The organism is Neisseria sicca (genome assembly GCF_003044565.1).
Classification (GTDB): Bacteria; Pseudomonadota; Gammaproteobacteria; order Burkholderiales; family Neisseriaceae; genus Neisseria; species Neisseria sicca_A.
Genome location: NZ_POXG01000003.1, coordinates 114,014 through 229,356, shown reverse-complemented (window position 1 = coordinate 229,356; position 115,343 = coordinate 114,014). Strand labels below are relative to the sequence as shown.

The 115,343-nt window shown below is 50.3% G+C and carries 109 protein-coding genes, 3 tRNA genes and 2 pseudogenes (2 of these 114 running past the window's edge); 34 read left to right on the top strand and 80 right to left on the bottom strand.

Going from position 1 to position 115,343, the window contains the following annotated elements; genetic code table 11:
* From DBZ16_RS08250 to sodC, 10 genes are all read right to left on the bottom strand, one after another.
* Positions 1 to 8: the 5' end (the start) of a hypothetical protein gene (locus tag DBZ16_RS08250; protein WP_009312043.1), read on the bottom strand. 262 nt of this gene lie to the left of the window's left edge; only the first 8 of its 270 coding nucleotides appear in the window; the start codon lies at positions 6 to 8; its stop codon lies off the left edge, out of view.
* A 193-nt stretch (positions 9 to 201) separates the two neighbouring features.
* Positions 202 to 1,383, bottom strand: a complete 1,182-nt coding sequence (gene odhB / locus DBZ16_RS08245; RefSeq protein WP_003755551.1) for a 2-oxoglutarate dehydrogenase complex dihydrolipoyllysine-residue succinyltransferase — start codon at positions 1,381 to 1,383, stop codon at positions 202 to 204.
* Positions 1,384 to 1,495: 112 nt separating this feature from the next.
* Positions 1,496 to 4,324: a 2-oxoglutarate dehydrogenase E1 component gene (locus DBZ16_RS08240; protein ID WP_107813625.1), complete on the bottom strand. Its 2,829-nt coding sequence runs from the start codon at positions 4,322 to 4,324 to the stop codon at positions 1,496 to 1,498.
* A gap of 207 nt (positions 4,325 to 4,531) precedes the next feature.
* Positions 4,532 to 5,815, bottom strand: coding sequence for a citrate synthase (gene gltA / locus DBZ16_RS08235; protein ID WP_107813624.1), 1,284 nt, complete (start codon positions 5,813 to 5,815; stop codon positions 4,532 to 4,534).
* A gap of 117 nt (positions 5,816 to 5,932) precedes the next feature.
* On the bottom strand, positions 5,933 to 6,181 hold the full coding sequence (locus tag DBZ16_RS08230) for a succinate dehydrogenase assembly factor 2 (protein ID WP_107813623.1): 249 nt from the start codon (positions 6,179 to 6,181) through the stop codon (positions 5,933 to 5,935).
* Positions 6,182 to 6,184: 3 nt separating this feature from the next.
* The gene (locus tag DBZ16_RS08225; RefSeq protein WP_002241462.1) at positions 6,185 to 6,892 is read right to left on the bottom strand and encodes a succinate dehydrogenase iron-sulfur subunit; all 708 of its coding nucleotides are present in this window, start codon (positions 6,890 to 6,892) and stop codon (positions 6,185 to 6,187) included.
* 124 nt (positions 6,893 to 7,016) lie between these two features.
* Positions 7,017 to 8,780 (bottom strand): succinate dehydrogenase flavoprotein subunit, encoded by a 1,764-nt coding sequence (gene sdhA, locus DBZ16_RS08220; protein ID WP_107813622.1) that lies wholly within the window; start codon positions 8,778 to 8,780, stop codon positions 7,017 to 7,019.
* A 2-nt stretch (positions 8,781 to 8,782) separates the two neighbouring features.
* A complete protein-coding gene (gene sdhD, locus DBZ16_RS08215; protein WP_003741798.1) occupies positions 8,783 to 9,124 on the bottom strand; it encodes a succinate dehydrogenase, hydrophobic membrane anchor protein in 342 nt (113 codons plus the stop codon).
* Positions 9,118 to 9,495: a succinate dehydrogenase, cytochrome b556 subunit gene (gene sdhC, locus DBZ16_RS08210; protein ID WP_049228214.1), complete on the bottom strand. Its 378-nt coding sequence runs from the start codon at positions 9,493 to 9,495 to the stop codon at positions 9,118 to 9,120. The genes sdhD and sdhC overlap by 7 nt, the downstream gene beginning before the upstream one ends.
* A 654-nt stretch (positions 9,496 to 10,149) precedes the next feature.
* Complete coding sequence (sodC, locus tag DBZ16_RS08205; protein ID WP_107813621.1) at positions 10,150 to 10,719, bottom strand: superoxide dismutase family protein; 570 nt, start codon at positions 10,717 to 10,719, stop codon at positions 10,150 to 10,152.
* Positions 10,720 to 11,014: 295 nt separating this feature from the next.
* On the opposite strand from sodC, the gene DBZ16_RS08200 reads away from it, so the two are divergent.
* On the top strand, positions 11,015 to 11,413 hold the full coding sequence (locus tag DBZ16_RS08200) for a YkvA family protein (RefSeq protein ID WP_070539045.1): 399 nt from the start codon (positions 11,015 to 11,017) through the stop codon (positions 11,411 to 11,413).
* Between the two features lie 67 nt (positions 11,414 to 11,480).
* On the opposite strand, the gene DBZ16_RS08195 is transcribed toward DBZ16_RS08200, so the two are convergent.
* The 4 genes from DBZ16_RS08195 to dapF form a co-directional block, all read right to left on the bottom strand.
* A complete protein-coding gene (locus DBZ16_RS08195; protein ID WP_070491548.1) occupies positions 11,481 to 11,993 on the bottom strand; it encodes a lipoprotein in 513 nt (170 codons plus the stop codon).
* Positions 11,994 to 12,195: 202 nt separating this feature from the next.
* Complete coding sequence (gene cysK, locus DBZ16_RS08190) at positions 12,196 to 13,128, bottom strand: cysteine synthase A (RefSeq protein ID WP_107813620.1); 933 nt, start codon at positions 13,126 to 13,128, stop codon at positions 12,196 to 12,198.
* Positions 13,129 to 13,254: 126 nt separating this feature from the next.
* Positions 13,255 to 13,863, bottom strand: a complete 609-nt coding sequence (locus tag DBZ16_RS08185; RefSeq protein WP_107813619.1) for a hypothetical protein — start codon at positions 13,861 to 13,863, stop codon at positions 13,255 to 13,257.
* Positions 13,860 to 14,711: a diaminopimelate epimerase gene (gene dapF, locus DBZ16_RS08180; protein WP_107813618.1), complete on the bottom strand. Its 852-nt coding sequence runs from the start codon at positions 14,709 to 14,711 to the stop codon at positions 13,860 to 13,862. Before dapF ends, DBZ16_RS08185 begins: the two co-directional genes overlap by 4 nt.
* Positions 14,712 to 15,108: 397 nt before the next feature.
* On the opposite strand from dapF, the gene DBZ16_RS08175 reads away from it, so the two are divergent.
* Both DBZ16_RS08175 and DBZ16_RS08170 read left to right on the top strand, forming a co-directional pair.
* The gene (locus DBZ16_RS08175) at positions 15,109 to 15,597 is read left to right on the top strand and encodes a NemA protein (RefSeq protein ID WP_107813617.1); all 489 of its coding nucleotides are present in this window, start codon (positions 15,109 to 15,111) and stop codon (positions 15,595 to 15,597) included.
* Positions 15,598 to 15,772: 175 nt separating this feature from the next.
* Positions 15,773 to 15,848, top strand: a tRNA-Asn gene (locus DBZ16_RS08170).
* Between the two features lie 208 nt (positions 15,849 to 16,056).
* Here the strand turns inward: DBZ16_RS08170 and DBZ16_RS08165 are convergent.
* Both DBZ16_RS08165 and DBZ16_RS08160 read right to left on the bottom strand, forming a co-directional pair.
* The gene (locus tag DBZ16_RS08165; protein ID WP_107813616.1) at positions 16,057 to 16,737 is read right to left on the bottom strand and encodes a hypothetical protein; all 681 of its coding nucleotides are present in this window, start codon (positions 16,735 to 16,737) and stop codon (positions 16,057 to 16,059) included.
* Positions 16,738 to 16,996: 259 nt separating this feature from the next.
* Entirely contained in the window at positions 16,997 to 18,451 is a 1,455-nt protein-coding gene (locus DBZ16_RS08160) for an efflux transporter outer membrane subunit (protein ID WP_107813615.1), read from the bottom strand.
* A gap of 707 nt (positions 18,452 to 19,158) precedes the next feature.
* On the opposite strand from DBZ16_RS08160, the gene DBZ16_RS08155 reads away from it, so the two are divergent.
* Positions 19,159 to 22,485 (top strand): DUF2339 domain-containing protein, encoded by a 3,327-nt coding sequence (locus DBZ16_RS08155; protein ID WP_107813614.1) that lies wholly within the window; start codon positions 19,159 to 19,161, stop codon positions 22,483 to 22,485.
* 144 nt (positions 22,486 to 22,629) lie between these two features.
* Here DBZ16_RS08155 and DBZ16_RS08150 read toward each other — a convergent pair whose 3' ends face one another.
* Positions 22,630 to 23,082 (bottom strand): DUF1775 domain-containing protein, encoded by a 453-nt coding sequence (locus tag DBZ16_RS08150; protein WP_070497089.1) that lies wholly within the window; start codon positions 23,080 to 23,082, stop codon positions 22,630 to 22,632.
* A 194-nt stretch (positions 23,083 to 23,276) separates the two neighbouring features.
* On the opposite strand from DBZ16_RS08150, the gene DBZ16_RS08145 reads away from it, so the two are divergent.
* Positions 23,277 to 24,128 carry a DUF1853 family protein gene (locus DBZ16_RS08145; RefSeq protein WP_107813613.1) on the top strand — a complete coding sequence of 284 codons (852 nt, stop codon included), beginning with the start codon at positions 23,277 to 23,279 and terminating at the stop codon, positions 24,126 to 24,128.
* Positions 24,129 to 24,198: 70 nt separating this feature from the next.
* The gene (locus tag DBZ16_RS08140; protein WP_107813612.1) at positions 24,199 to 25,458 is read left to right on the top strand and encodes an RsmB/NOP family class I SAM-dependent RNA methyltransferase; all 1,260 of its coding nucleotides are present in this window, start codon (positions 24,199 to 24,201) and stop codon (positions 25,456 to 25,458) included.
* Positions 25,459 to 25,685: 227 nt separating this feature from the next.
* On the opposite strand, the gene trxA is transcribed toward DBZ16_RS08140, so the two are convergent.
* The 10 genes from trxA to DBZ16_RS08095 form a co-directional block, all read right to left on the bottom strand.
* Entirely contained in the window at positions 25,686 to 26,018 is a 333-nt protein-coding gene (gene trxA / locus DBZ16_RS08135) for a thioredoxin TrxA (protein WP_049223229.1), read from the bottom strand.
* A 150-nt stretch (positions 26,019 to 26,168) separates the two neighbouring features.
* Positions 26,169 to 27,716, bottom strand: coding sequence for an ABC transporter ATP-binding protein (locus DBZ16_RS08130; RefSeq protein ID WP_107813611.1), 1,548 nt, complete (start codon positions 27,714 to 27,716; stop codon positions 26,169 to 26,171).
* Between the two features lie 192 nt (positions 27,717 to 27,908).
* On the bottom strand, positions 27,909 to 29,450 hold the full coding sequence (locus DBZ16_RS08125) for a fatty acid--CoA ligase (protein WP_107813610.1): 1,542 nt from the start codon (positions 29,448 to 29,450) through the stop codon (positions 27,909 to 27,911).
* Between the two features lie 107 nt (positions 29,451 to 29,557).
* Complete coding sequence (locus tag DBZ16_RS08120) at positions 29,558 to 30,580, bottom strand: ABC transporter permease (RefSeq protein WP_107813609.1); 1,023 nt, start codon at positions 30,578 to 30,580, stop codon at positions 29,558 to 29,560.
* Between the two features lie 43 nt (positions 30,581 to 30,623).
* Positions 30,624 to 30,800 (bottom strand): hypothetical protein, encoded by a 177-nt coding sequence (locus tag DBZ16_RS15410; RefSeq protein ID WP_167390275.1) that lies wholly within the window; start codon positions 30,798 to 30,800, stop codon positions 30,624 to 30,626.
* Positions 30,801 to 30,835: 35 nt separating this feature from the next.
* A complete protein-coding gene (locus DBZ16_RS08115; RefSeq protein WP_045072531.1) occupies positions 30,836 to 31,888 on the bottom strand; it encodes an ABC transporter permease subunit in 1,053 nt (350 codons plus the stop codon).
* A gap of 91 nt (positions 31,889 to 31,979) precedes the next feature.
* Positions 31,980 to 32,750, bottom strand: a complete 771-nt coding sequence (locus DBZ16_RS08110; RefSeq protein WP_107813608.1) for a phospholipase D family protein — start codon at positions 32,748 to 32,750, stop codon at positions 31,980 to 31,982.
* Positions 32,751 to 32,902: 152 nt separating this feature from the next.
* Positions 32,903 to 33,832: a CobW family GTP-binding protein gene (locus tag DBZ16_RS08105; RefSeq protein WP_003757856.1), complete on the bottom strand. Its 930-nt coding sequence runs from the start codon at positions 33,830 to 33,832 to the stop codon at positions 32,903 to 32,905.
* Entirely contained in the window at positions 33,820 to 34,296 is a 477-nt protein-coding gene (locus DBZ16_RS08100; RefSeq protein ID WP_049227861.1) for a Fur family transcriptional regulator, read from the bottom strand. The genes DBZ16_RS08105 and DBZ16_RS08100 overlap by 13 nt, the downstream gene beginning before the upstream one ends.
* Positions 34,297 to 34,430: 134 nt before the next feature.
* Positions 34,431 to 35,258, bottom strand: a complete 828-nt coding sequence (locus tag DBZ16_RS08095) for an SDR family oxidoreductase (protein ID WP_107813607.1) — start codon at positions 35,256 to 35,258, stop codon at positions 34,431 to 34,433.
* 126 nt (positions 35,259 to 35,384) lie between these two features.
* On the opposite strand from DBZ16_RS08095, the gene DBZ16_RS08090 reads away from it, so the two are divergent.
* The gene (locus tag DBZ16_RS08090) at positions 35,385 to 35,843 is read left to right on the top strand and encodes a c-type cytochrome (protein ID WP_107813606.1); all 459 of its coding nucleotides are present in this window, start codon (positions 35,385 to 35,387) and stop codon (positions 35,841 to 35,843) included.
* Positions 35,844 to 36,074: 231 nt separating this feature from the next.
* Here DBZ16_RS08090 and DBZ16_RS08085 read toward each other — a convergent pair.
* Positions 36,075 to 36,167 (bottom strand) — tRNA-Ser (locus DBZ16_RS08085).
* A 165-nt stretch (positions 36,168 to 36,332) separates the two neighbouring features.
* Between DBZ16_RS08085 and DBZ16_RS08080 the strand changes: the two genes are divergently transcribed.
* Complete coding sequence (locus tag DBZ16_RS08080; protein ID WP_107813757.1) at positions 36,333 to 36,893, top strand: pseudouridine synthase; 561 nt, start codon at positions 36,333 to 36,335, stop codon at positions 36,891 to 36,893.
* Positions 36,894 to 37,000: 107 nt separating this feature from the next.
* On the opposite strand, the gene DBZ16_RS08075 is transcribed toward DBZ16_RS08080, so the two are convergent.
* From DBZ16_RS08075 to DBZ16_RS08050, 4 genes are all read right to left on the bottom strand, one after another.
* Positions 37,001 to 37,807, bottom strand: coding sequence for a DUF4198 domain-containing protein (locus DBZ16_RS08075; RefSeq protein ID WP_107813605.1), 807 nt, complete (start codon positions 37,805 to 37,807; stop codon positions 37,001 to 37,003).
* A gap of 137 nt (positions 37,808 to 37,944) precedes the next feature.
* Positions 37,945 to 38,262, bottom strand: coding sequence for a DUF2322 family protein (locus DBZ16_RS08065; protein WP_107813604.1), 318 nt, complete (start codon positions 38,260 to 38,262; stop codon positions 37,945 to 37,947).
* Between the two features lie 253 nt (positions 38,263 to 38,515).
* Complete coding sequence (gene upp / locus DBZ16_RS08055; RefSeq protein ID WP_107813603.1) at positions 38,516 to 39,142, bottom strand: uracil phosphoribosyltransferase; 627 nt, start codon at positions 39,140 to 39,142, stop codon at positions 38,516 to 38,518.
* 162 nt (positions 39,143 to 39,304) lie between these two features.
* Positions 39,305 to 40,081 (bottom strand): Gfo/Idh/MocA family protein, encoded by a 777-nt coding sequence (locus DBZ16_RS08050; protein ID WP_107813602.1) that lies wholly within the window; start codon positions 40,079 to 40,081, stop codon positions 39,305 to 39,307.
* A 118-nt stretch (positions 40,082 to 40,199) separates the two neighbouring features.
* Here DBZ16_RS08050 and rbfA point away from each other — a divergent pair, with 118 nt between their 5' ends.
* Both rbfA and truB read left to right on the top strand, forming a co-directional pair.
* The gene (gene rbfA, locus DBZ16_RS08045) at positions 40,200 to 40,571 is read left to right on the top strand and encodes a 30S ribosome-binding factor RbfA (RefSeq protein WP_003685554.1); all 372 of its coding nucleotides are present in this window, start codon (positions 40,200 to 40,202) and stop codon (positions 40,569 to 40,571) included.
* 106 nt (positions 40,572 to 40,677) lie between these two features.
* Positions 40,678 to 41,592: a tRNA pseudouridine(55) synthase TruB gene (truB, locus tag DBZ16_RS08040; RefSeq protein ID WP_107813601.1), complete on the top strand. Its 915-nt coding sequence runs from the start codon at positions 40,678 to 40,680 to the stop codon at positions 41,590 to 41,592.
* A 454-nt stretch (positions 41,593 to 42,046) separates the two neighbouring features.
* Here the strand turns inward: truB and rpoD are convergent, their stop codons facing one another.
* The 5 genes from rpoD to DBZ16_RS08010 form a co-directional block, all read right to left on the bottom strand.
* A complete protein-coding gene (rpoD, locus tag DBZ16_RS08035; protein ID WP_107813600.1) occupies positions 42,047 to 43,996 on the bottom strand; it encodes an RNA polymerase sigma factor RpoD in 1,950 nt (649 codons plus the stop codon).
* A gap of 220 nt (positions 43,997 to 44,216) precedes the next feature.
* Positions 44,217 to 45,989: a DNA primase gene (gene dnaG, locus DBZ16_RS08025; protein WP_107813598.1), complete on the bottom strand. Its 1,773-nt coding sequence runs from the start codon at positions 45,987 to 45,989 to the stop codon at positions 44,217 to 44,219.
* Between the two features lie 224 nt (positions 45,990 to 46,213).
* Positions 46,214 to 47,680: a surface lipoprotein assembly modifier gene (locus tag DBZ16_RS08020; protein ID WP_107813597.1), complete on the bottom strand. Its 1,467-nt coding sequence runs from the start codon at positions 47,678 to 47,680 to the stop codon at positions 46,214 to 46,216.
* 329 nt (positions 47,681 to 48,009) lie between these two features.
* Entirely contained in the window at positions 48,010 to 48,876 is an 867-nt protein-coding gene (locus DBZ16_RS08015; RefSeq protein WP_107813596.1) for a Slam-dependent surface lipoprotein, read from the bottom strand.
* Positions 48,877 to 49,008: 132 nt separating this feature from the next.
* A complete protein-coding gene (locus tag DBZ16_RS08010; protein WP_107813595.1) occupies positions 49,009 to 52,206 on the bottom strand; it encodes a TonB-dependent receptor domain-containing protein in 3,198 nt (1,065 codons plus the stop codon).
* A 499-nt stretch (positions 52,207 to 52,705) separates the two neighbouring features.
* Between DBZ16_RS08010 and DBZ16_RS08005 the strand changes: the two genes are divergently transcribed.
* A complete protein-coding gene (locus DBZ16_RS08005) occupies positions 52,706 to 54,142 on the top strand; it encodes an NAD-dependent succinate-semialdehyde dehydrogenase (RefSeq protein ID WP_107813594.1) in 1,437 nt (478 codons plus the stop codon).
* A 366-nt stretch (positions 54,143 to 54,508) separates the two neighbouring features.
* Here the strand turns inward: DBZ16_RS08005 and DBZ16_RS08000 are convergent, their stop codons facing one another.
* The 10 genes from DBZ16_RS08000 to DBZ16_RS07955 form a co-directional block, all read right to left on the bottom strand.
* Positions 54,509 to 54,823 carry a hypothetical protein gene (locus DBZ16_RS08000; protein ID WP_107813593.1) on the bottom strand — a complete coding sequence of 105 codons (315 nt, stop codon included), beginning with the start codon at positions 54,821 to 54,823 and terminating at the stop codon, positions 54,509 to 54,511.
* The gene (locus DBZ16_RS07995) at positions 54,807 to 55,109 is read right to left on the bottom strand and encodes an integration host factor subunit alpha (protein ID WP_003675494.1); all 303 of its coding nucleotides are present in this window, start codon (positions 55,107 to 55,109) and stop codon (positions 54,807 to 54,809) included. Before DBZ16_RS07995 ends, DBZ16_RS08000 begins: the two co-directional genes overlap by 17 nt.
* Before the next feature lie 73 nt (positions 55,110 to 55,182).
* Entirely contained in the window at positions 55,183 to 57,546 is a 2,364-nt protein-coding gene (gene pheT / locus DBZ16_RS07990; RefSeq protein WP_107813592.1) for a phenylalanine--tRNA ligase subunit beta, read from the bottom strand.
* A gap of 134 nt (positions 57,547 to 57,680) precedes the next feature.
* On the bottom strand, positions 57,681 to 57,986 hold the full coding sequence (locus DBZ16_RS07985; RefSeq protein ID WP_064104249.1) for a hypothetical protein: 306 nt from the start codon (positions 57,984 to 57,986) through the stop codon (positions 57,681 to 57,683).
* A gap of 52 nt (positions 57,987 to 58,038) precedes the next feature.
* Positions 58,039 to 59,031, bottom strand: coding sequence for a phenylalanine--tRNA ligase subunit alpha (gene pheS / locus DBZ16_RS07980; RefSeq protein WP_107813591.1), 993 nt, complete (start codon positions 59,029 to 59,031; stop codon positions 58,039 to 58,041).
* A gap of 246 nt (positions 59,032 to 59,277) precedes the next feature.
* Positions 59,278 to 59,637, bottom strand: coding sequence for a 50S ribosomal protein L20 (gene rplT / locus DBZ16_RS07975; protein ID WP_002214103.1), 360 nt, complete (start codon positions 59,635 to 59,637; stop codon positions 59,278 to 59,280).
* 12 nt (positions 59,638 to 59,649) lie between these two features.
* A complete protein-coding gene (gene rpmI / locus DBZ16_RS07970; protein WP_002232040.1) occupies positions 59,650 to 59,847 on the bottom strand; it encodes a 50S ribosomal protein L35 in 198 nt (65 codons plus the stop codon).
* Between the two features lie 146 nt (positions 59,848 to 59,993).
* Positions 59,994 to 60,515: a translation initiation factor IF-3 gene (gene infC, locus DBZ16_RS07965; protein ID WP_107813590.1), complete on the bottom strand. Its 522-nt coding sequence runs from the start codon at positions 60,513 to 60,515 to the stop codon at positions 59,994 to 59,996.
* 17 nt (positions 60,516 to 60,532) lie between these two features.
* Positions 60,533 to 62,446 (bottom strand): threonine--tRNA ligase, encoded by a 1,914-nt coding sequence (thrS, locus tag DBZ16_RS07960; RefSeq protein ID WP_107813756.1) that lies wholly within the window; start codon positions 62,444 to 62,446, stop codon positions 60,533 to 60,535.
* Between the two features lie 53 nt (positions 62,447 to 62,499).
* Positions 62,500 to 62,576: transfer RNA gene (locus DBZ16_RS07955), tRNA-Val, on the bottom strand.
* A gap of 256 nt (positions 62,577 to 62,832) precedes the next feature.
* On the opposite strand from DBZ16_RS07955, the gene tgt reads away from it, so the two are divergent.
* The 8 genes and pseudogenes from tgt to DBZ16_RS07910 all read left to right on the top strand — a co-directional run.
* Entirely contained in the window at positions 62,833 to 63,948 is a 1,116-nt protein-coding gene (tgt, locus tag DBZ16_RS07950; protein WP_107813589.1) for a tRNA guanosine(34) transglycosylase Tgt, read from the top strand.
* Positions 63,949 to 64,063: 115 nt separating this feature from the next.
* On the top strand, positions 64,064 to 64,963 hold the full coding sequence (prmB, locus tag DBZ16_RS07945) for a 50S ribosomal protein L3 N(5)-glutamine methyltransferase (protein WP_107813588.1): 900 nt from the start codon (positions 64,064 to 64,066) through the stop codon (positions 64,961 to 64,963).
* A gap of 349 nt (positions 64,964 to 65,312) precedes the next feature.
* Positions 65,313 to 66,050, top strand: coding sequence for a toxin-antitoxin system YwqK family antitoxin (locus DBZ16_RS07940; protein ID WP_107813587.1), 738 nt, complete (start codon positions 65,313 to 65,315; stop codon positions 66,048 to 66,050).
* 174 nt (positions 66,051 to 66,224) lie between these two features.
* Positions 66,225 to 66,755 (top strand): cold-shock protein, encoded by a 531-nt coding sequence (locus tag DBZ16_RS07935; RefSeq protein ID WP_107813586.1) that lies wholly within the window; start codon positions 66,225 to 66,227, stop codon positions 66,753 to 66,755.
* A gap of 164 nt (positions 66,756 to 66,919) precedes the next feature.
* Positions 66,920 to 68,638, top strand: a complete 1,719-nt coding sequence (gene argS / locus DBZ16_RS07930) for an arginine--tRNA ligase (RefSeq protein WP_107813585.1) — start codon at positions 66,920 to 66,922, stop codon at positions 68,636 to 68,638.
* Between the two features lie 112 nt (positions 68,639 to 68,750).
* Complete coding sequence (locus tag DBZ16_RS07925) at positions 68,751 to 70,280, top strand: ABC transporter permease/substrate-binding protein (RefSeq protein ID WP_107813584.1); 1,530 nt, start codon at positions 68,751 to 68,753, stop codon at positions 70,278 to 70,280.
* Positions 70,281 to 70,408: 128 nt separating this feature from the next.
* Complete coding sequence (locus tag DBZ16_RS07920; protein WP_107813583.1) at positions 70,409 to 70,657, top strand: CsbD family protein; 249 nt, start codon at positions 70,409 to 70,411, stop codon at positions 70,655 to 70,657.
* Between the two features lie 504 nt (positions 70,658 to 71,161).
* Positions 71,162 to 71,851 (top strand): annotated as a pseudogene (locus DBZ16_RS07910) (dicarboxylate transporter/tellurite-resistance protein TehA); the annotation flags it as partial.
* Positions 71,852 to 71,984: 133 nt separating this feature from the next.
* Here the strand turns inward: DBZ16_RS07910 and DBZ16_RS07905 are convergent.
* Positions 71,985 to 72,710 (bottom strand): MBL fold metallo-hydrolase, encoded by a 726-nt coding sequence (locus DBZ16_RS07905; protein ID WP_240600303.1) that lies wholly within the window; start codon positions 72,708 to 72,710, stop codon positions 71,985 to 71,987.
* A gap of 223 nt (positions 72,711 to 72,933) precedes the next feature.
* Between DBZ16_RS07905 and DBZ16_RS07900 the strand changes: the two genes are divergently transcribed.
* The 10 genes and pseudogenes from DBZ16_RS07900 to DBZ16_RS07850 all read left to right on the top strand — a co-directional run bounded on the left by DBZ16_RS07900 (position 72,934) and on the right by DBZ16_RS07850 (position 82,608).
* Positions 72,934 to 73,920, top strand: coding sequence for a GlxA family transcriptional regulator (locus DBZ16_RS07900; protein ID WP_107813582.1), 987 nt, complete (start codon positions 72,934 to 72,936; stop codon positions 73,918 to 73,920).
* A gap of 134 nt (positions 73,921 to 74,054) precedes the next feature.
* Positions 74,055 to 74,501, top strand: coding sequence for a tetratricopeptide repeat protein (locus DBZ16_RS07895; protein ID WP_107813581.1), 447 nt, complete (start codon positions 74,055 to 74,057; stop codon positions 74,499 to 74,501).
* A gap of 30 nt (positions 74,502 to 74,531) precedes the next feature.
* Entirely contained in the window at positions 74,532 to 75,512 is a 981-nt protein-coding gene (locus DBZ16_RS07890; RefSeq protein ID WP_107813580.1) for an alpha/beta hydrolase-fold protein, read from the top strand.
* 164 nt (positions 75,513 to 75,676) lie between these two features.
* A complete protein-coding gene (locus tag DBZ16_RS07885) occupies positions 75,677 to 77,605 on the top strand; it encodes an ATP-dependent nuclease (protein WP_107813579.1) in 1,929 nt (642 codons plus the stop codon).
* A complete protein-coding gene (locus tag DBZ16_RS07880; protein ID WP_107813578.1) occupies positions 77,602 to 79,266 on the top strand; it encodes a UvrD-helicase domain-containing protein in 1,665 nt (554 codons plus the stop codon). Before DBZ16_RS07885 ends, DBZ16_RS07880 begins: the two co-directional genes overlap by 4 nt.
* A gap of 300 nt (positions 79,267 to 79,566) precedes the next feature.
* Entirely contained in the window at positions 79,567 to 79,782 is a 216-nt protein-coding gene (locus DBZ16_RS07875; RefSeq protein ID WP_240600300.1) for a hypothetical protein, read from the top strand.
* A 9-nt stretch (positions 79,783 to 79,791) separates the two neighbouring features.
* Positions 79,792 to 79,908: pseudogene (locus tag DBZ16_RS15830) on the top strand (IS5/IS1182 family transposase); the annotation flags it as partial.
* A 113-nt stretch (positions 79,909 to 80,021) separates the two neighbouring features.
* Positions 80,022 to 80,879 (top strand): ABC transporter ATP-binding protein, encoded by an 858-nt coding sequence (locus DBZ16_RS07860; protein WP_107813577.1) that lies wholly within the window; start codon positions 80,022 to 80,024, stop codon positions 80,877 to 80,879.
* Positions 80,880 to 81,035: 156 nt separating this feature from the next.
* Positions 81,036 to 82,136 carry a conjugal transfer protein gene (locus tag DBZ16_RS07855; RefSeq protein ID WP_107813576.1) on the top strand — a complete coding sequence of 367 codons (1,101 nt, stop codon included), beginning with the start codon at positions 81,036 to 81,038 and terminating at the stop codon, positions 82,134 to 82,136.
* A 7-nt stretch (positions 82,137 to 82,143) separates the two neighbouring features.
* Entirely contained in the window at positions 82,144 to 82,608 is a 465-nt protein-coding gene (locus DBZ16_RS07850; RefSeq protein ID WP_107813575.1) for a low molecular weight protein-tyrosine-phosphatase, read from the top strand.
* 251 nt (positions 82,609 to 82,859) lie between these two features.
* On the opposite strand, the gene DBZ16_RS07845 is transcribed toward DBZ16_RS07850, so the two are convergent.
* Positions 82,860 to 83,288: a hypothetical protein gene (locus DBZ16_RS07845; protein ID WP_107813574.1), complete on the bottom strand. Its 429-nt coding sequence runs from the start codon at positions 83,286 to 83,288 to the stop codon at positions 82,860 to 82,862.
* Positions 83,289 to 83,666: 378 nt separating this feature from the next.
* On the opposite strand from DBZ16_RS07845, the gene waaF reads away from it, so the two are divergent.
* The gene (gene waaF / locus DBZ16_RS07835; protein ID WP_107813573.1) at positions 83,667 to 84,692 is read left to right on the top strand and encodes a lipopolysaccharide heptosyltransferase II; all 1,026 of its coding nucleotides are present in this window, start codon (positions 83,667 to 83,669) and stop codon (positions 84,690 to 84,692) included.
* A gap of 253 nt (positions 84,693 to 84,945) precedes the next feature.
* On the opposite strand, the gene hscB is transcribed toward waaF, so the two are convergent.
* Positions 84,946 to 85,452 carry a Fe-S protein assembly co-chaperone HscB gene (gene hscB, locus DBZ16_RS07830; protein ID WP_107813572.1) on the bottom strand — a complete coding sequence of 169 codons (507 nt, stop codon included), beginning with the start codon at positions 85,450 to 85,452 and terminating at the stop codon, positions 84,946 to 84,948.
* An 82-nt stretch (positions 85,453 to 85,534) separates the two neighbouring features.
* Here hscB and DBZ16_RS07825 point away from each other — a divergent pair, with 82 nt between their 5' ends.
* Positions 85,535 to 85,756 (top strand): alternative ribosome-rescue factor A, encoded by a 222-nt coding sequence (locus tag DBZ16_RS07825; RefSeq protein ID WP_080614271.1) that lies wholly within the window; start codon positions 85,535 to 85,537, stop codon positions 85,754 to 85,756.
* Here the strand turns inward: DBZ16_RS07825 and iscA are convergent.
* From iscA to iscR, 9 genes are all read right to left on the bottom strand, one after another.
* Positions 85,716 to 86,036 (bottom strand): iron-sulfur cluster assembly protein IscA, encoded by a 321-nt coding sequence (gene iscA, locus DBZ16_RS07820; RefSeq protein WP_003680782.1) that lies wholly within the window; start codon positions 86,034 to 86,036, stop codon positions 85,716 to 85,718. The genes DBZ16_RS07825 and iscA overlap by 41 nt on opposite strands.
* Before the next feature lie 60 nt (positions 86,037 to 86,096).
* On the bottom strand, positions 86,097 to 86,648 hold the full coding sequence (locus DBZ16_RS07815; RefSeq protein WP_240600297.1) for a hypothetical protein: 552 nt from the start codon (positions 86,646 to 86,648) through the stop codon (positions 86,097 to 86,099).
* 61 nt (positions 86,649 to 86,709) lie between these two features.
* Positions 86,710 to 86,958 carry a recombinase RecA gene (locus DBZ16_RS07810; protein ID WP_107813570.1) on the bottom strand — a complete coding sequence of 83 codons (249 nt, stop codon included), beginning with the start codon at positions 86,956 to 86,958 and terminating at the stop codon, positions 86,710 to 86,712.
* Positions 86,959 to 87,401: 443 nt separating this feature from the next.
* Positions 87,402 to 87,788, bottom strand: coding sequence for a Fe-S cluster assembly scaffold IscU (gene iscU, locus DBZ16_RS07805; protein WP_003674559.1), 387 nt, complete (start codon positions 87,786 to 87,788; stop codon positions 87,402 to 87,404).
* 67 nt (positions 87,789 to 87,855) lie between these two features.
* The gene (locus DBZ16_RS16515) at positions 87,856 to 87,984 is read right to left on the bottom strand and encodes a hypothetical protein (protein WP_276308303.1); all 129 of its coding nucleotides are present in this window, start codon (positions 87,982 to 87,984) and stop codon (positions 87,856 to 87,858) included.
* 179 nt (positions 87,985 to 88,163) lie between these two features.
* A complete protein-coding gene (locus DBZ16_RS07800) occupies positions 88,164 to 88,907 on the bottom strand; it encodes a hypothetical protein (protein WP_240600294.1) in 744 nt (247 codons plus the stop codon).
* 50 nt (positions 88,908 to 88,957) lie between these two features.
* Positions 88,958 to 89,383 (bottom strand): hypothetical protein, encoded by a 426-nt coding sequence (locus DBZ16_RS07795; RefSeq protein ID WP_107813569.1) that lies wholly within the window; start codon positions 89,381 to 89,383, stop codon positions 88,958 to 88,960.
* Between the two features lie 188 nt (positions 89,384 to 89,571).
* Positions 89,572 to 90,786: an IscS subfamily cysteine desulfurase gene (locus DBZ16_RS07790; RefSeq protein WP_107813568.1), complete on the bottom strand. Its 1,215-nt coding sequence runs from the start codon at positions 90,784 to 90,786 to the stop codon at positions 89,572 to 89,574.
* 29 nt (positions 90,787 to 90,815) lie between these two features.
* Positions 90,816 to 91,262 (bottom strand): Fe-S cluster assembly transcriptional regulator IscR, encoded by a 447-nt coding sequence (gene iscR / locus DBZ16_RS07785; protein ID WP_107813567.1) that lies wholly within the window; start codon positions 91,260 to 91,262, stop codon positions 90,816 to 90,818.
* Between the two features lie 357 nt (positions 91,263 to 91,619).
* Between iscR and DBZ16_RS07780 the strand changes: the two genes are divergently transcribed.
* Positions 91,620 to 92,792, top strand: a complete 1,173-nt coding sequence (locus DBZ16_RS07780) for an alpha-hydroxy acid oxidase (protein ID WP_107813566.1) — start codon at positions 91,620 to 91,622, stop codon at positions 92,790 to 92,792.
* 100 nt (positions 92,793 to 92,892) lie between these two features.
* Here DBZ16_RS07780 and DBZ16_RS07775 read toward each other — a convergent pair whose 3' ends face one another.
* Complete coding sequence (locus tag DBZ16_RS07775; protein ID WP_107813565.1) at positions 92,893 to 93,879, bottom strand: tRNA dihydrouridine synthase; 987 nt, start codon at positions 93,877 to 93,879, stop codon at positions 92,893 to 92,895.
* Positions 93,880 to 94,016: 137 nt separating this feature from the next.
* Here DBZ16_RS07775 and DBZ16_RS07770 point away from each other — a divergent pair, with 137 nt between their 5' ends.
* Entirely contained in the window at positions 94,017 to 95,171 is a 1,155-nt protein-coding gene (locus DBZ16_RS07770; protein WP_070656627.1) for a site-specific integrase, read from the top strand.
* A gap of 259 nt (positions 95,172 to 95,430) precedes the next feature.
* Positions 95,431 to 96,402, top strand: coding sequence for a BRO-N domain-containing protein (locus DBZ16_RS16365; RefSeq protein ID WP_240600291.1), 972 nt, complete (start codon positions 95,431 to 95,433; stop codon positions 96,400 to 96,402).
* 58 nt (positions 96,403 to 96,460) lie between these two features.
* Here DBZ16_RS16365 and DBZ16_RS07755 read toward each other — a convergent pair whose 3' ends face one another.
* From DBZ16_RS07755 to DBZ16_RS07655, 20 genes are all read right to left on the bottom strand, one after another.
* Positions 96,461 to 96,970 (bottom strand): hypothetical protein, encoded by a 510-nt coding sequence (locus DBZ16_RS07755; RefSeq protein ID WP_070857396.1) that lies wholly within the window; start codon positions 96,968 to 96,970, stop codon positions 96,461 to 96,463.
* A 403-nt stretch (positions 96,971 to 97,373) separates the two neighbouring features.
* Positions 97,374 to 97,847 (bottom strand): D-Ala-D-Ala carboxypeptidase family metallohydrolase, encoded by a 474-nt coding sequence (locus DBZ16_RS07750; protein WP_002261809.1) that lies wholly within the window; start codon positions 97,845 to 97,847, stop codon positions 97,374 to 97,376.
* A 138-nt stretch (positions 97,848 to 97,985) separates the two neighbouring features.
* Positions 97,986 to 98,261: a hypothetical protein gene (locus tag DBZ16_RS07745; RefSeq protein WP_003757700.1), complete on the bottom strand. Its 276-nt coding sequence runs from the start codon at positions 98,259 to 98,261 to the stop codon at positions 97,986 to 97,988.
* The gene (locus DBZ16_RS07740; protein WP_003757696.1) at positions 98,258 to 98,683 is read right to left on the bottom strand and encodes a hypothetical protein; all 426 of its coding nucleotides are present in this window, start codon (positions 98,681 to 98,683) and stop codon (positions 98,258 to 98,260) included. Before DBZ16_RS07740 ends, DBZ16_RS07745 begins: the two co-directional genes overlap by 4 nt.
* Before the next feature lie 63 nt (positions 98,684 to 98,746).
* A complete protein-coding gene (locus DBZ16_RS07735) occupies positions 98,747 to 99,118 on the bottom strand; it encodes a hypothetical protein (protein ID WP_240600288.1) in 372 nt (123 codons plus the stop codon).
* Between the two features lie 67 nt (positions 99,119 to 99,185).
* Entirely contained in the window at positions 99,186 to 99,392 is a 207-nt protein-coding gene (locus tag DBZ16_RS16630) for a hypothetical protein (protein WP_107813564.1), read from the bottom strand.
* Between the two features lie 16 nt (positions 99,393 to 99,408).
* Positions 99,409 to 99,855, bottom strand: a complete 447-nt coding sequence (locus DBZ16_RS07725) for a hypothetical protein (protein ID WP_003757691.1) — start codon at positions 99,853 to 99,855, stop codon at positions 99,409 to 99,411.
* 70 nt (positions 99,856 to 99,925) lie between these two features.
* Positions 99,926 to 106,342 (bottom strand): TipJ family phage tail tip protein, encoded by a 6,417-nt coding sequence (gene gpJ, locus DBZ16_RS16360; protein WP_240600285.1) that lies wholly within the window; start codon positions 106,340 to 106,342, stop codon positions 99,926 to 99,928.
* A 135-nt stretch (positions 106,343 to 106,477) separates the two neighbouring features.
* On the bottom strand, positions 106,478 to 107,200 hold the full coding sequence (locus DBZ16_RS07710) for a tail assembly protein (protein ID WP_107813563.1): 723 nt from the start codon (positions 107,198 to 107,200) through the stop codon (positions 106,478 to 106,480).
* Complete coding sequence (locus tag DBZ16_RS07705; RefSeq protein ID WP_107813562.1) at positions 107,197 to 107,952, bottom strand: C40 family peptidase; 756 nt, start codon at positions 107,950 to 107,952, stop codon at positions 107,197 to 107,199. The genes DBZ16_RS07710 and DBZ16_RS07705 overlap by 4 nt, the downstream gene beginning before the upstream one ends.
* Positions 107,949 to 108,671, bottom strand: a complete 723-nt coding sequence (locus DBZ16_RS07700; RefSeq protein ID WP_107813561.1) for a phage minor tail protein L — start codon at positions 108,669 to 108,671, stop codon at positions 107,949 to 107,951. The genes DBZ16_RS07705 and DBZ16_RS07700 overlap by 4 nt, the downstream gene beginning before the upstream one ends.
* A complete protein-coding gene (locus tag DBZ16_RS07695; RefSeq protein WP_107813560.1) occupies positions 108,668 to 109,000 on the bottom strand; it encodes a phage tail protein in 333 nt (110 codons plus the stop codon). The genes DBZ16_RS07700 and DBZ16_RS07695 overlap by 4 nt, the downstream gene beginning before the upstream one ends.
* 21 nt (positions 109,001 to 109,021) lie before the next feature.
* Positions 109,022 to 112,240 carry a phage tail length tape measure family protein gene (locus tag DBZ16_RS07690; RefSeq protein ID WP_107813559.1) on the bottom strand — a complete coding sequence of 1,073 codons (3,219 nt, stop codon included), beginning with the start codon at positions 112,238 to 112,240 and terminating at the stop codon, positions 109,022 to 109,024.
* Entirely contained in the window at positions 112,233 to 112,505 is a 273-nt protein-coding gene (locus DBZ16_RS07685; protein WP_107813558.1) for a DUF1799 domain-containing protein, read from the bottom strand. Before DBZ16_RS07685 ends, DBZ16_RS07690 begins: the two co-directional genes overlap by 8 nt.
* A gap of 47 nt (positions 112,506 to 112,552) precedes the next feature.
* A complete protein-coding gene (locus DBZ16_RS07680) occupies positions 112,553 to 112,864 on the bottom strand; it encodes a phage tail assembly chaperone (RefSeq protein ID WP_003757678.1) in 312 nt (103 codons plus the stop codon).
* Between the two features lie 63 nt (positions 112,865 to 112,927).
* Positions 112,928 to 113,569: a phage tail protein gene (locus tag DBZ16_RS07675; RefSeq protein ID WP_003757676.1), complete on the bottom strand. Its 642-nt coding sequence runs from the start codon at positions 113,567 to 113,569 to the stop codon at positions 112,928 to 112,930.
* 31 nt (positions 113,570 to 113,600) lie between these two features.
* Positions 113,601 to 114,020, bottom strand: coding sequence for a hypothetical protein (locus DBZ16_RS07670; protein ID WP_107813557.1), 420 nt, complete (start codon positions 114,018 to 114,020; stop codon positions 113,601 to 113,603).
* On the bottom strand, positions 114,001 to 114,303 hold the full coding sequence (locus DBZ16_RS07665; RefSeq protein WP_002244523.1) for a head-tail joining protein: 303 nt from the start codon (positions 114,301 to 114,303) through the stop codon (positions 114,001 to 114,003). The genes DBZ16_RS07670 and DBZ16_RS07665 overlap by 20 nt, the downstream gene beginning before the upstream one ends.
* Positions 114,296 to 114,514: a hypothetical protein gene (locus DBZ16_RS07660; protein ID WP_107813556.1), complete on the bottom strand. Its 219-nt coding sequence runs from the start codon at positions 114,512 to 114,514 to the stop codon at positions 114,296 to 114,298. Before DBZ16_RS07660 ends, DBZ16_RS07665 begins: the two co-directional genes overlap by 8 nt.
* A gap of 57 nt (positions 114,515 to 114,571) precedes the next feature.
* Positions 114,572 to 115,343 carry the final stretch of a phage major capsid protein gene (locus DBZ16_RS07655; RefSeq protein WP_107813555.1) on the bottom strand. 1,121 nt of this gene lie beyond the right edge of the window, so only the last 772 of its 1,893 coding nucleotides appear in the window; the start codon falls outside the window, past its right edge; it ends in the stop codon at positions 114,572 to 114,574.

Sequence of the window (115,343 nt, the reverse complement as noted above, 5' to 3'; positions counted from 1 at the left end):
GGTTTCATGGATACGCTCCTATGGATTTTCAAGCGTTTGCTTCTGCACGAAAAATGGCAGCAACAAACTTTCTCCCTTAGATTTCAAACATCCCGCTGTTTTCAGACGACCTTTTTTCATTTCAAGGTCGTCTGAAAACCAGTGAGCAGCCCGATTTCAAACTGCTCTGTTTTTATCCGCTTTATATCCCTTTGACAGCGTTTACAGATCCAACAACAGGCGTGCCGGATCTTCCAGCGCGTCTTTGATGGCAACCAAAGTCAACACGGCTTCGCGGCCGTCGATGATGCGGTGGTCGTAAGAGAGTGCCAGATACATCATCGGGCGGACAACGACTTGACCGTTTTCCACGACTGCGCGTTCTTTGGTCGCGTGCATACCCAAAATGGCGGATTGCGGCGGATTGATAATCGGGGTGGACATCATAGAACCGAACGTACCGCCGTTGGTGATGCTGAACGTACCGCCGGTCAAATCTTCCAGCGCGATTTTGCCGTCTTTAGCTTTTTTGGCGTAATCGACGATGGCTTGTTCGATGTCGGCAATGCTCATTTGGTCGGCATCACGCAGAATCGGAACGACCAGACCGCGCGGACTGCCGATGGCAATACCGATGTCGAAGTAACCGTGATAAACGATGTCGTTGCCGTCAACGGAGGCATTGACCACCGGATATTTTTTCAGCGCTGCAACAGCTGCTTTGACGAAGAAAGACATGAAGCCAAGTTTGGTACCGTGTTCTTTCTCGAATTTTTCTTTGTATTTCGCACGCAAGTCCATGATAGGTTTCATGTTGACTTCGTTGAACGTAGTCAGAATCGCGTTTTCCTGTTGCGAAGCCAAGAGACGCTCGGCAACACGGGCGCGCAGGCGGCTCATCGGAACGCGTTGTTCCGGACGCGCACCCGCTGGAACAGGTGCTGGCGCGGCAGCGGGTGCAGCGGCAGGTTTGGCGGCGGCGTTTTGCACGTCTTCTTTCAAGACGCGACCGTCACGGCCGGAACCTTGCAGCGCGTTCACATCCACGCCGGTTTCGGCTGCCAGCTTCGCAGCGGCAGGCATGGCAGCATTGGTTTGCGCAGCAGCGGGAGCGGCTTCAGGTGCAGGAGCGGCGGCTGGGGCTTCAGCAGAAGTGGAAGCAGTTGCAGCAGTATCGATACGCGCCAACACTTGTTCGGCGGCAACGGTTTCGCCGTTTTGGGCAATGATTTCAACCAATACGCCGGCTTGTGGGGAAGGTACTTCCAAAACCACTTTGTCGGTTTCGATGTCGATCAGGATTTCGTCGCGCGCTACGGCTTCGCCGACTTTTTTCTTCCATTCCAAGAGCGTGCCTTCGGATACGCTTTCGGACAGCATGGGTACTTTTACGTCAATAATCATTTTGTGTCTCCGGATGGTCGTCGGTTTTCAGACGACCTGTTGTGTGTTATCTCTTTTGTTTGGCGGGCGTTCCGTCTGAAGTGTTTCATTCGGAACGCCACACCGTATTGCGTTATAGCGTCATTGCGTCTTCAACCAGTTGTTTCAGCTGGGCAACGTGTTTGCTCATATAGCCGACGGCTGGCGATGCGCTGCTCGGACGACCGGCATAAGACAATTTTTGGCTTTCGCTGATAACGTCTTCCAAGCGGTGGCGGATTTGGTAGAACGCGCCTTGGTTTTTTGGCTCTTCCTGCGCCCAAACCACGGATTTCGCGTTCGGATATTTCGCCAGTTCTGCACGCAACTCGTCGTATGGGAACGGATAAAGCTGCTCGACGCGGACGATGGCGACATCGTTTTCCAGTTTGCGCTCGGCGCGGCCTGCTTCCAAATCGTAGTAAACCTGTCCGGCACACAGAATCACGCGTTTCACACTTTCATTATTGCCACGCTCGGCGGTATCGCCGATGACAGGACGGAAGCGCGAACCTTCGGTGAAGTTTTCCAGCGAACTCATCGCGCCTTTGAAACGCAACAGGCGTTTGGACATAAAAATCACCAATGGTTTGCGGTACGAACTCAAGACTTGGCGTTGCAGCAGGTGGAACATTTGCGACGCTTCGGACGGCATGATGATTTGCATATTGTTTTCGGAGCAAAGCTGCAACCAGCGTTCTACACGGCCGGATGAGTGTTCCGGACCTTGTCCGTCATAGCCGTGCGGCAGGATGGTGGTCAGACCGCAGAGACGGCCCCACTTGGTTTCGCCGGACGACAGGAATTGGTCGATGGTTACTTGCGCGCCGTTGGCAAAATCGCCGAACTGCGCTTCCCAAATGGTCAGTTTGTCAGGTGCGGAGCAGGCAAAGCCATATTCATAAGCCATGACCGCTTCTTCATTCAAGATGGAGTCGATAACGAGGAATTCGCCTGCACCTTCGCCCATATGGCGCAGCGGTACATAAGTGCCGTCATCCCATTTTTCGCGGTTTTGATCATGCAATACGGCATGACGGTGTGAGAATGTACCGCGTCCGGAGTCTTCGCCGGAAATACGCACGCCGTGACCTTTGGTCACCAAGTTGGCGTATGCGAGTGTTTCCGCCATACCCCAGTCAATCGGCTGACTGCCCGCAGCCATGCCTTTGCGCGCTTCGAGCACGCGTTTGGCAGTCGGATGTAGTGCAAAGCCTTCGGGGACTGCGGTAAATTTCTCGGCAAGACGCTCGATGTCGGCAGCGGGCAGGCCGGTTTCCACATCTTCACGCCAGTCTTTGCCTTGGTATTTGCTCCAGTCGATTTGCGTGCGTTGGAAATTGCTCAACGTCGTTTGTTCGACATGTTCGCCTTTATCCAAAGCATCGCGGTAGGCTTGGATATAGCCGTCGGCTTCTGCCTGCGTCACCACGCCTTCTGCAATCAGTTGCTCGGTGTACAAAGCACGCGCACCGGGGTGTTGCGATACTTTTTTGTACATCATCGGCTGGGTCAGGGTCGGATCGTCGCCCTCGTTATGACCCCATTTGCGGTAGCAGACGACATCGATCACGATGTCTTTGTTGAATTTTTTACGGTAGTCCAAAGCGGCTTGGATGGCGAAGCAAACGCGTTCCGGATCGTCGCCGTTGACGTGGATGACCGGGGCGGAAACCATTTTCGCTACGTCGGTACAATGCACGGTCGAACGGGTGTCGCGGGTATCGGAAGTGGTGAAGCCGATTTGGTTGTTGATGACAATGTGGACCGTACCGCCGGTGGTATAGCCGCGCGTTTTGGACAGATTGAACGTCGCTTGGTTGACGCCCAAGCCGACAAATGCAGAGTCGCCGTGAATCAATACGGGCAATACTTTGTCGCGGCCGTTTTCGCCCAGACGTTTTTGTTTGGCGCGTGCAGAACCTTCAACGACAGGATTGACGATTTCCAAGTGCGACGGGTTAAACGCCAAAGAAACGTGCATTGGACCATTCGGCGTAGCGATGTCGGAGCTGAAACCCATGTGGTATTTCACGTCGCCGCTAGGCAGCTTGATTTCGGCGCGACCTTCAAATTCGGCAAACAAATCGCCCGGTTTCTTTCCCAAGATGTTGACCAAGACATTCAGACGACCTCGGTGTGCCATACCGATGATGACTTCTTCGACACCGTCTTTACCTGCGTTTTGAATCAGGTAATTCAGACCGGCAATCACGCTCTCGCCGCCTTCTACGCCGAAGCGTTTCTGACCGACATATTTGGTATGCAGATAACGCTCCAAAGTCTCGGCAGCGGTCATTTCTTTCAGGATGCGGCGTTTCTGTTCGGCACTGTAACTCGGGGTGGACAGCACATCCTCAAAATAATTGCGCAACCAGCGGCGTTCTTCTGTATTGGGAATGTAGATGTATTCCAATGCGAGGTGACCACAGTAGGTTTGTTTGAGGTTGCTGATGATTTGGGACAGAGGCAGCTTGCTTTGGCCGGAAAAATCGCCCTCGCCCATATTGAACTGAACCGCCATATCGGCATCATTCAGTCCGTGGAATTTGGGATCGAGGGCTTCAATGTTGCGTGGCGGGATACGTTTGAGCGGGTCAAGCTGGGCAGCACCCACACCTTGAATACGGTAAGCAGAAATCAACCGCAGTACGCCGACCTGTTTCTTCATCATGGCTTCATCCATACCGCCGGCAATAGCCGCTGTCGATTTGGTTTTTGCCAAATTAGCGAAGGATTCACGAATCGGAGCATGGGCAACATCAACATCTGCCGCACCGGGCTGCTTGCTTAAGTCGGTGAAATATTGCTTCCATTTCTCATCGACAGAACTTGGGTTTTCCAAGAAATTCTCATACAACTCTTCGATGTAGGGAGCATTTGAACCGAACAGATAAGAAAAATTGAGTTTTTCATCCATCATGACACGAGCTCTTTTCTTTAAAATATAAACAAAGGGTAGAATTCCATGTGTTTCAACGGAATCCATGCCGTTTGAAATGACACTTCATTCTACCCTATTTCCAGCCAAATTACTTGTATCTGTTTCGTTTATTGCGGACAAACTCATTTAAAAAAGCTATTCGGCTTTCTCAAATAAAACTCCGACAACATATTAATATACCGATTATCAGCGTTTATCCGCCGGTACATAATCGCGACGTACTGCACCGGTATAAAGTTGGCGCGGACGACCGATTTTCAGCGAAGGATCGCTAATCATTTCATGCCAGTGCGAAATCCAGCCTACGCTGCGCGACAGAGCGAAGATGACGGTAAACATTTCGGTCGGGATACCCAACGCGGACAGAACGATGCCTGAGTAGAAGTCGACGTTAGGGTACAGTTTGCGCTCAACGAAGAACGGATCTTTCAGGGCGATTTGTTCCAATTCCATCGCCAGTTTGAATTTCGGACTGTCTTCCAAGCCCAATTCTTTGAGAACTTCATGGCAGGTTTCACGCATGATGCTGGCGCGTGGATCCATGTTGCGGTACACGCGGTGGCCAAAGCCCATCAGACGGTATTTACGCTGTTTCACGCCTTCCATGTATTCGGCAACACGGGATACGTCGCCGATTTCGTCCAACATTTTCAAGACGGCTTCGTTCGCACCGCCGTGAGACGCACCCCACAGACAGGCGATACCGGCAGCGATACAGGCAAACGGGTTCGCGCCTGAAGAGCCTGCCAGACGGACGGTCGAAGTTGAAGCGTTTTGCTCGTGGTCCGCATGAAGGATAAAGATACGGTCAAGCGCACGCGCCAAAACAGGATTGGGTTTGTAGTCTTCACATGGTGTCGCAAACATCATATGAAGGAAGTTTTCGGAATAAGAGAGATTGTTTTTTGGATAATTGAACGGCAGACCGTTGGAATAACGGTAACACATTGCCGCAATCGTCGGAATTTTGGAAATCAGACGGTAAATCGCGATTTTGCGGTGTTCGGGATTGGTAATATCCAAACTGTCTTGATAGAACGCAGACAATGCACCGACCACACCGACCATCATCGCCATCGGATGTGCGTCGCGACGGAAACCGCGGAAGAACCAAGTCAGTTGTTCATGCAACATCGTATGACTGCGGACGGTATTGTCAAATTCTGCCTTTTGTTCAGGTGTCGGCAATTCGCCGTAAATCAACAGGTAGCAGACTTCCAAATAATCTGATTTTTCGGCAAGCTGTTCAATAGGATAACCACGGTAATACAGCAAACCTTCGTCACCGTCGATATAAGTGATTTTAGACTCGCAGCTTGCTGTTGAAACGAAGCCGGGGTCGAATGAGAATAAGCCTGTGCTTTTAGTCAGGGCGCGGATATCGACCACGTCATGACCGATGCTCGCTTCCAATACGGGCAGTTCTAAATCCTCTTGATTAGGTACGTTGAGTTTAATTGATTTGGACATATTTATCGCTCCTTTGTAAGTTGGGGCTTTCGTTACTGCCTATGCAGCACGGTCTTTGTTTTCAGACGACCTCCGTATCCTAGAAATCCGCCGATAAATAGGCGGATTTCCAATACGTCAAGCTCGTCTGATTTTTTCAAGCATGGGGATAAGGTATTCCTTGTCTGTCGCCGAATGTCCGTTGATCAGAGCAAGAAGTTCTTGATCTTGAAACTCAAGGATTTCGGAAAACTCGGAAAGCTCTTTATCGCTTAATTGCTCGAATTCTTTTTCCATAAACCTGCCGAAAATCAAATCTAACTCCAATAATCCCCGGCGGGTTTGAAAACGGATTTTCCGTTTGGCAATATCGTCAAAAACCATCATTTCTTAAACGGCTCGTTTCAACATAATTTCTTTAATCTTACCGATGGCACGGGTCGGATTCAAGTGTTTCGGGCAAACGTCCACGCAGTTCATGATGGTATGGCAGCGGAACAGACGATACGGATCGTTCAAATTGTCCAAACGCTCGTTGGTGATGGTATCGCGGCTGTCAGCAATGAAGCGGTAGGCGTTCAGCAAACCGGACGGACCGACGAATTTGTCGGGATTCCACCAGAACGAAGGACAGGCAGTCGAACAGCAGGCGCACAAAATACATTCGTACAAACCGTCCAACTCTTTGCGCTCTTCCTGAGTTTGCAGGCGCTCTTTGTCTGCATCGATAGGATTATCATTGACGACGTAAGGTTTGATAGAGTGATATTGCTTGAAGAACTGGGTCATGTCCACAATCAGGTCGCGGATGACAGGCAGACCGGGCAGCGGACGGATTTTTACGGGCTGTTTCAAGCCGCGTAAATCAGTCAAACACGCCAAGCCGTTTTTGCCGTTGATGTTCATACCGTCAGAACCGCAAATACCTTCGCGGCAAGAGCGACGGAAAGACAAGGTGTCGTCTTGTGCTTTCAGGCGTACCAACGCATCCAGAAGTTTCACGTCGGTCGGCTCCAGTTCCAACTCGTAACGCTGCATATAAGGCTTGGCATCAACGTCCGGATTGTAACGGTAAATTTCAAAACTCATTTTTTCCATGAGAAGTGTTCCTTTTCTCATAAACCGCCTGATGGTTATATGTTATGGGTTCAGGCTGTTCAGTGTGGTGGTGTATTTGATTTTCAGACGACCCCTTGTGATACAGAGGTCGTCTGAAAACGCATCAGTAAACGCGCTTGGCCGGTTCGATGTATGCCACGCTCAAAGGCTTGGTGTGTACCGGTTTGTAGGACAAGGTATTGGTATCTGAATGATACAGCGTATGTTTCATCCAGTTTTCGTCATCGCGCTCAGGATGGTCGTCTGAAGCGTGTGCGCCGCGTGATTCTTTACGCGCTTCGGCAGACACCAAAGTCGCTTTTGCTACTTCAATCAGATTATCCAATTCCAAAGCTTCGATACGCGCAGTATTCCACACTTTGCTCTTGTCTTTGATTTCGGTGCGTTTCACGCGCTCGGCAATCGCCATGATTTCTTGAACGCCTTTGCTCAGAATCTCATCGGTACGGAACACACCGGCGTGCAGTTGTACGGAGCGTTGCAGTTCGCGACGCAGCGCATCAACGTTTTCGCCGCCGGTTTGGTTATCCAAGCGTTCAATACGTTGGCGGGTCAGCTCGCCCGCATCGGCAGGCAAAGGTTTCCAATCGCTTTGTTCTTTGATGAATTTAATCATACTGTCGCCAGCAGCTTTACCAAACACCACCAAGTCCAGCAGGGAGTTGGTACCCAAGCGGTTCGCACCGTGTACGGAAGCACAAGCGCACTCGCCAGCAGCATACAAACCTTTCACTGGCACTTCATATTCGTCGCCTTGTGGCACAACGACTTCGCCGTGATAGTTGGTCGGAATACCGCCCATCATGTAGTGGGTAGTCGGCACAACGGGAATCGGGTCTTTAATCGGGTCGATACCGGCAAACTGAATGGAAATCTCGCGGATGCCCGGCAGTTTTTCCATAATTTTTTCGGCACCGATATGGTCGATTTTCAGCAAAACATGGTCTTTGTTTTTACCGCAGCCGCGACCTTCGTAGATTTCCATCGCCATTGCGCGGGAAACCACGTCGCGCGAAGCCAAGTCTTTTACGGTCGGTGCATAGCGTTCCATAAAGCGCTCACCATCGGCATTCAACAGAATACCACCCTCACCGCGTACGCCTTCGGTAATCAACACGCCTGCACCTGCCACACCGGTCGGGTGGAATTGCCAGAACTCCATATCTTCCAACGGGATACCCGCACGCGCGCAAATACCCAAACCGTCGCCAGTATTCATATAGGCATTGGTGGAAGACGCATAAATACGACCGCCACCGCCGGTAGCAAACATTACAGCTTTAGCGTGGAAAATATAAACTTCGCCAGTTTCCATTTCCATGGCGGTAACACCGACGACATCGCCGTTTTCATCACGAATCAAATCTTGCGCCGTCCATTCCACAAAGAATTGCGTATTGGCACGGACGTTTTGTTGATACAGGGTATGCAGCATCGCATGACCGGTACGGTCAGCAACCGCGCAGGCACGTTCTACTGCGCGTTTACCGTGTTCGGCAGTATGACCGCCGAAAGGACGCTGATAAATTTTCCCGCTTTCCACGCGGTCAAAAGGCATACCCATATGTTCCAACTCAATCACCGCCTCAGGCGCGGCGCGACACATAAACTCAATCGCGTCTTGGTCGCCCAACCAGTCAGAACCTTTCACGGTATCGTACATGTGCCAGTCCCAACGATCCTCCTGCACATTACCCAACGAAGCGGAAATACCGCCCTGCGCCGCTACGGTATGCGAACGGGTCGGGAACACTTTAGACAAAACGGCACAATTCAGACCGGATTTGGATAATTGGAGGGCTGCGCGTAAACCTGCACCACCACCGCCGACAATCACGGCATCAAACTTGCGAACAGGAAAACCCATACTTACCCCCAAATTACTTTAACTGAATACACCAAGCAGCCGACCAACCAAACGATGGTGGCAACCTGCAAAAACAAACGCACGCCGAAGGGTTTGATATAGTCCATCCACAAATCGCGGATACCCACCCAAGCGTGCAAAAATACAGCGATAAAGCTGACCTGAGTGAACACTTTCACCCAAACTTGATCGAAAAATGCCTGCCATGCCGAATATTCTTTAGGCAGGGTAAACAGAATCACTAAAAGTGCAACGGTATAGATCAACATGATAACCGCAGTTGCACGTTGCATCGCCCAATCGCGCAAACCGTAATGGGCACCGGTCAATTTACGTTCTACCATAACAACGCTCCCAAAACGACGGTCAACACCAGAGCAGCAGCAAACACCAATTTGGCGGTATTGCGCGCAGTATTCAGCTCAAGGCCTTTGTGTGCATCCAAAAGTAAAAAACGGACACCGGCGAGCAGATGGTGCAGATAAGCCCATAACACGCCGATTAAAATCAACTTGACCAAAGGATTGGAAACGATGGCACGGTAAGTTTCAAACGCCGACTCGCGGCTCAACGTACCGGACAGGAGATACAGCAAAATGGGAAGCATCACAAATAATGCTACCCCACTAATGCGGTGCAAGATGGAGACAATTCCCGGTATCGGCAAGCGAATATTGGGAATCTCCAAAAAGACAGGACGCGGTTTGACGGACATAGCCAGTTCCTCTGTATTTTTTTATCAGCTCAAAACCAATAACTCAAATTACATCGAGTTACATAAACTATAATTTACCTGTTTTATCCGATTTTGAACAGTCTAATTTATAAACAATCTAATAAATTTTACCAAAAAACATCATAAACTGTACCAATAACAATAAACATCTCTATTAATACTTAAACCAACATTTTTTCCACTACCGCTTAATCAGTTTCGCACAATCTCACACCATCAAAATAGTATTAATATCTTGTTTCTTGTGATAAAAATATGAATTAATATCATTTACCAACGCATCCACAAGCAAAACAACCATAACCTTATGGGATAAAACGTTGCATTCAAAACAAAATTTCAACAGGCAACTTTTCAGACGACGCTCTTATTTTTCTATTACAAAACTGCAATATTTTAGTGAATAAAGATTTGCGTCATACGTCATATCGATGGTGTGATTTCTACTAATGCCTTCAAAAAGACAGCGCTGCAACCATAGCGGAATGATACGGGCTTCAGACAAACAGCTGATTGACGCTATTCATAAATTAAATGACACAGCTGAAGTGCTGAAGTAGATCTCATTGCAAATAAAAGTGCGGTTAAAATTCTCAACATTTTTAACCGCACTTTTTGCTTACAACAATCAACTTATTTAATCACACCACACGCCATACGTGCACCGCCACCACCAAGTGGGGCTGGGTGATCGGAGTGATTGTCGCCACCAACATGGATCATGATGGAATGACCACGAACTTCATCAAGGCGTTTGATGCGTGGCGCAAGAACCGGATTGGTGGCTGTGCCGTCGTGCAATACGGTCAATGCAGGCAAATCGCCTAAATGCGCATCATCTTGCCATGGGAAGCCATGTTTTTTGGTTTCTTTCGGATCCCAGTGACCGCCGGCGCCCAAGCCTGCAGTCAGTTTACCGTCTTTTTCCTTCGGCTCACAGCTTGGGTTTTGATGAATGTGAAAGCCATGCAGTCCAGCTTCTAATCCGCTCAAGTTTGGTGTAAAGACCAAGCCGTACTTGGATTCGGTAATCGTTACAGTGCCTACATCTTTATTACCATTAACCGGATCAAGTTGTTGTACTTTCACTGCAATGGAAGCACCGGCAGGTGTCATGTGGTCATGTTTGTGTTCATGCGCATTGACCACTCCCGCAGCACAGATTGCACTGATACCAACAGCTACGAGTGTTTTAAATTTCATTTATATCTCCTTTTTATGTCAAATTTATATCAAAGCCCCTTTGTATTCTAAACAAAATGGGGAGTAAATCGAGTATTTTTAAGATGTTATTAGCTATCAAAGCCATTTGATTTTTCTATCTTTTCCATTAATCGAAATAATATTTATTTATAATATGAAACAGCTACGATAAAGAAGTAGTCAACCATAATTTTTGCCTCGTTTAGGCAAAACTGACATTTCTTTGCCTTACTCCGCTTTATACTGTGCCCGCATTACGGCAAACCCTTTCCACTCAATTACTGCGAGGCTTGTTATGAAACACTCAGAGGAAAAACAATACACCCAGTCTTCCGATCCGGAAAACTTTATCCCAAAATTCAGAAGGCGCAATTTGGACAAAACGGGCTTTCTCAACAAACTCGCCCGTTTTGCAGGTCGATTAGGCGAACCCATCGTCCGTCAGTTGTATGCGCTGTATTATCTTTGGGACTCCCCGCACACGCCCAGACGCGCCAAGATGATTATTGTCGGTGCATTGGTTTACTTCCTCAGCCCTATCGACAGCATCCCCGATTTGCTGGGTCCTTTGGGATTCAGTGACGACATTGCCGTCATTACTTTGGTGTACAGCCAGATGAAAACCTACCTGACCGAAGACATTAAAGAACGTGCAAGAGTCGCAACCGAAAAGCTGCTGCGTAAGACATCATAAAGATCCACATCCAAAACAAAAGGTCGTCTGAAAATTTTCAGACGACCTTTTGTTTGAAATGCGAAACTTATTTCAACGGAGTCATGTTCATGACTTCCATCAGGAAGTTGGTAAACGCCGGATTAGAAGGTTTGTTGCCCATATTTTTCCAACGTTGCTGCCATCCGCGCAAAGCATTTTGGATATACAGCTTGGATTGTTCGGTATTGATTTCGCCTCGTTGACTGTCAACGGCAGAACGCAGATAAACCTCATATACGCTGTCATCCACGACATTGCGACCGACAAGCTGAATGCGGAACTTGTTCAGATATTGCGCAGCTTGAACTTTGGTCATTTTTCCTTGGCTGACCTGATAGCTCAGACGCGTTGCCTCATCGCGGATTTTTGAAACATCACTCCAATGCGAAGAAGCCAAACTGAACGCTGCAGGTTTTTCAGCCTTAGTCGCTTTAACGTTAGGCTTAACATTAGTCGGACGGACAGGCACTTCTTGCAAGCTTGGGACATAAATGGTCTCACAACCGGCAAGTGCCGCCAACGCAAATAAGATGGGGATATATTTTTTCATGTCTACCATTATAATCAGGATTATCCAGATAACCAAATTCTATATCAATCTGACTTTTTCTGTTGACTGAATTACAACAACTTTCGTCTTACATTCCAATCTTTACACGATATGACGACTTAAATTCATTTTTGTACCACACCAAAGCACGAAACCACGAAAAAAGACCGCAAAAGCGGTCTTTTTTATCACTTATTTTCTCTCAACTCTATTATGCCAAATCGGCAAACAGAGGCGTAGAAAGATAGCGTTCGCCATAAGAAGGCAGCAGCACGACAATCAGTTTGCCTTCGTTTTCAGGCTGTTTGGCGAGCTGCAACGCACTCCATACTGCTGCGCCGGAAGAAATACCGACCAAAATACCTTCTTTCTCCGCCATCGCGCGGGCAGTTTCAAATGCCGCTTCGTTCGGGACTTGGGAAATGCTGTCATACACTTTGGTATTCAATACGGTAGGAATGAAGCCAGCACCAATGCCTTGAATCGGGTGCGGACCTTTTTCACCACCGCTCAACACAGGAGAAGCTTCAGGCTCGACGGCGACAACTTTGACTTCGGGTTTGTGTTTTTTCAACACTTCGCCCACGCCGGTAACCGTACCGCCTGTGCCGACACCTGCTACAAAAATATCGACTTTACCATCCGTATCGCGCCAAATTTCTTCGGCGGTTGTTTTACGGTGTACTTCAGGATTCGCCTCGTTATCAAATTGACGCGGCATGAAATAAGTTTCAGGATGCTCGTCCACCAAGGCTTGGGCTTTTGCAATTGCACCAGCCATACCTTCGGATGCTGGAGTCAAAATCAATTCCGCACCGAACGCACGCAGCAGCATTTTGCGTTCTTTACTCATGCTTTCAGGCATGGTAATCGCCAGCTTATAGCCGCGTGCCGCGCACACCATTGCCAAACCGATGCCCGTATTGCCGCTGGTCGCTTCTACAATCACGGTATCTTTACCGATTTTGCCTGCCTTCTCAGCAGCATCAATCATCGCTTCGGCAATGCGGTCTTTCACGCTGCTGCCGGGATTGAAAAATTCCAGTTTGACAGCGATTTCGGCTTTCAAACCTTCAGTCAGGCGGTTTAATTTGACCAACGGGGTGTTGCCGATCAGCTCGGTGATGCTGTTTGCAATCTTCATTTTCTACTCCAGATTTTTGATGTGATATAACCTGTATATTAAAGACAGGTCGTCTGAAAAACCAATATCGAATATTTCTTTCTTTATAACTTTTGGTTGTTTTGCTTGATTCGCAAAAATTTTTTCTTAATGAAGCCCGATTTCTCCGACCAAAGCTCCTGTTACCAAAACCTGCATGACCAAAGCCATCAGCCAGCCCAGCCTGAGTTGCGCTTTACTGAACACCGCCGGCGACTGCTTGGCAATGCTTCTGCGGTGCAGATAAAAAACGGTCATGATAACAAACTGCAAAATAAACCAATAAACAGGCTTGAGCGCGTACAATTTCAACAAAGCAGGTAACGTAAAAGCCAAAGAACGGCCCGGCAGCATAAAATACAATATAGCGATAATCGACACAAAAGCCAAAGTCATCAACACATTGCTGACAGCAAACACACTCAAAAACGGATGCCGTAAATCCGCCTGCCAAAAATCAGTCTCCGCCTGCTTTTTCCAATGAAAAGCAAAGAAAAACACGCTGGCAAAAGTCAAATAAAAATGCGGGACAAACAACGGACCAACATGGGTAATCCCCCACATTCCCGGCAAAAGCTGCGATCCCAAAATCGACACACCCAGCCACAAAACAACCGAAGCCCAAAACCACTGGAACATTTCAGCGCGGAAAATCAATCCAAAAAACACCAGCCCATAAGCAACAACGGCGAGAAAATCCAAATTCGTCCAAATCATGAATACTGCAACTCGCCTTCAAATACCGTTTGAACAGGACCAGTCATCAAAACGTCCTCACCATGCAACCAAGTAATAAACAAATCCCCACCCGGCAGCGAAACCTTCACAGGCACGCCTTCTACCAACAGCCCCAAACGAACGCCCGCAACCACAGCCGCACAAGCCCCCGTACCGCAAGCCTGAGTTTCACCCACGCCGCGTTCAAATACGCGCAAGCGGATAGATTCCCTATCGACAATCTGCATAAAGCCGACGTTGACACGTTCCGGAAACTGTTCGTGCGACTCAATGGCTTCGCCCCAGTGAGCCACGGGTGCAGTCTGTACATCCTCGACCACAATCACAGCATGAGGATTTCCCATATTCACACAACTGACCTGTACCGTCTCCAAACCGACCATCACCATATGCGTCAAAGCATCTTCCGCTTCGTCAGGAACCGGTACAAACGGGATTTCAGACGACGTAAAGCGCGGTTTGCCCATATTCACGGTAACCAAACCATTGTCCAACAGCTTGGGAATAATCACGCCCTTAGCCGTTTCAACCAAAATTTCCTTTTTATCGGTCAAACCTTTATCCGCCACAAATCGGGCAAAACAGCGCGCACCGTTGCCACACTGCTCCACCTCGCTGCCATCCGCATTAAATATACGATAACGGAAATCGACCGCATCGGAAGAAGGCTTTTCCACCAACAGCAACTGATCGAAGCCCACCCCTCTAAAACGGTCGGACCATTCGGCAAGCGGCGCAGTCAGCGGATCAAAATCCTGCCCGATACCGTTTACCACCATAAAATCATTGCCCAAACCGTGCATTTTGGTAAATTTCAAGGTTTTCATTGTTTTTCCAGAACTTCGTTATCGATCAAATAGCAACCAAATACCCAAATCTTCTCAAACTTTGATAGCGTTACCCCATCATCGTAAGGTCAGTTTTACCGAAAACGCCCCTTTAAATTACAAAAAATCCGTCTAAAGGGTCGTCTGAACGGCATTCTACACTATATATATGCTATATCGCAGATTTTCCCGATTTCATACCGCTGCCCTCATTATCCATACAACCTTAATTCCTCTTTCTTCCACCTTTATCAAAACTAACGTCCTTTACTATATAAAAACGATATAATTCAATAAGAAAAGTCCCCAGCCGCAACCTGTCCGACGAAAACCACACCCTCCCGTTACCACCTGTAATCAGGTTCATTTTCACTCCTACCCATAGCGAGGAAATGCCATGAAACACTCAATCCCCCTCATTCTTCTCTCTTCCACACTCTGCGCCTGCACCGCCGGCACACCCGGCATGTCCATCGGTTTAGGCATAGGAACAGGCATCGGGCGCCATGTCGGACTAGGTACTTCCGTCAACATACCGATTGCCTTAGACAAAAATAAAACCGCCCCAAACAACACAGGCGGCATCAATATTATTGACGAACAAATCGTGACTTATTTCGATACACACGGCAATCCCAGCAATAGCGCCGTCAAGGGCGGTTACTACCGTCAACTGAAAAATAAACGCGGCAATCAATATACCGTACAAGATTTTTACAGCGACAACAGCCGGAAGCGGACAGACCCCTTTATTTTAGGCCGCAACCAACTGATGCAATTCCACGCCACACCAAGCAACGGCTCACTTACCACATACGCCTATAACGGCACCGTAATGCAACACCAAGAATTCCGCAACGGCAAGCTTGTCAGTGCAAAATATTAGACAAAATAGCACCCTGACAGACCAACCGCACCTGCTGCCATTTGCACCTATTGATTTCCGACACAACTATTCACAAAATAAATACTTTTAACATTCAAATATTTGTAACATTACTACCCTTCATCTAAAAAATATTATTGACACTTTTTTTTCAGACGATATAATGCACCTCTATTCCCCGATAGCTCAGTCGGTAGAGCGACGGACTGTTAATCCGCAGGTCCCTGGTTCGAGCCCAGGTCGGGGAGCCAAATTTTAAAAGCCTGAACATAATGTTCAGGCTTTTTTGTTTGCCGACTCTACTTTAGCTTCTTCAGAGCCAATTCATTTTCCCATCGGTCAAGCTGTTTTCTACAATCGCTATTAATTGCACAAAAGGTCGTCTGAAACCTAGAAATTTGGTTTCAGACGACCTTTTTACAGCCTTTTGTGTGTATCAAATAATACATACAAAATTTATTAGACAGGAGTATATCTAGGCAAAGAATTTATCTCCGTAGCCATCCATTCTTTGGTTGTAATTAACTTAGTCAACCCAACAGGCAGAAATTCCAAATACTCCAATTTCAAATCATTCGCCTTTTGTCGAAATTTTTCTGAAACAATCAAAGAACATTTAGTCTCATGTTTAATATCAAATAAATCGTAATCACAATTCTCCAAAATGCTCATTTTGAGTAATTCATCAACTCCATAAACCTGCTCATATTCGCATTCTTTTAGGTTTACAACATCTTCCAGTTCTAACTTATCTGTTGTCATCGCATAATAAGCTCGATTTGATATGATATTTCTTGTTTTTCCGTTCATATATTTTACAGGTTTTATTTGTAAAATATTTGTCTTCATTCCATCCAAACACCGCATAAATTCTTCAGTAATGATATAAGTGTATTCAGATAAGCTACGTACCGGATAGTCATATTCCCTTAAATTAGAGACCAAAATAAGATTATCAGGAAGTATAATTTTTTTACGCTTCCGTGTTATCCCAGCATACCAAGGAAGAGAACCATATTCGACTTTAAAATCGTTCAGTTGAAAGGATGGGAGAAACTCCTCCGGCAGTAGATAATTGTTGTAAAAACCAACCCCGCAAAGGATGTTGTGACTGATAGTCAGATAATAAAATTTCATCATTGAAAATCCTAAGTAAATTTTCCCAGATATTGATTTGGCAAAACAGACATTCTGCTTTTTTCATTCATTTTTAAAAATCCCTTATATCGCTAACTCAATACAATTCACATCGATTCATCTGCACTTCCTTGCACGCAAATTTGACCTGATACCCACTAACCTTTTTAATCGGCAACCTTATCCATACCAATATCAGGAATTTTAATTCTTTTCATAAACCCAGGTCGTCTGAAATTTTTCAGACGACCTTTTTGCTTCTTTATTTCGACCAGCCCCCGCCCAATGCCTTATACAGCGACACCAGCATCTGCGCCCTTGCCAGCCGCGCCGCAATCAGGTTTTCCTGCATTTGATCTTCAGCGATGTGGGCTTTGAGGGCGACATCCAGCGTTTTGTAGCCGTTGCGGAACATTTTTTCCGTATCGGCCGCGTGGTGCGCTGCCTGATTATGGGCGGTTTGCAGCAGTTCGGTTTGGCGGCTTAACGATTCCACGCCTTGATATGCGCTGTCCACTTCGCCCAGCGCGGTCAGGAGCCGTTTGTCGTATTCCAGCAATGCCGTCTGAAGGCGCGCGTCGGCGGCTTTGATATTGGCTTTGATGCGACCGTTGGTGAACAGCGGCGTCTGTATACCCACCGACAGCAAACTTGCCCAGCCGGTCAGCGAACGGTCGCCGTCCACACCGATGCGTCCGCCCTGACCCATAAAGCTGATGGTGAAGCGCGGCAGCAAATCGGCTTTGGCACTGGCGAATTTGGCGGCATAGGCGTTGACTTGAGCCGCCTGCGCGCGCAGGTCGGGGCGGCGTTCCAGCAAGCCTTGCGGCGTTTGCCCGCTTGGTGCGGAAGGTTGGTTCGCCAACGCATTGACAGACGATTCGGGCAGCGTAAACGTTTGCGGCACGTTGCCGGTCAACACGGCGATACTGCGCACATAAGCGGCGTATTCCGCCCCTATCGTGACGCGTTTGGCTTCCGCTGCGGTCAGTTGCACTTTCACCTCGTTCACTTCATAGCCGCTGACATGTCCCGCCTTAAAACGCCCTTCGATATAGCGAACCATACGCCGCAGGGCGGCAACGGTTTGATCGGCGGTTTTCAGACGACCTTGAGCCGCACGCGCTTTGAAATAATTGTCGGCAATATCGCCCGCCACCAGCATTTGCGCGCCATATGCCAACTCTTGTTGTCCGAGCGCGGCATAACGGGCGGCATCGGCATCGCTGCGTTTCTTGCCGAAAATATCCGGCTCCCACGAAGCGGTCAGTCCGCCATACAGGCTGGTGCCTTGAGAATCGATGGTGTCGTCGTTTAAAGATGCAGTCTGCGGATAACGCGAGAGCAACGCCCTGGCATTGCTGTTGAGCGGGTTATCCATTTGGCTGTAATTCGCCATCGCCTTGCCGCTCAGTCCGACGGTCGGCCCCAAATCGGCACGCGCCATTCCTGCCACCGCACGGGCTTCGTTCAGACGGCTGACGGCGATTTTCACATCATGCCCCTGCGCCCAACCCTGCGCGATTAATCCGCTTAACACCGGATCGTTCCACTGCTGCCACCACGCCCCGATGTCCGCATCGCCCTTCGCCGCCGTATCCTGCGTGAATGTTTCGGGCAATTCAACCTGACTGTTTAACGGAACTTCTGTGTTTTTACAGGCGGCGATAGCTAAAACTGCGGCAACACACAGTAAATGGATTTGATTGAATTTCATCGTATTTTCCTTTTTGAAAAGGTTTTAGCGTTCCGTTTTGGCAAAATTTGCTCCGCTCGTTTCAGAGTGTGCAGCCTCTTGACCGGACAACCTTTCAGACGACCTCTCAGAAGATTTTTTGCGAAACCTAGAAACCTAAATGTAAGCCTGCGGCTTACTGCCCTCTCCCTAACCCTCTCCCACGGGGAGAGGGGGCAAAATTGGCGGGAAATCCAAAAATGATTGGGTTAATAAGGCATTAGATTTTCTTTTGAAAAATATGGGAATAAAAAAGCCTTGAGACTTAATAGATAAACAAACCGTACCGCGCCCTATTTTAAGTTCAATTCCTATAATAAATAGTCCGTATAAAGCATGGCAAGTTCACAGGATTTGCGCCCCAGTTTCATGATCTAAAACCTACATTCAATAATATAGTGGATTAAATTTAAATCAGGACAAGGCGACGAAGCCGCAGACAGTACAAATAGTACGGCAAGGCGAGGCAACGCCGTACTGGTTTAAATTTAATCCACTATAAACAGCAGGACGAACCCCATCGACTACCAATTTCGCTTTTCAGACGACCTTGTGCCGTGAATTAATTCTGCAAATACAATGTCGCTTACCGCACAACACCTTTTCCTACCGTTACGCCTTCTATACATATGCCCAATGACAAGGATGCTACAATTGGCATATTTTTACCGTTATCGGACAGGTGTTTTATGCAGTATTTCTGCCTACTCATCCCCATACTCATTGGCTATTTTCTTGACGAAATGACCGTCGGCGTCATTTTCGGCTCTATTTTATGGTTGTTTGCGCGTGAACTCGGCAAACCGCGTCAGGAAGAACATGATGCGAAACTGCAAAATCTGGAAAAAGAAATCGAGTTGCTGAAGCTGCGTTTGACGGCTTTGGAACATGAAACCGTTCATGATAAAGAAGGATTCCGGCAGGCTAGGAAACTGCGTGCTGTTTTGTCCGAACATGCCGATGATATTCAGACGATCCCTGCGCCGCTTCATGAGAAGGCTGAGCCTGTGGCAACTGCGGACGATGCGCCCGTCGAGCCGCACATCGAACCGGTTGCCGCTCCCTCTTTTTCTACACCTGTCCCCCCTGTTTCCGCTGAACCTTCCGTGCAGCCCGAACCTGCTCTGTACGCAGACAGCGTCGAAACGCCTATCGAAGTTTCCGCTATTCAAGAGGACGAACGCAAACAAGACGCGCCTGTCCTGCTGACGTCGTCTGAAAATGAAGTTCCAATGTCGTCTGAACCTATATCTGAAACCGCAGACGCAGAATCTCGTGAAACCGTTATCCATAAGGAAGAAGGTTTCGATTTCAAATTCTCCGAAAATCCGATTGTTGCTTGGTTCCTGCGCGGCAATCCGCTGCTGAAAACCGGTATCGTGGTGCTGTTCCTCGGCTTGGCGTTCCTCTTGCGCTATGCCTCAGAGCGGATTTATGTGCCGGTGGAAATGCGTTACCTGACCGTTGCAGGCGCGGGTTTGGCGGCGGTCATCGGCGGCTGGAAGCTGCAAAGCCGCAAGCGCGAATACGGCTTGGTATTGCAAGGCTTCGGCGTGGCGGTGATGTATCTGACCTCTTTGGCGGCGTTGAAACTGCATCCGCTGTTGCCTGCGCCGATCGTGTTTGTGCTGATGGTGGCAATGGTTGTATTGATGGCGTTGCTGGCAATCAGGCAGAACGCGCAGATTATGGCGCAGGTCGCCTTGGTCGGCGGTCTGGCGGCGCCCATCCTGGTATCGGACGGCAGCGGCAATTATTTGGTGCTGTTTTCCTACCTTTCCCTGCTCAACGCAGGCGTAGCGGCGATTGCTTGGTTTAAGGCATGGCGGTCGCTGAACCTGACGAGTTTCGCCGGCACCTTCTCCATTGCCGCATTGTGGGGCATGCAAAGCTATACGCCACAGCATTTCGCCACGACCGAACCTTTCCTGATTTACCACTGGCTGCTCTACACCTTCATCGCCTATCTGTTCGCCCGCCGCAAGCTGACGGAAAACCGCGAAGACACGCTCGCGCCCGTTGCCGACAACGCGACGCTGGAAGAAATTTGGAACAGCCTCTGCTCCCACGGCCTGCGCGTCCACGTCCTCGACCATACTTTATTGTTCGGCACGATGGCGGCGGCGTTCGGACTGCAATACCGCATGGTGGAACACTGGCCGTCTGCGGACGCATTCTCTGCGCTGGGCTTCGCCGCCGTTTACGGGCTTGCCGCGCTGATGCTGAAACGGCAACAGGGTTTGTATATCCTGCGTCAGGCGTTTGTTGCCCTGTCGCTGCTTTTCCTCACGCTCGCCGTTCCGCTTTACTTTGAACGCGGCAACACCGTCATTCTGTGGACGGTAGAATCCGCACTCGTGTATTTCTTCGGACTGCGCCAACAGCGTCCGCATATGCGTTTGGGTGCGCTCGTTGTTTATTTGCTGGCGGCGCTGACCCAACTGAGCGGTTATCAGGAGGGAGGATCCACCATCCTGCACGGTCAATGGTTCACCACCCTGCTGACCCTGTTCGGCGGCGCGGCAATTTACCTGCAATGGCATCTCTACCGCCGTAAAGGCTCGGCACACTGGGAACACACGCTTCAAAACGCAACCCTCTGCGCCGCCCTGCTCTACACATCCATCCTGCCTTTACTGTTTCTCGCGGAACGCGGCAGCATCATCATTTTCTCTGGTTTGGTGGCGGCTTGGGCGTTCTGCCGAGGCAAAGGCAAGTCGGACGTATTCAGCACATTCGCCTTGGGCAATGCAATCTTTATCCTGCTCTTCCAAGCCTCGATTAATAATGAATCCAACGGCTTCCTGACACACTGGCACCTCTTTGCCGCCGCGCCGCTGCTGTTTGCCGCAGCCTACGCGTTGCAATATTCGCGTGTCCAAACCGAAGTCTCGGAAAGCCAAGACAAACAAGACCAACCCCTCCCATTCTCGCGGATTGCAGGCTGGGCTATCCTCGTTATCGCTCTGATGTTGGGCGGCTTCGCCACCTACACCCAATGGACGGGCGAGGAAATCCTGTTTATCGAGCTTTGGGCATTACCGATATTCACCGCCTTGCTGTTGCTTGCCAACCGTTTGAACTGGAAAGAGCTTTTTCAGACGACCTTGGCATTCATGCCTCTGTTTGCGCTGCACTTCATCGGCTATCACCTCGAGCACCTATGGACTGCCGCCGCAGCCCTGCCGCTTGCCGCCGCTACCGTGTTGAACTTCGTCATTCTGAACAACCGCCAAACCCATGCGCCTATCGACTTGCACAAACTCAACATCATCATGCTCGGCATCCTTTGGTCGCTTTGGGCAGGAATGTATGTCGGCAATCGTCTCGACGGCGTTTGGTCGCAGCTCTCGTGGCTTGCCGTACCGCTGATCATGTGGATCGTCCTCCATACGCAGCGACAGCGCGGCTTTTTCAGACGACATCAAGCCGCCTATCAGCATTTCGCCCTGCCGATAGCCGCCCTTGCATCGGCAAGTTGGATGATATGGACGAACTTCTCCACTCCGTTCCAACCCGCGCCGTTGCCGTATATCCCGCTGCTTAACCCGCTGGAGCTCGCCTGCGCCGGAATGCTGTGGTTTGCCCTGAAGTCCCTGCCCGAAGCCCTGCCTTTGGAATACCGCCGCGTAAACGCCCCCGGCGTCGCCGCCCTCGCATTCATGGTCATCAGCGCGGGCGTGATGCGCCTGTGGCACTTCTACGACGGCATCACTTGGCAACTCAACATTATGCTCCAATCCTTCGGTCTGCAAGCCAGCCTCTCCGTCGTCTGGGCAGTTACCGCCATCATCCTGATGGTGTACGGCAACCGCCGCAAACTGCGCCCCTTCTGGATAACCGGCGCGGCGCTGATGGCGATTGTCGTCGTCAAGCTCTTCCTCATCGAGCTTTCCAACAGCGGCGGCATCGCCCGCATCGCCTCCTTCATCATCGTCGGCGTGCTGCTGCTCTTGGTCGGCTGGTTCGCGCCCGTTCCGCCTAAAGCAGTGGAAAACGAAGAGGACAAAGCATAGTCTAGCCTCCCAAAGAAAAGGTCGTCTGAAAACCGATTCAGGTTTTCAGACGACCTTTTTAATATGGAAAACGTTACAGCCCGATTGCCAAGCAGTTCAATATACCGATTAAGCCGCCGGCATCAGGGCAAACGTCCCGAGCGATTATTTCAGATGAATCGTCGGTTGATAGCCTTTTGCCTCTTCCGAACCGTCAAACGGCACAACAACGCCATCCGCGTAAGTCACATACGCTTTGTATTTCACTGAGACATCGCCTTTAGGATTCAGCGCGATAAACGGGAACGAAGTGAATTCGCCCGCTTCCATACGACCTTTGTAAGTGATGCTGACGATATTGCCTTCCGCATCTTTTTCCGTTTTATAAGTCCAACCCGGAACAGGATGGATGAACAACAGTTTCACACCTTCGGCAACCACCATTTTTACCCCGGTTACCGCCTTACCGCGATTGGTTGGCACATTCAGGCGGAAATGGTCTGATTTTCCAGAAATACTATCAACACCATTAGAATTATTGCGAATCGTAACATGCGCCTGAGCATCCATCATCAATGCAGACAGTGCCAAAGCTGAAAACAATAGCTTTATTTTCATTGTGTTATCTCCGTATAAAGAGTGGATAAAAAGATCAGGGTTGAAGGCTTGCCCGAATCCTGACAAAGAAGCGCCGTCAGATAAGGAACAAGGAAAAAAATAACATCCGCTTAGACAACGCTGCGGCTTACAGGTTTCAACTGCATGCACGATATTATAAAATTCATTACCTTCCCAACACCCATACCGCCCTCATGAACTACGCCCTAGATGCCCTATGGTGGAAACTCGCCACCCCGTCCGTCCGCGACCTCGCCACCCTGCTGACCGCTCCGCCGCTTTGGCAAAGCGGCTGTGAATTGAGCGTCCGCGAGCTATTGGGCGAACGCGGCTTCCGCTATCTTTTGGATTTGGACGGCAATCCTGCCCCCTTAGATGACTATCTCGCCGAACACGCCCCCTTCGGCAACCGCCTCGGCATCTACGCCGAACGCCTGCTCGCATTTTGGTTTACCCACGCGCCGCATACCGAGCTGCACGCCTGCAACCTGCCCGTGTTTTCAGACGACCTCACGCAAGGCGCCGCCGATTTCATCGCCTCCATCGACGACAAACCCTACCACATTGAACTGACCTGCAAATATTACGGCAGCGACAGTGGCAAATCCGCAGACATGCGTGGACTCAATGCCAAAGACACCCTCACCGCCAAAGCCGCCAAACTGCCCCGCCAACTCGCCCTGTTTCAATCCCCCGAAGGCATCGAAACCCTGCGGCAAAACCGTCTCCCCGACGCGCCGCAACCCGCTTCAGTCATACGCGGCATCGGCTTTTTTCCCGTCGGCGCAGATTCCGCCGAAGCCCCGCTGAACCCATACTGCTGGCGCGGCGTCTTTATCCGAGACTGGTCGGCATATCCGACCCACGACGGCGCACGCTACCACTTCATCGACCGCATGGCATACCTCGCCCCCGCCCGCGTCGCCGAGGCGCAAACCCTGTCCGAGCGAGACGTCCGCCAAATCGAAAGCGGCTTAATCGCCAAACTCGAATTGCGCCCCGACGGCTTTTGGCATGAAATAGAACGCATCATGAAGGTCGTCTGAAACCCGATTCAAGGTTTTCAGACGACCTTTCCAGTATAATCCAAGCCTTTCCCCCGATTGCGAATCCACCATGACCCCGATCCAACTTGACCATACCGCCAAAGTTCTGGCTGAAATGCTGACTTTCAAACAGCCTGCCGATGCCGTTTTGTCCGGCTACTTCCGCGAACACAAAAAACTCGGCAGACAAGACCGCCACGAAATTGCCGAAACCGCCTTCGCCGCCCTGCGCCATTATCAAAAAATCAGTGCCGTCCTGCGCCGTCCGCACGCCCAGCCACGCAAAGCCGCGCTTGCCGCACTCGTCCTCGGCAGAAGCACCAACATCAGCCAAATCAAAGACCTGCTCGACGAAGAAGAAACCGAGTTTCTCAGCGGCCTCAAAGCGCGCAAAACCGAATTTTCAGACGACCTCCATACCGCCGCCGAATTGCCGCAATGGCTGGTGGAGCAACTGCAAAAACATTTTAACAAGGAAGAAATCCTCGCCTTCGGCCGCAGCATCAACCAAGCCGCGCCGCTCGACATCCGCGTCAACACGCTCAAAGGCAGACGCGACAAAGTGCTGCCCCTGCTTCAAGCCGAAAGCCCCGATGCAGAAGCCACGCACTATTCCCCTTGGGGCATCCGCCTGAAAAACAAAATCGCCCTCAACAAACACGAATTGTTTTTAGACGGCACGCTTGAAGTCCAAGACGAAGGCAGCCAGCTCCTTGCCCTGCTCGTCGGTGCCAAACGCGGCGAAATCATCGTCGATTTCTGCGCAGGCGCAGGCGGCAAAACCCTCGCCGTCGGCGCGCAAATGGCAAACAAAGGCAGAATCTACGCCTTCGACATCGCCGAAAAACGCCTTGCCAACCTCAAGCCCCGCATGACCCGTGCCGGACTGACCAACATCCACCCCGAACGCATCAGCAGCGAACACGACAGCCGCATCGCCCGACTCACCGGCAAAGCCGACCGCGTCCTGGTCGATGCCCCCTGCTCCGGCTTAGGCACGCTGCGCCGTAATCCCGACCTCAAATACCGCCAGTCGCCCGAAACCGTCGCCAAACTTTTGGAGCAGCAACACAGCATCCTCGATGCCGCCGCCAAACTGGTCAAGCCGCAAGGCAGGCTGGTTTACGCCACTTGCAGCGTGTTGCCCGAAGAAAACGAAATTCAGGTCGAACGCTTTTTGGAAGAACACCCGGAATACGAACTCCTCGACTGCGCCGAGCTACTCGCCGCTTTGAAAATCGATTTGAACACCGGCAAATACCTGCGCCTCGATTCGGCAAAACACCAAACCGACGGATTCTTCGCCGCCGTTTTGCAGCGTAAGGAATAAGCGTTCAAACAAGGCGTAAACACACGGAAGGTCGTCTGAAAAACCTGATTCTAGGTTTTTCAGACGACCTTTTTAGCGTGGATGAAATCGATTGTATGGATTCATGCCTGACCGCCGAAATCCTTGAATAGATATAGATGGGCACAGACAAAACGCTCGGTTTGATTGAATCCAAACATACAAAAAGGTCGTCTGAAATTTCAGACGACCTTTTGCGTTGTTAAAACTTAAGCCAAAGAAGCGTTTACAAATGCGGTCAATTGACCTTTTGCCAATGCGCCGACTTTGGTGGCGACGTTTTCGCCGTTTTTGAACACCATCAGCGTCGGAATACCGCGCACGCCAAATTTGGCTGGAGTGGCTTCGTTGTCGTCGATGTTGAGTTTGACGACTTTCAGACGACCTTCAAATTCAGCGGCGATGTCGTCCAAAATCGGAGCGATCATTTTGCAAGGACCGCACCAAGGTGCCCAGAAGTCGAGCAATACGGGGACGTCAGATTTCAAAACGTCTTGTTCGAAATTTGCATCGGTGGTGTGGATAATCAGTTCGCTGCTCATGAGTTTTTCCTTTTTGTGTCAAATTGAATCAGATGTTGTGCAGGATAGGGCTTGGGGCTGAAAATTTCAAGTGTCGCCAAAGTGTAATAGTTTTTTTGTAAGGCCGCCATCGCGATTGGCTAATGTTTTTCAGACGACCTATCCGACGGTTCAGCCTGCCCTGAAGCTCATCAGATGGCGCGTGTAATCGCTGGAAGGGTTGGCAAATACGGTTTCGCAGCCGCCCTCTTCAACGATTTTGCCGTCTTTCAGCACCATCACGCGGTGCGACAGGGCGCGGATGACGGCGAGGTCGTGACTGATGATGATGAGGCTGAGACCGTGTTTTTTCTGCAAATCGGCGAGCAGCTCTAGAATCTGTTGCTGCCATTGTACGTCGAGCGCGCTGGTGGGTTCGTCCAAAACGAGGATTTTCGGGCGGACGATAATGGCGCGGGCGATGGCGAGCCGCTGGCGTTGTCCGCCGGAAAAGGCGTGCGGATAGCGTTCGAGCGCGTCTTCGGGCAGTCCGACCTGCCGCAATACGTCTTGCACGCGCTGCCGCATTTCTGCGCGGGACAAATCGGGTTCGTGGACGCGCAGGGCTTCGGAAACGATGTTAAAGACGTTCATGCGCGGGTTGAATGCGCCGAACGGGTCTTGGAACACCATTTGGATGTCGCGCCTTGATTCGCGCGTCCAGGCTTCGCCGTTGATTTTCAGACGACCTTCCGCGTCGATAAGGTGCATGACGGCTTTTGCCAGCGTGGTTTTACCGCAGCCGCTTTCGCCGATGATGCCCAGCGTTTCGCCCGCTTTCAAATCGAAGGAAACCGGCTCCAGCAGGGTTTTGCTGCGTTTTTTGAACCAGCCCGCCGTTTCTTTGACGGCAACGGAAAGCTGCTCCGCCTGCAAGACGGTGGCGGGGTTGTCCGCCAAAGGCACAACCTTGCGCGCGGCACCGGCGTTCAACAGCATTTGCGTGTATTCGTGTTGCGGACGGGCAAACACTTCCGCCGCCGCGCCCGTTTCGACAATACGTCCGCCGCGCATCACGGCGACGTCGTCTGCAAAGCGGCGGACAAGGTTCAGGTCGTGGGTGATGTAGAGCATGGTCATGTCGTGCGCCTGCTGCAAGCGCGCCAACAAATCGAGAATCTGCGCCTGCACGGCGACATCGAGGGCGGTGGTCGGTTCGTCGGCAATCAAGAGCTTGGGTTCGGCGGCAACCGCCATCGCAATCATCGCCCGCTGCCGCTGCCCGCCGGAAAGCTGGAAGGGATAGGCAAAGGCTTTCTGCTCCGGCTCGCGGATGCCGGTTTCCGCCAAGAGTTCGACCGCCCTCGCCCATGCCTGTTTTTTGTCCAAACCCAGATGCAGGGTCAGCACTTCGGCAATCTGCGCACCGACGCGCATCAGGGGGTTAAGCGCAGTCATCGGTTCTTGAAACACCATACCGATTTCCCGTCCGCGCAGCTTTTGCAGGGCGCGTTCGGATTGGGTCAGCAAATCGTTGCCGTCGAATTTCAGACGACCTTCAAACGACACCAGCGGATTCAGCCGCATAATGCTCTGCGCCAACACGGTTTTACCGCTGCCGCTCTCGCCGACCAATGCCAGTTTCCTGCCGGTCTGTACGGTCAGGCTGACATCGTGCAGGACTTGCTTGCCGGGGAAAAAGGCGTTTAGGTTTTCAATTTCAAGGATGGGTTTCGTCATGGTATCGAGGTCGTCTGAAAACGGAAAACGGTTGGAATCAAATCGGCAATACCCGCCGCACGGGCAGAAATCTTTACGAAGCAATAAGCCATATCCGATGGTTTACAAGAAACGCGCCCAACAAACATCGGCTTTCTGCTTTTCAGACGACCTCTGATTCAAACCCGCAAACCGAGGTCGTCTGAACGCTTATTATTTCTGAAACTGCTCTTTCAACACCCGTTTCAACACTTTGCCCGTGGCGTTTTTCGGTAGTTCGTCTTTAAAGTAAATCTGTTTGGGGATTTTGAAATTCGCCAAATGTCCGCGCAAATGGGCGCGCACGTCGGCTTCGTCCAACGTTTCGCCGTCTTTGAGTTGGATAAAGGCGATGATTTCTTCGTCGGCATATTGGTCTTTTACGCCGATGACGGCTGCGGCTTCGACAGCGTCGAGTTTGTAAATCGCTTCTTCAATTTCGCGCGGATAAACGTTTTGCCCTTTGGAAATAATCAGGTCTTTTTTGCGGTCGACGATAAAGATGAAGCCGTCTTCGTCTATCGTGACAAAATCGCCTGTTTTCAGCCAGCCGTTGACGATGGCTTCGTCCGTGGCATCGCGCATATTCAGGTAGCCCTGCATGACCGAACCGCCTTTGACGATGAGTTCGCCCACTTCGCCCGTCGGTACTTCGACCAATTCGTCGTTGACGGCTTTGACCTCTAATCCGGGCAAGGCGATGCCGACGCTGCGAGCTTTTTGCCTTTCGGGCGTGTTGACGGCGACGACAGGCGAGCATTCGCTCAAGCCGTAGCCTTCCAAAAGTTTGGCACGCGGAAACTTCGCTTTAAAGTCGAGGATGGTTTGTTCCGCCAAAGGCGCACCGCCGCTGATAAACAGACGGACGCGGTTGAACCATCTGAAATACCAAGGGATTTTCGCTTTGCTCATGGCGGTGTAAATCGCGGGCACGCCCAAAAACACGGTCGCGCGTTTGAATAAAACCTGTTTCAAAACGTTGGAGAACGGGAAAACGGATTTCACCAAAATAATCGAACACGCCATATAAATTGGCAGCAACACCATAGCCGTCAGCGTAAAGCTGTGGAACATCGGCAGGAACACGACGAAGCGGTCGCGTTTGGTAATCTTAAAGATGCGCTCGATGCCTTCAAGGTTGGCAAACAGGTTGCCATAGCTGATTAATGCCCCTTTGGGATGGCCTGTCGTACCGGAAGTGTAAATAATATGCGCCAAATCATCGATTTTCGGCTGGCGGCTCAAATCGGGCGTGCCCGAGAAACGGCGCGCTTCTTCAAAACGCGCATCGGCTTCGTCCGCCGCTTTCGCCTCGCCTATCCAAATGATTTTCTCGACACAGGTCTGTTTTTTCAGCCCCTTCAATTCTTTCTGCAAACCTGCCGAAGCAAACATAAACCGCGCTTTGCAGTCGTTCAAAATATACGCGTATTCGTTGTTTTTCAAAAACGTATTCATCGGTACTGCAACCGCGCCGATGGCGGAGACGGCAAAATAGGCGCTGATAAATTCCGGCGAATTGGATACCGCCAGAGCCACTTTGTCCCCGAATTTGACGCCCATATTTTGCAGATATGCGGCTACGGCATCGACTTCTTGCTTGAGCGCGTGGTAGGTGGTTTTTTCTTTGTCGTTGAACACCGCAGTCCCTTTGCCGTTTTTACGGCAGGCAGCGGTCAGCATTTCGTAAAAGTTTGTGTTGTGTGTTTGATTCATTGGAATTCTTTAAAAATGAAGTGAGTAAAATATTATAGAGGTCGTCTGAAACTTCTAAAGGCGAGGGTCGCGCATTGATATACGCCCGCAAAGACTCCGTGCTTATACTATCCCCTAGCGCGCACGTCAAACGCCTGACGCAAGCCCTCGCCTATCATCACCAGCAAAAGCAGCATAATCGTCAGCGTACCGACGGTGGACAAGCCTATCCACCAGGCGTCTAAGTTGTCCTTGCCCTGCGCCAAAAGTTCGCCCAAGCTCGCCTGCGACGCGGGAACGCCCAAACCGAGGAAATCCAAGCTGGTCAGCGCAAGCACCGCGCCGGAGATGCGGAAAGGCAGAAACGCCAATACGGGCGTCAGGCTGTTGGGCAGGATGTGCCGCCACATAATCGCGCGGTTGCCCACCCCCATCGAACGCGCCGCCAAAACGTAATCCGCCTGACGGTTTTTCAAAAACTCGGCGCGGACGTAGTCCGACAGCCCCATCCAGCCGAACAACGACAGCAACACCAGCAATATCAGCAGACTGGGATTGAAAAACGAAGACAGGATAATCAAGAGGTAAAGCTCCGGCATCCCGCCCCAGATTTCGATAAAACGCTGCATCAAGAGGTCGGTTTTGCCACCGAAATAACCCTGCACCGCGCCGGTGATCACGCCGATTACGGTCGTTACCAAAGTCAGTGCAAGGGCGAATAATAGGGAATCTCGGAATCCGTAAACCAAACGCGCCAAGACATCGCGACCGCGGTCGTCCGTGCCGAGCAAGTGCCTTTCGGACGGACTTGCAGGGTCGGGCTGCGTGTCGAAATCATTGAGCGTATCGGCATCGTAGGGATTGGGCAGATAAACGGCGTAATTGCCGTTTGATGTGATGTTGCCGCGTATCAGCGGATCGAGGTAATCGGCAGGTGTGTCGAAATCGCCGCCGAACACGGTTTCGTTGTATTCGTTTACCAGTGGAAAATAATATTCGCCCTGATAACGTATCAACAACGGCTTGTCGTTGCTCCACAAAGGCGCAAGCAGCGCGACGGCAAACAAAACGGCTAAAACCCGCAGCGCGAACCAGCCGCGTTTGTGTTGCTTGAATGCCTGCCAAGTGGGGTTTGAGGTGTGTGTTTTCATAATTGGATTGCACAAAGGTCGTTTGAATATTCAACCATGGAGATTACTTATAAGCCAACTTTTCCAATTCTGACTTATGCGCGGCAATTACGCGCTTTGCGCTATGCATGACCAACCGTTTGGTTGCTTCATCATCCTGCAATTCCATACGGACTACTTTTGCACCATCGTTTTTATGTTCGCGGCTTTCTTCAGAAATATCTTTTAAACGTTTAATCATATTTAACTCCATAATTCTTTAAGTTTTCAGACGACCTATTTCTGTCCGCCGAAATGAATACGCGGATCGACCCACGAATAAGAAATATCCGACACCAATTTCGCCAGCAAACCCATCAGCGTGAACACATACAGCGTCCCCATCACCACCGGATAATCGCGCTTCATCACCGCCTCGTAGGAAAGCAGCCCCAGCCCGTCGAGCGAGAACAAGGTTTCAATCAGCAGGCTGCCGGTGAAAAACGCGCCGATAAAGGCAGCGGGAAAGCCGGTAATCAGCGGAATCATCGCGTTGCGGAAAACGTGTTTCCACAAAATCTGTTTTTCCGGCAAACCCTTGGCGCGGGCGGTATAGACATATTGGCGGCGGATTTCTTCAAGAAACACGTTTTTCGTCAACACCGTCGTTACCGCCAGACTGCCCGCCACCGAAGCCGTAATCGGCAGCGCCATGTGCCACAGATAATCCTTGATTTTGCCCGCCCACGACAGCGTGTCGAAATCATCGCCGACCAAACCGCCCTGCGGGAACCACGCAAAAAAGCTGCCGCCGCCAAACAACACCAGCAGCACCAAACCCAACACAAACGGCGGTATGGTATAACCGACCAGCACCACCATCCCCGTTACCGCATCAAAACGGCTGCCGTCGCGCACCGCCTTGGCAATGCCCAACGGGATACAAATCAGATAAGTCAGGAAAAACGTCCACAAGCCCAAACTCATCGACACCGGCATTTTCTGTTTGACCAGCTCGAACACGGTTTCATGATGAAAAAAACTCTTGCCCAAATCAAAACGGGCAAACCGCCACACCATATCCGCAAACCGCGTCAGCGGCGGCTTGTCGAAACCGTACAGCGCATTCAACGCCGCCAAATCTTCCGGGCTGATGCGGTTGCCATGTTTCATCGTATCGCCCGCCACCACAGTCGCCGTCTCGCCACCGACTGCACCATGCGTCAACTGCTGCACCATCTGCTCCACCGGCCCGCCCGGCACGAATTGGATAACGGCAAAAGTAATCGCCAAAATCCCCAACAGCGTGGGGATTAAGAGTAATAGGCGGTGGAGGATGTAACGGTACATGCTTGGGGTATTCCTCTATTTGGGTTTTAAGGTCGTCTGAAAAGTACGGATTGCTTTCAGACGACCTATACTTTTAATACTTGTAAAAAATTTAACTGATAAGCCAGCTAATAAACCTATCCAGCAAATCTTTCTGATTATTGCCAGCCGCTTCGACCATTTCCAATGTCAAACTATCCGGCCACACAATAAAATATCCGTAACGTCCTTTTTTGATAAGCCCACCGGCTTTCTTACCTGTATCTGTCAAACGGTAGAACTTACCGTCTATTTCCTGCAAGCCTGCATGACACAGTTTCGCATTGCATTCTTCCGTCGTTACTCCCCATTTTTCTGCCAGCTTAGCGACAGTCAATGTATCGTATTTTTTAGCAATTTCTATATTCTGATTTTTCTGCGAAACTTGCTCTTTTTCTACTACGTCAACTGAAATTTTAACTTCATCGCTAATACGGATAATACGCTGCGCTTCGCTATAAGCATCTTGATAGACTTCCCCATCTTCGCTACGCTTCAGTAAGATACCCATTTCATTATTATTTATTTGGCTGAATTCATATAAATTCAGGCTTGTAATAATGCAAGCATCTTCGCTGACGTAACATTTTGCATGAAGATTCGGACAATAGCTTGTACGAACATAATTTAAATTTTTCAACCAGGCTGCCTCTGAAGGCTGCAATTCACTTTTACCATATACAATCCGCACATCGATTTTCATGCGGTCTTTGTCTTCTAAAAGCTCTTTTACCCTATCGTTTAATTTTAGATAAGGGCTAATCAAATAAAGCCGTTCCTGTGCATTTTTAATTAACTCCTCCAAGTAATACGTTGTACCGCTGGTATTTAAAAATTTTGCCATTTTCTTCTTTCCTGCAATGTTTATTTGATTTATTCGCGGGCAGAGCCCACGCTACGCAGTTGCTTTATATTATTCTGACAGTTGAAACAATAGACTTCACTATCGTTTAGGTCGTCTGAAAATTGCTGCGACAAACTTTCAGACGACCTTCCTTATTTCTCCAAAGCCTCTTGCAGTTTCTTCTCAATCAAATCCGCATCAAACGATTTGGCAATCAGCTCGAAGCGCGAGTCGCGCCGCCATGAGACTTGGTTAGCGCCCCACTGCCCGTCCACCCAGTTGAGCCACACCCATGTGCCGAGCACTTGGAACACGCCTTTGGCGCGGACGAGGCCGTCTGTGAATTTGGGCAGGTCGTTGAAGAAGTTGGTCAGCTTTTCGCCGTCGAAATCGCGTCCGGCGGGGAAAGTGAAACCTTGCGACTGGAAGCCCATGGTGTTGTCCGGCAGGGCTTTGAGGCGGTAGCGTGATTTTTCGATGACGGGAATATCAAGCCATTGGATGTCGAGTTGTGCGTTTTGGACTTCGACCACTTTGGCTTTGGGCGGGAACAGTTTTGCCGCTTTGTCGTGAAATTCGGCAAGCTGTTCGGGGGTGCATAAATCGGTTTTGCTGGCGACCAATACGTCGCAGATGCCGATTTGGTCTTTATACAATGCCTGTTGCGCGTAATCGGGGTTGATGAACTGGCGCGGATCGACGACGGTAAAGACGGCGCCGATTTCCAGAAGGCTGTCCAGCGGTTTGGCTTTCAACTCGTCGATGACGCTGGCGGCGTGTGCCAGTCCGCTGGCTTCAATCATCAGGCGGTCGGGTTTGGCATCGCGCAGCATTTTCTGTACGGTTACGCCCATTTGCGGGCCGGCTGTGCAACACAAACAACCGCCGGCGATTTCTGCCACGGGGATGCCGTTATCGCTCAATACCGCGCCGTCAATGCCGATTTCGCCAAACTCGTTGACGATGATGACCCATTTTTCGTTCGGGTCTTTCTGCTCCATCAGGCTTTTGAGCGCGGTGGTTTTGCCTGTTCCCAGAAAACCTGAAATCAGGTGGACTTTGGTTTTTTTCACTTCTGACATTTTTTACAGATTCCAGTTAAAACAACGTGTTCTTCTTTCAGTGCAAAGCCGCTCTCGGCAACGCCTGCGCGCAGTGCCGCCCATTCGTGGCTCAGGGTTTGCTCGTCCGCCGTGCCGCATTCGGTGCAGACCAAAATAAACGCGCTGTGGTGCGCTTCGGCTTCTTCGTGGTCGTGGCAATGGTCGTTGCACTCGTGCTGCGCGTGGCTGCACAAAATATAGCCGTTGACCGCCGCCACTTTGTGCAAAACGCCCTGCTCCGCCCAAAAATCAAGGGCGCGGTAGGCCGTTGGCGGCGCAACCACGCCCTCGCTTTGCTGCTGCATCTGCGACAAGACATTGTAGGCTTTAATCACGCCGCTTTGCTGCAAAACGATATCGAGCACCTGCTCGCGCAAAGCGGTTACCTGTACGCCGTCACGGCGTGCCTGTTCGAGGATTTTTTGTTTGATTGCGTGTTTCATAAAGGCTTTCAGACGACCTTAATATTCTGAACGGAAAGGATTACATTATAACGTGTTTATGTAAGATGCAGATATTCGGAGGTCGTCTGAAACCGAGTATTCCTGTTCAGACGACCCTATCCTATCCAATCTGCCTATTTAAACCACGACTTAATCTTTGCAAACAAAGACATACTTTGTTTCTCGAAATTCTCGGTTAACACGGGTACGGGCGGCGCATTGCGGATCACTTTCATACCGGCAAACGTTTGGGCGACGGGCATGATTTCGATGGAGTTGACGTTCATGTGCGCCGGACGCTGATAGAGCCACAAAGCCGTATCCGCAATGTCTTGCGGCCGGATGGATTCGACGTTCTCATAAACCTTTTCCGCCCGCTCGTCATCGCCCTTAAAGCGGACGTTGGAAAACTCGGTACCGCTACACAAACCCGGCTCGATGTTGGTGACGCGGATGTTTTTATCCGCCAATTCCGCGCGCAGGTTCATGCTGAACTGGCGCACAAACGCCTTGGTCGCGCCGTACACATTACTACCTTCGTAGGCATAGCTGCCGGCAATCGAACCCAGATTCATGATATAGCCTTGTTTGCGCTCCGCCATTTGCGGCAGGATTTGGCGCGTCAGAAAGGTCAAACCGATAATGTTGGTTTGAATCATGGTTTCCCAATCGCTGAAATCTGCCTTGTCCGCTGTTTCCAAACCCAATGCCAATCCGGCGTTGTTGATCAGGCAATCGATTTCGGCAAAATTTTCAGGCAGGCTGTCGAGCGCGTTGCGTATCGACTCGGTACGCGAAACGTCCATTTCCAAAGGATAAAACCGCTCGCCCAATTCAGCCGCCAATGCCTGCAGTTTCTCGCCGCGCCGTGCCGCGCCGATAACGAAATAACCTGCCTGCGCAAACGTGCGGCACATCGCCTCGCCGAAACCAGCAGACGCGCCGGTAACCAAAATCGCCATAACTATTTCCTTTCTTTTCTCGTTTTGTAAACCCATTTCAGGTATGATTGCAACTTTTCAGACGACCTCTTCGGACGTCGTCTGAAAAATATGAATAACAAAATACTATCACAGGACACAAAAGCCATGAATACCAAACTCTTCTCAGCAGCCCTGCTCGCTGCCCTGACCCTTGCCGCCTGCGGTGGCGGCGCACCCGCGCAACCCAAAGGTCCGATCTCCGAAGACCGTACCACTGCGTTCAAAGCCATGATGCCCGAGTTCTCCAGCATGGGCAAAATGGTAAAAGGCGAAGAGCCTTACGACGTAGAGAAATTCAAGCAGGCGGCGGCGACTTTTGCCGAAACCAGCAAAAAACCTTTCACTTTCTTCCAATCTGACGACAAAGGCAACGGCCGCGCCCTGCCTGCGGTTTGGTCTGATGCGGCTAAATTCAAAGCCGAAGAAGACAAATTCGCCGTTGCCGTTGAGAAACTGAACGCCGCCGCACAAACCGGCAAGCTGGAAGAAATCAAAGCCGCTTACAGCGAAACCGGCGCAAGCTGCAAATCCTGCCACGACACCTTCCGCGCTCCGGAAGAATAAACCGCTGCGCAGAAACACAAAAAGGTCGTCTGAAATATGGTTTCAGACGACCTTTTTGGTTTTTGATGATTGCGACACTTAAATAACCGGATTCAACGGCAATCCAGCCTTCAGGCAAACGCTTTCATGTTCCGTAAATGTCAAGTTTGACGGTTGCCTGTCAGTTATCTTTAAATTCGGCAAAAACGATAAAAAGAAAACCCGCCGAATAATCGACGGGTTTTCGTATAGTGGCGGAGTAAGAGGGATTCGAACCCTCGATGCAGGTTGACCCCACATGCTTCCTTAGCAGGGAAGTGCCTTCAGCCTCTCAGCCATTACTCCTAAGGAAGTGCGTAATATACTGGTTTGGTTCGGGCGTGTCAAGCCGGGCTTCAGGGTATTTTTTAACCGTATGAAATCATTTGTATAAAATATAAAGAAACGTAAAATTGTAGCCCGTATGCGGCGGCTGGTACAATTCATACTTGGTTTCAGAATGTGATGAAAATGAATGATTTAATCGTATTGAACAAGCCTTATGGCGTGATTTGCCAATTCTCGGCACATGAGAAGTATGGATGTTTGAAAGATTATGTGTCGCTGCCGGACTTTTATCCGGCGGGACGTTTGGATACGGACAGCGAGGGTTTGCTGCTGTTGACGAACGACGGACGTTTGCAGGCACGGATTGCGGATCCTAAGTTTAAACTGGAGAAAACTTATTGGGCGCAGGTGGAAGGCGCGCCCGACGAAGCGAGGATGGATATGCTGCGGCGCGGGGTGGATTTGGGGGATTTTGTCACGCGTCCGGCAAAGGTTCGCGTATTAGAGGCGGGCGAAGCGGATGTTTTGTGGTCGCGCGTGCCGCCTATCCGTGTGCGCAAATCCGTGCCTGATTTTTGGGTGGAGATTCGGATTTCGGAAGGGAAAAACCGACAAGTCAGGCGGATGACGGCTAAGGCTGGTTTTCCGTGCCTGCGTTTGGTCAGGGTGGCGATAGGTCGTCTGAACCTGTTTGATTTGGGCTTAGAGCTTGGTCAATGGACGTTTGCGCCGCATAAGCCTTGATGAATGGCTGTTATTAAATTAATTGGCTAAAATCGATTGGCTGATAACAAGAAAGGTCGTCTGAAAACCTTGTGATACGGTTTTCAGACGACCTTTGTTATTGGATATTAATGATGCGTATGACCGATTTGGAAGGTCATGGTGGTGTAGTTCGCCTGTTTTTGGCACACGCTTTGATCAGGGAAATCGGCTTTGTGTTCTACGCTTGCTTTCCAAAAGCCTTGGCGCAGGGGGATGATGCTGACTTCGCCTTTGTCGTCCGTAGTGTCGGAGAAGGCTTGGGCTTCGGTTTTGTGGGTTTTGCTGCGGTCGCTGGTGTCAAAACCGTCAAATGTGGCGGTAACGGTGGCGTTGGACAGCGGCTCGCCGTTGAAAAGGACGCGGACTTTGAAGCGTTCACCGACGTGGACGTTGGCGGGATTATCCAGCGGAACGATTTCTAAATGTTGTCCGACTTGCTTGGTGATGACGGCGGTGTCTGCGCTTTCGTGTCCGACGTTGACGATGTTTTTACCGAACATTCGGGTTTGTTCGCAATAGCTGGCGTCAGGCATTTCTTTGATGCTCGCCTGTTTCCAGCCTGCGCTGTTTTTGGACCAGAAGGTCGGTTGGTATTCGGCGATAACGAGGTAGCTGCCGTCTTTAACGGGCTGTTTGCTGCGGTATTGGTAGTTGAACATCCCTTTTTGAATCAGATTTTCTTTGCCTTTTTCGGTAACGAGCTGCATGGGTTTGCTGAAAATGTGCAGGCGGTCTTTGGCGATGGGTTCGAGTTCGGGGAACTCGCCGTAGCCCAATTCGGCTTGAAGGTATTCGCCGCCGTGCGTATGGGCGGTTTCGACCCAAACGCGGTGTGCGTGGGCGGCTGTACTGAACAGAAGCGCGGATGCGATAAACAATGCGGTTTTTTTCATGGTTTCTCCAAATGTATCGGGTAGAAAATTTGATTGGTTATAATATAACAATTTTATTTATAACGAAACGGTTTCATGAAAAAAGGTCGTCTGAAACAGGATTTCTGTTTTCAGACGACCTTTCGCTTATCTGGTGTTTACGCGTTAACCGGCTTTAGAAGCAATCTGAGGTTTTCGTTTTTCACTTGCAACAGCAAATCGATATTGGGATGCTTGCCCGGATTGTCTTGCGCATCGACGACGTGTTCAGCAAACCAATCCAAACCCTGCGCAGCAGCAGCTGCATCGAGTTTGCCGCCGAAATTCAATGCCAAAGCGTTGTAGAGTTTCAGCGAGCCTTGCTTGCCGGGCGCATTGGGGATGTGATGGACGGCTTTGCCTTGTGCGTCGAGGATGTCGAGTCCGCTCAAATGACCGATGTCAGGCATGGCGGCGAGGTTGTCTTGGAAGCTCATGGGTGTCCTTTCTAACATGGGATTTTCAACGAAAAATACCTTGTATAGTGGATTAACTTTAAACCAGTACGGCGTTGCCTCGCCTTAGCTCAAAGAGAACGATTCTCTAAGGTGCTGAAGCACCAAGTGAATCGGTTCCGTACTATCTGCACTGTCTGCGGCTTCGTCGCCTTGTCCTGATTTAAAGTTAATCCACTATAAAAAGGTCGTCTGAAACCCATACATTCAGTTTCAGACGACCTCAAATCACGAATCAGCGCGTACCGAAAATCTTATCGCCCGCATCGCCCAAGCCGGGGATGATGTAGCCGTTTTCGTTCAGATGGCTGTCGAGGGCGGCGGTGTATATGGTAACGTCAGGATGCGCTTCATTGACGGCTTTGACGCCTTCGGGCGCGGCAACGAGTACCAACGCTTTGATATTTTTGCAGCCTTTCGCCTTCAACAGGTCAATAGTGGCAACCATAGAGCCGCCGGTCGCGAGCATGGGGTCGATAATCAGCGCGGGACGTTCGTCCATGCTGTCCACGAATTTTTCAAAATAGGAAACGGGTTTGAGCGTTTCTTCGTCGCGCTGCAATCCGACCACGCTGATTTTGGCAGTCGGGATCAGGTCGAGCACGCCGTCGAGCATACCCAAACCGGCACGCAAAATCGGCACGACGGTCAAGGTTTTGCCCTTGATGCGGTCGCCTTCGATTTGACCGCACCAGCCGTCGATAATGTATTTTTCAATTTCAAAATCACGGCTGGCTTCGTAAGCCATCAGGCGCGCCAGCTCGGTAGTGAGGGTGCGGAATTTGTAAGTGCTGCAATCGGTCTCGCGCATGAGCGTGAGTTTGTGGCGGACAAGTGGGTGATTGATAACGGTTACGTTCATTTGGCAGGCCTCGGATTGTTTTTGAATGGGTGTAATTATACTTTTTTTTATAACGAAACAAAATAAAGGATACGCAACGGCGGCTTATTTTCTGCGATCTTCAGGCTTACGTTTCCCCAATGGTTTTGCCCCACTCTTCTATCTGGCGGTTTAAACCGCTCCCTACACCTTTACCCGACACCCCGATTTCGCGCTTTCATATACTTTCTCCAGCAGCCCCAGCACTTGAGCCACTTGGCGCGGTTGTACCGCTGTGGGAGATTTGCCTTGCAGCGCGTCATAAAGGTTTTCATAAAGCGCGATATAGAAATTGTCGTCGCTGAGCGCTCTTTCATGCTGATAACGCACGTCGGCATAAAGTTCGTCAGGCATCCCGAAAATATCGACTGCCATATCCATGAGGTGCGAACCCAAATCGTACACCAGCCCCACGCCCGCCTCGCCTGTTTCCTTCCAGCGTTTTTTGTTCAAGGCAGCCGCATAACGCTCGAAACGGAACTCTGCATCCACAATTTCGCCCAAGAGGTCGTCTGAAAGCAGCTTTTTGGCGGTCAACGGCGCGCTGTCCCAACGTCGGTTTTGGTAAACGGTCAGCAATACGCCCTGCCGTTCGGCAAGTTCCGCCAGTTGCAAGGCTTGCGCCGCCGTGGCGCACAACGGTTTTTCCACCACCACATTTTTACCCGCACGCAAAGCCTGAGCGGCAAAATCGAAATGCGTCTGGTTTGGCGTGGTAACGACCACCAAATCGACATCGTCGGTAAGCAATTCCTCAAACGAACGCACGGTCTGCGCCTGCGGCAGGACTTCCTGTGCCCTATTGCTGCTGCGTTCAAACACGCGCACGACTTCAAACCGCGCATCCGCACGCCAAAACGGCAAATGAAACACCTGCGCCGACATGCCGAACCCCGCCAATCCGATTTTGATTTTCTGCATAGCCAAACTCCTTTTCAGACGGCCTCAAATTGCCGTATATCCGTTATAATACCGCACTTATTTCACACAGGCCGTCTGAAAACAAAGTTGAAACGGCCGCCGCCGTTTAAGGAAAACCATGAGAAAACCGCAACGCGGCTATGCCCGCCAAGACCGTGTCAAAGAACAAATCATGCGCGAACTGGCCGAGCTGGTCCGCACCGGCCTGAAAGACCCGCGCGCAGGCTTCATCACCATCAACGAAGTCGAAGTCACCCGCGATTACAGCCACGCCACCGTGTTCTACACCGTCCTCGACGACAGCACCCGCGACATTACCGAAGAAGCCTTGGAACACGCCAAAGGCCACTTGCGCAGCGAGTTGGCCAAACGCATCAAACTCTTCAAAACGCCCGAACTGCACTTCAAATACGACGAATCGCTCGAACGCGGCATGAGCATCTCCAGCCTCATCGACCAAGTAGCGGCGGAAAAACCGGTGGAAGATTAAAGGTAAAGGTCGTCTGAAAACGCCGCAGTAAAACCGCGAACCTGTTTTCAGACGACCTTTTGCAATCATTTCCCATCCACACACCTGCCATTTACCCTCCCCCATTATGACCGCCAAACCCGCCAAACGCCCCGTCAACGGCGTCCTTCTGCTCGACAAGCCCGAAGGACTTTCCAGCAACACCGCCCTGCAAAAAACCCGCCGTCTCTACAACGCCGAGAAAGCGGGGCATACCGGCGTACTCGATCCTTTGGCAACCGGACTTTTACCCGTCTGCTTCGGCGAAGCGACCAAGTTCGCCCAATACCTGCTGGATGCCGACAAAGCCTACACCGCCACGCTGAAACTCGGCGAAGCCAGCAGCACGGGCGATGCCGAAGGCGAAATCATCGCCACCGCCCGTGCCGATATTTCCTTAACCGAATTTCAGACGGCATGCCAAGCCCTGACGGGCGACATCCGCCAAGTGCCGCCGATGTTTTCCGCCCTCAAACACGAAGGCAAACCGCTGTACGAATACGCCCGCAAAGGCATCGTCATCGAACGCAAACCGCGCGACATCACCATTTACGCTATTGATATTACCGAGTTTGACGCGCCCAAAGCCGTCATCGACGTACGTTGCAGCAAAGGCACCTACATCCGCACCCTCAGCGAAGACATCGCCAAACACATCGGCACGTTCGCCCACCTGACCGCCCTGCGCCGCACCGAAACCGCCGGCTTCACCATCCGCGAAAGCCACACGCTAGACACATTGGCAGAATTAAACGAAACCGAACGCGACGCCCTGCTCCTGCCCTGCGACGTTTTAGTGCGGCACCTCCCCAAAATCGAACTGAACGACCGCGCCGTAGCCATGCTCAAATGCGGCCAACGCCCGCAGTTTACCGAAGACATCCCCGCCGACCAGCCCATCCGCGTTTACGACAGAAGCGGAACATTTATCGGCCTGGTGGAATACCAAAAAGAAATCGGTCGCCTCAAAGCCCTGCGGCTGATGAATACGGCGAAAGACTGAATGGTTTGATGATTCAGTGAAAATATAGGAAAGGTCGTCTGAAAAAGCGGGAAAACGGTTTTTCAGACGACCTTTTTTACAACCATGTTTTGATTGCCAGCCGGTCTAGGAAAGATATAGTGGATTAAATTTAAACCAGTACGGCGTTGCCTCGCCTTGCCGTACTATTTGTACTGTCTACGGCTTCGTCGCCTTGTCCTGATTTAAATTTAATCCACTATAACGCAATGTAGCGTGGGCTTTGCCCACGAAGATGATGAGTAAAAGAGCTGGAGATAATAAGTAAAAAACTGCCGAAACTTCCCCTATTATCCGCGGGCAAAGCCCGCGCTACGGGTTTTAACCGACCATAGTGCAATGAATGCAAAACAGGTCGTCTGAAAATGTACAACTTCTGTTTCAGACGACCTCTTACCCATAAAAAACCGCAGGGATAAACCTGCGGTTTGCTGTTTTACAGTTTGCTGTCTTCGCTGTCGAGGAAGCTTCTGAGGCGGTCGCTGCGGGTTGGATGACGCAGTTTGCGCAGGGCTTTGGCTTCAATTTGACGGATACGTTCGCGGGTTACGTCAAACTGTTTGCCGACTTCTTCGAGCGTGTGGTCGGTATTCATGTCGATACCGAAGCGCATACGCAGGACTTTGGCTTCGCGCGGGGTCAGGCTTTCGAGGATTTCTTTGGTGACTTCGTGCAGGCTGGTGTACATCGCGGCGTCTGCAGGGGCAACGTTGTTGGCGTCCTCGATGAAGTCGCCCAAGTGCGAATCGTCGTCGTCGCCGATCGGGGTTTCCATCGAAATCGGCTCTTTGGCGATTTTCATGATTTTGCGGATTTTGTCTTCCGGCATTTCCATCAACTCGGCAAGTTTGGCGGAATCGGGCTCTTCGCCGGTTTCTTGCAGATACTGGCGGGAGATGCGGTTCATCTTGTTGATGGTTTCAATCATGTGCACCGGAATACGGATGGTGCGCGCCTGGTCGGCAATCGAGCGGGTAATCGCTTGGCGGATCCACCATGTTGCGTAGGTGGAGAATTTGTAGCCGCGGCGGTATTCGAACTTGTCGACCGCCTTCATCAAGCCGATGTTGCCTTCTTGAATCAAATCAAGGAACTGCAAACCGCGGTTGGTGTATTTTTTGGCGATGGAAATCACCAGACGCAAGTTCGCCTGAATCATTTCCTGCTTGGCGGCTGCGGTTTCTTTTTCGCTCAATACCATGTTTTTGTTGATGTCTTTCAGCTCTTCAATGGAAATGCGGGTTTCTTTTTCCATGTTTGCCAACTCGGTTTGTTTTTCGAGGATGGCGTGGCGGAAACGGTCGAGCGCGTCGCTCCAGACTCTGCCTTTGGCGACTTCTTCTTCCACCCATTTCAGGTTGGTGATTTCGGGCAGGAAGTTTTGGATGAAGTAGTCGCGTTCCATATGGGCTCGGTCAAGGCAGATGTCGCGGATTTCGCGTTCGAGCTTGCGGATATTTTCGACACGGCTGCGCAGGTTGCCGCTGAGGCTTTCGATTTGACGGGTGGCAAAGCGGACTTCCAAGAGCTTGTTGGCAATGGCGTCGCGGTGTGCCAGATAATCCGGGTGACGGCTGTCGTGTTTTTCCAGCTTTTTGATCATCTTGCCGTATTCGCTTTCGATGAAGGCGAAATGATCCAGCACTTTTTGCTTCAATTCGGCAAGATGGGCGGCGGACATGGCTTCGGCATCGCTGCCGGAATCGTCGTCATCTTCGTCTTCATCCTCTTCATCTTCGTCGCTGCTACCGGAATCGTCGTCGTTTGACGCGCTTTCCAAGTGCCCCAAGCCCAATTCGTTGAGCAACACTTCGTTCGGATCGATGATGGCTTCAACCACTTCGTCCACGCGGATTTCATCCTTGCGGATTTGCTCGATCAGCGCGAGGATTTCAGCGATAGAACCCGGACAGGCGGAAATCGCCTGCACCATGTTTTTCAGGGCGTTTTCGATTTTTTTGGCGATGATGATTTCGTCTTCGCGGGTCAGCAGGTCAACCTGCCCCATTTCGCGCATATACATACGCACGGGATCGGTGGTTCTGCCGAACTCGGAGTCCGCGCTGGACAAGGCGGCTTCGGCTTCGGCAACGGCATCGTCGTCGGTTACGGCGGCGGCGTTGTCACTCAACAAAATGTCTTCCGCATCAGGTGCCTGCTCGGTCACTTGGATGCCCAAGCCGGAAATCATGCTGACGATGTTGTCGATTTGATCCGCATCGGACATATCGTCGGGCAAGGCGTCGTTGATTTCGGAATAAGTGATGTAGCCGCGCTCCTTACCCATGATGATGAGCTGGCGCAGGCGGGCGCGCTGCTCTTCGAGGGTCAGCGGACGGTTGTCGTCCTGTTCTTGATAGTCTTCGTGATTTTGGTCTTTAGACATGGATTACTTTCTTGATCTGATGGTGTGCCGACGGTTTGCATGATGCACCTGAAGGCGGAACAGAGTGATAACCGATTTAAAGTCAATCTGTTGGGCTATCACTCTGAGGTCGTCTGAAAGCTCTTTGGGACGGGTGTTCTGCGGGATCATATTCGCAGCTTGGGACAATGCTTTTCTGACGGCCTGAAGGTTGCTGGATTCGGCAGGGATTGCCGTTCGTTCAATTTTGCTTTGCCGTCAAAAGCGACAGCAAGAGTTTTTTTTCATTTTCATTCAAACCCGATTGCAGGCTTTTCTGCTTGAGGGTTTCGATTTGTTGGTATTTTAACTCGTTAAGGAGTTTCTTCATGCCGATTTGGAAGTTTTCGCGGTCTTCTTCGCCTCCGCCTTCCATTTCTTCAGAATAGAGTGTCGATTGGAAGATTTGGTTCACGGTTTCTTCATAAGGAGAACCGCGCATATACTCTAAAACCTGCGCGGTAGCAGGTTCCGCGGCATGGCTTTTAATGGTTTCGGCGAGATTGGCAAGACAGGCGAAATCGCCGTCCAACGCCAAATAATCGGGCAGGTCTATATATGCAGCCCAATCCGGATTTATCAAGAGGCTGCGGATTTGCCGTTGCACCAGCGTCAGCATGACGGGTTGCTTGACGGAAATCGGAGGCAGTTTGTAGCTTTTTTGTTTGACGTGCCGCTTCGGTGCTTCCTGCCCCAGCAGTTGGGCGAGATTGTCGGGATCGATGCCGACCAGCTCGCTAAGTCTTTGTTTTAACAGATAAGCCAATGCCGGCGCGGTAATTTGCGCCAAAAGCGGCGAACTGGTTTTCACCAATTCCGCCTTACCTTCCTGCGTATTGAGATTGAGGTCGTCTGAAAGATGTTCCCAGAAATACTCCGACAGCGGCTTGCTTTGGTTCAACAGCGCATCTTCAAATTGCGCTTTTCCGTAAGCGCGGATGTAGCTGTCAGGGTCGTGTTCTTCCGGCAGGAACAAAAAATGCAGCGATTTGTCGTCTTTCAACTGCGGCAACGCATTTTCCAGCGCGCGCCACGCCGCTTTCCGCCCCGCGCTGTCGCCGTCGAAACAGAAATAAATACTGTCCGCCTGCCGCATCAGGATTTTGACGTGTTCCGCCGTCGTCGCCGTGCCCAAAGCCGCCACGCCGTAGCCCACGCCGAACTGCGCCAGCGCGACCACGTCCATATAGCCTTCGACCACCAAGATCCGCCCTGCTTCTTTGACCGCAGCACGTCCTTCATACAATCCGTAAAGGTTTTTTCCTTTATCAAACAGAGGCGTATCAGGCGAATTTAAATATTTCGGCTTCGAGTCGTCCAACACCCTGCCGCCAAAACCAATCACCTGCCCGCGCGGATTGCGAATGGGGAACATAATCCGATGACGGAAACGGTCGTAATGCCGCCCCTCATTGTCAATCACCATACCCGTATCCACCAACGCAGTATTAGGGTACGGCTGGAACACCTGCGCCAAAGGCTGCCAGCCGTCAGGCGCGTAGCCCAAACCATAATGAGCGATGACTTCCGCGCTCAAGCCGCGCTTGTCCAAATAAGCCTTCGCCGCCGGATTGAATTTCAACTGTTGCGCATAAAAATCAGCCGCTGCCGCCGTCGTTTCCTCCAGCGTCTGCTGTTTTTTCTTACGTTCGGCACGGACTTCAGGATTATCGTTCTGCCCGCGCACTTTAGGCACAACCATGCCCACGCGGTCGGCGAGAAACTGCACCGCCTCCGGAAACGACAACCCCTGATGTTCCATCACAAAACCAATCGCCGAACCATGCGCCCCGCAACTGAAACAATGATAAAACTGCTTGGTCGGACTGACCGAAAACGACGGCGTCTTTTCCTTGTGGAACGGACAACAAGCCATATAGTTCGCCCCGCCCTTCTTCAGCGGAACCTGCTCGTCGATAATATCGACAATATCGACTTTGGCCAGAAGCTCGTCAATGAAATCGGATGGAATCATAGTTCGGCGGATGCGTATGGACGGGACAAACGTTTTCAGACGACCTTTTATCTTAAAGGTCGTCTGAAAACAGGATCTCGAATCGGTTTGAAAACAAGGTTCGTATTATAACGTGTATTCAGGATAAAAATAGCACTCTTACAAAACCGACTCCTTAGCTGACAGCTTATGCAACACAAACCCTCGAGGTCGTCTAAAAATTCGTTTTCAGACGACCTCGGGGCTTAAAACTTGTATTCTGCTTTGACGGTAAATTCGTTGCGTTTGTAGCGGTTCAGCCAGGACGAGCTTTTGTTGTCGGTGTGTTTTACGGTGAGGACGGGTACGAAGCCGCGGAGGAAAGGACGGTCAAATTTGATGTCCAACTGATAGGTGCGTTCGAAATCATGGCGGCGGGTTTCCAGCCAGGCATGGTAGTCCTGATAGGCTGTTTTACGCCAGATTGCCTGAAAGGTGGCGTCGATGCCGGATTCGAAACGCTTGTTGACACCTGCACGCAGGCCGTGCCGACGGTAGGAATCCACTTTTTCGCGGCTGTTTTTGCGCAGGTAGTCGTAGCCGCCGAATACCAGCCAGTCTTTCGGCAGGGCGTAGATGGCGGTGGTGAACAGAAGCGTCTGCGGGCCGTTGAAATGTTTTAATTCGCCGCGGTAGCGGTCGTATTTGTGGTCGAGCTGCACGCCCAGCGAGGCTTGGTCGGAAAAGGTGCGGCTGTATGCCGTGCTGATGCCGGCGCTGCTGTCGCGCAGTTTGCCGCCCGACCATTCGTATTGCACCTGCGGGCCGACACTGAAGGAATGGTCTTTGCTCTGAAAACTGTAAGCGGGGCTGACGTTGATATTATGTTCGCCGTATTCTTTGTTGCCGGGATAAAGCCGGCCCCATACGTAGCCGCCCAGTTGCAGGCCGTGGTGGCCGTTGAGCGAAATGCGTCTGCTTAAGTTGGCTTCATATACCCACATCCGGTTTTTCAACGCATCGGGCGCGTAGGCGTCAAGCCGTTCGTTGCGGCAGGACAGCATTCCGGCATCGTCCAGAATCGGCTGCCCGTTCGAATCGAAACCGCAGCTTGTCTGATTGCGGACAACCGTCGCGCCCGACGACTGGTTTAAGTTGGTGTCGTAACCCGCGCCGAACGAAACCGAACCGCTCCACGCATCGCGTTTCTTCAAAGCGTCGGCAAACACTTTGATTTTCTCATTGACGGCGGGCACTTCGGGAATATCGATGCCCTCGAACAATGCCGTCGATTCTTTGTTTTGTTTGTCTATAAACAGCAGCCGCGCCAAATCCAGGCGGCCGCGCAGAAATTCGGGATTTTTGCGGTAAAGCTCGCGGTATTTCGCCAGCGCGGCCTTCAAATCGTCGCGGAACACCGCCTGATTGGCCTCGGCAAACAGCACTATATCGGGGTCGTAATCATCCTGACGGCGGTAAATGTCCAACAGCCGCGCCGTTTCTTCCTCGTTTTGCGCGTTGACCGCCTTCATCAGCGACAACGCCAAATCTTCGCCGTCCTGCATTTCTCCCGCGCCGAATTCGATCGCCGTATTGTCCGCTTCGTTCCTTTCCTGCTGCGCGCGGCGGAGTTCCGTTCCCTGTTTGAGCTGCATGAAGCGGTCTTCCCTGTCGTCGGCAAACGCGTGAGGCAACAGGCTGATAAAAAAAGGAAGGAGCAAAAGGCGTTTCATAAAATTCTTTCCTGTGTATCGGGCGGCTTTGTTTTTCAGACGACCTTTTCAAAGAAAAACTGACATTTCATCTTTACCGGGCAAGAGCATTGTTTATTTGCATGAAAGCCCCTGCCGGGTCGTCTGAAAAATGAGTTTCTCAAGCCCATCGAAACAGCACGCCTTCAAACTCACGGGCCGTTCGGAAAATACCGGCTTAAACGCATTGCGAAGCCCGATATTTCCGAACGGCCCTGTACGATGTGCATTGTGTGTCGGATGATTTGTGTTTTATAGGCGGACGGAATGGGAAACGACAAAAACCGTCCGCCTTATCGCATTATGATTCATTATTTACCGGTTTTCGTACCGCCAAAGGCAGTGTTATAGGCATGGTTTCGGCCAAAATCAGCCACGCCCGCAATCGCTGCGCCTTGGTTACCGAAAAAATGACCACGGGTCGTACCGGCCACTTTGTTTGCCGTAGCTTTACCGGAGAAGGAAGCCTGAGCCGTATTGATGGCGGCATTGTTAACAGCAACTGTCAGACCTGTACGTTTCATTTCGCCGTTCAGCGTTCGTTTACCGAAATCAGCTTTCAACGTACCGTTTAAGAGGGCTGTATTTTGCGTATGATATTGGTTGATACCCTTAACCGTATAAGTGGCAGTACCCGTAGTCGGCAGATTGGTGGTTCGACCCGTGCCGCTGTAGAAGGCAGTGTAATTCGTACCTTTTGTACCGACAGCCGCACCAGGTGCAACATTAGACCAATCACCGAAATAGACATCTAAATTGCCGACTTGTGCGTAAGACAGGCGGCCTAAATGGGAGTGATCAGGCATAGGAATGCGTTCCCATATACCGCCACTCATACGGTGTAAGTTTGCCACTGTTACGCCATTTCTATCCTTAGAAGCAATTGAAGAATAAAATAACTTCACTAACGGATTGTTACGAACTGCATTAACCTGTTCAAATGATACTGGTTTATTGTTCGCATATTCCTTCTTCGCTGTATCCTTAAGGGTATTATCGACAATATTGATAGCAGCCTTACCAACATATTTACCCGAATCTTCTACTGTTGTTTCCAGATGACGTACATTTGCTGCATTATTCGCAGCAGTTTTACCACTTCTTGCCGGATTAGCAGCATACGCAACAGAAACAGAAGACAATGCAAAGATAGCAATTGCAAATGAATTCATTTTCATTTTTAAATCCTTTGTCAAATAATTAAAAATTCACCCAAGAAATAATCACTAAATAAGCTATATGAAAGATTTCTTTCTCAGGCAGGACTATCATACCATAAATATTCGTAATGATAATAGTTTCTTTTTATATTAGAACTTACCCGTAATCCCTATCCTAATGGTTCTACCCGGCGCGGGCATATGGGTAGGATTGATTGGATCAAGATAATAGCGATTGCCCAAATTCGTTCCAACCAGTTCGGCGGTTAGGTTCTTGCCGATTTTGTAGCGCAGATAGGCATCCCATGTAGCGACAGGCTGCCATCTCATATAGTCGGGGTCTGCCTGTTTTCCATTACCTGCTTGGTCGTAATATGCCTGAAAAATCGCCCTGCGGTTTTGATAAACCCTACTGTGGAAATGGAAACGGACGCCGCTTTCCAGTTTGTTGCGAAAGAATCGCCCACCCAGATCTGCATCGATAGACCAGCGGGGTTGAATCGCCGTAGCAAGATAACCGCCAGTGATGCTGCCATGATTGCAGGCTGGATGTTTGATTAATTTTCCTTCTTGAAGATATCTTGATACAACATCAATATCCCTGTATGCATAAGAATCATCACACATCCAGTTTTTCAATGTCCTCAGCACGCCCAATCCGCCAAAAAATTTTCCAGTATCGAAACGCGTCTGCAATTCCACGCCTGTCCTCAATAATTTGTCGAACTGCTCAAACTCGAGATTGTAGTCGCGGTCGATGACGTTTTTTGTTTTGTTGTGGAAGTAGTTGATGCGGAAATCCGCACTTTTCATTTTCGGAAACAGCCCTGTCAAATCATGAATATAGCCGATCTCCCAGTTTTTTGCGTGTTCGGGTTGCCAGCCGTAGCCGTAACGGGCGAATGAGCCTGCCGCTGTCGAGAAGCCGTATGTCCCCTCAAAAATGCTGGGAAAGCGCAGGGTTTCGGTATAGCGCAGATAGGCGCGGGCATAATCGGTAAAATTGACGGTCGCGGAAAAAGCTGGAGCCCACCCGCTACCGCCCTGTTTTCGGGCGCGCTGCAACTCCGCAGGTGTAATCGGAGTCAGATAATTATCCATTTCATTATTTCCTATAAGCACTTTATATGGCAACACCATACGGGGACTGTCAGGGTTATTTGGATCGTATGCGGGGTTGACCACAGGTGTAACCAAACTAGGTGTAGAGAAAATCGGATTTGTACTCGGATTCAAACGGCCTTTATCGTCCTTAAGCCAATAGTATTCCAGCTTGTCCAGCCTTGGTCTGTTTTCATCTTCACGGGGAGTGGGATTTAATATTGCCACCCCTCTTTCATCTATTACGATACTGTCGCTTGCCGCATTGAATTCGTCATTGTTAACCGCATTCAGATAATCACGATATTCCTGCTCGGTAGCCACACGTGTCAGCTTGTAAGCCATCCCACGATTCATCATCAAAGGCTGCCCCCAACTGTCTATTCCCGTTTTCAAACGCTCACTGTGATCTTGTATTTTGAAGTTGGTATAGCGCGCACCTGCCGTCAGTGTCAGCCAGTTCAGCGGCTGATACCGGAAATTGAAACCGAGATTCCATTCCCTACGCCTACCGTTGCGCGGTTCTCCGAAATTGGTCAACTCATAATTGGCTCGGATTTTGTCTTCTTCCACTTCTTCGGGGTATTTGTCCCTTCCCTCATTACGCAACTCTTCGGCAAACTCATTACGGGATCTCAATTTTTCATTTTGGAAATCACCCATTAAGGTCAGCGTCAGCTTATCGTGCAATTTCATACGGTTGGAAAAATTGAAACCGTTGCGGGTATTGTTGGCATAGTAGGCATTGCCCTCTATGGTATTGAAGCGCCCGTTGGTATTCGGAAGCTGTTCGACGACATCCGGTTTTTTTGTGTAACCTGCTTCTTCAATTATTCTCTTGGTTTCTTCGTCATAGGTATGCCATCGATTCATGGCGGTTTTCCATGGAGACAGATTATCCACTCTGTCTTGATACAGAGCATCGCCGGGTGAACCGCCTGCTGTATTGGTTTTGGATTTGGTACGGGTTGTCCACAATGATGCGCTCAAATCTATCCAGCGGCTGCCCTCGGGCTTCCATGCATAATCGATATTGTAGGAACGCTGCTTAACCCATGCCCTCGGCCATTCTGCAATCTTATTCAAGTTTTCCGGCGTGGCATAAATCGGACCGATAACGCGGGAAGGCATGATTTCGCCAAAAATCGCATCAGTATGGCGTAGGCCGAATTTAAGAGTCTGATGGTTCGGCAGACGGAAGGTGGTTTTACCTACCCATGATTTGGTTTCGAGCGAAGTATTGGTTACCTCTCCGCCCGGATGATAAAAAAGTCCGATCTTGGCAATGTCAGGTGAACCTAACATATTTTCACTGCCGTAAAATTTTTCGCCTCTTGCAGCGGCATCCGCAACCCGCCTGTTTAATTCATTGACCGTTTCCATCGTCCAAGGACCGATGTAACCGTAGCGTTCCGCACCTTTTTTACCGGAAAAATAATTGCCTTTACTGCGGTAGGCGTAGGCAAGCATGGCATCGAAATTGTCCTGCTTGGTGGCGGCGGCAATGCGGTAGGCTTTATCCTTCCCAAATTTATTGCGTCCGTTGAAACGCTGGTCGATTCGGTCGGTATCGTCCAACATCGCCCGCCAAATACCGCCAAGTGCGACAACAGGCGCATCCAATGTCCGATAATCGACCGATTTTTCATAGACATTGGCACGTTGTTTGATGGAATTATTGGAAGCTTCCGCCTTCACTTCAAAGCCGTATTTCTGCCCTTCAGGGACAATATCGTCGGCATCGATGGTCTTCAGGGCGATGGAGCCGCCTATGCCGCTTTTCATATCGCGGCTGAACGAGGGGCCTTTTTCGATGGAAACGCTGCTGATGATGTTGGGGTCGACGTAGTTGCGGTTATTTGCGCCTGCGTAGCCGCGCCAGACGGTAATCGCCTGCTCAGTGCCGTCGATGGTAACGGGAATCCGTCCCTGCCCCTGTACGCCGCGTATATTGGGATCCAACGCGCCGCTGTTGCGCGCGTCGCCGCTGTACACGCCGGACATACCGCTTAAAAGGTCGGATACGGTGTTGCCTTTGAAGGTTTCGACTTCGTTTTTGCCTTTGTAAAGATTGACGATTTCGCGGGTATAAACCCGGTTTTTACCGATTTCGTCTTTATTGCGTGTGCCTTTGACGGTAACGGTATCGAGAATGACGGTCGGCGTATTATCCGCAGCATAAATGATGGGAGAAAAACCGATGGCTGCGATGCAGGCGGCAAGGGTGTTAACTTTGACTGGCTTCATAACGGATTCCTTGTGTGGCGAAATGTCAGACAGCGTCGTCTGAAAATGTTCAGACGACCTCGGAAAGGTTTTGCCGCAAATCAATTGAAATATACATTTAATGATTTTGATTATTATTTGTGTAATTTTCGATGATTTTAACAAGGTTTTAATGATGTGAGAACATTTATCCGATATATTCACATTCAACAACTAAAATATTTTTAAAACCTATTCTATTGTTTCAACATAAAAATATTTAATTTCTATATAAATAATCCAAATAAAAAAGTTGCCTGAATATGTCTTATCAGTCAGTTAAAACACTTTCTCACAATTCAAATGGGAAAGTCCTAACCAAGCCTGTAAGGTATTTTCAGACGACTTTTTAGTTGCCTGCTTCCATTCAGTGCCTCGGCTCTTCTTTCTCCTTTTGCACAAACTGCTCAATCAGTTTGCGCTTTTCACCTATGAAGAGAATAATGACCTTCATCCATCATCTATACATACGAGGGCAGGCATGAACTCTTTTGCATCATTGTTAAACCATCCTGATATTTCTTTTTCCCCGATTCCAGACAGTATCAAAGTCGATAATCCGGCAGCGGGTGAGACTTTGGCGTTTGTCCGCACAACCCATTCAGACGACCTCAAGTTACTAATTCAAAGAGCGGAGGCCGCACAAAAATTATGGGCGGCAAAAACCGCGTTGGAACGCGCCGATGTGTTGTGGCGTTGGTATTTTCTGATAAAGGAAAACAAAGAAGAGCTGGCACGCATCATGACGATGGAACAGGGCAAAAGCCTGACCGAGGCGCGCGGCGAAATCGATTATGCGGCTTCGTTTGTGCGCTGGTTTGCCGAAGAGGCGCGGCGGATTGACGGCGATGTGCTGACGAGTGTGAAAGCATCGCAAAAACTGGTCGTGTTGAAACAGCCCGTCGGCGTTACCGCCGCGATTACGCCGTGGAACTTTCCGTCCGCGATGATTGCGCGCAAGGTTGCGCCTGCTTTGGCGGTTGGCTGCGCGATGATTGTCAAACCTGCGTCGCTCACGCCTCTGAGCGCGTATGCGCTGGCTCTACTGGCTTACGAAGCGGGCGTGCCACACGATTTGCTTCCCGTCGTCAGCGGTCGCGCTTCGGAAATCAGCCATGAATTTGCCACGAACCCAACCGTGCGCAAAATCAGCTTCACCGGCTCGACCGAAGTCGGCGCGAAAATTTTTGCCGACAGCGCGGCTGACATTAAAAAACTCAGTTTGGAGCTGGGCGGCAACGCGCCGTTTATCGTGTTTGACGATGCCGATTTGGACAAAGCCGTCGAAGGCGCGATCGCCAGCAAGTTCCGCAACAGCGGTCAGACCTGCGTCTGCACCAACCGCGTTTACGCCCAATCAGGCATTTACGATGAATTTTGCCGCAAATTAAGTGAAAAAGTGGCCGCGCTCAAATTGGGCAACGGTCTGGATGAAGGCGTGAACCAAGGACCGCTGATTGAGGAAAAAGCGGTGGAAAAAGTCGAGCAGCACATCGCCGACGCGCTCTCCAAAGGCGCAAGCTGCCTGACCGGCGGCAAACGCAGCGCGTTGGGCGGAACGTTTTTCGAACCGACTGTCTTAAGCGGCGTAACGGCGCAAATGGCGGTGGCGCGCGAAGAAACCTTCGGACCTTTGTGTCCCGTGTTCCGCTTTGAAACCGAAGCCGAAGTCATCGCGGCCGCCAACGATACGGAATACGGTTTGGCGGCCTACCTCTTTACCTCCGACACCGCCCGCCAGTGGCGCGTCGGCGAAGCCCTGGAATACGGCATGGTCGGCATCAATACCGGCTTAATCAGCAATGAAGTAGCACCGTTCGGCGGCGTGAAACGCAGCGGGCTGGGACGCGAAGGCAGCAAATACGGTGCGGACGAATATTTGGAATTGAAATATTTGTGTATTGATGTGGCGGATTGAGTTTGGTCTCAGGAGGTCGTCTGAAAACGTAACTTCAACAAGTTAATCGCCCTATCTTCTAACTCACCCGACAACTTCAATATTGCCAGATCTAAACTCTGGACAAACAATTTTTTGAAGCCGCAATCGGCTCCGTAGTACCTACGTTTCCTGCAGCCTAGAAATTGGCATAAAATTGTATAGTGGATTAAATTTAAACCAGTACGGCGTTGCCTCGCCTTGCCGTACTATTTGTACTGTCTGCGGCTTCGTCGCCTTGTCCTGATTTAAATTTAATCCACTATATTGTTAAACTTTTCATCATCAATAAAAAAACCGACCTTTCGCAGGTCGGTTTCTATTTATAGCAAAAATACCAAATGGTGATTATTGATACGCTTCCAAATCTGCCAAAATTTGATTCAGGCTATCCTTGACTTCTTCCGCCTTTGCAGCGGGATTACCGTTTGCATCCAAAGAATCACGGCTGAAGCTGTCGACATAAGGCGCAAATGTATCTTTCAGCTTCAACAGTTTCACCACATCGGAACGGGTGTAACGATCGCCGCCGTAACCGACAACAATACCGTTCTCATGTTGCCACTGGGCAAATTGTGACGGGCTGATTTGCACCAGTTCGCACATTTCGTCCAGCGAAAAATAACGTTTTGCAGGAATAACGGGATTAGCGTTGTTTGTCATAGTAATGCTCCACCATGCCTTTGAGTTTTTGGCTGGCATGGAAAGTTACTACGCGGCGGGCGGTAATCGGTACTTCTTCGCCGGTTTTCGGATTACGGCCGGGACGTTGCGGTTTGTCGCGCAACTGAAAATTACCGAAACCGGAAATTTTGATTTCTTCGCCGCGCGCCAAAGTGCTGCGGATTTCTTCAAAAAAGAGTTCGACGATTTCTTTGGCATCGTTTTTGGTTACATTGCTGACTTTATCTACCAAAATATCGGCCAATTCGGCTTTAGTTAATGTCATATTATTACCTTCTGTTGTAACAGGTGCAGATTATTACCAATTTCTATTTAAAATTCAAGCGAATATTTATTTTTTAACTGCGAAGTTGCGCTCCCGCAGCAGTTGCCGCGTCAATCAGTTTTCCGATAACCGGCTCGACTGTTTCATCCGTCAGCGTGTTTTCCATATCCTGCAAAATCACTTTGACCGCCATGCTCTTCATCCCTTCAGGCAGGCCCGTACCGCGATACACGTCAAACACGCTGATTTCCTGTACCAACTTGTTTGCCGCGCCTTTCAAGGCGGCCAACAAATCATCATGGGTCATGGTTTCAGGCATCACAAACGCCAAATCCCTGCGCACCGGCTGGAATTTTGATACTGCCTGATAGCGCGTTTTTTCCCGTTCCAACACGGCTGACATGTCGATTTCAAATACCAGCGGCGCTTGCGGCAAGTCGTATTTTTGCAGCCATTTCGGATGTAATTCGCCGACAAAACCGATGACTTGGCCGTCTGAAACGATATTGGCGGCGCGGCCGGGATGCAGGGCGGGATGTTCGGTTTTGACGAACTCAACTGCTTTATTTTTCAACAGATTTTCCACATCTGCTTTGATGTCGTAAAAATCCGCGTTGCGCGTTTTCTTGCCCCATTGTTCGGGCATAGCCGCGCCGTACCACAGGCCGCCGATACGTTCGTTTTGCACAAACAGGCCGTCTGAACCTTTGCTGAACACGCGGGCGATTTCAAACACACGCACGCGGTTTTGCTTGCGGTTCAGGTTGTTTTGCAGAATTTCCACCAAGCCGCCGATGAGCGTGGAACGCATCACGGCATACTGCGCCGCCAGCGGGTTTTGCAGGCGGATGGGGTTGTCGTTTGCGGCAAAGTCGTGTTCCCACTGTTCGTCAACGAAGGCGTAGCTGACCACTTCGCGGTAGCCGCACACCGCCATTTCGTTATAAACGGCAAATCGCGGACGGCGGGTTTCGGGCAGCGCCAGCATTTTCAGACGACCTGACGTGTAATCGTCAGGGATATTTTCATAGCCGTAAACGCGGCCGATTTCTTCAATCAAATCGGCTTCGATTTCGATGTCGAAACGGAAACTCGGCGCGGTAACGCGGAAGCCTTCCGCCGTTTTTTCAGGTTGCAGACCCAAGTGCTGCAAAATGGTTTCCACCTGTTCGGCAGGAATGTCCACACCCAACACGGTTTTCAGACGACCCAAACGCAATTCAACCTGCTGCGCTTCAGGCAATTCGCCCTGCGCTTCCACCATTTCGCCCGCCGCACCGCCGCAGATTTGCAAAACCAATTCGGTAGCGCGTTCGATGGCATCAGCCTGCAAACGGTAATCCACGCCGCGCTCAAAGCGGAACGACGAATCCGAGCCAAAACCGTACTGGCGCGATTTGCCGGCAATGATTTCAGGCGCAAACCAAGCCGCTTCCAGCACAATATTTTGCGTGTCGTCTGAAACCGCGCTCGCTGCGCCGCCCATCAGCCCTGCCAAACTCAACGCGCCTTTTTCGTCGGCCACTACCAGCGTGTTTTCAGACAGAGAGACGGTTTTCTCGTTCAGGCATTCCAGCGTTTCACCTTCGCTCGCACGGCGGATGTGCAGGCTACCTGAAAGTTTGTCAGCATCGAAAACATGCATCGGCTGACCGATTTCCAGCATCACATAATTGCCAATGTCCACCAGCGCGGAAAGGCTGCGGATACCGCTGCGCTCCAAATGCTGCCTCATCCAATCCGGCGTAGCAGCGCGCGTGTTCACGTTTTCAATCACGCGGCTGATAAAGCGGCCGCAATCGGCAGGCGCATCAATCTGCACGGGCTGTTTGCGGCTGCCCGTGATTGGCGCGGCATGGATTGCAGGCTGCTTAAACGCGCAACCCGTCAGCGCGGACACTTCGCGCGCAATGCCTTTGATGCTCAGGCAGTCGGTACGGTTCGGTGTGATTTTCAGTATGAATACTGTATCGTCCAAATCCAAATATTCACGGATGTTTGCGCCGACAGGAGCATCTTGCGGCAGAATGTGCAAGCCGTTCACACCGTCGTCAGGCAGACCGAGTTCATCGGTGGAACACAACATCCCGTTCGACACCACGCCGCGCATCTTGGTCGGCTTGATTTTGAAATTGCCCAGCAACACCGCACCCGGTAGCGAACACGGCACTTTGATGCCCGCTTTCACATTCGGCGCACCACACACAATCTGCACTAACTCGCCCGTACCCGCATCGACTTGGGTAACGTTCAAACGGTCGGCATCTGGATGTTTTTCAACGGATTTCACTTCGGCAATCACCACGCCCGTAAACGCAGGCGCGGCAGTCTCGGCTTCTTCCACTTCCAAGCCGGACATGGTTAACAGATGTTCCAGCTTATCGGCGGAAAGTTCGGTATCGGCTTGAGTTTTCAGCCATGAGTAGGAGAATTGCATGTTATGTTCTCAATCAACTAATTAACTTTTTATCAGATTTTGTTTTCAGACGACCTGTTTATGTTGGCGTGTAGTCTGCTTTTTCACTTTATTGAAGCTGTTGCTTTCAGGTAGCCTTTTCACACCTTATGCAATCAAATCAATAATATTGTTACAAACCATGCCAGCAAGGTATAGCCTAAAGTAACACTTACTGTAAACGCCACACGTTCCCAGCTTTTAAACCACGGCATCAACCAACTACCGATCGCGGTGACAAAACAGGACACAGTAAATGCGGTAAATCCGTAATTCGACCACCTTATTGCACCTTCCACATCGTCGCCGGTCAGGGTTTTCAAATCGGCCAACGCCAAAGAGCGGTTTTCGCAATAGATAGACAGCAACCACAGTGCAACAGCAAACGCATAGCAAACGAATGGGGTAACATAGCGTTTCATGATTCAGCTTTCTGCGGTGCAGGCTGCTTTTCCATTCAAGCAGCCTGCACAATCATTTCGCAAACTGTTTCAAAAAGTTCAAATCGTTATCAAAAAACAGCCGCAAATCGTTCACGTTGTAACGCAACATAGCAAAACGGTCGAGGCCGATGCCGAAGGCGAAACCGGTGTATTTTTCAGGGTCGATATTCACGTTTTTCAACACGTTGGGATGCACCATACCGCAGCCGCCGACTTCTAGCCATTTGCCGTTTTCGCCCATGATGTCGATTTCGGCGGACGGTTCGGTGAACGGGAAGAAAGACGGACGGAAACGTACTTGCAAATCATCACGTTCGAAAAAGCGGCGGATAAAATCGGTGAACACGGCTTTCAAATCGGCAAAAGTTACGCCCTCTTCTACCCACAAACCTTCAGCTTGGTGGAACATGGGTGAGTGCGTTGCATCACTGTCCACACGGTAAACGCGACCGGGGGCGATAATGCGGATGGGCGGCTCTTTCTTATCGAGCATATAGCGGATTTGAATCGGGGAAGTGTGCGTACGCAAAACATCGCCGTTTTCAACGTAAAACGTATCCTGCATGGCGCGGGCCGGGTGATTTGCGGGGATATTTAGGGCTTGGAAGTTGTGGAAATCATCTTCGATTTCCGGGCCGTCTGCCACTTCAAAACCCATGCTGTGAAAGAGTTCGACCACGCGCTGCAAGGTCAGGGTTACAGGATGCAGACCGCCATTTTCCTGCGCGCGTCCAGGCAGGGTAATATCAAGTGCTTCGGCGGCAAGTTGGGCTTGCAGCTTAGCTTCGTTGAGGGCATCACGTTTATTGTTAAAGGCCGTCTGAAACTGGTTTTTGCATTCATTGATATGCGCGCCTATGGTTTTGCGCTCCTCAGGCGACATTTGACCTAAGGTTTTCAGAAGTCCGGTTAACTCGCCGGTTTTACCAAGATAACGGGCTTTGATTTGTTCTAGAGCGTTGAAGTCTTGCGCGGCTTCTACTGCGGCAATGCCTTCTGCAACGATACGGTTTACATTTTCCATAGTGGTTTTATCGTCTGTCGGTTGATGATGGGTCGTCTGAAACAATGAGGTCGCCTGTATGGTTTGGTGTTGCCAAACTTTTCAGACGACCTTTTATCGTTTACGGCCAATCCGTTTGATAGAATCGGCGTATTTTAGCGCAAATCAATTCAAAAAAATAGACTTTAAAGAAAGAAAATCAATCACATAGACTTTCTTCAAACAAAGAAAAAAGGAAGCCGTAGCTTCCTTTTTAAATTTTTTGGATTAAGCAGCCAAAGCAGCTTTAGCTTTCTCAACCAATTGTGCAAAAGCGGCTTTATCAAATACAGCCAGATCAGCCAATACTTTTCGGTCGATTTCGATAGAGGCGCGTTTCAGACCGTTCATGAACTTGCTGTAAGAGAGACCATTTTCACGGGCACCTGCATTGATACGAACAATCCACAATTGACGGAATTGGCGTTTGCGTTGACGACGGTCACGGTATGCGTATTGACCGGCTTTCATTACCGCTTGCTTGGCAACGCGGTATACGTTTTTACGACGACCGCGGTAGCCTTTGGCTAACGCGAAGATTTTTTGGTGACGGGCACGAGCGGTTACACCGCGTTTTACGCGTGGCATATTCTAAACTCCTTAAGCGTAGGGTAACATTTTAGCAACAGAAGCCAAATCGCGATCGTTCACCATAGAGGTACCGCGCAGTTGGCGTTTGTTTTTAGTGGTCTTTTTAGTCAAGATGTGGCGTTTGAACGCATGAGCGCGTTTTACACCGCCGTTACCCAGTACTTTGAAGCGTTTTTTCGCGCTAGACTTGGTTTTCATTTTAGGCATGGGAAAACTCCATTCGTTATTAGATAAGGCATCAGGGGGTTTTAAAACATTGGTTTCAAACACTTGAACCCAAAATGCCACGGTTTTTGCCGCTAATCAAAAGCTTACTCCGAAGCGGCAATCGGAGTAAGCTGAGAATTATAACTTTATTTTTTCTTCGGTGCAATCATCATCACCATTTGACGACCTTCCATTTTAGGGAAGGATTCGATTTGGGCCACTTCCGCCAAATCCTCTTTTACGCGCTCTAAAAGTTGCGCCCCGAGTTGCTGGTGAGCCATTTCACGCCCGCGGAAACGGAGTGTTACTTTGACTTTGTCGCCATCTAACAAGAAGCGGTTGATGTTGCGCATTTTGATTTGATAATCGCCTTCATCGGTACCCGGACGGAATTTGATTTCCTTAATTTGTACCTGCTTCTGGTTTTTCTTGGCTTCGTCGCGTTTCTTGGCTTGTTGGTATTTATATTTACCGTAATCCATCAGTTTGCATACAGGCGGTTTGGCAGTAGGAGAAATCTCTACCAAATCCACATCCTGCTCTTCGGCCATAGCCAAAGCTTCACGAACCGATACGACACCAAGCTGTTCGCCTGACTCACTGATTAAACGCACTTCTTTGGCGGTAATTTCGCCATTGATTCGTGCTTCGCGTTCTTGAGCGATGATGAATACTCCTATAAAAATTAATGGTTGACGAGGGCGTCCGCGATTTCTTGCTGCAATTGTGCAATGAAATCATCCAAATCCAAAGAACCCAAGTCTTCTGCTTTGCGGCGCACGGCCACTTTGTTTTCCTGCTTCTCTTTATCGCCGACAACGATTTGATAAGGGAAGCGGTATTGGCTGTTATCACGGATTTTGTAGCCGATTTTTTCGTTACGCAAATCCAGCTCCACACGGAAGCCTGCGGCTTGCAATTTGGCAGCCACTTCACGGCAGTAATCTGCTTGATTTTCGGTAATGTTCATAATCACCATTTGAACCGGCGCAAGCCATAATGGGAATGAACCTGCATGGTTTTCAATCAAAATACCGATAAAGCGCTCTAAAGAACCCAAGATGGCGCGGTGCAACATTACTGGACGGGCACGATCATTGTTTTCGGTTACATATTCTGCATCTAAACGTTCCGGCAATACAAAGTCCAGTTGCAGCGTACCACACTGCCAAGAACGTCCCAATGCGTCCTTAACATGATATTCGATTTTAGGTCCGTAGAACGCACCCTCACCCGGCAACTCATCCCATTCCACGCCACAAGCAGTCAATGCTTCGCGCAAACCTTGTTCTGCCTTATCCCACACGTCGTCTGAACCGGCGCGCTTCTCAGGACGCAGTGAAAGTTTGACGGACACATCATGGAAACCGAATTGCCTGTAAATACGAACCAGCAATTCATTGAATGCCCGCGCTTCGCTGACAATTTGATCTTCGGTACAGAAAATATGCGCATCGTCTTGTACAAAACCGCGGACACGCATCAGTCCATGCAGTGCGCCACTCGGCTCGTTACGATGGCAAGAACCAAATTCTGCCAAACGCATCGGCAAATCACGGTACGAGCGCAAGCCGTTATTGAAAATCTGGACATGTCCCGGGCAGTTCATCGGTTTAACCGCGTATTCGCGCTTTTCCGAGCTGGTTACGAACATATTGTCTTTGTAGTTATCCCAATGACCGGATTTTTCCCAAAAGGTTTTATCCATGATTTGGGGGGTTTTGACTTCTTTATAACCGGCGGCATTCAGCTCTTTACGCATATGCTGCTCGATAGTCTGCCACAACGCCCAACCTTTGGGATGCCAAAACACCATACCCGGCGCTTCGTCTTGCAAGTGGAACAAATCCAGTTGTTTGCCCAATTTGCGGTGGTCGCGTTTTTCCGCTTCTTCGATACGCTGGATATAGGCTTTTAATTCGTCTTTTGTCGCCCAAGCCGTACCGTAAATACGTTGCAGCATTTCATTATTGCTGTCGCCGCGCCAGTATGCGCCTGCCAGTTTGGTCAACTTGAAGTTTTTCAGGAAACGGGTATTCGGAACGTGCGGACCGCGGCACATATCGACATATTCCTGATGATGATACATACCCATTGCTTCAACTTCAGGCATATCGTCAATCAGGCGCAGTTTGTATTCTTCGCCGCGATCTTGGAAAATTTTGATGGTTTCGGCACGCGGGGTCATGATTTTGATTACATCATAATCTTGTGCAATCAATTCTTTCATGCGCGCTTCGATAGCGGCAACATCTTCGGGTGTAAATGGTTTTTCCGTTGCGATATCGTAATAAAAGCCCTCTTCAATCACGGGGCCGATAACCATTTTTGCGTTGGGATAAAGTTGCTTGACCGCATGACCAACAAGGTGGGCACAAGAGTGGCGGATGATTTCGACGCCTTCTTGATCTTTCGGGGTAATGATTTGGACGGTTGAATCTTCGGTAATCGGATCGCACGCATCGACCAATTTGCCGTTTACCTTACCCGCCACCGTCGCCTTTGCCAAACCTGCTCCGATAGACGCGGCAATCTGTGCCACGGTAACGGGCGATTCGTATTGGCGGACTGAACCGTCCGGCAAGGTAATGTTCAACATCAAAAAGCTCCAAAACATTAAAAAATAACGGCATAAATGCCGTTTGGGAAATTTGGTAGGCACGATTGGATTCGAACCAACGACCCCCACCATGTCAAGGTGGTGCTCTAACCAACTGAGCTACGTGCCTGTTTAATAGGGTTCGGATTATAGACGATACTTTGATGCGATGGCAAGCATGAAAACAATGTTTCAGACGACATTGTCGGAACATTGTGATTTTTTTGAAACATTTTCAACAGTGAACATCTCGAGACGAATAAGGTCGTCTGAAATATTCAAACCCCGCTATTGCGATGAAAATCCTTTATAATCCCGTTTTTTACCTCAATCGTTTGACTGCACGGCGGCTTCGCACGCCGTTTTCGACATTATAGATACAACCTATGCTCAAGTTTACCTTACACAAAAAAGACGGTCATGCCCGACGTGGCACGCTGGAACTGAACCACGGCAAAATCGAAACGCCCGTATTTATGCCGGTCGGCACTTACGGCTCGGTTAAGGCGATGAATCCGCAAAACCTGCACGACATCAAGGCACAAATTATTTTGGGCAACACTTATCATTTGTGGCTGCGCCCAGGTTTGGAAGTTATCGAACAATTCGGCGGTCTGCACGAATTTATCGGCTGGAACAAACCCATCTTGACCGACTCGGGCGGTTTTCAGGTTTTCTCGCTCTCCGATATGTGCAAACTTACCGAAGAAGGTTGCACCTTCCAAAGCCCGATTAACGGCAACAGACTCTTCCTCTCGCCCGAAATCTCCATGAAAATCCAAACCGTACTCAACTCCGACATTGTGATGCAGTTGGACGAATGCACACCGGGCGAAGCAACGCACGAACAGGCGCAAAAATCCCTGCAAATGAGCCTGCGTTGGGCAGAACGCAGCAAAAAAGCCTTTGAAGATTTGAAGAACCCGAATGCCCTGTTCGGCATCGTGCAAGGCGCGATGTATGAGGATTTGCGCGAAGAATCGCTGCGCGGCTTGGAACAATTCGACTTCCCCGGCCTTGCCATTGGCGGGCTGTCTGTCGGCGAACCCAAACCCGAAATGTACCGCATGCTGCGCGCCGTCGGACCGATGTTGCCCGAACACAAACCGCATTACCTGATGGGCGTCGGCACACCGGAAGACTTGGTGTACGGCGTGGCACACGGCGTGGACATGTTCGACTGCGTCATGCCGACCCGCAATGCACGCAACGGCTGGCTGTTCACCCGTTTCGGCGATTTGAAAATCAAAAACGCCAAACACAAGCTCGACAAGCGTCCGATAGACGAAAGCTGCACCTGCTACGCCTGCCAAAACTTCAGCCGCGCCTACCTGCACCACCTGCACCGCACCGGCGAAATCTTGGGCGCGCAACTCAACACCATCCATAACCTACATTTCTACCAAGTCATCATGGCGGAAATGCGCGAAGCCATCGAGCAAGGAAAATTTGCCGACTGGCAGGCGCAATTCCATGAAAACCGCGCCCGCGGAGTGGATTGAGATTTAACTATGCTTATCGAGGTCGTCTGAAAACGTTATATTCAAGTAAACCCCGTTTTCAGACGACCTTGCTGTTATAATGCAAACATTAATTTACATTAATTGAAAGTGCGATATGTTTACCCAAGCAGCCCAAGAATTGACCACCGTCCGCGACATCCTGCGTTTCGCCGTCAGCCGTTTCAACGATGCCGGTTTGTTTTTCGGGCATGGCTCGGACAACGCACACGACGAAGCCGCCTACCTGATCCTGCATACCCTCAACCTGCCGCTGGACACGTTGGAGCCTTACCTCGACGCCAAGCTGCTGCAAAGCGAGAAAGAAGAAGTATTGGCAGTGCTGGAACGCCGCGCAGTCGAACACATCCCCGCCGCCTACCTCACCCATCAAGCATGGCAAGGCGATTTCGATTTTTATGTTGACGAACGCGTCATCGTACCGCGTTCGTTTATTTACGAACTGCTCGGCGACAACCTTACCCCTTGGATAGAGCATCCCGAATTGGTTCACCGCGCATTGGACTTGTGTACCGGCAGCGGCTGCCTCGCCGTCCAAATGGCAGACCACTACCCTGCCGCTGAAATCGACGCCGTCGATTTGAGTTTGGATGCGCTGGAAGTGGCCGCCATCAACATCGAAGACTATGGCTTGGAAGACCGTATCAACCTAATTCATACCGATTTGTTCGAAGGATTGGAAGGTACATACGACCTGATTGTTTCCAACCCGCCTTATGTCGATGCCGAATCGGTCGATATGTTGCCCGACGAATACCTGCACGAACCCGAACTCGCCTTGGGCAGCGGAGAAGATGGTTTGGACGCCACCCGTCAAATCCTACTGCACGCCGCCAAATACCTGAATCCCAAAGGCGTACTGTTGGTCGAAATTGGACACAACCGCGGCGTATTGGAAGCCGCCTATCCCGAATTGCCGTTTACTTGGCTGGAAACCAGCGGCGGCGACGGATTTGTATTCTTGCTGACCCGCGAACAATTGCTGGGATTGGAATAATCGATTGCTGATTTTTATACGGCCGAAACCTTCTGCATATAGGTTTCGGCCGTATTTTCATCATTACGTTCAACACCAAATAATAGTCATTAACGTTGAACATATCCGTTTTATCTGTTTTCAGACGACCTCCCTGCACACAAATTCAATATTCCAATCGGAACCATTTTCTATATTTGTTGTCTGTATTTTAATAAGCATTCATAAAAATATTATATTTAACCCGCATGACCTGATGGATTATAATGACGAATAACAGCCGAAATATTCTTTATTCAAATATTATCGACTTAACAACCAAACCTAAGGTCTATCATTTACATCTCCGCCACATCGGAACAATCAGACAATGAACCACTTTTGGACAAACAGCCTGACCGCCTGCATCCTGCTTGGCGCGTCGCTTCAAGCTTCGGCACAAACCCACTCCGTTTATTTCAATCAAAACGGCAAAATTACCGCCACAATGTCATCGGTAGCTTACGTCCGCCAATACACCGTCGAATCCGGCGTAGCGCAAGTGCAGGACTTTTACTATCCGTCCATGAAAAAATATTCCGACCCGTATGAAATACCGGCGGCGCAGATCAAAACCTTCGTTCCCGTCCTCAACAACGGTACTTTGACACTCTGGCATTTCAACGGACAAAAGAAAATGGTCGGCAGCTACCGCAACGGCAAACCGAACGGCGAATGGACCAACTGGTATCCCAACGGTAAAAAATCAGCAGTCATGCCTTACCTGAACGGCTTGAGCGAAGGCGTCGGCTCGCGCTATTACCGCAACGGCACGAAAGAAAGCGAAATCCAGTTCAAACACGACAAGGCAAACGGCTACTGGAAGCAATGGTATCCCAACGGCACACCGAAAACCGAAATGACCATGGTCAACGACAAGCCGACCGAAATCACGAGTTGGGACGAAAACGGCCGCGCCCTTTCTGAAATTACCATTACCAACGGCAAACGAAACGGCGTTGTTTTAGAATGGTATGACGACGGTTCTAAAAAATCCGAGACGGTTTACGCCAACGACCAAGTGATGAAAAAAACCAACTGGGACAAAGAAGGTTATGTGATTGACTAACAGAAAAGGGAAACGATACGTTTCCTTTTTTTGTTTAAACAGTAAGGTCGTCTGAAACCGACCATCCCCAACGCCGCAGAATTTACATTTAAATATCAACAGCTCCCCCTTGCTCCTTTACAGATTTCGTTTAAAATACAACCCAAACAACAACTATTCAAATTACATAAAACTATGCGCTATTACGGTACGATTACACGCTGGAATGACAACCGCCAATTTGGGGCTATCCGCGAAGAAAGCATGGGAACTGAAGTATTCGCCCCACTTTCCGCCTTTACTACACTGACGCGCCCGCCTGCCGAAGGTCAGCGCGTATCGTTTGACATCGTCAAAGGCAGACGCGGACGCGACGAAGCCGAAAATATCTGCTTCTCCCTTGATTGCGTCGATGAATTCGACTTTTTCGACACTGAACCTGAGCCGTATAAAAAAGCCTTCTCCAAACTCTTGCTGCTTATCCCTATCATTGCCCTGCTTGCCGCCGGCGGATGGTTTGGCTGCGATTACTGGCAGAAATACCAGCAACAAGCGAAAGCAGCTGCTGCCATGCCGCCGGAGACGATGGTGGAAGAAGTTTCAGCGAAGATGAATGCCGAACGCAAGGCATGGTTGGATGCAGTAAACGGCCGCAAGACTCAAAAACAAACAAAACTCGAAAACAGCAAAGCAGCCCGCAAAAACGCCTCCAAAGAAACAAAATAATGGCTTCGCAACCATCAAAGCCGAGCAGAACCAACTTCATATAAAAGGTCGTCTGAAAACCCGAATCTAAGGTTTTCAGACGACCTTTCACCTTAGCCCTGTTTCAACACCCCAAATTCTTTTAAAATACCGCCTATTTAAATTTAACCGAGAGACCGAACTTCATGAACCTACATCAAACCGTCGAACGCGAAGCCGCCGCCGCCTTTGCCGTCGCAGGCATCACCGACAGCCCCGTTGTCTTGCAGCCGACTAAAAACGCCGAACACGGCGATTTCCAAATCAACGGCGTGATGGGTGCGGCGAAAAAAGCCAAACAAAATCCGCGCGAGTTGGCGCAAAAGGTGGCCGAAGCATTGGCGGGCAACGCCGTGATTGAAAGCGCGGAAGTCGCTGGCCCCGGCTTTATCAACCTGCGCCTGCGCCCCGAATTTCTCGCCCAAAACATTCAGACAGCCTTGAACGACGCGCGTTTCGGCATAGCAAAAACCGACAAACCGCAAACCGTCGTCATCGACTATTCCTCGCCCAATCTGGCAAAGGAAATGCACGTCGGCCATCTGCGTTCCAGCATCATCGGCGACAGCATTTCGCGCGTGTTGGAATTTATGGGCAACACCGTCATCCGCCAAAACCACGTCGGCGACTGGGGTACGCAGTTCGGCATGTTGGTCGCCTATTTGGTCGAGCAGCAAAAAGACAATGCCGCGTTTGAACTGGCGGATTTGGAGCAGTTTTACCGAGCCGCCAAAGTGCGCTTTGACGAAGACCCCGCCTTTGCCGACACCGCGCGTGAATACGTTGTGAAGCTGCAAGGCGGCGATGAAACCGTGTTGGCGTTGTGGAAACAGTTTGTCGATATTTCGCTCTCGCACGCCCAAGCCGTTTACGACACGCTGGGCTTGAAGCTGCGCCCCGAAGATGTGGCGGGCGAATCGAAGTACAACGACGATCTGCAGCCCGTGGTCGATGATTTGGTTCAAAAAGGTCTGGCGGTCGAAGACGACGGCGCGAAAGTTGTGTTCTTGGACGAGTTCAAAAACAAAGAAGGCGAACCCGCCGCATTTATCGTGCAAAAACAAGGCGGCGGCTTCCTCTACGCCTCCACCGATTTGGCATGCCTGCGCTACCGCATAGGCCGTCTGAAAGCCGACCGCCTGCTGTACGTCGTCGACCACCGCCAAGCCCTGCACTTCGAACAACTTTTCACCACTTCCCGCAAAGCAGGCTATCTGCCTGAAGATGCAAAAGCCGAGTTTATCGGCTTCGGCACCATGATGGGCAAAGACGGCAAACCGTTCAAAACGCGCAGCGGCGACACCGTAAAATTGGTTGACCTGCTGACCGAAGCCGTCGAGCGCGCCACTGCTTTGGTGAAAGAAAAAAATCCCGAATTGGGCGCGGACGAAGCCGCAAAAATCGGCAAAACCGTCGGCATCGGCGCGGTCAAATACGCCGACTTGAGCAAAAACCGCACCAGCGATTATGTGTTCGACTGGGACGCCATGCTCTCGTTTGAAGGCAACACCGCCCCCTACCTGCAATACGCCTACACCCGCGTGCAAAGCGTGTTCCGCAAAGCCGGCGAATGGGATGCAACCGCGCCAACCATTTTGACCGAACCGCTGGAAAAACAGCTTGCCGCCGAGCTTCTGAAATTTGAAGATGTGCTGCAAAGCGTGGCGGACACGGCATATCCGCACTACCTCGCTGCCTACCTCTACCAAACCGCCACCCTGTTCAGCCGCTTCTACGAAGCCTGCCCGATACTCAAAGCCGAAGGTGCAACCCGCAACAGCCGCCTGCAACTGGCGAAGCTCACCGGCGACACGCTGAGACAAGGCTTGGGTTTGCTGGGCATTGATGTGTTGGATGTGATGTAAGGCATTCCCCATAAGCAAAAGTCGTCTGAAAACGGATTTTCAGACGACCTTTTTATCTTCTTTGCCCCTTACGCTATACTGTCGGAAATATTTTCAATTCCGACAATTCTTTATGCCTGATTTTCTTCCCGTCCCGCCAGCCGAACTGTGGCAGGCGACGCTTGAACACCTCCGCCTTTCCCTGATTGCCCTGCTTTGCGCCGTCGCGCTTGCCGTGCCGCTCGCCGTATGGCTGGCAGACAAACGGCGTTGGGCGGAAGGCGTTTTGCAGGTAACCAATATCCTGCAAACCATTCCGTCCCTCGCGCTGCTTGGTTTGCTGATTCCCTTTGTCGGCATCGGTTCGCCGCCGGTTTTGATTGCGCTGACGCTCTATGCCTTGTTGCCGATTTTTCAGAACACCTATCTCGGTTTGAGCCAAATAGATCCCGCCATCAAAGAAGCGCACACCGCGTTCGGCTTGTCCCGTTGGCAGGCGTTGTGGCGTATTGAATTGCCGATGGCGCTGCCCGCCATGATTTCCGGCATCCGCACCGCGTCCGTATTGATTATCGGCACGGCAACACTCGCCGCGCTTATCGGCGCGGGCGGCTTGGGCAACCTGATTTTACTCGGCATCGACCGCAACAACATGGCGATGACGTTTACCGGCGCGCTGCTATCCGCCCTGCTCGCCGTACTGGTCAGCGGCGGCATCGGCATACTGCAAAAGTCGAAACATAAAATGCCGATTACCACCGCCCTGCTTGCCATCCTTATCGCCATTGGTTTGGCACCGATTTTTCAAACGAACCCATCCGCACAAAAAATCACCATCGCAGGCAAGCTCGGCAGCGAACCCGACATCCTCATCAATATGTACAAACAGTTGATTGAAGAAAATAATCCGCGCGCGCAGGTGGCGCTCAAACCCAATTTCGGCAAAACTTCATTCCTGTTCAACGCCTTAAACAGCGGCGAAATCGACATCTACCCCGAATTTACCGGCACCGTCCTCGAAAGTCTGGTCAAAATCCCTGCCGAACAGCAAAACCGCCGCCTTTCACCCGAACAGACCTACCAAACCGCCAAAGACCTGCTCGCCCGACAACACCGGCTGACCTTTCTGCCGCCGATGGCATACCAAAACACCTACGCCCTCGCCGTCAGCCAAGACTACGCCGCCGCGCACAACCTGCACAAAATCTCCGATCTCAAACGCGTGCAAAACCAAATCCGCGCCGGCTTTACTCTCGAATTTACCGACCGCGCCGACGGCTACAAAGGCCTGCAACAACACGGCATACAGTTTAGCCGCCTCTCGACGCTCGAACCCGCCCTGCGCTACACCGCCCTGCTAAACGGCAAAATCGACCTCGTTGAAGCCTATTCCACCGACAGCGACCTCAAACAATACCGCCTCGCCGTCCTTTCAGACGACATCGCCCTTTTCCCCTCCTACCAAGGCGCGCCGCTAATGAAAACCGAGTTTGCCGAACAGCATCCCGACATCGTGAACGCATTGAACAAGCTGGCAGGCAAAATCAGCGAAGCCGAAATGACTGAAATGAACTACCGCGTGAAAGTAGGCGGAGAAAAACCGGCGGACGTAGCGCGGGATTATTTGCAGAAAAACAGTTTGATTAACGATAAGGGCAAATGATTTAGGTCGTCTGAAAAAACGGTTTTCATTTTATTGAAGCAGGTTTTCAGACGACCTCCAAGTTGCAACAAGTCATCAATTAGATTATAGTGGGTTCTCGATCAACATAAACATCAAGGAAATAAGCCATGAGCGGTAAATTAGACCAAATCAGCGGTAATGTAAAAGAGAAAGCCGGAGAACTCTTAGACGATCCCAAACTCCAAACAGAAGGCGTGATCCAACAAGGCATCGGCAAAGTCAAAGAAGTTGCCGCCGACATTGAGGAAAAAGCAAGCGACGTATTGAAAAAAGGCAAAGAAGAAGCAGAACATCTGGTTAGCGAAGCAAAAGAAAAAGCCGAGAACCTGATTGACGACATCAAAAGCAAGTTCTAATCCATCCTTGTCTTAGACTATGTCAAAAGGCCGTTTGAAACACGATTTCAGACGGCCTTTATTTCAGGCAGCGCAGCCACCCAAAATCGCCTGTTCCCCATCCAATCAAACTTTCAGACGACCCCGCCGGATAAGTTGGATAGATGAATCCAATGCTTTAACGGTTTTGCCGAATCCCGACTCGAGATACGCATAGTTCAATCATCGACAGGAGAAGCCCCATGCCTTCCGCCAAACTCATCCAAAAGCTCAAACCCGCCCTGCAAAACCCGCTTCCGCCCGAACAAGACGGCATCTTGTTGTGCCTCGATTCCGATGGCGTAACGGGCGACAACGCCAAATACATGAACATGTACAACCGCCTTGCCCGTTGGTACGATTTCGGCGAACGCTGTATAGCCCGCCTCAGATACGGCAACAGCATCAACGAAACACGGCGCAGCCTGATGGACGAACTGGAATGGCGGCAGGACTGCACCGCGCTCTACGTCTCCATCGGCACAGGTACCGATTACCACGATGCTGGCAGGTTTGGCAGCCTTACCCTATCAAACGCTACTAGCAAAAGGGTTGATTTTGCTGGGAACGTCGGGACAGTTGGCATTTGCCATGTACCGCGCAGGCGGCTTGTGGCGCGGCGTCCATACCCTTGATGCCACCACGCCGATTGTGTACCTGCCCACCGTTGCCACCAATTTTGTCAGCGCGACCGCGATGGCGGCATTGGGTTGGTCGGATTACGCTTGGCTGTTTTTGGGCGCAGGGCTATTTTCATGGCTTAGCTTGGAAGCCGCCATATTGAGCCGTTTGCGCACCGGCACACCCGTCAACGCCCCTGTGCGCGGTATTGTCGGCATTCAACTTGCGCCCGCTTTTGTCGGCTGCGGCGCTTATTTTGCCGTATCGGGCGGACACATCGATGCCTTCGCGCTGCTCTTAATCGGCTACGGCTGCCTGCAATTCCTGCTACTGTTGCGCCTTCTGCCTTGGATGCTGGAGAAAGGATTCAGCCCCAGCTTTTGGGGTTTCTCGTTCGGTTTGGCGGCAATGACAGGCTGCGGCTTCCATTTGATTGCCGAACAGCGTTTACTGTTTTTAGGCTATTTCCTCGCTACCACAGGCTCCGGTTTGGTGATGTTGCTGTTGCTTGCGACTTTGAATTTGGCGAGACAGGGACGGTTGTTGGTGAAATGAAAAATCAAGCGGCTTAAAGGCGTTATAAAACGAACATGGATAAGTACATGGTTTTAGGTCGTCTGAAAGCCCAAAAAGTAGCCTGCACTTAAAAAAACAATGTGCAGGCTGCTTTAGGATAATGAGCCGTTTATCAATCCAGCTTCACGATTTCTCCGTCTTCCGGAACGTTCACACGGCTTTCAATGCGTTGACCGCGTATAAATTTACGCATATCGGCGCGGCTGACGGCGGTATGATTCACGGTATCCATGTGTACGGTGATGATTTTGGCTTTAGGCATGACTTGGCTGGCTTTTAATACATCAGCCGTCCCCATAATAATGCCGTCTGAAATGCCTGAAATCAGCGCGTAGCCCGTGTTCATAATCAGATAATCGGGTTTGTAGCGATTCAATGCTTTGTTTACATCTGCCGTCCACACAGTATCACCCATAATATAAGCGGTTTTATGTCCGCTGCTTTGGAATACCACACCCATTGCATCACCTAAGATTTCGGCTAGCTGCGGGTTGGCATACATGGCTTCTGTACCGTGTACGCCGCCGGTTTTGCTGATGGTTACGCCGTTGAAGACAGTGCTGCCGTTCAACACGCGTACATCAGTAAAGCCTTGGCTGCGGATTTTTGCCGCGTCGGATTGGTGCTGCACATATACGGGCAGGTTTTTCGGAATGGAACGTGCGGCAGTTTCGTCCCAATGGTCTTCGTGAGTATGGGTAACGATAACTGCATCCACACCGTCCAAAATTTTATTCACGCTCATCGGTAGCCCGACCAGCGGCATTTTGGCTTGGTTATTGAACGTGCCGGCAAAGCCGTTCATGGAATGCTTGGGGGCGAAAAACGGGTCAATCAAAAACGTCTACCCCGCATATTCGACTTTGGCGGTAGCGTTACGGATATGTTGGTATGAATCGTCTGCCCAAGCGGAAAAGGCTGTCGCACCTAAAACAGTGGCAAGAATAAATTGCTTGGATTTCATGATGTTGCTCCTTAAAAAATCATGGAGCGTATTTTAAGCAGCAGGTGTATCGGCTAAAATAGGCAATATTGCCAACAAACGCAAGGATAGTGCCAAAATGTCGTCTGAAAACGAGCGTAACGAGTTTCGCCAAAATCAAACTGCCCCCAAAATCGTGCTATATGCTCAATCGGGCATGAATGATTTTGTCTTCAATATTCCCTTTTCTGTTTTTCAGACGACCTATCGGAACCATCCGCTCTTTGACCTGAAAATCTGTTCCGATGACAGCAAAGACGTCATCACGGCACTGGGCGCAAGCATTCCCGTACACGGCGGCTTGGATTTGACGGAAGAAGCCGACATCATCGTCATCGCAGGCTGGCGCAATATTGAAGAAGCCCCGACACCTGAGTTGAGCGCACATTTACAGAAAGCAGTACAACGTGGTGCGCATATCACCGCCCTATGTTACGGCACTTACGCCCTTGCCTACACAGGACTTTTAGACGGCAGAACCGCCGCCACCCACTGGCTTGCCGAAGACGACTTTGTCCGCCGTTTCCCTAAAATTCATCTGGATACCAACCGCCTATATGCGGAAGACGGCAACTTTTTAACATCGGCAGGTGCGGCAGGCGGGCTGGATTGCTGCCTGTACCTCATCCGCAAAATCCACGGTGCAACCGTTGCCAACGACCTTGCCCGTACCTTGGTTGCGGCACCACACCGCGAAGGCGGGCAAGCACAGTTTATCCACCGACCTGTCGAACACCGTACCGCCGATGACAAAATCAATCACTTATTGGACGAACTGCGCCAAAACCTTGCGACCCCATACCGCTTGGACGATTTGGCAAAAAAATTAGCCGTTTCCCGCCGAACCTTTATCCGCCATTTTTCTCAAGCCACAGGCATGAATTTTGGTGAGTGGCTCACCACAGAGCGGCTATGGCAGGTACAGGATTTGTTGGAAAATACGGATTTGCCGATAGAACGCATCGCCGAACAAAGCGGCTTCGGCAGCGCGTCAAACCTACGTTTGCAGTTCAAAGCCAAGTTTAAAATCAATCCGAATGCTTGGCGGAAAGTATTTGGCAGATAGCTCGCGTTAGTCAATCCAAAACACCTGAGTGCAGGCTGCTTTGGAGGTCGTCTGAAAGCAGCCTGCACTTGCCACTTGCTGTAACCGCATGATATTCCTAAACTACCCTTTCCCCCACTTTTAAAGAAACGCCCATGAAATCCAAACTATCCGCGCTTACCATCTCCGCCCTTCTTGCCGCCTGCTCCTCCGTTCCGCAACATGATGAGCAAGCGAAAGCCCTGCTGGACGAAGGCATCGCCCTGTATCAGAAGCACGATTACCGACACGCCAAACGCTATTTTGAGCAGGCGCAGCAGGCAGGGCATATGAAAGCGCCGCGCTATCTGGGCTTGATGTATCTGAACGGCGAAGGCGTCGCCAAAAATGCGCAAACCGCCTTTGCCTACTTCACGCAGGCTGCCGAAGCGGGCGACATCACGGGGCAATACTGGTTGGGCTATTGTTACGAAAACAGCGTTGGTACAGAAAAAGACATGACCCAAGCCGTGCGCTGGTATCAGAAATCCGTCGCACGCGGCGACCATGTTTCTCAGCCCGCCATTGATGCGCTGAACCGCTTGGGCGTAAAAACAAATTAACCGTTTCCCTCAATCTTTCAAGGAGTTTCCATGAAAAAGACCATCTCCTTCATCGCCGCCGGCCTGCTGCTGGCAGCCTGCACCGCCACGCAAAACACCGCTGAAAACAGCCCCGCCGCCCAAAGCGCGCAAAATCCCGCTTGGGACAAACAATACGGCGGCGCGGACAAATCCTACGACGGCCGCCTGCTCGCCCTGCGCGAGCAAATCGCCCCGCGTTTTGAAGTGCTGACCTTCAAAGACCCGCAAACGGGCAAAGAAATGCAGTACAACCTGTACACGCCGAAAAATCTCGAACCCGGCCGCCAATACCCGCTGGTGATGTTCATTGCCGACGCCAGCACCGCAGGCAAAGGCGTGAAAGCCCCGCTGATGCAGGGCTACGGCGGAATCATTTGGGCAACCGACGAAGCGCAGGCGAAACACCCCGCCTTCGTCCTCGTGCCGTCCTACACCGAAACGGCGGTCAATGACCAATGGCAAACCTCAGACGAAGTCGGCATGACCCTGCGCCTCGTCAAAAGCCTGATGACCAAAAAACCGATCGACCCTGACCGCGTTTACACCACAGGCCAATCCATGGGCGGCATGATTTCCTTTTATCTCAACAGCATCGAGCCGAATTTCTTCGCCGCTTCCATGTTCGTCGGCAGCCAATGGGACATCAACGTGTTGAAACCATTAATGCGGGCGAAATTCATCTACACCGTTTCCGCCGCCGACCAAAAAGCATCGGCAGGCATGGCGCAAGTCGGCGAAATGCTGCAACAAAACAAAGTCGCCTACGCCGAAACCGAGTTTTCCGCCAAACTGCCACAGGCGGAACAAGACGCGAAAGTCCAACAAATGCTCGCCCAAGGCAAACGCATCAACTTCATCCGCTTCACGCCGAATACGGTGATTCCAGAAAACAGCACCCACAAAGGCGCGGAGCATATGTATTCGTTTGACTACGCCTATTTGCTCGAACCCGCCCGCGATTGGCTGATGCAGCAGCGGCGCGGAAAGTAAGCAGCACAATTTGCAGAAACCAAGTGCAGGCTGCTTTTGAGGTCGTCTGAAACCCCAAAAAGCTACCTACACTTGCCTTCAAAAATTAAGGAGGTGACGTAGATTGGCACTAAAACAAATCTAGAATAAACTATCAATAAATATTTAAAAATAAAGGTGACAATATGAAACTACATTCGATAAAAATTACCAATTTCCAAAGTTTTGGTGAGAAGCCAACAAAATTTACATTAGAAGAAATCACCTACCTAATTGGTCCAAATGGCTCAGGAAAGACGGCTGTTTTACAAGCACTATGTAGATTATTTGCTTTTGATCCATCTTTGCGTCGAGTTAAGCGAACTGATTTCCATATTCCTCAGAATGAATCTTCTCCCCCAGATCAAAGAACGCTATGTATTGAAGCTGATTTTATTTTTCCTGAAACAGCAGATGCTGGCGATAATTCGACAGTAGCTCCTTTCTTTAGTCATATGAGGTTAGATGGGGTAACTGGTTTGCCCCGTGTACGTTTTCGTTTGACAGCAACAATGGATTTTATTGGAGAAATTGAAGAAAAATTTGAATATGTTTTAACTCAGGATGGAAAAACAACAAAATCAGTTTCTAGAGCTGATAGAAGCCTTATCCAGCTACATTATCTACCTGCTCAAAGAAACCCATCAGATCATATAGCCTATAATACAAATGCTTTATTAGGTCGACTATTACGGGCAGTAAATTGGGAAAATGAGTCAGAAAGTGTGCGAACGCTAACAGAACAAATAAACTCGTGTCTTGAAAATAACACATCTGTTCAAGCTATAAGTGACGCTTTGAAAAAAACTTGGGAAATTGTTCATAAAGGAAGCTATTTTAAAGAGCCTAAAATTTCTTTTGCTCATTCTGAAATTGAAAATATCTTGCGCCACATGTCTGTTTCATTTACACCTGGTCATGATGAGGAGATTGTCGATTTTTCTCGCTTAAGTGATGGGCAAAAATCTATGTTATACCTATCATTAGTTTTAACCTCACAGTCAATTTACCATTCTGTTAGAAATAGTGAAGATAACTCTTTTGATATTGAAAAATTACGCCCCCCTATCTTCACCTTAATTGCGTTAGAAGAACCTGAAAATAGTTTATCTCCTCATTATTTAGGGAGAGTAATAGAAGCATTAAAACAAACGACACAGCATAATGACGCTCAAGCTATCATTGCAACTCATGCGCCTGCAATGTTACGCAGAGTTTCCCCTGAGCATATTCGTTATCTACGCTTAAATGGCTTGAGAACAACAATGATTAGAATGATTTGTTTACCAGATAAATCAGATGATGCACATAAATTTGTTCGAGAAGCAATTCAGGCATTCCCTGAAATTTATTTTTCACGTTTAGTTGTATTAGGCGAAGGAGATAGTGAAGAAATTGTATTGCCTCGAATTTTAAGTGCTAAAGGGGTTCCTGTTGATTCATCCGCTATTACGATTGCTCCACTTGGTGGACGACATGTTAATCATTTTTGGAGATTACTCTCTCAATTAGAAATTCCTCACATAACTTTATTGGATCTTGATGTGGCTAGATTTGGTGGAGGATGGGGAAGAATTAAATATGTGAATAAACAATTAGAATATTATAGAAATAGTGCTTTTTTAGACGAGAATAATACCATACCAAATTGGAATGACAGCAATTGTTTAATTAGAGAAAGTCACTCATACACTGATATCAATGGACAATCAGCTGATATTTTTTCTGCGTTGGAAAGTTATAATATTTTCTTTTCTGAACCAATGGATCTCGATTTTGCAATGTTAAAAGCATTTCCTAATAAATTTGAAATAACAGACATAGATACATTACCAGACCAAGATCTTATTAAATCTGTTTTAGGTAAAAAACATCACGCTCCTGAACAATATACTGAAGAAGAAAGAAAACTTTTTTCTAGCTATCATAAATTATTTAAATTAGGTAGTAAGCCGGTAAATCATATTCAGGCACTTGCTAATTTAACTGATGAAGAATTATTAAATAACATGCCAGAATCTCTTTCTCGTTTGGCGGAAGCTGTGAAAACTAAATTATCGGAGATTCCGGAATGATTTCAGCTGAACAATGGATACCTGCAGATGGATTAACGCTAGAACCTAATGCGATGAACGCTGCAAAAGAGCAAGAAAAATGCTTAGCATTGACCGCTGGTCCCGGTGCGGGAAAAACTGAAATGCTGGCTCAAAGAGCTGATTTTCTTTTTCGTACAGGTACGTGCCGTTATCCAAAGCGAATTCTTGCAATTTCTTCTAAAGTAGATGCAAGCACGAATTTAAAAGAGCGTGTTAAACGCAGATGTGGTTCTGAATTAGCTTCTCGTTTTGATAGTTATACTTTTCATGCATTCGCTAAACGGATTATTGATAGATTTAGAATAGTATTAACCGGCGATGACGCCTTGTCGGAAAATTATTCTATTGATTCTATTGGTGATAGAAAAATTACAGGAATACAAATTACATTTAATGATCTTGTTCCTTTGGCTATTGAAATTTTAAAAAATTCAAGCATAGCAAGAAACGTTATACGTCAAACTTATTCAGATGTATTTTTAGACGAATTCCAAGATTGTACTAACCTTCAATACGAATTAATTAAGCTAGCTTTTCAGGGAACTTCAGCCAGATTAACCGCTGTAGGAGATACAAAGCAAAAAATTATGGGCTGGGCTGGTGCATTGGAAGGAGTTTTTGAAACATTTGCTCAAGATTTTTCAGCTGAACCATTAAATATGTATCGTAATTTTAGATCTAAACCTCGCCTATTAAGGTTACAAAACAGAATTATTCAAAATCTGGATCCTAATTCTGTTATGCCTGAGGAGTTATTGAGAGGCGATGAAGGAGAAATTTTACTTTGTGAATTTGAAAATGATATTGAGGAGGCTAAAAGCATAGTAGAACGTATTAGCGAATGGATATCCAATGAAAAAATCCCATTACATGAAATTGCAATATTGGTATCTAAACAAGCTGAATCATATGCTGCAGTTATTATGAAAAATCTTGAAGAAAAAAATATTCCCTATCGTAATGAACAGCAATTACAGGATATATCAACAGAACCAATAACAAGATTAATAATTGATTATCTTCTTTGTTTTTACGGAGATAGAGAGCCTCAATCCTGGTTGCGATTACAAGAGCAAATACTACCATTTGTTGATGACGAGGAATTAGAATTTAGTAAACACCATTATCTTCAAGATTTTATTATTAATCAAAGGAAAATCATTAAAAAATCTGAAAGTGCATCAAGAAGATTTGCTTGCTGGAGACAAGTTATATGCTCTTTTTTAATGCAACTTAGTATTGAAACAATAACCGCACTATCTCCCGACTATGAATCAAAATCTAGATTAAAGGAACTTGTAAAGTTAACAATAACAAAAATTCAAGAATTACTAGAAAAAGAGTCTGATTTAATTAAAGTGCTAAAATCCTTTTTAGATGATCAGGCAATTAGGATTATGACTATCCATAAGAGTAAGGGGTTGGAATTTCACTCTGTGATTATGTTGGCTGTAGAAAAGGAAACATTTTGGGGAGATAAAGATGCTGAACGTTGTGCATTCTTTGTGGGAGTATCTCGCGCTAAGCAAAGATTGTTAATAACTTATTCCAAGGAAAGACAAAAACCAGAAGACGTAGAGGAGTGGAAGTGGAAGGCGTGCAGAAATAAACATGCTGAGTATTGGGGATATTTCGTATAGCTTTCTAAATAAACCCAAAGGTTGCGTAGAAATAGTTACAAAACACTTCAAAATTTGACCGCTCTTTTAAATGAAAAAGCCGTCTGAATTTTCAGACGACCTTTTCATTATTTCAAATTCGCTTTAAAGAATTGCTCAAATTTATCGTATGGAATTTTGCCTGCTTAATTGTCGTATAAATCTGTATAGCTAGCGCTCGGTATAATATACAACTCTCTGTTTTTTTTATTAACAATGCTTTAAACACATCTTCACTGAAATAACGGGAATACGCTTTTTCGCAGTGGAAAATCAACGCTGTTGCTCTCAATTCTTTTGCGTGCCGATTGGGACGATTTATACGACCGCTTCCGCCAATGCTTTCCGCGCGCCTGCCGCCGCGCTACCGAAGACTTGCTGCGCGCCAAGCTCGTCGCCCCCGATTTTGTCGCCGTTGCCTGTGATGAAGACGAAGAACTGATTGCCCCCAGCCTCACGGCCGAACAACTGCAACGGCATTTCCCTGAATTTGTGTAACTTTCAGCAAGTAGGTCAAATTATAGTGGATTAAATTTAAATCAGGACAAGGCGACGAAGCCGCAGACAGTACAAATAGTACGGCAAGGCGAGGCAACGCCGTACTGGTTTAAATTTAATCCACTATAAAAACCCAACTTCCACCAAAACCTCTGTCTAACCCGCCGCCGTTTCAGACGACCTGCCGAAATTATTGAAACGTGAGCCGCGCCGCTTTGTCGAAGTTGCAAAGGATATTTATGATGCAGCCTGAACATACTCCCTTAATCGAATTTAAAAACGTCAGCAAACGCTACGACAACCACACCGCCGTAAACGAACTGAACCTCACCATTTACCAAGGCGAGTTTTTCGTGTTGGTGGGCGGCTCCGGCAGCGGCAAATCCACCACGCTGCGCATGATTAACGCGCTGACCGAGCCGACCGACGGCGATGTTTATTTCAACAGCAGGCGTATCAAAGATTACGACATCCGCGGGCTGCGCCACCGCATCGGCTATGTGCTGCAACAAATCGCCCTATTCCCCACTATGACCGTGCGGCAGAACATCGAGCTGATGCCCGACATTTTGGGCTGGGACAAACCGAAGCGCACATCGCGCGTGAACGAGCTGCTCGAGCTGGTCGGTATGCCACCCGAAACCTACCTAAACCGCTATCCGCACGAACTCTCCGGCGGCGAACAGCAGCGCATCGGTATCCTGCGTGCCATCGCTGCCAAACCCGACATCTTGTTGATGGACGAACCCTTTTCCGCCCTCGACCCGCTCGCCCGCGCTTCCCTTCAGGAAACGGTTTCCCTGATTCACAAAAAACTCGGCACCACCATCGTTTTCGTTACCCACGACATGAACGAAGCCGCCAAGCTCGCCTGCCGCATCGGCGTGATGCACCAAGGCAGGCTGGTGCAAGTCGATACGCCGCAGGATATTCAAAACCATCCGGCGGATGATTATGTGCGCTCCATGTTCGGCGCGGCTCAGCCGGAAAACACTGCCTCCGCCGAGGAAGTCATCAACCTTTACCGCCGTTTGGACGCGGACGGCAAGGCGCGGGTAAGGGAACACTGGGCAAAAGAAGAAAACAAAGAAAATTAGAAAAAGGGTCGTCTGAAAACGTCAAAAGGGTTTGAGGCAGCTTGCGATATTTGTTTGAACGCTGCCGAAACGTCGTTTTCAGACGACCTTTTCCCAATCCGTATCCCGATATTGTTATAATCCGAGCTGTCCGGACAACCACCGATTTATATCCATATGAACACCTTCATCCTCCACGACACACGCCCTTATCCGCAGACTCCGGTTAAAAACCATTTACTGGTGAACGCCTCCCTGCTCGCACACGGCACGACCGCCGCAACCCGCAAGATTGCTGTGGGACAGCTGCAAACCGAAATCCGCAGCCAGCTCCATCAAAACTACTACGTCAACTTGTCTGTCGCCATGACCATGGCACCCGATGTAGAGACCTACAACGCGCTGATGCAGAGCATCAATCAAGTCTTATCCGCCGAAAACGACGACGAAGCCCAATGGTTTGCCCTGCCGGTCGTCATCGTCGCCGGCTGCAAACAAGAGCGCACGCTGCCCCTGACGCTGCCTACCGAAGCACTGACCGCCTGCTTGTCCAACTATCCCCACTTGCGCGCCTTAACGCAAAACACCCAATGGCTGCCCTTCCTCGCCCATTCAGACGACCTCAGCGGCATCACACCCGAACAATGGTGGAATGCGAAACAAAACAGCGAATCCGCCGCCGCGTTCCTGCAAACCTTTGAAGACAAACCGTTGATCTGCCCCGAAGGGCAATCCGTCCATGTCGTGTACGCCTTGGGCTACGGCGATAAAAACCTGCAAAACGCATTGGGCGTCAATCTGCAACAGGCAGGTCTGCCGCTGATGCAGGTTTGGCAGGAAAGCCTTGCCGCCGACGGCGTTACCCTTTTCACCAATCCGCTGTCCCCAAACACCCCGCTCCAAGCTCTGACCGACGGCAGCCACACCCGTCAGCGCATGGCGATGGACGTGTTCGCCACCAACGCCATCCGCGCCATCCGTATGCAGAGTCCGCGCGTCGGCGTCGTCATCGCCGCAAGGGCGGGCGGGCAGATTCTGTTCGGTTTCAACGCAACCGACAGCGCGTTTGAAGTCGTCCCGCAAGTGTTCGTATGGAACCTTTCGTCTTCCGACAACATCGCCGTCATCCAACACAACTTCCTCGACCTGATGGCGGAATGCCGCGTCGAGCATATCCGCATCCTGCACGACGTTTTACCGGAAAATGCCGACCTGCCGACCTACGCGCAATCCCTGTCCCTAGACGGACACAACCCATTCTTCTCCGAACACGCCTAAACCGCCTATGAAAAACCATTCCGTACTCTTCGTCTGCCTCGGCAACATCTGCCGCTCCCCCATGGCGGAATACGTCCTGCGCCACCGCGCCCGCGAAGCAGGCGTAGCCCACCGCGTCCGCACCGACAGCGCAGGCACATCAGGCTGGCACGACGGCGAAAACATGCACCAAGGCACGCGCAAAACCCTCGCCGCCCACGGCATCGACCATCAAGGTTTTACCAGCAGCAAAGTGCGTTCCGAAGATTTCGATGAATTCGACTTCATCATCGCCATGGACGACAACAACCTCGCCGAATTGGAAAAAATGTTCGGCAAACACCCCGACAAAATCTTCAAACTCACCGACCTCATCCCCGAAAGCGGCTACCGCCACGTCCCCGACCCGTGGTACACCGGCGACTTTGACGAAACCTTCAGACTTGTGGACGCAGGCAGCATCGCGCTGCTGAAAAAGCTGGGTTTGGTTTGAATTGGATTACACAGCGTTTAAAGTTGAACACAACAAGATAAAAGGTCGTCTGAAACCTAAAATTTAGGTTTCAGACGACCTTTTATAGTGGATTAAATTTAAATCAGGACAAGGCGACGAAGCCGCAGACAGTACAGATAGTACGGAACCGATTCACTTGGTGCTTCAGCACCTTAGAGAATCGTTCTCTTTGAGCTAAGGCGAGGCAACGCCGTACTGGTTTAAAGTTAATCCACTATATCTATGCCGGATTATGAGGGCTGTCCGATTTTCCTGACCTTTTTAGTATGCAAACGCGCAATAATCATCAAACAGGAGACAACGAAATAGACACCAGCAGCAAACATAAACAGCATACTTATCAAGCCTTGCGCCATGTCTCCGCAACACGGCGGCGTCGAATTGCTCCAATACCAAAACAGATAAAAGCCATTAAAGAGCGATGTTACCAAAAGAGAGGCAAGAAAATATCTCTTGAAATAAAGATAAGGCAGGCAGAGAAAAAATTGCACCAACAAAGCAAATCCAGCAACTTCGAGCGCCTCCTTCGGTTCATTCACCCCTAAATCAAAATATTGCGCCCAAGCATAAGACCATAAGGTCATAACGATGACAATCACAACCGCCACGATCAATAAAGAAAAAATCCGCTGTTGCTTGTTTTGAAATTGAAAAAACACGATACGTTCAAACCTCCTCAAAGCGCGACTTTCAAGCCCATTGATATTATAGTGGATTAACAAAAATCAGGACAAGGCGACGAAGCCGCAGACAGTACAGATAGTACGGAACCGATTCACTTGGTGCTTCAGCACCTTAGAGAATCGTTCTCTTTGAGCTAAGGCGAGGCAACGCCGTACTGGTCTAAAGTTAATCCACTATAAGGGTTCGATTTTTATTCAAAACCCTTATTCAGTCAACATGACGCCGCTGATTTCAACCCGCTTTTTCAGACGACCTCTTACCCTTTAGACAACAATACCGTCAAACCGCACTCGCCGCCCCATGCGCCTTGGTTTCCTATACAATATCGCGCAATACAAACCTACCCTACCACCATGTCCAAAAAAATCCTCATCATCACCCCGAGCTGGATCGGCGACTGCGTCATGACCCAGCCGCTTTACCGCCGCCTGCACGAACTCCATCCCGGCTGCACCATAGACGCATTCGCGCCCAAATGGTCGATGGCGGTGTTCGAGCGTATGCCCGAAATCAACCGCATTATTGAAAACCCGTTCGGACACGGCGCGTTAGAGTTGAAAAAACGCTGGCGTATCGGGCGCGAACTGGGTAAACAAGGTTACGACCAAGTCATCGTCCTGCCCGGTTCGCTCAAATCCGCCCTCATCGCCTTCGCCACCGGCATCAAGCAGCGCACCGGCTACGTCGGCGAATCGCGCTATCTGCTGCTCAACGACATCCGCAAACTCGACAAAGCCGCCCTGCCCCTGATGGTTGACCGCTACACCGCCCTCGCACACCCGACGCAGGCGGACTTCAACGGGCATTCCGACAACCCGCGTTTCACCATTTCCCCCGAAAGCCGCGCCGCCGCGCTTGCCAAATATGGCTTAAACACCGACAAACCCGTTCTCGCCTTCTGTCCGGGTGCGGAATACGGCCCTGCCAAACGCTGGCCCGCGCGCCATTTCGCCGAACTCGGCCGCCGCTATCTGGCGGAAGGCTGGCAGGTTTGGCTCTTTGGTTCGCAAAAAGATTTCGACATCGCCGAAGAAATCAACCGACTTTCAGACGACCTCTGTACCAACCTTTGCGGCAAAACCAACCTTTCCGAAGCGATTGACCTGCTTTCCTGCGCCGACACCGTCGTCTGTAACGACAGCGGCCTGATGCACCTCGCCGCCGCCCTCGACCGCAAACTCGTCGCCGCCTACGGCTCGTCCAGCCCCGACCACACCCCGCCATTGAGCCAAAAAGCCAAAATCGTCAGCCTGCACCTCGAATGCTCGCCCTGCTTCAAACGCGAATGCCCGTTGGGACACACCGACTGCCTGAACAAGCTCACGCCGGACATGGTTCAAAAAGCGGCGGAAGAATTGGCGCAAACTCAATCCGAATAAGCCATCAGACCATAATCCCTGAATCGCAAACGATATATAGTGGATTAACAAAAATCAGGACAAGGCGACGAAGCCGCAGACAGTACAGATAGTACGGCAAGGCGAGGCAACGCCGTACTGGTTTAAAGTTAATCCACTATAGTTTGCCACTTTGCTGCCCTTTATTTACAAGAGCCGCCATACGACAAAAGGTCGTCTGAAACCTTACTCCGGTTTTCAGACGACCTTTTAGATTCGCTCAAAAGCTTTGTCTTCAATCTTGCAACGCGGCGGCGATTTCGTTGCGCAGTTTGTTTAAAAACCTGCCGTGGCGCACCCATTGTGCGGCGGCTTCGTGATCTTTCTCTGCAAAGGCAGTCCGCAAATCTTGATACAGCTTGTCTTGTTCGCGGCTGATTTCTTGGTCCAACGCGCGCAGGGCTTCGTTGTTTTGCTCCATTTGCGCATCCATCAGCGTTTCGCGCCATTCCATTTGCTGCATGAGAAATTCAGGTGCGAAAGAAGTATGTTCCGGCGCATCGGCATCAATGCCCTGCGCTTTCAGAAGGTACGCGGCGCGGTCGATGGGATTTTTCAAAGTGCGGTAGGCATCGTTGATGGTGGAAGACATCATCACTGCCTGCTTTTGCTCGAAGGCGGAGGCGGACGCGAATTTGTCGGGATGGAAACGGGCAGCCAAGGCGCGGTAGGTTTGCTCCAAGTTTTCGGCGTCGATATCGAAAGCGGGTTCAAGCTGGAAGAGTGTGAAATATTGAGACATGGCAGGATAATTAATGTGAAATTTTCGGCAGAAGCCTGATTTTGCCTTATAATCCGCTGATTCTTAACCAAAAGGACTGAATATGAGCAGTAAAGTGCAGCACAATAAAGGCAAAATCCGCGACAATGCTTTAAAAGCCTTAGTGAAATCCGATTTATTCCGACACAAGGTCGAACGGAAAAGAAAAGGCAAAGGCAGCTACAACAGGCAGGAAGCGAAAAAATGGCGGGACGGGTTTGATACTGTCCCGCCACTTTTTTGTCTTAAACGTGGAAGCTCTCGCCGCAGCCGCAAGAGTCTTTGACATTCGGGTTTTCAAATTTGAAACCTTCCTGCAAACCTTCTTTGGTGTAATCGACTTGCGTGCCGTCCAGATAAACCAAGCTTTTCGGGTCGATATAGATGCGGGCGCCGTGTTCTTCGAAAATCAGGTCGTCCTCGTTCGCCTCATCGACAAATTCAAGGTTGTATGCCATGCCCGAGCAGCCGCTGGTTTTCACACCCAAGCGCACGCCCAAGCCTTTGCCGCGTTTGGTCAGGTAGTTGTTGATGTATTTGGCTGCATTTTCTGTGATGGTAATCAAAATATTTGTCCTTTTTATATAGATTGAAAATACTTGTTTTCAGGTCGTCTGAAACTTGAGTTAACTTTTTGGCAACCTGCGGTGCCGCTGACGATACAGCAACACAGCCCAAATCAGCCAAATACCCAGCCAAACGGGGAAGAGTGCTAACAGACTGAGCCAGCCATAAATACTGCCTGTCCAATTGAGGTTAAACGGCGTACGGAATGCAGAACCCAACCAGGTCCGAGAGGCTAAATATACCCGTGCAGTTTCGCCCCGTATCTCAGGACGCAAAGACAAGATTTCCACTTCGATATGGTTTAACCCAATCGGCGTATCCGCGCAGTCCAAACAGCGGATATCTATCCGCCGCCGCGCATGTGCTGCGCTTTTGCTTGTGCTTTGTGGCGTATAGACTTGATAAGTAATGTCGTCAGGCGAGGGTTCCACACTTGCCGCATGCAGTTTCGCCTGCCCGGATTCACGCTCAATCGTAATAAGGGGCGGTTGACTGTTTTGGATCGCAACATAGGATAATTTTACCCGAGCACCTTCTTTTAAAACAATGCTTTGCTGCGGAGGATAGTAATTCACCACCGCAAATAAAGTATATCCGACCAGCAGTATCAAACTATATGCGTAAAACAGTATTTTCGCGATACCGCATTTACCCCCATTTATCTAACCTTGTTCAATTTTCTGTTGTCTGTCGCTGCTGCGCCCAAACAACGGCAGCCTGCATGGCTGCACGGGCCTGAGGACTGTTTTTCCAACAGGTCGAGCCGGTCAATTTCGCGCCCTGTTCCAAAACATCGTCCAAATCCGCTGCCGCCAGCGTGGCAACATCATCCAAACCCATTTGCTGCAAACGCTGCAATACGGTTTTGCCTATGCCTTTGACGGCAAGCAGGGATTGGGCTTCTTCATCGGTAAAAGGCATTTCGTCTCCTTCGATTTTGCAGGCATATCGACTAAATATAAGCCTACAGCTTATTGCCCTCTCCCTAACCCTCTCCCGCGGGGAGAGGGAATAGATTGGCAGGCAGTCCCAAATTTGGCGGCAACTTCAAAAGGATTAAGTTTCTGTGTCCTTACCCTCTTCTTCACGAGAGAAGGCATGCCGTCTCTTTTGATTTTGCAGGGATATCGACTAAATATAAGCCTACGGCTTATCGCCCTCTCCCTAACCCTCTCCCGCAGGGAGAGGGGATAGATTGGCAGGCAGTCCCAAATTTGGCGGCAACTTCAAAAGGATTAAGTTTTTGTACCGTTACCCTCTTCTTCACGAGAGAGGGAACAAGTCGTCGGTTTTGTTTTTCCGAAACCCCTAGAGCTTTCAGAAATCCTACAAACGTCTTCCGACAAAGCGCCAACCGAATCGGGTTATTTGTTTTCCTGACGTTTGCGATAGTCGGCAACAGCCGCTTTTACCGCATCTTCAGCCAAGATGGAGCAGTGGATTTTTACCGGCGGCAGTTCCAGTTCTTCGGCGATTTCGCTGTTTTTGATTGCCAGCGCGTCATCCAAGCTTTTGCCTTTGACCCACTCGGTAATCAGGCTGGAAGAAGCGATGGCAGAGCCGCAGCCGTAGGTTTTGAATTTCGCATCTTCAATGATGCCTTCGTCGTTGACTTTGATTTGCAGGCGCATCACGTCGCCGCAAGCAGGTGCGCCGACCATACCGGTGCCGACAGATTCGTCGTTTTTATCGAAAGTACCGACGTTGCGGGGGTTTTCATAGTGATCGATTACTTTATCGCTGTATGCCATGATGTGGTTTCCTTAATGTTTTTTGATGGTTTCAGTGGTTTGTTTGCCGGTTTTCAGACGACCTGAGTTAGATTTTGCACGCACCGCCTTCGCAGCCGTCGTCGTTTTCCGAATCGACGCCGCCTTCCACGGTAACGCCGTCAAAATCTTCAAGCAGGTTGTCGAGATTGTCGAGGTCAAGTTCTTGTTCGCTCATGAGCTGCATCCTTGATTTTAATGTGGTGGCTTTTAGGTCGTCTGAAAAGGTCTTTGGGGATTTTCAGACGACCTTTTTTATTTATAGGTAGGTTGGGTTATTAAACCCAACATTTAGGGCAGATTGATAGGCTTATTGGGTTTTCAACCCAACCTACGCTTGCTATTACAATTTTTTCATCAGCCATTTACAAAAGCACATTCCAAAATTGTTTGGGGTTTGCCGTTAACATTAATCGGTTTCAGTTTTGCTTGCAGGGTTTCGTATTCTTCTAAAATCAAACTGTATTTTCGAACAGGACGGTACTTGCCTTTTAACACCTTGCGTGCCTGTTCCAGTGGTACATCCAACAACAAACGGGTGTAGCTGTAACCCGCGGTTTCTATTTGGAACGTCTGGCTGATATGAACCACAGGCAAGCGATAGTAAGTACCGCTGAGTTTCAAACGGGTTTGATCAAGAATGAACTGTTCTCCATCTTCACTAAACTCTGCGCGGTGCAAAGTCATCGGCGGGTGCGCAAGATCACGGTAAACATTTGGCAGATTGACTCTATTGGGATGATTCAAACGCAGGTTTTGATATTTAGAGTCCTTATCACTCCAGTCGTGGCTTACATCACTAAATGACTCCAACAGGTTTTCCAAACGTTTATCGAATTGGCAGCCGTTTTCAAATGATTTAAATATAGTTGACCAATCGGGTTGTGTCTGTGCTGAAACCAGCGGGGCAGAACATAGCATCAGACAAGAAAGTAAGTAGCGTGTTTTATTTTTTATAGTCATTTTTAGTATTTTTCTGGAAGAAGGTCGTCTGAAAAGGTCTTTGGGGAGATTTTCAGACGACCTTTTTCTATTTATTAAGTAGGCTGGGTTGTTAAACCCAACATTTCGAGCAGATTGATAGGCTTGTTGGGTTTTCAACCCAACCTACGCTTGCTGATTTTAAGAACTTATTGTATTTTCAACTCAGCCTACGATTGCTTAATAGTCTGCATAAATTCTATAACGTATCGCCTAACTTCTTGTAAAAATAATTCATTAGTTGCATGGTATTTTAATGGTAAGAAATCTGAATTTTTACTCAGACAAAAATTTATTTGATCGGTAACCAACTGACCTAAATTTTCATCATCCACTCTACTCAATTCCTTTGGACGATCATCGGCACGTTTAAATTGAACCCGCCTAATTAGAGATAACTCTGGGTGTTCTACAAATAATGGATTTTTTATTACTTTACTCTCTACAAATTTATTTAATTCCATTATTTTCTTTTTTGTATACTCGTCTAGATTTGTAATTGACTCATCCTTCTCAAGCCAATGAAATATCTTTTTACGTATATGCCGCTCTTTGATATACAATAAAATTTTGGGATATAAATTTTCATCTTCCATTATAGTAATCACTTCCAATGAACGAAAAAATAATGTTGATTATATTTTTTTATTAATTTCAACGTTTTTTATTAAACTGTTAGTTTTCGGTCTACACTTAGCTTTGTATCTCTATCGTACAATATAAATCTTACATAGCAGGTCATCTGAAAAGTCTTCCCTTACTTTCAGACGACCTTTTCTCTAGGTTAATGCGCCGCCCATTCAATTGAGTTCAAATCAATCCCGTCTTTGAACATTTCCCACAGCGGAGACAGTTCGCGCAGTTTGCCGATTTTGGACTTGATCAGTTCGGCGGCGAATTTGACTTCTTCTTCGGTAGTCATTCGGCCGAAGGTGATGCGCAGGGATGAGTGCGCCAGTTCGTCGTTGCGGCCAAGCGCGCGCAGGACGTAGCTAGGTTCGAGCGAAGCGGAGGTGCAGGCGGAGCCGCTGGATACGGCGAGTTCTTTCACCGCCATAATCAGGCTTTCGCCTTCGACGAAGTTGAAGCTGACGTTCAGGTTGTTCGGGGCGCGGTGTTCGAGGTCGCCGTTGATATAGACTTCTTCGATGCCTTCGATGCCTTTGAGGAAGATGTCGCGCAGTTTGCGGTAGTGCGCCATGTCTTGCTCGAGTTCTTCTTTGGCGATACGGAAGGCTTCGCCCATGCCGACGATTTGGTGGGTCGGCAGGGTGCCGCTGCGGAAACCGCGTTCGTGACCGCCCCCGTGCATTTGGGCTTCGAGGCGGACGCGGGGTTTGCGGCGGACGTACAGTGCGCCGATGCCTTTGGGGCCGTATACTTTATGACCGGACATGGACAGTAGGTCGATTTTAGCGGCTTCTACGTCAACAGGCACTTTGCCGCAGGCTTGGGCGGCATCGACGTGGAAGATGATTTTGCGTTCGCGGCAGATTGCGCCGATGGCGGGAATGTCTTGCACTACGCCGATTTCGTTGTTCACCCACATTACGGAAATCAGGATGGTGTCGTCGCGGATGGCGGCTTTGAGTTCTTCCAAATCGATTAAACCGTTTTCCTGCACGCCGAGGTAGGTCACTTCAAAACCTTGGCGTTCGAGTTCGCGCATGGTGTCGAGCACGGCTTTGTGCTCGGTTTTGACGGTGATGAGGTGTTTGCCTTTGGTTTTGTAGAAGTTTGCCGCGCCTTTGATGGCGAGGTTGTCAGACTCGGTCGCACCGCTGGTGAAGACGATTTCTTTGGGGTCGGCGTTAATCAGGGCGGCGATGTCGGCGCGGGCTTTTTCGACGGCCTCTTCTGCTTCCCAGCCGAATGCGTGGCTGTTGGAAGCGGGGTTACCGAAGGTTTCGGTCAGATAGGGAATCATTTTTTCGGCAACACGTTTGTCAACGGGGGTGGTGGCGGCGTAGTCGAGATAAACGGGGGTTTTGACGGTCATGGTTTGCTCTTTCTTTTTCTGTAATGTACTTAATGGATATGTGTAAATTGGATGACGTGGCTGCCGTCATCGCAGTTTTTCTGTTCGATGATGCTTTGCAGGGTAACGCTGCTGAGGTAATCGTTGATGGTTTTGTTCAGATTTTCCCAAAGGTCGTGCGTCAGGCAGGGCGCGCCGTGGTGGCAGTTGGCTTTGCTGCTGCATTGGGTGGCGTCCAGCTTGTCTTCGGCGGCGGAAATGATTTGGGCGATATTGATTTGTGCGGGAGGGGCGGCGAGGATGTAGCCGCCGCCGGGGCCGCGCAGGCTTTCAACCAGCCCGGCGCGCCGCAGTTTGCTGAATAGTTGTTCGAGATAGGAAAGCGAAATGCTTTGGCGTTCGCTGATGGCGCTGAGTTTGACAGCGCCGGTTTGCGCGTTCATCGCCAAATCGATCATGGCGGTAACGGCAAAACGCCCTTTTGTGGTCAGTCTCATGGTAGGTGCCTGTGTCGGCTTTTTTATAGTGGTGCGATTGTCTAATATCTGAGTGATTCAGTCAAGTATATTCACAAGGCTTCCGATTGTTTGTTTAAATGACTGTGCGAATTGATTTTTATCTCCCTAAAGATTTCTCTTTTTTATCTGAAACTTGAAGCTGAGGTCGTCTGAAAAGTGCTATTACCCTGCTTTTGGCGGGGTTAAAACCATTTGCTTTATAATTGCGATTGATATAGATTATCTAATTCATACTAAATCATTATGGTATTGCAAAAGGTCGTCTGAAACCGCCCTACTCCGTTTCAGACGACCCCAGCCATAACATAAGCAACCCCTTAACAGAGGCAATCAACAATGAAACGCGATTTGAGCAAAATGACCTGCATCGAAGACCTGCGCCTTGTCGCCAAGCGCAAAATGCCGCGCATGTTTTACGATTACATCGATTCAGGTTCTTGGACGGAAACCACCTACCGCGAAAACACTTCGGATTTCAAAGACATCCGCTTCCGACAAAAGGTATTGGTCAATATGGAAGGTCGCAGCCTGGAAACCAAAATGATCGGTCAGGATGTGAAAATGCCGGTGGCGATTGCGCCGACTGGCTTTACCGGCATGGCGCACGCCGACGGCGAAATTTTGGCTGCGCGGGCGGCGGAGAAGTTCGGCATTCCGTTTACACTCTCCACCATGTCCATCTGCTCGATTGAAGACGTTGCCGAAAACACCAGCGCGCCGTTTTGGTTTCAGCTTTATGTGATGCGCGACCGCGAGTTTATGGAAAACCTGATTAAACGTGCAAAGGACGCCAAATGTTCGGCATTGGTATTGACCGCCGATTTGCAGGTTTTGGGGCAACGCCACAAAGACATCAAAAACGGTCTGTCCGCGCCGCCGAAACCGACCATCGCCAATTTAATCAATCTGGCAACCAAGCCCGAATGGTGCATGAAAATGCTGAACACGGAACGCCGCACGTTCCGCAATATCGTCGGACACGCCAAAAACGTCGGCGATCTGTCTTCGCTGTCTTCGTGGACGTCCGAACAATTCGACCCGCGCCTGAGCTGGGACGACGTCGCCCGCATTAAAGATTTGTGGGGCGGCAAGCTGATTATCAAAGGCATTATGGAACCTGAAGATGCGGAAAAAGCAGCGCAAAGCGGTGCGGACGCATTGGTCGTTTCCAATCACGGCGGTCGCCAGCTCGACGATACCGTCTCCTCCATCAAAGCCTTGCCCGACATCGTCAGCGCAGTCGGCAGCGACATCGAAGTCTGGATGGACAGCGGCATCCGCAGCGGTCAGGACGTTCTCAAAGCATGGGCTTTGGGCGCAAAAGGCACGATGATAGGCAGGGCGTTCCTCTACGGCTTGGGCGCATACGGCGAAGAAGGTGTTACCCGCGCGCTGGAAATCCTATATAAGGAAATGGACATATCCATGGCGTTTACCGGCCATCGCAATATTCAGGACGTCGATGCCAGCATCCTGCAAAGCACGCGCTGGTCAAACGATAAGTTCTGATTGCTTTGAAACACCAAACCGGCGGTTAAACAGATTAACCGCCGGTTTGCTTTTTCATATAAAAAGGTCGTCTGAAAACTTTCAGACGACCTCATCATTATCAGGCATTCATCTTGTCTTCAAATGCCGCCAAAATCCGCGCGACTTCTTCTGCGTCTTTAACCGCCCTTACCTCGTCAAACAATTCCTGCGCTTCTCCAAATTCTTTCTTCATCATGCCCAGCCATTGTTTCAGACGGGCGACGGGGTATTTGTTGTTCGCTTCTTTGGCGAGACACAAATGGAAAAATTGGTTTATCCACACTGAAACTTCGGCGAAATCGGTATCGCGGACGGTTTCGCCGTTTTCGTATTGTTTGATTTGGCGCGCCAAATCGGGGCGGATGACGGCGCCGCGACCGAGCATGACACTGTTGCAGCCCGTCATCTCTTTAATGCCGATATAGTCTTTGAGGCTGAACACGTCGCCGTTGGCGGTTACGGGGATGGCGACGTGTTCGCGGATTTTGCGTATCCATTCCCAATGCGCGGGCGGTTCGTAGCCTTCGACTTTGGTGCGCGCGTGTACGGTCAGGGCGTAGGCTCCGCCTTCGGCGATGGCGGCGGCGCATTCGAGCGCGAGGCTTTTGTCTTCGTAGCCGAGCCGCATTTTGCCGGTGAGCGGGATGTGTTCGGGCAGGCGTTGGCGCAGGGTTTTGACGATGTGATGGATAAGGTCGGGCTCTTTGAGCAGGACGGCGCCGCCTTTGTGTTTGTTGACCATCGGCGCGGGACAACCGAAATTGAGGTCGATTTTGTCCGCGCCGAAGCGGACGGCTTCCAAGGCGTTGACCGCCATATTGTCGGCATCGCTGCCTAAAAGCTGGACGGTACAGGCCGTGCCTGCGGGGGTCTTGTTGCCGTTGGCGATTTCGGGGACGTATTTAAGCCAGATGGAACGGGAATGGACGGTGTGTGTAATGCGAACGAACTCGCTGACACATTCGTCGTAGCCGCCGATACGGGTCAGCAAATCGCGCATCACATCGTCCACCAGCCCCTGCATCGGAGCAAGCACAATTCTGCATTTTTCTTTAAATTCAGTCATTTGATTGTTTTCATTGGATTTTATTTAATTTTTAAAAGTGTTTATTTTGTATTATTCCGCCCTATTTCTGCACGTTTTAGCATTTTCAATGTACCATATATGCACCATTTTTATTTAATTTGTATATGGTGCAAATAATGGGAACGATAACAAAACGAACCAATCCGTCAGGTGCTATCGTATATCGGGCGCAGATACGGATTAAAAAGGCGGGCTACCCTGATTTCTCGGAAAGTCGTACCTTTTCTAAAAAGGCTATGGCAGTCGAATGGCTGAAATTAAGAGAGGCAGAGCTTGAAATGCACCCTGAACTGCTTTTCCGCGAGAAACGGCAAACATTATGCCCCACCCTTCGGGAAGCCGCCAAGCGGTATGCGGACGAAGTGCGAACAGAGTATAGTGATTCGAAGTTCAGGACACTGAATTTTGTGATGAATTTTGAGATTGCCGACAAGCGCATCGACCGGTTGCGTCGCGAGGATTTCACGTCTTATGCCTTTATCCGCCAACGCGGATCGGATGAATTGGGTCTGCTTCCGGTCAAGCCATCCACCATCAATTCAGACCTGCAATATTTGCGCTCGATTTTGAAGCATGCCCATTTTGTTTGGGGCTATCCAGTTACTTGGTCTGAAATCGATATTGCGATTGAAGGCCTACGGCGCGCGCGGGTCATTGGCAAAGCGGAAAAGCGCGACAGACTGCCGACATCAGAAGAATTGCAGAAGCTGACAGATTACTTTTATTTTTCGTGGAACCGCAGAAGCTCAAACGATATGCGCGTGCCTATGCACCTGATTATGTGGTTTGCCATATATTCCTGTCGCAGGCAGGCAGAAATCGGACGGCTGGCATGGGCGGATTTGGATTTGGAAACGCGTCAATGGCTGGTAAGAGATGTAAAACACCCGCGCGGAAGCAAGGGAAATCATAAGAAATTTGAAGTCAGGGACGAGTTAATACCGCTGATAGAAGCTTTGCAGAGCGAGAAAATCAGAAGACAGATGCAGGGAAACCCCGATTTGCTTTTGGGCGGGTATCAATCGAAAACAATCAGCGCACTATTTACCAACGCCTGCCGCGCCTTGCATATTGAAGATTTAAGGTTTCACGATTTACGGCACGAAGGGGCGACGCGCCTTGCCGAAGACGGGCTGTCCATCCCGCTGATGCAGCAGGTTACGCTGCACGGGGACTGGGAAAGCATGCGGGTTTATACCAATATCCGCCGCCGTCCGCGACGGTTGGATTTTGCCGAAGCAATGTCCAAAGCGTCTGAAAATTCCTCTTGACGGCGCGGCGGCTTTTAGTTAAAGTTCAGTTCGTGGCGTAGAAACCACACTACAGCGGCAATCACTCCGTCAATGTGATTTTTTTGTGTCTAGAATTTTCTTTCTTGTTGTTTGTTTCGATAGCAGGAAGTTTCTATGACCGCGTGGGCGACGAATACAAGACCCGTTTTCGGGGAATAAGTCCGCCCTACTGTAGAGGGTTTCTAACCACGCGGTCGCCCGATTCGGGCATTTAGAAAACTTCTACAGGACTATCAAAATGAACCAAGTTCAACACTTCAACTTCAATCAATCTCAAGTTCGCGTGGAAATGCACAATGGTGAACCACTATTTTGCTTAACCGACGTTGCGCAAATTCTTGAAATTCAGAATACAAAATCATCACGTTTTAATTTGAAAGAAGATGGGGTACATAAAATGTACCTCACTGACAAATTAGGCAGGAATCAGGAGGCAACCTTCATCAGCGAACCCAACCTGTACCGCGTGATTTTCCGTTCCAATAAAGCCGAAGCCATTAAATTCCAAGACTGGATTTTTGAAGAGGTCATCCCGACCATCCGCAAAACAGGCGGCTACCAAGCCAAATCTACCCCGTCCGTCAAAGACCAGCTTCCGACCCGCGACGAACTCATCCAAGTCATCTACATGCTGGGCGACCGCCTGCGCGAAATCCACGGCTGGGGATGGGGCAACTTTGACGACCATCTCTCCGGCAAATTCAACAAAACCCCGCGAGAATCAACGTATGGCGAACTTGTCTCCATCATCCGCTGGCTGCACAAACAGACTCAAACCGTAGCCGGTCGCCCCATCGTCGCCGGCGTAAACTGCCCCGTCAAACCCTTCGGCCTCGGCGCATCCCTGTCGCAACAGGCTGAAAGCCTGCCCGCAATGCTGGCGGCAGAGGAGAAAAAGCAACTCCCCGCGCCTGTTGTGGTCAAAGCTGCCGATTCAAGCGATGCCCAATGCAGAAAACGCGAGATTGCGGAAAGCCACAATTCCGCCATCGCCCGCCTGCTGACATACGACGGCGATACGTCGGAAATCGGGCTGGCGGAATGCGCGGCGGCAAACGAAATCATCAACTTGGCCAAGATAGTCAGCGACGCCCATGAGAACTTTATGTTCTGCAAGGAAAACCAAAATCAAACCGACGACAATTTCAAATGTGCGATGCTTGAATTGACGCGCCTGCAAAATACGATAATGGAACTGATCTGCTGCTGATGGCAATGGGACAAGCCGCCCGAACCTGTAATCTTTTCTTACAGGTTCGGGCGGTTGCTTATTCGGCACGCTGGCTGCTTACTGCATGACCATATGCCTGCCATTCCCTTAAATCGGCTGCATGTCCGTCGGCTGTTTCTGCCAGTCCTGCATATTTTTCAGCGCACTGCCCGAATAATAGCCAGCCTTGGGAATCTGACGCGCCATCAGATGCGGTGGCGGCGGTAGTGGTTGCGGGCAGGTTTCTGCTGCGATTTTGGGCGGCGGCGTAGTGGCGCAGGCGGTTAAGCTCAAGACGCATAGCGGCAACAGTTTTTTCAGCATTTTGTTTTTCCTCTTCTAATTTGGTTTGTCGTTCGGCAAACGCGGCGGCTGCCTTCTTCTCGGCAGAACGCGCCTGCTTTGCCTGCTCGATATAGCCGTCTTTCAGACGATTCGAAATTTCGGCAGCAGCAGCCTCCCGTCCCATGCGGTATTTTTCGGCACGGTCGAAATGCCATGCGGTAAAAATCAGGACTATCAGCAGCAATACGCCTACCGGCTTCCAGTATTTCAATAAAATATCCATTTCAGACGGCCTTTACTTTAAAACAGACAGGATTTCGGGCAGTTTCCACAAAAGCACGGTCAGCGGGACGGCCGCCAAAGCTGCCCACATAAACCGCCGCGCCCGCGCGGATTTGTCGATCAATTCAAGCATCTTGCGTATTTCCTTTCTAGCGTCCCTGCACTGCGCGGATAATATCCGGCATGTACGGAATAATGGGGAGCAGTAATATTGCAGTCCCTATCGAAAATTTTACCCATTTACTCTTAACCAGTTCGACCATACTCTCACTCCCTATTGCCTTGATTAATGCCGTTATTTCGGCTAGAATTTCCTTCACTTTCCAACACTCTCCATATTAAATGGTGAACAGAAACGCCACGATGGCTCTAAACATCGCGGCGTTTCGCTTTTTCAGACGACCTCAAGGATGCAGCCCGGGCAGATACACGGTTTTGCCGTTTTTCTTGGTTGCGGTCAGTATCTGGTTGCGTTGCGGGCTGTTGCGTCGGAAACCGATGTGTACCCATGCGCCGTCCCCGCGCTCGGGAAATTCGAGTATCAACTGGTCGAATTTCAGCGCGCCTTCATCACGCATTTTGATTAACAGTTTGGCAAATGCCAGCGAGGTCATGCCCGATGCGTCGCAATCGGCGGCAAGTCCGTGTCGGTGCGCCGATGTCGGGCTGCCACCGACCAATTTGTTCACCCGCTCGCTGCGGAAGCAGCTTGTTACGATAATCGGGCGACCGACGTATTCGCGGATTTTTTCAAGCTGCTGTGCGGTGTAATAAATGTTGTCCATTTCGGCGGGCGACGGTTCGTTCGGCACTCCTGCGCGACGAGCGGTTTCACTGCGTGTCAACTCGCGCAGACTGAAATTTTTGGTAACTTGCATTTCGGTTCTCCATGTTCTTTTCAAATAAAAAGCCGCCTAAACAACAGGCGGCTATCTCAATAATTCTGCATACAAAGTTTTGATACGAAAACGCCGCAAAGCTGTATGCTCCACGGCGTTTTACTTTTTTCAGGCAAACTATTTCAAACCATGCCGATGCTGCCATTTGACAACCCGTACCGAACGGCTGCCGAAATATACACAGGCGGCAATATCCATCATAAATTTGCCTAAGCTCGGCGTCAGCCCGTAAGCAAAGACTATGTAAAAGGTATAGATCGCTCCACCTAAAAAGGCGAGATACGCCCACGCCTCCGGCGACAATGCACTCCACTTGCGCCCATTCAGACGACAAATCATCAAGTACGCCGAAATCAGTGATGGGGCGGCAGAAAGAATCAAAAGTAATTTCATTTTTTCGGTCTCCACGGCAGAAGGTTCAGCAGCCACTCCACAATATCGTCTGCATGCTTTTCGAACGATGGCCAAACGGCGCGGGCAAATCTCAACAATACCTGCCACAACAAGCCGACAACGACGGGGGCAAAGGCATGTGCAAACTGTATGCGCTGCTCACCCAGCGACGGATGGCTGCCAACTACTTCGCCGATTAAGAAATGCGTCAGCGGTGGGGCAAAAGCGCCACCCAAAAGCCCGCCGATAACGATATAGGCCACTACCATCCAGCGGCTTTTCGGCTCGCTTATCATCGTTACCGCCGCCGAAGCCACCGCGCCCAGCACGACTGCATCGACAGGCATCCCCAACAGATGACCTGCGCCGACCACACCGCCGAAAGTGTAAACGGCGGCAGGGGTAATAATCGGTTCAGACATTTTCTTTTCCCTTATGCGAAGGTCGTCTGAAACTGTTTTTCAGACGACCTTCCGTGTTATGAATCAGATGGCTGCTTCAGGCAAATCGGCATAGACCAACTCCGCGCCGGTCAGGCTGTTGGCGGAAATAGGCTGACCGTAGGCATCGACCGCACCCTCTTCAACCGCCGCCACAACAGCCTGGTATGCCCAGTCCAATACATCCGTACCGCGCGGCGGCACGCCCGGAATATTCAACTGCATCGAACCGACCGAACGTCCGCGACGTTCAAATGTCGATTTGCGCACGTAGCTGTCTAACGACACCACATTAAAGCCGGTTGCATAATCCAGCGATATATGTCGGATGACGTGAAACTCGGCAGAACTGTCGGTTTCGGTATCGATGATTTCACGGTTGATTCCGACGATGATTTGATTTTTGTCTTTTGACATGATGGTTTCCTTTGGATAAAAAAAGACCGTCTGAACCATTCAGACGGTTTCGGTTTTGCAGCCGTATCTATTTCCGTTTCCGAAAATGACGGTAGAAAAGGATACAGGCTAAAAATAAAGGCAGCAGAAAGCGCGCATAGGGATACCACGGATGGTCTGCATGCCAGTATCCGTACCGTCCCTGTGGAACGGTATCATAGTGGTAACTGTCGGGGAAAAAGTTGATCCAAATCGTTACTGCCAGCCATAAGGCTATATCCCTGACTGCTTTCATTTACTTCTGCTCCTGTTTAAATTCCCAGCAATTCCATTTCAAAGCGCGAACGCCAACGGGATTGCGCGGTTACGATGCAGACTTTCAGACGGCGGTCTTTTGCAGTGTACTTTAACCAGCTTTCGTAAAATGCCTCAAGGACTTTAACGGCATTATTAACCTTGCTTTGCTTCAACACTTTAAACACTTCATCACGGGTTTTACTTTTCAGATAGCTTCCAAACGACGAATTCCCAAAAATAAGCGGAATTTCGTTTGGCGCAAGTTTGACAATACTTCCTGCAATACCGTCTGCCAACACCGCCATCGGCTTGATGCGCTCATGGCAGGTTGCAATTTCGTCAAACATCTTGTCCGCCATATCAACGACGGTTTCGGTAATTTGACCGGGCTGTACCTTGACAGCTCCGTCGAATAAAGCGTTAATGATTTTAACATAGGCTGTACGTTTTGCCTGATCCATAATAAACCTCCATAAAAAAAGCCCACCCTCAGGCAGGCAGAAAAAAGCCGCCCTTTCGGACGGCTAAAATTTAAACAATAAGACAGACGATACCCGATAAATCGCCCAAGGGCGAATAATCAAAATTGCCGCTAATGCGGCAGAGGATATGCAATGAATGCGCTGCACCATCGATACCTTTCTGGAAAGATATACTGCCTATCTTTGGTAGATGGAATGGGACGGAAAAACTAAGAGGCACATCCTGCGGAGTCCTCATATACAACGGTGGCCCACCCGGAACCCATACGGAAAATTTCTCGTTACGTTCTATCCTCTTTTCAGGCGACTGAATCGTAACCTCCCGCTGAATCACACCATCCATATACAGTTGCAGACTGACAACTGCACCGTTTTCTGCAACAGCAAAAACCGGCGGTACGATGACCGTCCGGCGTGCTTTTCGGCTATCAGGGATTTGGCATATCAATTCCTGATAACCTAATGGCGACTGCTTCAGCTCAAACGTCCTGACCGCCACGACATCTCCGATGATATTAGCGGCCTCCAAATCCACGGCTTCGATTCTTGCACCACGTATCGTACCGCCGTTGATCAGACCTGCATTGACGGTTGCACCATTCAACGTCGGCGCTTCGACGGTTAGGTTGGCGGCAAGATGCTTCGCCAAAACAGAACCTGAAGCAAACAAATCACCGTTCAATGCCTGCTTTGCCCTGCCGTTTTCGATAACGGTAACGAAAGCGGGCGTAACCGTCTTATCTTTCGGATCGACATAAGCAACTTTATCTGCCATCAGGAGGATTTCGCCGCTTCCCGTCTTTCCATCAGCTCCCACTGCAACCCCTGCAACTGCACGACGGCCGCCTGCTATTGCCTCAGTCTTCAGCGTGTACAAAGACTGTATTTTCCCTCCTATCTCTGCAACGGCAGAACTGGCCTGCTGAACTTTAGCCGACAAGGCCGTCAAAGCAGACGTATCGGCGTTACTGTCCTCCGGCGCGGGACTCCAGTCAGTTGCTACCGTGCCGCGCTCCAGTTTTACTCCCGAAACCTTGATGGAATCAGATGTCTGATAACGCGCCTGAACGATGATGCCTCGGAGTGCCTTTACCTCTTTGGCAACCGTGTGTTTGGCGACAATACGCTGTTTCAGCGTTTTGGTCGTACCGCTGACGGCTTCTTCGTACCACGCAGCAAAATACCCGATAGAGTTGTCGGCGTAGGTCACAGAAAATTCCACGCCGATTCGTGGGTATGGTTTGCCATAAGGCGATGTAGCGTTTACCAGTTCGATATCGCACGAGATAATCAAACTATCGCCTTGCTTCAGATCCAAAGCAGACGAAACGTCGATAGTGACGTTTTTGGTCTGATTATTCCCGCTAACGGTCAACACTTTGCCGGCTGTTCCTGTTGATAAGGCATAGTTCCGGCCGCCGACCTCAACATTCTCCAGCTTCGCCGTCAACGTGTTGATTTCAGACGACCTGGCAGCATCATTTCGACTGACGGTTTCTGCAAGACGGTCAATTTTTGCCGATGCCGTATCCGAATAGGACTTGGCATCCGCCAAGGCTTTATCTGCTTTGGCTTTGGCATCCGCCGCCGCTTCGCGCTTGATTTGTGCATCTTTGGCTGCCGCATCGGCAATTGCCGCCGCCTTGGCCGCATCAGACTTGGTCTTGGCATCCGCCGCCGCAGCCGCCTGTGCTGCATCTGCTTTGGCCTGTGCCGCTCTTTCTGCCGCCGCCTGTGCTGCATCTGCCTTAACTTTGGCGTCTGCCACTGCCGCTGCAACCGCCGCCGTTTTAGCATTATCAGCATCACGCTTCCATTCTGCCGACAATGCGTTGCGGGCGATAGTGGCAACTTCGTCCTTCTCTGCCTTGGCAGTCTGCAATCGTGTGATCTCTGCCTGATTTCCGGATGCTACTGCCTTAGCCGCACGAATTTCTTCGGTTTGCGCCTTATCGGTTTCAACCTGTGCTGCTTTATAGGCAGTCAATTCAGCCGACAAAGCCGATAACGCAGACGCATCGGCGTTACTGTCCTCCGGTGCAGGACTCCAGTCAGTTGCTACCGTGCCGCGCTCCAGTTTTACACCCGAAACTTTGATGGAATCAGACGTTTGATACCGCGCCTGAACGATGATGTTTCGGAGTGCCTTTACCTCTTTGGCAACCGTGTGTTTGGCGACAATACGCTGTTTCAGCGTTTTGGTCGTACCGCTGATGGCTTGGTCGTACCACGCAGCAAAATACCCGACAGAGTTGTCGGCGTAGGTCACAGAAAATTCCGCGCCAATTCGTGGGTATGGTTTGCCATAAGGCGATGTGGCGTTTACCAGTTCGATATCGCACGAGATAATCAAACTATCGCCTTGCTTCAGTTCCAAAGCAGACGAAACGTCGATAGTAACGTTTTTGGTCTGATTGTTGCCGCTTACCGTAAGAACCTTATCCGCCGCAGCCGTCGATAAGGCGTAGTTCCGTCCGCCGACCTCAACACTCTCCAGCTTCGCCGTCAACGTGTTGATTTCAGATGACCGGGCAGCATCATTCCGACTGACGGTTTCTGCAAGACGGTCAATTTTTGCCGATGCCGTATCCGAGTAGGACTTGGCATCCGCCAAGGCTTTATCTGCTTTGGCTTTGGCATCTGCCGCCGCTTCGCGCTTGATTTGTGCATCTTTGGCTGCCGCATCGGCAATTGCCGCCGCCTTGGCCGCATCAGACTTGTTCTTGGCATCCGCCGCCGCTGCCGCCTGTGCTGCATCTGCTTTGGCCTGTGCCGCTCTTTCTGCCGCCGCCTGTGCTGCATCTGCCTTAACTTTGGCGTCTGCCACTGCCGCTGCAACCGCCGCCGTTTTGGCATTATCAGCATCACGCTTCCATTCTGCCGACAATGCGCTGCGGGCGATAGTGGCAACTTCGTCCTTCTCTGCCTTGGCAGTCTGCAAGCGTGTGATCTCTGCCTGATTTCCGGATGCTACTGCCTTAGCCGCACGAATTTCTTCGGTTTGCGCCTTATCGGTTTCAACCTGTGCTGCTTTATAGGCAGTCAATTCAGCCGACAAAGCCGATAACGCAGACGCATCGGCGTTACTGTCCTCCGGTGCAGGACTCCAGTCAGTTGCTACCGTGCCGCGCTCCAGTTTTACACCCGAAACTTTGATGGAATCAGACGTTTGATACCGCGCCTGAACGATGATGTTTCGGAGTGCCTTTACCTCTTTGGCAACCGTGTGTTTGGCGACAATACGCTGTTTCAGCGTTTTGGTCGTACCGCTGATGGCTTGGTCGTACCACGCAGCAAAATACCCGACAGAGTTGTCGGCGTAGGTCACAGAAAATTCCGCGCCAATTCGTGGGTATGGTTTGCCATAAGGCGATGTGGCGTTTACCAGTTCGATATCGCACGAGATAATCAAACTATCGCCTTGCTTCAGTTCCAAAGCAGACGAAACGTCGATAGTAACGTTTTTGGTCTGATTGTTGCCGCTTACCGTAAGAATTTTATCCGCCGCAGCCGTCGATAAGGCGTAGTTCCGGCCGCCGACCTCAACACTCTCCAGCTTCGCCGTCAACGTGTTGATTTCAGACGACCGGGCAGCATCCTGACGTGTTACGGTTTCCCGCAATGCCGAAATACCGCTTTCTGCATTACCAAGTCTGACAGCCAGTGTTTCACGCGCCTGCGCCTCGGCTCTGTCGCCATCGGTACGGGCTTTTTTTTCGGCTTCCAGCCCGGCGGCGGTATTGCCTTGCGCAGACGTAACAGTTTGGATTTGCTGCGCCTGCTGCTCATTGACAGCTTCTGTTGCGGCAATACGCGTACCGATTTCAGATGACTTTCTAGCAAGCTCGGCAGTCCGGGCAGACGATTCTGCCTGTATTGCCGCCGTGCGGGCAGACGACTCTGCCTGTATTGCCGCCGTCCGCGCCCGTGCTTCCTCCTGTAAGGCTTTAGCACGTTCCGCCGCCTCTGCTGACACTTTCAACCCCGCAGCCGCAGCCATATCCCGATTCAGCGTATCTATCAGCTCCCTGCTTAATGCAGACTTCCCGATTGCCCCCTGAATCTGCTGCACTATCGGCGCAGGATTGTTGTCTGCCCTACCCTGTACGGCAGCGGTAAATTCCCCCGTATTTCCTGCAATATCACGAATGCGCACCCAGAAATAATAAACGTCGGCAACGCCGACGCCGGTTAAGGTATAGCTGTTTTGCGGATACGCCAGCGACGCGAGTTTCGTTGCCGTCTGAAGATTGTTGGTCTTGCTATACCACAGCTCGGAAACCAACTCGGAAACAACGGTTTGCGGCAACACCCAATCCACGGCCACAGACAGTGTTTTCGGCGTCGTCCTCAATCCGGTAACGGCATAGTCGATACTCCAAGCCTTAACCAACGGTGCAGACAGTACACCCCGTGCATTACGGCCGCGTATTTCCGCCCGATAATTGCCGTTCGGCAGATTTTCCAGACGGATTTCCGCTGTCTGTGCATCAGGGATATGGCGGTATAGGCTGTTGTTACGGTAAATCTTAATATCGTAAGTTAAAACCTGACCGTTTGCGGCCAGGTTGTCCCATGTCATCACAACTGTTCCACCGTCGGTATTGACAGCCGCATCGGTCAACACAGGGGCGGTGTTATGCAGCGTGGTAATTTCATGGTCAAAATGCGCAAAACTATCCACCGCAGCATATTTTTTCGGGTCATGCAGCAACGCGGTAACCGTATAAGTACCCGCATCCGTATTCTCTTTGATGCCGATGGCACGATAGAGGCGCGGCTTGACTTTTCCGGATAAAACCCACGTATCGCCAGCCTGCAGCGGCACCTCACGCTCCAAAGTAACCTTATTGCCTGCTGCCGCAGTTATCTTCGCTGATTTCAGACTGCCGCCTTCAGAATAAAACACCAAGGCTCCGACCGCATCGGATACAGGTCGATCCAGCGTCAGCACATTGCCCGAAATGGCGGCAACACGTCCAGACAACTCTGCACCCGCGTATTGATTGTCCATAATCTGCACGATGTCGTAAGGTAGATGCTTCAACCCCTCACGCCCGATTTCAAACGTTACGGCGTTCTGCTGCCGCAACTCAGTTTGCAGCGTCCATGCGCCGAAACGTGCCGCCTGCCCGCGCGAATCGCAGCCGAACGCAGTAATCTGCTTGATATTCAAACCATAGCGGGCGATGGCTTCGTTGTCGGCTACATATTCTGTTTTAGCGCGATAGCCATCGTATTTGTCTATATACTGCACATGAACAGCAGTATGAATGGACTTCAACGCTGCACCCGCATAATTAAACAGGCCGTCTTTAACATTGGCATTGGTATATTGCGCCACCGGATCGGCGTCGGCATCCATGACGACGGATACTTGCTGTCCGTTCCAAACCGGTAAACCGGTAAAGACGCTGGCAAGATTGTTCAAAAATTCACCTGCCTGCATCAGGTCGGTAATGTAGGCATTGCAGACGAAACGCGGCTCTTTGCCGCCGAATCCGTCATCGACCGGCTCGTCGCAATATTTCCCGATTTGGTACAGGCTCCATTTATCTATGTCTGCCACATTCAGACGATGTGCCAGCGTGGAAAATCGCGGCTGGGTCAGCACATCGTAAAAAACCCATGCCGGGTTGTTTGTCCATGCGGTTTTGAAACTGCCATCCCATGTTCCACCCGTATATTGGCGGGTTTCAGGATTGTAATTGGACGGCACTTTGACCAAGCGGCCTTTCATCAAATAATTGCGACGCGGAATCTGATTCCCGAACTGCGCCGAATCAATCGACAATGCCGCAAACGCGGTATGCGGATAGCTCAATTTCGCATCAACGATTTCAACGTAGGACGAAAAATAGGTATTGTTGCTGACCTTATCGGTCTTGGAATCAGGCGAAATTCGGAAAACACGGATATTGAACGGCACTTGCGGCACCACATCAAATTCGACATCCTGATAATATGTCCCGCTGGATTTTTCATTGAAACGCACCTGATTTGATGCCTGCACACCATTGCTGTTTATCAACTCAACACGCATTAAGGTATCTGCAGGCACGGTGTCGCCGTTGTCTTCAACCTGCGCATTCCGTTCGACAGCGACCGTAATCCGCAAACGGCTGACCAATTCGTCGGTAACGGCGCGAACAATCGGCTGATTCTGCTTCACCGCAGCCGAAACGGCTACGGTGCGCTCGGATGCATCGAAACCCGGAACATAGGACTGGTCTTGCTCGCCACGCTGGAAATAACCCGTAACTCCATTAAAATTGTAGCTGCCGTCCGAATTTTGGACAGGAGTGTCATCAAAATACACGCTTTTGAACGGCGCATCATCGCCGTTGGCAAACCCCGAAACCACACCTTCGGATACCGCATCAATAATCCGCAGCGACTGGGCGCTGGATAAACTGTTTGGGGCTTCATAAGGTGTCCGTTGTCCTCCGCCCGATTTGCCGCCCATACTATTTCCTTTCCTGATTCAAAACCTTATTTCACGGTATTCAGAATACCGATCAAAGCCCAAAAATACACAAACAAAAACAGACACGCCGCGAAGTTTGCCCCTTCGCAGCGTTTCGATTTTTCAGACGACGTTTCAGCCCGAAAACGCCGCCTTATAATTGCGCGCCCGCACGCTGTCGTCTGAAAAGTCGGTACGGTATTTCTGCCCGTTCGGCGCGGTTGCTGCTACGCCTTGAACGAATGTTTTGGACAAACCCAAATTCAACACCGCACCTGACGAAGCCGCCGTCGATGACGGTTCGATACGGCGGGACTGCACACCCTGCGATACAACACGGCTGCCGCAGTAGCAAAGCCCGTAAGCCAACGGCACAGGGCGACCCTGTGCCGCTGTATTGGCAAGGTTGGAAAAAGCAGAATTCTTACTCTCTTCCACCCCCTTGCCGCCGGCATTCAATTTGGGCTGCTTGGTCAACATTTGGGCGACACCGCCCGCCACCATGCCGATACCGACGGCGATAAGCTGCGTACCACCGGCCCAACTCGTAAACGCGCCGACTACAATCAAAACCGCTCCGATAACGGTTTGAATCAACCCGCCATTTTTACCTGCACCCTGTACGCGCGGAACAATGTGCAATACGCCGTCAGCAGGCCGTCTGAACACGCTACTTATCGTTTCTTCCGACTGGTCTTTGCCGGCAAACCGCACCTGATACACCCCGTCCCGAATCCGCCGACGCAAGCCTTTGATTTGGGTAAACAGAGCGTGCAGGGCTTCGGCGGGCGTCTCGACGTGCAAAACAAAACGGCGGCCGTATTCGCGCAGGCCGCCGTACAGACAAACAGTAATCATGCTTGCTCCATATGGATAAAATCGTTCTCAAGTGCCTGCATCATGGCCGGCTCGAAATCGGGATGCCGCCAAACGCTGTGCGTAACATCCGCCCAATAGCGGGTATAAGGTACACGGCAGCTCAATTGATTGTAGGCATGGTGCAACATCCAGTCGTTGCCCAAATACAGGACGGCATGGGACGCATGCCCGCCTGTTGCCGTCAAGACCACATCACCGGCGCAAAGGCCGTCTGAAACACGGGAAAACCCGCAATTTTCCAAATGCTTTTCCCAAAAGCCCGCCGCTGCGTCCTCATCTATATCACCGCGCGGATGGTCGGGGAAAACCAGCCCCATCAACATGAAGGCATCGCGCACCAGCGTGCCGCAATCCGCCTTGCCGTATTCGAAGACACGCCCGCGCAAATGCGGAACGGGGCGGAACAGTTTCAGACGACCTTGTGTAACCAAAATCCAAGGCAAGCCCGTTTCGACCTGCATCTGTCTGTCCGCACCCGATAAAAACGGCTCGTCGTGCGGATGGGAATGCACGACTGCCACAATCTCGCCGACGCGCTCCGCCGCCATCCAGTCGTCAGCGGAAATCTCAAAGGTTTCATGCGGGCTTTCGGCACAATTGGACAAAGGCAGAAACTCATAGCCTCCATAACTGAAAACCAAAACCCCGCACATTTCAGACGGTACCGCCTCTTCAGCACATGCCAGCATTTCGCGCCGTACTTCTTCACTTAACAAATCCAAATCCATCATGTCGTTACCTTATCACTAGATGGGAAACCGCCGAACGGCAAAACCGCCGTCGCGCCAAACCGCGCCCTGCATCCTGTCAGTGTTTTGCTGCATACGTCTTTGGACGCATCGTCCGTGGGCATATCGAAACGGTCGGCAACCGCACGCCCCGTATAACCGCATCCTTCGCCGCGATACTGCCAGCAGCAGGTATTTGCCAGCATAATACGGGCGGGAATGACCGAACCATCCGATTCAGACGGCGCAGCAAGTTCGAAGGTTGCCGTTTCTGCATTCAATGCCGTCATCCGTTCAACCAAATATTTGCCGACGACTTCCTGCATCGGGTCTGCGGTCGGATTGCGCCCGGACTGGAAATTGACCGCATCTAAAAACTTGGCATAGGTTTGACGGCGCACAACCAGCACGCCGACGAGCTGACCGAACTGATCCGCCGCGCCCGTAATCAAACCCAAGAGATTCGATACCGTCAGCGTCGGACGGTTGCCCGCGCCTTGCGAAGTTGATTCAAAGCCGTCAGCCTTAATCGGATAAGGCTCATATGCCTGTCCCTGCCAGACAACCGCCGTACCCCGCTCGTTGACCTGATTGCAGAAATAGAAAACCCGACCGCCCAGCGACCGCAAGTCCACTTGCCACAAATCGACCAAAACATCCTGCTGCGCGGCAGACAAGGCTTGCAGCATCACGCCCGACATGGCCTTTATACGCGGATTCATGAAAGCACCTCCTCAAACGTACAGCTCAATTCGTAGGCTTTGCCACCCTTTGCCGTTTCCTGATATTCCGATACCTTGACCAATACAGGCACGCCGTCGGGCGGTCTCCAATTAAACGGCTCAACACCGCGCCGGGCATCAAAAAAGGCTTTGATTTCTGCCATCAAAGCCTTTTGTCCGACTATCTTGATCTCCCAGCTTCGCAGCTTCGGTTTCAAAGATTTAGGCTGCCGTTGCTCGTAGCCGTCGCCAAAGCGGACGGAACGGACATCGAATTTATGTACAGCCTTATTGTCCGAAGCAACACGCCATCGGAATGTTTCAGTCATGATCGGTTCCTTTCAGACGACCTATTTATGGTAAGTACCGTTTTCACGGTACACATTCTTGACATACCACTGTTCCACCATGCCCGGTATGGCGGCGGCAAGATGCTTCGCCATCTCCGTATCGGCACTGCTGTCCGATTCGGTGCTACCGTCCCGATTTATAGTGATGTTGACCTGCATGCCTCCAGCCCCGGCCGAACGGACTCCGGTCAAAACAGACGGCAGTCCTACTGCGCCGCCACCGGCATAACCATTCAATCGCAGCCGCTCGACAGCCGCAACGCCGCCGTGATTACGTACGTCCCGCTGGGAAAATACGACTTCGCCCTTGTGGACAATGCCGGCAGGCTCATACTTCCCGCCGTAGCCGGTATAACCGCCGCCGGAAAACAACGCATCGAACTGCGTACTCCCACCACCGACAATACCGCCGTCGGCATAACCCAACGCCGACTTCATTGCATTGACAATCGCCATTTTAATCAGCATTTTTGACAAATCCTGCAAAATGGAAACAGTCAGGCTTCGAAAATCAAGTTTGCCTGTGGCAACAAAGTCTGCCAGCGCATCCCCCATTTTGTCGAAGGTTTGTACGGTGGCATTTTCCATCGCCTGCCTCATCGTTCCGAATGAATCGATGTAGCTTTTCAAGCCGGACTCGATACCGCCGCGCCAATCATTGTCGCTGTCCGCACGCGCCTTCTGCATTTGAGAAAGATTGCTCATCCCTTCCGCCTTGCCGCGCTCCAATAAATCGATACTTTCCAACGGCGCACCTTCTTCACGGGCTTTCGCTATCTGTCTGTCCCACAGTCTCGCCAGCGTCAGTTTCTCGATTTCTTCACGGGTTTTGCCGATAAGCGAAATTTCAAACAGCCTGTCATCCAACTTGTCTTTCGAATCGTCGGTCATTTGCTTCACTATGTCGGAATATTTTTTGGAAGCGGCCGTCAAACTATCCTGCGCGTCGGCCTTCTCCGCCAGCTCGCGGGCATCGGCCTGCTGCTTCAGCGTCCAATCGCCGAAAGTCGGGTCGGACAACAACTTCAACTGTTCGCCGATGGCGCGGTTGCCGTTTAAAATTTCCAGCACCCGCTTCGCTCCCGCCTCCGCCGCCCGACGGTTAAAATCCTCCTCCCATTTTTCGTAGCCGGAAAGAGGTTCTTTCTCCACCTCCTTAAACAACCCGAGGTGCGCCATATTTTTCGCCTGACCATCAACACCGACGGCAAATCGCGCAGCCGCCTCTTGAGAACGCCAGTTGAAATGCCAGTGGTCGCCGGTTGCTACCGTACCGTTTTTATTGCGCTGTCCGGCAAGTTCCAGTTTAAGGTTAAAATCCTGCCCGTTTTTAAACCCCAACGACTCAAGATAACGGGTCATTTGGGCGACAACTTCCTGTTTCTGCTTCATCCCCATACTGGGAGAAGGAGTAGCATCAAATGCCAATCCACTGTTATGCAGGCTGTTTTTCCCAATGTGGTATCGATCTCGGAAGGCGCCGAAACGGAACAGACGGTCTCCCAGCATCTGCTGCATGGCATGCGCGAAGGCATATGTCCCGCCTAGCGCTTTGCCGCCCGCTTCGGCTCCCGGTTTAATCCTCAAGCCGTTCGAAACAGTGGGGTAGCTCGTTTTATCCGTTTTTTCTTTCTGTTGGACGTGTCTTTTATCGGCATAACTCTCGTTAATCCGCCGTCTGTTGGTGGCGTACTCGTCAATAATCACCTGCCGTTCTTTCGCATCCGTGATGCCGTCCAACGCCTTTTCCAGTGCTTTGTCGTTTTTCTGCAGTTCGCGTTGCTTTTGCTGCTCTAGAGTGGCATAACGTCCCGAAATAGCAGCCAATTCGGCCTTACCTTCAGTTCGGTTTTGGTTCTGCTTCTGTTTCTTCCGCAAAGCTTCAGCAGCGGCTGCCTCATTGTCGATTTCGGCAAGCAACCAGGCACGCCGCGCATAGGCTTCCTGCAGCTTACGCTCGCCCTCTTCACCCCAAAACAATTGCGTAACCGGATGTTTCTTGTTGGTTTCGATTTGGGAAATAAACGAATTCAGCGCGGCGATTTCATCCAGCTTGGTCTTGTCCCTGCCTATGGATTTAACAGCATCCCATGCCTCCGACGCACTTTCTTTAATATCTTTCCACGCCCGCTCAATCAATCCAAGATTGCCCAGTACGCGTTTTGCCATATCCTCCGACTCTTCGGAAAATTTCCGCTGCACCAATGCAACCGCGTCCTGCTCCCGACCTTGTGCCTGCAAAGCCTTGACCTGCTCGTAAACATCGGCAGTCATTGTCCGGTAGTTGGCTGATAGGGCTACCACGGCTTTCAGCGGGTCTTTGGCGATTTCAGTATATTTATCAACCAAATCGTCAATACTTTGTCCCGTTGCCTGCGACTGGAGGGTAATACTACGGGCGAACTGTTCGTAATTGTCCGCTGCGACCTTGCCGCTTGAGACCAAGGCCGTAATTGCAGCACGCGCATCAGCATAGCCGCCCGTCGCCGCCCCGACCGAAACAGCGATTTCCTGCATCCTGTCTGCAGTAATCCCTGCTGCATCTCCGGCAAGTATCAAGGCTTTACGGTATTCGCGCGATTCCTCTGCGCCCTGATACATCGCATAACCCAATGCCGCAACGCCGCCGCCCAATCCTGCAACAGCAAGGCGCATAGGGGAAATGACCGTGGCCAGCCCCTTAAGCATACCGCCGAAGCCGCCATACATATCACGCAACTGCCCACCCTGTTGCATCATGATCAGAAACGGGCTTTGCCCGCCTGCAAGCTGGGTAACGATGTCGGTAATTTGTGCCGGGGTTTGCCGCAAGGCGTTATTGAACTGCTTGACAGACTGCGTAGCGCGATTGGTCTGCGTATTATGCCTGTCCAATTGGGACAGTAGCGGATTAAGCCGTGCAATATCGATACCGCGCTGGCGCGCAAGCTCTTCGTAATACTCTCGGTTTGCCTTACCGCCTGCAATCTTAACGGCTATATCACGACGGATGGCATTTTCCAGAGAAGCCAAAGACCGTTCCGTCCGCTTCGATGCCGCCGACACTACCGTTGACGATTTCTCCGCGCCGTCGCCACTATGTACCAATCCGTCAGAAATACGCCGCCCCTGGGAAGATGCCACGTCCCCCAAAGACTTGATGGACTGTTTTGCCTTTTCTACGCCGCTGACGACACCGCCTGTTTCGGCGGTAATATAAATCTTAGTTTCGTTATTCATGTTCGCCTGCCCACATTGACAACACTTCAAGCTCCATCATGCGGACTTTCTCCAACAGTGTTTTCCGTTTCTTCGGCTTGATATTGCCGCATTCCATAACCGCTGCAACGGCGGAATAATCCAACCCCGTCTCACCCGACATTCCGATACGCCACTGCGTCGATACTGCAATAAACAGTTGCACCGCCTGCCAGTTGCACGGCCATACGCCAAAAGTGGTCTCCTCTTCTGAAAAATCGTCCGCCGAAAATCCGAATACATTCAATTCCGCCGCATCAGGCTGCTTCTCATAAAGCGCACGCGCGGCGGCAATCAGTTTCCCTCGCGGGCATTGAAGACTTCCTCAACATAGCCGTTGACGACGGCAAACACCGCCATCGGATAGCTATCCAGCAGGATTTCGACATTCTGCCGGTCGAATGCTTCTTCCAAATCCCAGCCTTGAACACAATCCAAGACGGTATCTGCCGTCCAGCCGTCTTTATGCTTTTCGGTAAATTCTTTCATTGCCTTGCGGCCGCGCGCCTTAAATTCAAATTCGACGTCCGCAGGTTCTGCACCGGGAACAGGGATTTTTACGGTATGTCGGAAAGTTGCATCAGGCTTCAAAGTGAGTTTTGCCATTTCAATACTCCAAATAAATAAGGTTGCCCGAGCAACCCGGACAACCTTGATATGCAGATAAAATCAATAACGGTTTACTTCGCCGGAAATGGCGTAGGACAACGTTACCGCCATTACTTGGTTACGAACCAATTCGGGGGTTTTATTCATGCTGGGATAACCGTTATAGCAAATCAGCCCACCACCTTTCAAAACCACTTTCAAAGGCCACTTGCCGCCTTTATCGCTGCATTTTGCAGCCGCCTTGTAGCCGGGCAACGAAGTATCGTCAGCGATCTTAATCGACATTGACATAGCTGATTTCGTGGACGGGATTTGCTGGTCAAAATCGTCCTCCAGGAAACCAAAATCTACATATTGCTGCTCGCCGCCACTGGTCGAAAATTCTACAATTTGCGAAACTTGCACCCAATCGGTAATTTTCTGAACAGCACCGATACCGCTGCCTGCCGGAAACTCATCTGCATTGGAAGTATCAATGCCGGTCAGCTTGAATGTATCGGTTTTGACATCGCCAATCTGGAAAACGCGTTCATTCAACTTTCCCCAGCCGCTTTTAAACAAAACCAAATCGCCGTTGGCAAACCCGTGTCCTGCTACCGTCAGGACGCATTCGGCAGCATTAGTTGCCACCGTAGCTTTTTTCTCCGCCGCCAAAGCGGTCGCAATGTGAACGGTCGCACCGTTCGGTAATTTCACTGCCATACTTTAACTCCAAATTAAAGGCAATCTGAAATCAGACTGCCGTATCAAAATAAATTGCCTGCCATCCTTGCTGATAATAGACGGTAACGGCCTCGCCGCTTTCGTCGGAATCGATATTCAGCAAATCAGGCACCAGATTTTCCAAATCACCAACACCCAAATCGGAATGTTCGGCAAACAACTGCCCAATCAAAGACAGCATCTCTTCCGCCAGTTCGTCCGCACCGGAAGCAGCCTGCACGCAAACCAACGTAACCAGCCGCATCGTATGCCGGTAGGTAGGCGGAAAATCAAACGTTTCCTGTTCGGTTCGGCGACTGTCAACGTACACCACAACACACGGCAACTGCGATTGCGCAGGCGCGAAACCACGCCCGGAATACACGCGCTGGAACTTCGTTTTCAGCACATCTGTCGCCGCATTGCGGATTTCAGTAAGTCGGCTTGTCATGTATCGCCCTCAATTGCACAACAACCATTCCGCAGCCGTCAAAATCGGTTTCCGCCACCGCATAACGTTTTCCGCGCACGGTAACAACCACCGACTTCACGTCTTCCGGCAGGTCGTCTTCAGTAACGATGATTTGCGGGTCGGCATTGGCAACGGCAACGCCAAACCCGCTATCCGTTATAAATTCACGGTCAAATATCGCGTTTACCTCTTTACCGCCAATCATCACGGTTTCACCGAAATCGGCAGGATTGGTAAACACGTTCAGCGGCTCGTTAAACACTGCCGTCCTCGCTGCCCTCACCGGATACGTTACCGCTATCTTCATCTTCGCCGCCAGAGGATTCGGCCTCTTTGGCAGGCGCTTCTGCCGCCCAACCTTCGCGGATATAGACAGCCGCCGCAGATTCGTCCACCGAATATTTTTTCCCTGTGGCAAACGTCTGTTCACCATCGAAAAAACTACGGGTCGGGATAATTTTGATTTTTGCCATTTTTAATACCTCAATCAATAAGGTCGTCTGAAATGCAGACGACCTTGGGTTTCACAATCAAGCAGCCACGATGTCTTTAATGGCTGCAAAGGATTCGACATGACGGACGGCAATATCCACATCTTGCAACGTGGTGATGCGTACCGCGCCCGCAGTAGACTTGGTGTACGGATCAACAATCACATCCAAAACGCCCCAGTGTGCAATCATCAGATCAGACCAGTTACCAAAAATCAGCGGGCTGCATTTGTTGGCCGCCGTGCCTTTGGTCAGGTTGGACGGAATTTGGTTTGATACCGCGCAACGGTAGCCGTTCAACGGCGCTGCGCCGTCCTGCCAGATGTAGCCGGACACGCCGTCGGCCTTCAGCTTGGTTTTCAGCAAACCGCGCACGCGGGCATTGGTGATGTAGGCCAAATCGCCGATGTCGGCATTGGCGGCGGCAATGGCACTTTCCAAAGCGACGATATGCTTCCATTCGGGCGCACCGCCGTTCGCACCGATTTCCACCGCGCCGATGCCGGCAGTATTCAGGATGCCGGTCGGTTCGTTGCCGGTACCTTTGCCATTGATGGCCGCCAAATCGATACCCAGCATCATCGCTTTCAACAATTCGCTGCGGGCGAACTGTTCGGCAGACAGCGAGGATTGCAAAATGAATTTGCGGCTCAATTCGGTATTGGCGGTAACGGTTTTCGGTTTCAGGCTCATTTGTCCGAAAGTGGCGTTCGATTCGGTTGCACTGCCGTTTTCATCCACCCATTGAACGGTGTTTCCGGTCAGGTGTTTCGGAATAGTGATGTCGCCGACCAAGCCGTCCAGTACGGTG

Bases quoted from the DNA above. Each gene is read 5' to 3' on its own strand.
- iscR (WP_107813567.1), bottom strand. From the start codon at position 91,262: ATGAGACTGACCACAAAAGGGCGTTTTGCCGTTACCGCCATGATCGAT.
- DBZ16_RS07745 (WP_003757700.1), bottom strand. From the start codon at position 98,261: ATGAAATTACTTTTGATTCTTTCTGCCGCCCCATCACTGATTTCGGCG.
- DBZ16_RS07770 (WP_070656627.1), top strand. From the start codon at position 94,017: ATGGGAACGATAACAAAACGAACCAATCCGTCAGGTGCTATCGTATAT.
- DBZ16_RS07850 (WP_107813575.1), top strand. From the start codon at position 82,144: ATGAAAAACCATTCCGTACTCTTCGTCTGCCTCGGCAACATCTGCCGC.
- iscU (WP_003674559.1), bottom strand. From the start codon at position 87,788: ATGGCATACAGCGATAAAGTAATCGATCACTATGAAAACCCCCGCAAC.
- DBZ16_RS07690 (WP_107813559.1), bottom strand. From the start codon at position 112,240: ATGAATAACGAAACTAAGATTTATATTACCGCCGAAACAGGCGGTGTC.
- sdhC (WP_049228214.1), bottom strand. From the start codon at position 9,495: ATGTCCGTCAAACCGCGTCCTGTCTTTTTGGAGATTCCCAATATTCGC.
- DBZ16_RS08115 (WP_045072531.1), bottom strand. From the start codon at position 31,888: ATGTACCGTTACATCCTCCACCGCCTATTACTCTTAATCCCCACGCTG.
- DBZ16_RS08165 (WP_107813616.1), bottom strand. From the start codon at position 16,737: ATGATGAAATTTTATTATCTGACTATCAGTCACAACATCCTTTGCGGG.
- DBZ16_RS08020 (WP_107813597.1), bottom strand. From the start codon at position 47,680: ATGAAACGCCTTTTGCTCCTTCCTTTTTTTATCAGCCTGTTGCCTCAC.
- sdhD (WP_003741798.1), bottom strand. From the start codon at position 9,124: ATGGTAGAACGTAAATTGACCGGTGCCCATTACGGTTTGCGCGATTGG.
- DBZ16_RS07750 (WP_002261809.1), bottom strand. From the start codon at position 97,847: ATGCAAGTTACCAAAAATTTCAGTCTGCGCGAGTTGACACGCAGTGAA.
- DBZ16_RS07855 (WP_107813576.1), top strand. From the start codon at position 81,036: ATGAACACCTTCATCCTCCACGACACACGCCCTTATCCGCAGACTCCG.
- thrS (WP_107813756.1), bottom strand. From the start codon at position 62,446: ATGTTGAACATTACCTTGCCGGACGGTTCAGTCCGCCAATACGAATCG.
- DBZ16_RS07740 (WP_003757696.1), bottom strand. From the start codon at position 98,683: ATGTCTGAACCGATTATTACCCCTGCCGCCGTTTACACTTTCGGCGGT.
- rpoD (WP_107813600.1), bottom strand. From the start codon at position 43,996: ATGTCTAAAGACCAAAATCACGAAGACTATCAAGAACAGGACGACAAC.
- DBZ16_RS07900 (WP_107813582.1), top strand. From the start codon at position 72,934: ATGTCGTCTGAAAACGAGCGTAACGAGTTTCGCCAAAATCAAACTGCC.
- DBZ16_RS08120 (WP_107813609.1), bottom strand. From the start codon at position 30,580: ATGAAAACACACACCTCAAACCCCACTTGGCAGGCATTCAAGCAACAC.
- DBZ16_RS08155 (WP_107813614.1), top strand. From the start codon at position 19,159: ATGCAGTATTTCTGCCTACTCATCCCCATACTCATTGGCTATTTTCTT.
- DBZ16_RS07880 (WP_107813578.1), top strand. From the start codon at position 77,602: ATGATTTCAGCTGAACAATGGATACCTGCAGATGGATTAACGCTAGAA.
- pheS (WP_107813591.1), bottom strand. From the start codon at position 59,031: ATGGAAAATGTAAACCGTATCGTTGCAGAAGGCATTGCCGCAGTAGAA.
- gltA (WP_107813624.1), bottom strand. From the start codon at position 5,815: ATGTCCAAATCAATTAAACTCAACGTACCTAATCAAGAGGATTTAGAA.
- DBZ16_RS08005 (WP_107813594.1), top strand. From the start codon at position 52,706: ATGAACTCTTTTGCATCATTGTTAAACCATCCTGATATTTCTTTTTCC.
- DBZ16_RS08090 (WP_107813606.1), top strand. From the start codon at position 35,385: ATGAATACCAAACTCTTCTCAGCAGCCCTGCTCGCTGCCCTGACCCTT.
- dapF (WP_107813618.1), bottom strand. From the start codon at position 14,711: ATGAAAACCTTGAAATTTACCAAAATGCACGGTTTGGGCAATGATTTT.
- DBZ16_RS07775 (WP_107813565.1), bottom strand. From the start codon at position 93,879: ATGACTGAATTTAAAGAAAAATGCAGAATTGTGCTTGCTCCGATGCAG.
- DBZ16_RS07705 (WP_107813562.1), bottom strand. From the start codon at position 107,952: ATGATGGATTTGGATTTGTTAAGTGAAGAAGTACGGCGCGAAATGCTG.
- DBZ16_RS08230 (WP_107813623.1), bottom strand. From the start codon at position 6,181: ATGATGGTTTTTGACGATATTGCCAAACGGAAAATCCGTTTTCAAACC.
- DBZ16_RS07660 (WP_107813556.1), bottom strand. From the start codon at position 114,514: ATGGCAAAAATCAAAATTATCCCGACCCGTAGTTTTTTCGATGGTGAA.
- DBZ16_RS08050 (WP_107813602.1), bottom strand. From the start codon at position 40,081: ATGCAGAAAATCAAAATCGGATTGGCGGGGTTCGGCATGTCGGCGCAG.
- DBZ16_RS07920 (WP_107813583.1), top strand. From the start codon at position 70,409: ATGAGCGGTAAATTAGACCAAATCAGCGGTAATGTAAAAGAGAAAGCC.
- DBZ16_RS08150 (WP_070497089.1), bottom strand. From the start codon at position 23,082: ATGAAAATAAAGCTATTGTTTTCAGCTTTGGCACTGTCTGCATTGATG.
- DBZ16_RS08100 (WP_049227861.1), bottom strand. From the start codon at position 34,296: ATGAAACACGCAATCAAACAAAAAATCCTCGAACAGGCACGCCGTGAC.
- DBZ16_RS08095 (WP_107813607.1), bottom strand. From the start codon at position 35,258: ATGGCGATTTTGGTTACCGGCGCGTCTGCTGGTTTCGGCGAGGCGATG.
- DBZ16_RS07985 (WP_064104249.1), bottom strand. From the start codon at position 57,986: ATGAAACGCTATGTTACCCCATTCGTTTGCTATGCGTTTGCTGTTGCA.
- DBZ16_RS07735 (WP_240600288.1), bottom strand. From the start codon at position 99,118: ATGTCAAAAGACAAAAATCAAATCATCGTCGGAATCAACCGTGAAATC.
- truB (WP_107813601.1), top strand. From the start codon at position 40,678: ATGACCGCCAAACCCGCCAAACGCCCCGTCAACGGCGTCCTTCTGCTC.
- DBZ16_RS07860 (WP_107813577.1), top strand. From the start codon at position 80,022: ATGATGCAGCCTGAACATACTCCCTTAATCGAATTTAAAAACGTCAGC.
- DBZ16_RS07925 (WP_107813584.1), top strand. From the start codon at position 68,751: ATGCCTGATTTTCTTCCCGTCCCGCCAGCCGAACTGTGGCAGGCGACG.
- DBZ16_RS16515 (WP_276308303.1), bottom strand. From the start codon at position 87,984: ATGAGCGAACAAGAACTTGACCTCGACAATCTCGACAACCTGCTTGAA.
- DBZ16_RS08185 (WP_107813619.1), bottom strand. From the start codon at position 13,863: ATGATTTGGACGAATTTGGATTTTCTCGCCGTTGTTGCTTATGGGCTG.
- rbfA (WP_003685554.1), top strand. From the start codon at position 40,200: ATGAGAAAACCGCAACGCGGCTATGCCCGCCAAGACCGTGTCAAAGAA.
- DBZ16_RS07795 (WP_107813569.1), bottom strand. From the start codon at position 89,383: ATGGAAGATGAAAATTTATATCCCAAAATTTTATTGTATATCAAAGAG.
- hscB (WP_107813572.1), bottom strand. From the start codon at position 85,452: ATGTCTCAATATTTCACACTCTTCCAGCTTGAACCCGCTTTCGATATC.
- DBZ16_RS07890 (WP_107813580.1), top strand. From the start codon at position 74,532: ATGAAAAAGACCATCTCCTTCATCGCCGCCGGCCTGCTGCTGGCAGCC.
- DBZ16_RS08010 (WP_107813595.1), bottom strand. From the start codon at position 52,206: ATGAAGCCAGTCAAAGTTAACACCCTTGCCGCCTGCATCGCAGCCATC.
- DBZ16_RS07885 (WP_107813579.1), top strand. From the start codon at position 75,677: ATGAAACTACATTCGATAAAAATTACCAATTTCCAAAGTTTTGGTGAG.
- DBZ16_RS08110 (WP_107813608.1), bottom strand. From the start codon at position 32,750: ATGGCAAAATTTTTAAATACCAGCGGTACAACGTATTACTTGGAGGAG.
- DBZ16_RS07675 (WP_003757676.1), bottom strand. From the start codon at position 113,569: ATGGCAGTGAAATTACCGAACGGTGCGACCGTTCACATTGCGACCGCT.
- DBZ16_RS08130 (WP_107813611.1), bottom strand. From the start codon at position 27,716: ATGACGAAACCCATCCTTGAAATTGAAAACCTAAACGCCTTTTTCCCC.
- upp (WP_107813603.1), bottom strand. From the start codon at position 39,142: ATGAACGTAACCGTTATCAATCACCCACTTGTCCGCCACAAACTCACG.
- argS (WP_107813585.1), top strand. From the start codon at position 66,920: ATGAACCTACATCAAACCGTCGAACGCGAAGCCGCCGCCGCCTTTGCC.
- DBZ16_RS08225 (WP_002241462.1), bottom strand. From the start codon at position 6,892: ATGGAAAAAATGAGTTTTGAAATTTACCGTTACAATCCGGACGTTGAT.
- gpJ (WP_240600285.1), bottom strand. From the start codon at position 106,342: ATGGGCGGCAAATCGGGCGGAGGACAACGGACACCTTATGAAGCCCCA.
- DBZ16_RS08075 (WP_107813605.1), bottom strand. From the start codon at position 37,807: ATGAAAAAAACCGCATTGTTTATCGCATCCGCGCTTCTGTTCAGTACA.
- DBZ16_RS08125 (WP_107813610.1), bottom strand. From the start codon at position 29,450: ATGAATCAAACACACAACACAAACTTTTACGAAATGCTGACCGCTGCC.
- DBZ16_RS07780 (WP_107813566.1), top strand. From the start codon at position 91,620: ATGAAACGCGATTTGAGCAAAATGACCTGCATCGAAGACCTGCGCCTT.
- DBZ16_RS07680 (WP_003757678.1), bottom strand. From the start codon at position 112,864: ATGGCAAAACTCACTTTGAAGCCTGATGCAACTTTCCGACATACCGTA.
- prmB (WP_107813588.1), top strand. From the start codon at position 64,064: ATGTTTACCCAAGCAGCCCAAGAATTGACCACCGTCCGCGACATCCTG.
- DBZ16_RS08175 (WP_107813617.1), top strand. From the start codon at position 15,109: ATGAAACACTCAATCCCCCTCATTCTTCTCTCTTCCACACTCTGCGCC.
- cysK (WP_107813620.1), bottom strand. From the start codon at position 13,128: ATGAAGATTGCAAACAGCATCACCGAGCTGATCGGCAACACCCCGTTG.
- rpmI (WP_002232040.1), bottom strand. From the start codon at position 59,847: ATGCCTAAAATGAAAACCAAGTCTAGCGCGAAAAAACGCTTCAAAGTA.
- DBZ16_RS07695 (WP_107813560.1), bottom strand. From the start codon at position 109,000: ATGACTGAAACATTCCGATGGCGTGTTGCTTCGGACAATAAGGCTGTA.
- DBZ16_RS07810 (WP_107813570.1), bottom strand. From the start codon at position 86,958: ATGCCTTTTACCGATGAAGAAGCCCAATCCCTGCTTGCCGTCAAAGGC.
- DBZ16_RS07935 (WP_107813586.1), top strand. From the start codon at position 66,225: ATGCGCTATTACGGTACGATTACACGCTGGAATGACAACCGCCAATTT.
- rplT (WP_002214103.1), bottom strand. From the start codon at position 59,637: ATGCCACGCGTAAAACGCGGTGTAACCGCTCGTGCCCGTCACCAAAAA.
- dnaG (WP_107813598.1), bottom strand. From the start codon at position 45,989: ATGATTCCATCCGATTTCATTGACGAGCTTCTGGCCAAAGTCGATATT.
- DBZ16_RS08080 (WP_107813757.1), top strand. From the start codon at position 36,333: ATGAATGATTTAATCGTATTGAACAAGCCTTATGGCGTGATTTGCCAA.
- DBZ16_RS08140 (WP_107813612.1), top strand. From the start codon at position 24,199: ATGACCCCGATCCAACTTGACCATACCGCCAAAGTTCTGGCTGAAATG.
- pheT (WP_107813592.1), bottom strand. From the start codon at position 57,546: ATGCAATTCTCCTACTCATGGCTGAAAACTCAAGCCGATACCGAACTT.
- DBZ16_RS07755 (WP_070857396.1), bottom strand. From the start codon at position 96,970: ATGGATATTTTATTGAAATACTGGAAGCCGGTAGGCGTATTGCTGCTG.
- DBZ16_RS07670 (WP_107813557.1), bottom strand. From the start codon at position 114,020: ATGACAAGCCGACTTACTGAAATCCGCAATGCGGCGACAGATGTGCTG.
- DBZ16_RS08195 (WP_070491548.1), bottom strand. From the start codon at position 11,993: ATGGTAGACATGAAAAAATATATCCCCATCTTATTTGCGTTGGCGGCA.
- DBZ16_RS08160 (WP_107813615.1), bottom strand. From the start codon at position 18,451: ATGAAATTCAATCAAATCCATTTACTGTGTGTTGCCGCAGTTTTAGCT.
- DBZ16_RS07825 (WP_080614271.1), top strand. From the start codon at position 85,535: ATGAGCAGTAAAGTGCAGCACAATAAAGGCAAAATCCGCGACAATGCT.
- DBZ16_RS08145 (WP_107813613.1), top strand. From the start codon at position 23,277: ATGAACTACGCCCTAGATGCCCTATGGTGGAAACTCGCCACCCCGTCC.
- sdhA (WP_107813622.1), bottom strand. From the start codon at position 8,780: ATGGGTTTTCCTGTTCGCAAGTTTGATGCCGTGATTGTCGGCGGTGGT.
- DBZ16_RS07725 (WP_003757691.1), bottom strand. From the start codon at position 99,855: ATGGATCAGGCAAAACGTACAGCCTATGTTAAAATCATTAACGCTTTA.
- tgt (WP_107813589.1), top strand. From the start codon at position 62,833: ATGCTCAAGTTTACCTTACACAAAAAAGACGGTCATGCCCGACGTGGC.
- sodC (WP_107813621.1), bottom strand. From the start codon at position 10,719: ATGAAATTTAAAACACTCGTAGCTGTTGGTATCAGTGCAATCTGTGCT.
- DBZ16_RS08105 (WP_003757856.1), bottom strand. From the start codon at position 33,832: ATGTCAGAAGTGAAAAAAACCAAAGTCCACCTGATTTCAGGTTTTCTG.
- DBZ16_RS15410 (WP_167390275.1), bottom strand. From the start codon at position 30,800: ATGATTAAACGTTTAAAAGATATTTCTGAAGAAAGCCGCGAACATAAA.
- odhB (WP_003755551.1), bottom strand. From the start codon at position 1,383: ATGATTATTGACGTAAAAGTACCCATGCTGTCCGAAAGCGTATCCGAA.
- trxA (WP_049223229.1), bottom strand. From the start codon at position 26,018: ATGAGCAGCGAACTGATTATCCACACCACCGATGCAAATTTCGAACAA.
- DBZ16_RS07700 (WP_107813561.1), bottom strand. From the start codon at position 108,671: ATGAATCCGCGTATAAAGGCCATGTCGGGCGTGATGCTGCAAGCCTTG.
- DBZ16_RS07940 (WP_107813587.1), top strand. From the start codon at position 65,313: ATGAACCACTTTTGGACAAACAGCCTGACCGCCTGCATCCTGCTTGGC.
- DBZ16_RS07995 (WP_003675494.1), bottom strand. From the start codon at position 55,109: ATGACATTAACTAAAGCCGAATTGGCCGATATTTTGGTAGATAAAGTC.
- DBZ16_RS08200 (WP_070539045.1), top strand. From the start codon at position 11,015: ATGAAACACTCAGAGGAAAAACAATACACCCAGTCTTCCGATCCGGAA.
- DBZ16_RS16365 (WP_240600291.1), top strand. From the start codon at position 95,431: ATGAACCAAGTTCAACACTTCAACTTCAATCAATCTCAAGTTCGCGTG.
- DBZ16_RS16630 (WP_107813564.1), bottom strand. From the start codon at position 99,392: ATGAAAGCAGTCAGGGATATAGCCTTATGGCTGGCAGTAACGATTTGG.
- DBZ16_RS08240 (WP_107813625.1), bottom strand. From the start codon at position 4,324: ATGATGGATGAAAAACTCAATTTTTCTTATCTGTTCGGTTCAAATGCT.
- DBZ16_RS08015 (WP_107813596.1), bottom strand. From the start codon at position 48,876: ATGAAAATGAATTCATTTGCAATTGCTATCTTTGCATTGTCTTCTGTT.
- DBZ16_RS07710 (WP_107813563.1), bottom strand. From the start codon at position 107,200: ATGATTACTGTTTGTCTGTACGGCGGCCTGCGCGAATACGGCCGCCGT.
- DBZ16_RS07895 (WP_107813581.1), top strand. From the start codon at position 74,055: ATGAAATCCAAACTATCCGCGCTTACCATCTCCGCCCTTCTTGCCGCC.
- DBZ16_RS08065 (WP_107813604.1), bottom strand. From the start codon at position 38,262: ATGAGCTTCCAAGACAACCTCGCCGCCATGCCTGACATCGGTCATTTG.
- waaF (WP_107813573.1), top strand. From the start codon at position 83,667: ATGTCCAAAAAAATCCTCATCATCACCCCGAGCTGGATCGGCGACTGC.
- DBZ16_RS08000 (WP_107813593.1), bottom strand. From the start codon at position 54,823: ATGACAAACAACGCTAATCCCGTTATTCCTGCAAAACGTTATTTTTCG.
- DBZ16_RS07790 (WP_107813568.1), bottom strand. From the start codon at position 90,786: ATGACCGTCAAAACCCCCGTTTATCTCGACTACGCCGCCACCACCCCC.